The following is a 113,280-nucleotide window of genomic DNA, read 5'->3' as shown; positions in this document are numbered from 1 at the left end:
CTGGTGGACCAGGTGAGGCGGGGGGCGCAGGACCTGGTGTTCGCGGCGATCCCGGCGGCCGATGCCGGTGGCGTCCGCACGCGCGCGATGGCGTCGATGCCGATGGGTTTCGTCGGCCGGGCGGACCTGCACACGAAGCGGCGCTATGGCCTGTCGGACCTGGCGGGCCACGACCTGTTGACCTTCCAGCGCGGCTCGCAGCCGCACCAGGCGCTGCTGCAGATGTTCCAGGAGTCGGGCCTGCCGCTGCCGCGGGTGCACGCGATCTCGTCGATCTCGGCGATGGTGCAGCTGGTGGAGGGCGGTTTCGGCATCGCGACGCTACCGGTGGCGGTGGCGGAGCAACTGGCCAAGCGCCTGTCGCTGCGGGTGCTGCGCAGCGACACCGACCTGGTGGCGCTGCCCATCCATGCGAGCTACCGGGAGGATCCGAGTTCGCAGCTCACCGAGACGGTGCTCGAGTCGGCGCTGGACTACGTGGCGCGCCAGCGCGGCGCGCGCGCTTCCGGGAAAGCCCGCATGGCGCCGGAGGCGTCGCGCGGCTAAGCGGAAGGGCTGCTGTGCTCATCGAAAAAATCGATGAGCCGACGCGCAAAATTTGCGTTGGATCGCGACCCGGCCGGGCTCCCACAATGCGCCGCATCGACAGCTCGCCAGCGCGACAAGCCCGCGATCCAGCCATGCCTTCCTCGACCGCTTCCCTCGATCTCGATGCCGCCTCCAGCGCCCTCGACGTGCGCCTGGCCGCGCGCCACGGCGGTTTCGCCGGGCACACCAGCGGCCTGGCCGCGGAATACGTGCAGGGCAACCTGGCGATCCTGCCGGCGGCGCTGGCCGACGACTTCCGCCGCTACTGCGCGCTCAACCCGAAGGCCTGTCCGCTGCTGGGCGTGAGCGAGCCGGGCGACCCGACGCTGGCGGCGCTCGGCGCCGACCTGGACCTGCGCACCGACGTGCCGCGCTACCGCGTCTGGCGCGACGGCGTGCTCGTCGACGAGCCCACCGACCTGACGCGCTGGTGGCGCGACGACCTGGTCGCCTTCGTCATCGGCTGCTCGTTCTCGTTCGAGCACGCCTTGCTGGCCGAGGGCATCCCGCTGCGCCATGTCGAGCAGGGCCGCAACGTCGCGATGTATCGCACCAGCATCGAGACCCAGCCCGCCGGCGTCTTCCACGGCCCGACGGTCGTCTCGATGCGTCCGATGACCGCCGCCGACGCGATCCGCGCGGTGCAGATCACCTCGCGGCTGCCGCAGGTCCACGGCGCGCCGCTGCACCTGGGCGATCCGTCGCGCATCGGCATCCGCGATCTCGACCGGCCCGACTACGGCGATGCCGTCGAGGTCCGCGACGGCGAGCTGCCGGTGTTCTGGGCCTGCGGCGTGACGCCGCAATCGGCGATCGCCACGGCGCGTCCGCCGTTCTGCATCACCCATGCGCCGGGCTACATGCTGGTGACCGACCTGCTCAACCGCGACCTGATCGCCGCCTGATTCCTTCCCCGCAGTACCGTCCCGGCCGCCGACAGAGACGACGGCGGCCGTCTCCGCCCCCATCGCCGGCGTCCGCGCCGGACCGAGAAGAAAGACGACGACACCATGTGGCTCCGAGACACGACACCGACCGAGCGGCGCACGCTCACCGCGACCTTCGCCGGCTACGCCGTCGACGGCTTCGACTACATGATCTACACCTTCCTGATCCCGACGCTGATCGCCGCGTGGGGCATGAGCAAGGGGGAAGCCGGCGCGATCGCCACCGGCGCGCTGCTGACCTCGGCGGTCGGCGGCTGGGCGGCCGGCGTGCTCGCCGACCGTTTCGGCCGGGTCCGCGTGCTGCAGTGGACGGTGTTGTGGTTCGCGCTGTTCACCTTCCTGAGCGGCTTCACCACCTCCTTCGAGCAGCTGTTCTTCACCCGCGCGATGCAGGGCTTCGGCATGGGCGGCGAGTGGGCGGTGGGCTCGGTGCTGATCGCCGAGACGATCAAGGCCAAGCATCGCGGCAAGGCCGCCGGCCTGGTGCAGAGCAGCTGGGCCATCGGCTGGGCCGCCTCGGCGCTGGCGTTCTGGGGCCTGTACTCGGTGCTGCCGCCGGAGACCGCCTGGAAGGTGCTGTTCTGGATCGGCATCCTGCCCGCGCTGCTGATCCTGTACATCCGCCGCAACCTCGACGAACCGCCGGTCTACCTGGCCGAGCAGGCGCGCGCCAAGGCGCAGGGCCAGCGCGCCAACTTCCTGCGGATCTTCTCGCCGGACCTGCTGCGCAACACGGTGCTGGCCAGCCTGCTGGCCACCGGCATGCAGGGCGCGTACTACTCGGTGACGACCTGGCTGCCGACCTTCCTGAAGACCGAACGCCATCTCTCGGTGCTGGGCACCAGCGGCTACCTGCTGGTGCTGATCGCCGGCTCCTTCGCCGGTTACCTGACCAGCGCCTGGCTGTGCGACGCGATCGGCCGGCGCCGCTGCTTCATGCTGTTCGCGCTGATGGGCGGCGTGCTGGTGCTGGCCTACACGCAGATGCCGATCACCGACGGCCTGATGCTGGTGCTCGGCTTCCCGCTGGGCTTCTTCCTGTCGGGCATCTTCTCGGGCATGGGCGCCTTCCTGGCCGAGCTGTTCCCCAGCGACGTGCGCGGCTCCGGCCAGGGCTTTTGCTACAACATCGGGCGGGCGCTCGGCGCCGCGTGCCCCGCGTTGATCGGTCATTTCAGCACCCAGTACCCGCTGGGGCAGACGCTGGGCTGGATGGCGGCGCTGTGCTACGGGCTGGTGATCGTGGCGGCGCTGGCGCTGCCCGAGACCCGCGGCCGCGAGCTCGCCCCGGCCGCCGCCTGAGTCCCGTCCTCCGCTTCGCTTCCGACCTTCCCTCGACTTCCGGATTTCACGATGCAAGCCACCCCTAGTCCCGATCGCTGGCAGTTCTGGATCGACCGCGGCGGCACCTTCACCGACCTGGTCGGCCGCGCGCCGGACGGCACGCTGCGCACGCTCAAGCTGCTGTCCGAGAACCCCGAGCACTACCGCGACGCGGCGGTCGAGGGCATCCGGCGCCTGCTGGACCTGAAGCCGGGCGAGCGCATCACCGCGGACCGCGTCGACTGCGTGAAGATGGGCACGACGGTGGCGACCAACGCGCTGCTGGAGCGTCGCGGCGACCGCACGCTGCTGGTGACGACGCGCGGTTTCCGCGACGCGCTGCGGATCGCGACGCAGGCGCGGCCCCGGCTGTTCGAGCGCCACATCCAGCTGCCCGAGCTGCTGTACGAGCGTGTCGTCGAGGCCGACGAGCGGGTCGACGCGGGCGGCATCGAGCTGGTGCCGCTGGACGAGGCGGCGTTGCGCGGCGAGTTGCAGGCGGCCTTCGACACCGGCCTGCGGGCCTGCGCGATCGTGTTCCTGCACGGCTGGCGCGCGCCGGACCATGAGCTCGCCGCCAAGCGGCTGGCGCTGGCCATCGGTTTCACGCAGGTCTCGGTCTCGCACGAGGTCAGCCCGCTGATGAAGCTGATCCCGCGCGGCGACACCACCGTCGTCGACGCCTACCTGAGCCCGATCCTGCGCCGCTACGTCGACCAGGTCGCGGCCGAGATGCCGGGCGTGCGGCTGTTCTTCATGCAGAGCTCCGGCGGCCTGACCGAGGCGCGGCGCTTCCAGGGCAAGGACGCGATCCTGAGCGGCCCGGCCGGCGGCATCGTCGGGATGGTGCGCACCGCGCAGGCCGCGGGCCACGACAAGGTGATCGGCTTCGACATGGGCGGCACCTCGACCGACGTCAGCCATTTCGCCGGCGAGTTCGAGCGCGCCTTCGACACCGAGGTCGCCGGCGTGCGCATGCGCGCGCCGATGATGAGCATCCACACGGTGGCGGCGGGCGGCGGCTCGGTGATCGCCTTCGACGGCGCGCGGCTGCGCGTCGGGCCGGCCTCGGCGGGCGCCAATCCCGGTCCCGCCAGCTACCGCCGCGGCGGGCCGCTGGCGACGACCGATGCCAACGTGATGCTCGGGCGCATCCAGCCGGCTTACTTCCCGAAGGTCTTCGGCCCCGGCGCGGACCAGCCGCTGGACGGCGAGGTGGTGAAGCAGCGCTTCGCGGAACTCGCCGCGCGGATGGCCGAGGCGGGCAAGCCGATGACGGCGGAGGACGCCGCCGCCGGCGCGCTGCAGATCGCCGTCGGGGCGATGGCCAACGCGATCAAGCGGATCTCGGTGGCGCGCGGCTACGACGTCACCGGCTACACGCTGCAATGCTTCGGCGGCGCCGGCGGCCAGGCCGCCTGCCTGGTGGCCGACGCGCTGGGCATGACGCGCATCCTGGCCCATCCGTTCGCCGGCGTGCTCAGCGCCTACGGCATGGGCCTGGCGGACCAGACGGCGATGCGCGAGGCCTCGATCGAGCGCCCGCTCGATGCCGACGGCCTGGCCGCCGCGCGCGAGACCGCGGCCGCGCTGGCCGCGCAGGCGGGCGGCGAGCTCGCTTCGCAGGGCGTGCCGGCCGGCGCGTTGCGCACGGTGGCGCGGGCGCAGGTCCGCTACCAGGGGACCGACACCGCGCTGACCTGCCCGCTGCCGCTGGACGAGGCCGCGCCCGCGGCGATCGCCGCGATCCGCGAGGCCTTCGAGCAGGGCTATCGCCGCCGCTTCGCCTTCCTGATGCCGGACCGCGCGCTGGTGATCGAGGCGGTGTCGGTGGAGGCGCTGGCCGCCGGCGCGTCGCTGGACACGCCGGCCGAGGCCGCGATCGCGAGCACGCACCGTCCGGAGCCGGCCGACCGCGTGCGCATGTACTGCCTGGCCGACGACCAGCCGGCCGGCTGGCGCGACGCCGAGCTGCACCGCCGCGAGGACCTGCGCGCCGGCGCCCGCATCGACGGGCCGGCGATCCTGGCCGAGCGCAACGCCACCACCGTCGTCGACGCCGGCTGGCGGGCCGAGCTGCAGCCCTCCGGCGACCTGCTGCTGACCCGCGTGCGCGAGCGCGCCCGCAGCCGCGCGCTGGGCACCGAGGCCGACCCGGTCGTGCTGGAGGTCTTCAACAACCTGTTCATGAACATCGCCGAGCAGATGGGGCTGCGGCTCCAGAACACCGCGCACTCGGTCAACATCAAGGAGCGGCTGGACTTCAGCTGCGCGCTGTTCGACGCCCAGGGCCAGCTGATCGCCAACGCGCCGCACATGCCGGTGCACCTGGGCTCGATGAGCGAGTCGATCCGCTCGGTCATCGACCGCAACCCGGCGATGAAGCCGGGCGACGTCTACGTGCTCAACGACCCGTACCACGGCGGCACCCATCTGCCCGACATCACCGTGGTGACGCCGGTGTTCCTGGACGAGGACGACGCGCGGCCTGGTTTCTTCGTCGCCAGCCGCGGCCACCATGCCGACATCGGCGGCATCACGCCGGGCTCGATGCCGCCGTTCTCGCGCGACATCACCGAGGAGGGCGTGCTGATCGACAACTTCCAGCTGGTCGAGCAGGGCCGGCTGCGCGAGGCGGAGCTGCACGCGCTGCTGCGCTCGGGCCCGCATCCGAGCCGCAATCCGGCGCAGAACCTGGCCGACCTGCGCGCGCAGGTGGCGGCCAACGAGAAGGGTGTGCAGGAGCTGCAGGCGATGGTGGGCCAGTTCGGCCGCGCCACCGTCGAGGCCTACATGCAGCACGTGCAGGACAACGCCGAGGAATCGGTGCGCCGGGTGATCTCGGTGCTCAAGGACGGCGCCTTCACGCTGCCGCTGGACAACGGCGCCCGCATCCAGGTCGCGGTGACGGTGGACGCGGCGGCGCGCCGGGCGAGGGTGGACTTCACCGGCACCAGCGCGCAGCAGCCCAACAACTTCAACGCGCCCAAGTCGATCACGATGGCGGCGGTGCTCTACGTGTTCCGCACGCTGGTGGACGACGCGATCCCGCTCAACGCCGGCTGCCTCAAGCCGATCGAGGTGATCGTGCCCGAGGGCTGCATGCTCAACCCGCGCTTCCCGGCGGCGGTGGTGGCGGGCAACGTCGAGACCTCGCAGTGCGTGACCAACGCGCTGTACGGCGCGCTGGGCGTGATGGCCGCCGGCCAGTGCACGATGAACAACTTCACCTTCGGCGACGCGACCCACCAGTACTACGAGACCATCTCCGGGGGCTCCGGCGCCGGGCCGGGCTTCGACGGGACCTCGGTGGTGCAGACCCACATGACCAACTCGCGGCTGACCGACCCGGAGGTGCTGGAGTTCCGCTTCCCGGTGCGGCTGGACAGCTACGCGATCCGGCAGGGCTCGGCCGGCGCGGGCCGCTGGCACGGCGGCGAGGGCGGCGAGCGCCGCGTCCGCTTCCTGACGCCGATGACGGCCTCCATCCTCAGCAACGGGCGGACCGCCGGCGCCTTCGGCATGGCCGGCGGCGCGCCGGGGGCGGTCGGGGAGAACCGGGTCGAGCGCGCCGACGGCCGGGTGGAGACGCTGGGCCACATCGGCCAGGTCGAGATGGCGCCGGGTGACGTCTTCGTCATCCGCACGCCCGGCGGGGGAGGGTACGGCACCCGGTGAGGGGCCCCCTTGAGATGGGGCGGATGACCCTCATGTGGGCGTGCCTAGAATCAGAAGACCCGCCCCACAGGCTGTCCAGGCGCCGCTCATCATGGTCCCTCACCTCATCACCGCCCTGACCGGGCCCATCAATGAACTGGAGCAGCGCGTGCTCGAGTCGATGCCGGCGATCGAACGCTGGTTCCGGCTCGAGTGGATGGAGCACACGCCCCCGTTCTACAGCTCCGTCGACCTGCGCAACGCCGGCTTCAAGCTGGCGCCGGTGGACACCAACCTGTTCCCGGGCGGCTTCAACAACCTGACGCCCGAGATGCTGCCGCTGGCGGTGCAGGCGGCGATGGCGGCGATCGAGAAGATCTGCCCCGAGGCCAAGAACCTGCTGCTGGTGCCGGAGGCGAAGAACCGCTCCAGCTTCTACCTGTCCAACCTGGCCACGCTGGTGCGCATCTTCTCGATGGCCGGGCTGAACGTGCGGCTGGGCTCGCTGGACGAGTCGGTCAAGGAGCCCACGACGATGGCGCTGCCCGACGGCGGCGCGCTGACGCTGGAGCCGCTGGTGCGCCAGCGCTCGCGGCTGATGCTCAAGGACTTCGATCCCTGCACCATCCTGCTCAACGACGACCTGTCGGCCGGCGTGCCGGACGTGCTGACCCACCTGCACGAGCAGTACCTGCTGCCGCCGCTGCACGCGGGCTGGGCCGCGCGGCGCAAGAGCCAGCACTTCCGCGCCTACGAGGAGGTGTCCAAGAAATTCGCCAAGCTGCTGGGCATGGACCCGTGGCTGATCTATCCGCACTCGGTGGCGGTGGACGGGCTGGACTTCGCCACCGGCGCCGGGCTGGACGCGCTGCAGGCGCAGGTGGACGCGACGCTGACGCGCACGCGGCGCAAGTACAAGGAATACGGCATCCCGGAGAAGCCCTTCGTCGTCGTCAAGCCGGACGCCGGCACGCACGGCCTGGGCGTGATGACGATCCGCGACGCCAAGGACCTGGACGCGCTGGCCATCAAGGCGCGCGACAAGCTCGCGAAGCTGGAAGGCGTGCCGGCGCTGTCGCAGGTGCTGGTGCAGGAAGGCGTGGCCACGCACGAGCGCATCCACGAGGCGGTGGCCGAGCCGGTCGTCTACATGATGGACCGCTACGTCGTCGGCGGCTTCTACCGCGTGCACGCCGACCGCGGCGAGGACGAGAACCTGAACGCGCCGGGCTCGCGCTTCGTGCCGCTGGCCTTCGCGCATTCGTCGCACCTGCCCGCGCCCGGCGAGAAGCCCGGCGCCAGCGCGCCCAACCGCTTCTACATGTACGGCGTGATCGGCCGCCTGGCGATGCTCGCGGCCAGCTACGAGCTCGAGACCACCGACCCGGACGCCGAGGACTACGCCTGAGGCACGGCGTCCTCCGCCGCCACCCATCGCCGCGTCGACCCGGGACTGGCCTGGGTCTCCGACGCGGGGAACAGGCAGCGGCAGTAGAAGTGGAACGCGCACAGGCTGCCCAGGTCCCTGTCGGAGAAGCGGGCATGCGGCGCCAGCGCCGCGCAGGCCGGCAGCAGGGTGTCCTCGTGATCGAAGGCGAGGCGGCCGGCGGCGGCCTCGTCGAGCACCCGGCCCGCGACGGCGAGCGTCTCCTCCAGCCATGAGTCGAAGGGCGCGCGCACCAGGACCTCCTCGCCGCGCCGCTTGGTCTCCCGGATCAGCTTGAGCAGGTCATGCAGCTGCGGCGGCGCCATCGCGCCGTCGATCAGGCCGACCGAGACGAGCGGGGCGCGGGGATGGCGGGCATGCGCGTGGGCCTGCGCCAGCCGGATGCCGTAACCCGGGCCGGCCTCGATCACCAGGCCGATCGGTCCGCGCCGGTCCTGGGGGCGGGGCAGGGCCGGGGTCGGAGCTACTCGGGTCCGGCGGCGCTGTCGGTCCAGCGCGTGGCCGAGCTGGGCGCCCGTGCACCGGAATTCGTCGAGGAGGGTGGCCGCGGTGCGTTCGACCCGCCGGGCGGCGACGGCGGCGCCGTCGTCGTGGGGATGGAGGAAGCGGGCAACGCAGTGCGGCAGCGCAAGCAGGGACATGCTCGAAGGCGGTTTCCGCGGGACCTCCCCGCGGTTCTGGGGCGGTCAGTGTCCGGCCCCCGTGGAGGGGCTCCCACCGGTTTCGGGTGGAATTCCCGGCTTCAATCGCAACCGGCTCCAAGCGCAACCGGCGCCGCGCGTCAACCCCGGTCCCGCAACGGCGGGAGGTGCCCATTGACGCACCGCACAATGAAGCGCAGACAATAGGCGCTTTCGACTTCCGGCGGCCCCCCTGTGGCCGCTCGCGCTTTCGTGAGTTCACACCACGCGCCCCGCTCGCCGACCGTCCTGGCCGGCCTGACCATCGGCGCCCTCGGTGTCGTCTACGGCGACATCGGCACCAGTCCCCTGTACGCGCTCAAGGAAGTCTTCCACGGCGCGCACGTCCCCATGACGCACGACAACATCCTCGGGGTGCTGTCGCTGCTGTTCTGGACCATGACCATCGTGGTCTCCCTCAAGTACGTGCTGCTGATCCTGCGCGCCGACAACAACGGCGAGGGCGGCCTGATCGCGATGCTGGCGCTGGCCACCACCGCGGTGCGCGAGAAACCGTCGCTGCGGCGCGGCCTGATGCTGGTCGGCCTTTTCGGCACGGCGATCTTCTTCGGCGACGCGGTGATCACGCCGGCCATGACGGTGCTCTCGGCCGTCGAGGGCATCGAGGTCTACGCGCCGCAGTACCACGACGCGGTGGTGCCGATCTCGCTGGTGGTGCTGGCGGGGCTCTTCGCGGTGCAGCGCTTCGGCACCGGCGGCGTGGGCAAGGCCTTCGGGCCGGTGATGCTGGTGTGGTTCACCTCGCTGGCGCTGCTGGGCATCCCCAAGATCGTGGGCAACCCGCATGTGCTGCAGGCCATCAACCCGATGTGGGCGATCGAGTTCTGCACCCATTACGGCTGGATCGCCTTCGTCGCGCTGGGCGCGGTGGTGCTGGTGGTGACCGGCGGCGAGGCGCTCTACGCCGACCTCGGCCACTTCGGCAAGCAGCCGATCCGCATCGCGTGGTACGGCTTCGTGATGCCGGCGCTGACGCTGAACTACTTCGGCCAGGGCGCGCTGCTGCTGGACCGGCCCGAGGCGATCAAGAACCCGTTCTTCCTGCTTGCGCCGAGCTGGGCGGAAATCCCGCTGTTCGCGCTGGCGACGCTGGCGGCGGTCGTCGCCTCGCAGGCGCTGATCACGGCGGCGTTCTCGGTGACCAAGCAGGCGGTGCAGCTGGGCCTGCTGCCGCGCATGCGCATCATCCACACCTCGGTGCGCGACACCGGCCAGATCTACGTGCCCTTCGTCAACTGGGGCCTGTTCGCCTTCGTCGTCGTGGCGGTGGCGTTCTTCGAGTCGTCGAGCCGCCTGGCCGGCGCCTACGGCGTGGCGGTGACGATCGACATGACGATCACCACGGTCATGACCTTCTTCGTGATCCGCTTCGGCTGGCGCTACCCGCTGTGGCTGTGCGTGGTGGCCACCGGCGCGTTCTTCCTGATCGACGCGACCTTCCTGGCGTCCAACCTGCTGAAGGTGGCGCACGGCGGCTGGTTCCCGCTGCTGATCGGCTTCGGCATGTTCACGCTGATGCTGACCTGGAAGCAGGGCCGGCGGCTGCTGTCGGACAAGCTGCGCGAGGACGCGATCGACCTCAAGAGCTTCCTGGAGGCGGTCTTCATCAACCCGCCGACGCGGGTGCAGGGCAGCGCGGTGTTCCTGTCGGCCGAGCAGGGCGTGACGCCCAACGCGCTGCTGCACAACCTCAAGCACAACAAGGTGCTGCACGAGCAAAACCTGTTCGTCAGCGTCCGGCACCACGAGGTGCCGTGGATCGGCTTCGAGAAGCGCTGCGAGGTCGAGAGCCTGGACAACGACTGCTGGCAGGTGACGCTGCACTTCGGCTTCAAGAACGAGCCGGACGTGCCGGACGCGCTCAAGCTGCTGGAGCAGCGCGGCGTGCACCTGGACGAGATGGAGACCAGCTACTTCCTGTCGCGCGACATCGTCATCCCGACGATCGGCTCGGGCATGGCGCTGTGGCGCGAGAAGCTCTTCGCGTCGATGCACCGCAACGCGGCCGCGGCCGCGGACTTCCTGCACCTGCCGACCAACCGGATCGTGGAACTGGGCTCGAAGGTCGAGATCTGAGACCGACGTAAGCTCCGCGTCCATGAAACGCTGGCTGCAAGACCTGTCCCTGTCCGCCGTGGTCGCGGGCTTCGTCGCGGTGCTCGTGGGCTTCACGAGCTCCGTGGCCATCGTGTTCCAGGCGGCGCAGGCGCTCGGCGCCACGCCGGCGCAGGCCAGTTCCTGGATCTGGGCGCTGGGCCTGGGGATGGGGCTGACCAGCCTGGGCCTGTCGCTGTGGACCCGCCAGCCGGTGCTGACCGCCTGGTCCACGCCCGGCGCGGCGCTGCTGGCCGGCGTCTCCGGCGTGTCGATGCCCGAGGCGGTCGGCGCCTTCATCGTCTGCGGCGCGCTGATCCTGGTCGCCGGCGCCACGCGCTGGTTCGAACGGATCATGGACCGCATTCCCATCGCGATCGCCTCGGCGCTGCTGGCCGGGGTGCTGGCGCGTTTCGGGCTGGACGCGGTGCTGGCGACGAAGACCGCGCCCGCGCTGGTGCTGACGATGGCGCTGACCTACGTGCTGGCGCGTCGCTTCCTGCCCCGCTACGCGACGCCGCTGGTGCTGCTGGCCGGCGTCGCGGTCGCCGCGTCGCAGGGCCGGCTGCACCTCGAGGCGGTGGTCTGGGAGTGGGCGACGCCGGTGTGGGTCACGCCCAGCTTCTCGGTGACCGCGCTGGTCGGCGTGGCGCTGCCGCTGTTCCTGGTCACGATGGCCTCGCAGAACCTGCCCGGCGTCGCCGCGCAGCGCGCCTCGGGCTACCAGACGCCGGTCTCGGCCAGCATCGCCACCACCGGCCTGGCGTCGATCGTCTTCGCGCCGTTCGGCGGCTACGCCTTCAACCTCGCGGCGATCACCGCCGCCATCTGCATGGGGCGCGAGGCGCACGAGGATCCGGCCCGCCGCTACATGGCCTCGGCGATGGCGGGTGTGTTCTACCTCGCGATCGGCCTGGCCGGCGGCGCGGTCGTCGGGCTGCTGACGGCGTTCCCGCGCGAGCTGATCGCCGCGGTGGCGGGCCTGGCGCTGCTGGGCACCATCGCCGGCGGCCTGTCCGCGGCGCTGAAGGACGAGCGCCACCGCGACGCCGCGATCCTGACCTTCCTGGTCACGCTGTCGGGGCTGAGCCTGCTGGGCATCGGCTCGGCGTTCTGGGGCGTGGTCGCCGGTGCGGTTTCTCTTTTGGTGCAACACTTCCGCGCTCAGCCGAAGACGTCGTGACCACCCCCGCCGGTGGATCCGTCGATCGTCCTGCCGATGGCCCTGTCCGAAGGGCCGCCTGACTTCCTGCCGAAAGCCCCTCATGAAACTGCTGTTCGTCGCCGATCCGCTGTCCGCGTTCAACACCTACAAGGACTCCACCTTCGCGATGATGCGCGAGGCCGCCCGGCGCGGCCATGAGCTGTGGGTCTGCGAGGTGACGGACCTGCTGTGGGTCAGCGGCGGCCGGGTGACCGCGCACGCGGCCAAGCGCCTGGCGCTGACGCCGGAGGCCATCGCCAGCCAGGCCGGCACGAAGCTGGACGTCTGGCACGAGATCGCCGAGACGCAAGACCTGGCGCTGGCCGACGCCGGCGCGGTGCTGATGCGCAAGGACCCGCCGTTCGATTCGGAGTTCTTCTACGCCACCCACCTGCTGGAGCAGGCCGAGCGCGAGGGCGCGCGGGTGTTCAACAAGCCGGCCGCGCTGCGCGACCACCCGGAGAAGCTGGCGATCCTGGAGTTCCCGCAGTTCATCACCCCGACGCTGGTGACGCGCTCGGCGGCGGCGATCCGGGCCTTCCATGCCGAACACCAGGACATCATCCTCAAGCCGCTGGACGGCATGGGCGGGATGGGCATCTTCCGCGTCAAGGCCGACGCGCTGAACCTGGGCAGCATCATCGAGACGCTGAACAAGAACGGCGCGCAGTCGGTGATGGTGCAGCGCTTCGTGCCGGACATCGTCAAGGGCGACAAGCGCATCCTGCTGATCGGCGGGACGCCGGTGCCGTACTCGCTGGCGCGCATTCCGCAGGGGACCGAGGTGCGCGGCAACCTGGCCGCCGGCGGCAAGGGCGTGGCGCAGCCGCTGACCGACGACGACCGCCGCATCGCCGAGGCGCTGGCGCCGGTGCTGGCCGCGCGCGGGCTGCTGCTGGTGGGGCTGGACGTCATCGGCGACAAGATGACCGAGATCAACGTGACCAGCCCGACCTGCTTCCAGGAAATCATGCAGCAGACCGGGTTCGACGTCGGCGCGGTGTTCGTCGACGCGCTGGAGGCGGCGGTGGCCGCGGCGCGCTGAGCCGCGCCTTGCCGCGTCTGCCTTCGGGAATCGACATGAGCTTCGAACTGATCAGCGAGCACGGCTCCTTCGGCGGCGTGCAGCGTTTCCACCGCCACGACTCGGCCGAGATCGGCCTGCCGATGCGCTTCGCGCTGTTCCTGCCGCCGGGCGGGGCGCGCGCGGCGAAGGGGTTGCTGGTGTTCCTCGCGGGGCTGACCTGCACCGAGGAGACCTTCACGATGAAGGCCGGCGCGCAACGCCGGGCCGCCGAGCTCGGGCTGGCGCTGCTGATGCCCGACACCAGCCCGCGCGGCGACGCGGCGAGCGCCGTGCCGGGCGCGACCGCGTCGTGGGACTTCGGCATCGGCGCGGGCTTCTACCTGGACGCGACCGAGGCGCCGTGGGCCACGCACTGGCGGATGGAGAGCTACCTCATGAAGGAGCTGATCCCGCAGGTGCAGGCGTTGCTCGGACTGGACGCGTCGAGGACCGGCATCGCCGGGCATTCGATGGGCGGGCATGGCGCGCTGACGCTGGCGCTGCGGCATCCAGGGGCGTTCGCGTCCGTGTCGGCGATCGCGCCGATCGCGGCGCCGAGCCGCTGTCCCTGGGGCGTGAAGGCTTTCACTGGCTACCTCGGCGAGGACCGCGACGCCTGGCCCGCGCATGACGCGAGCGCGCTGATGCAGGCGCAGTCGCGGGCGCCGTATCCGCGGGGCATCCTGGTCGACCAGGGCCTGGCGGACAAGTTCCTCGCGGAGCAGCTGTATCCGGAGGCGTTGGAATCGGCCTGCGCGTCGGTGGGGCAGCCGCTGACGCTGCGTCGCCACGACGGCTATGACCACGGCTACTACTTCATCGCGTCGGTGATCGACGACCACCTGCTGCATCACGCGCGGCAACTGCCTGGCTGATCGCCAGGCGCCGCGCCGCCACCCGAAAGGCCGCCATGCGCATCGCCCTGCTGTCCGACATCCACGGCAACCTGCTGGCCCTCGAGGCGGTGGTGGCGGACGTCCGCCGACGCGGGGTGGACCGGATCGTCAACCTGGGCGACATCCTGTCGGGGCCGCTGCGCCCGCTGGAAACGGCGCAGTACCTGATGGCCGAAGGCTGGCCGACGATCGCCGGCAACCATGAGCGGCAACTGCTGGCGATCACGCCGGAGAAGCCCGGCGGACGATCCGACGGCCACACGCGGCAGCGGCTGGGCGAGGCGGAACTGGGGTGGTTGCGGTCCTTGCCCAAGACCCTTCAACTGACCGACGAGGTTTTCCTGTGCCACGGCACGCCGCGCCGGGACATCGAGTACTTCCTCGACACGCAGGACGGCCCGCGGCTGCGCATGGCGACGGCGGCCGAGGTGGCCGATCGCCTCGGCGAGGAGCGTTCATCGGTCGTGTGCTGCGGCCACACGCACGTGCCGCGCGCGATGCGCGGCGCGCGGGGCCAGTGGCTGGTGAATCCCGGCAGCGTCGGCCTGCAAGCCTGGGACGACGACCATCCGATCCACTACGTCGCGGAGAACGGCTCGCCGGATGCGCGTTACGCGGTGATCGAGCGCACGTCGCAAGGCTGGTGGGTCGAGTCGATCAGCGTGCCCTACGACCACGAGGCCGCGGCGCGGATGGCCGCGGCGTCTGGGTTCGACGATTGGGCGAGGTGGTTGAGGACGGGATGGGCGACATGAGCGCGCCAGGTCTGTGTTCTCTCAGGGCACGGGTGTGTCGGTGACAGATCAGGATGACGCGAAAGAAGCCTGCTTCGAGTGCTCATGAGGCATCGAACAGGCGGCCACGCGAGACAGCCAGGTGTTTCAGTTCCTTTGCCGCGACTCGCTGCCGAGTTCGGCATTGATTGGAGAAGTCAGCCAGCGCATGTGCAGGGTTGTCCGGCAGGCTCGGATGACCGAGCACGGGATCCTCGAAGCACGGAATGTCGCACGCCAGAAAGTCCGCGACGGTCAGTCCGTAGACGGCTGCCGATGCCCTGCCATTGCACGTATAGAGCTGATGAGCGCCCTCGGCCGTCGTGATGGATGAGCGGTCCACCGACAGTTGACCGAGGTCCGACTTCGAGGGCATGAAGCAGGAACTGCAGGGGCATCCGGCCTCCAGCCCGCTAGGATGGATCTGCCGGAACAGGAGTTCGTCCGCGTCGTTCAACCTCATTGCCATCCTGGACCTCCCATCGCATCGAGCACATCGAGAAACTCGGCGTCGAGACTGGGATAGGGGCGCGGATACAACTTGAGCGTCCCGCCGATCTCGAAGCCGAAGATCTCCAGGCTGCCATCAGCGTTGATCTCCACGGTGAGGTCCCAATGGCCTCGGACGTACTCGATCAGCACGCCCCCATCGGGAGATGGGAAGAGGACACCCAATCCGATGAGCGGACGACGATGCGCCAGAAGCTGCCGGGTGACATGCAGGGCCGACGCGGAGATCGGTGGTGAACCTTCGTCATTCCAGTTGGCTGGCAGGGCGGCCAACTCGTCCAGGCGCTTCTCGACGGCGAGCCACGGTGCATCGATCCGATGCGTTGGCTGCGCTCCGACGACACGGGCTGGCGGCACGAGAGGTGGTTTCGGCTTGGAGGGCATCAGGCGGTCCGAATATGCATAGGCCATTCATTGCTCCTATTCGGTGGTGAATGAAGCAGTGATTCTTCGAACTCCAACCCTCGTCGTCTCTCACCTCGATCAGCGTGAAGTCCCTTCGAGACCCCGGATCCAGGGCGCCGTGGTGACCGAAACGAGGTAGACGGTTCCCGCCCCTGCGGCGACGGCCGCGAGGCACGCGGGACGGGTCACGCAGCGGCCTGACCGCTGGGCGCCATGTGCGCGTAGATGACCTCGGCGGGGACGGTCAGGTCCAGGGACTGCAAATGCAGCGGCGCGTCGCCGATCGAGGGATGGCGGGACCAGCTGCCGTCGGCCTCCCGGCGATGAAGATCGATGTGGCGGCGGACATGGTCGACCAGCACGTACTCGCGCAAGGACGGCAGGCAAAAGTAGGCCCGCGCCTTGTCGGTCCGGTCGTAGCGCTGGGTCGACATCGACAGCACCTCGATCACCAGGACCGGCGCCTCCAGCCACCACTGTTCCGCGCAGAGCGATTCGCAGGTGACGACGACGTCGGGATAGAAGTGGGACGAGGCCAAGGGGATCCGCACGGCGGCGTCGGCGGAGAAGACGCGGCACGGGGTGCCTGCCAGGTGGCGATGGAAGGTCGTGGCGAGGTTCATGCACGTCGTCCCGTGGTTCACCCGGGCGCCAGTCATCGCCACGATCCGGCCGTCCAGGAACTCGTGCTTGCCGACCTGAGCCTGGTCCCAGGCCCAGAACGCCTCGAAGGTCAGCGACGGATCGGGCTCGTCCAGTCCGACGAAGACGTCGGACACCGGGAACGCGATCTCGAGCGTGCTCAGGCGCACCGTTGCGCCGGCTTCATGGCGGACTCGCACCCACGTGCCAGGGGCCTCCCTGCGCTCCACCGTCACGGCGCGCGCCTGGCGGTCCACGATCACGAGTTCCCGCAGCGTCTCGACGCGTCGCAGCGCGTCCAGGCGCCTGCCGTCGACGGCGCCACCCGTCGTCGTGAACAAGCAGGCCAGTACCGGCGGCGAGCGCTCGACGCCACGGGCCACGAAGGCGTCCGGGCGGAGCACGTCGAACGCATTGGCCACCAGCGGATCGGCGCCCATGAAGGTCGCCCACGGGGCATCGCCCAATCCATTCGTGATCGCGGTCGTCAGGTTCACGAGCAGGCGGAAGAACACCAGGTCGCGCGCCGGCACCGGGTGACACAGCCCGCCAAGCAGCTCGTGCGGCACTTCCTGGCGGTCCTGCCAGGCCAGGAATTCATCGGCGGTCATCAGCTGCTCGACAGGCATGTAGGACATTCGCCACTCCTGCAACGTCGTGAGGGAAGGTGGCGATTTTTCGGAGACCGATGCCGGGCGTCTGCTACCTCGATCCGTGTGAAATCGAGCCCCGGCCCCAAATCGAAGGCGCCTGGGTGACCGGGACGAGGAGGGCGGTTCCCGCCCCTACGCCGCAGGCGGCGCGACCGGCGTCTGCCGATGCCCGGCCGCCGCCTTGTACCGCTTGACGAAGGCATCCACCTCCGCCGGATCGATCACGTCCTCCAGCCGCGCGAAGCCCTCCGGCGCGCGCTCCTCGACCATGTCGAGGATGTAGTCCAGCCCCTCCTGCCGGTTGAGCTCGACGATGCGCGCGCACATCGGCCGGCGCTCGGCCTCGTAGGCCGCCAGCGCCGTCTCCACGCGCGGTTCCTCCCGCAGCGCCTGCGCGATCGCGGCCGCGTCGAGGATCGCCTGCGTCGCGCCGTTGGAGCCGATCGGATACATCGGGTGCGCCGCGTCGCCCAGCAGCGTGATGCGCCCGTGCCGCCAGCGCGGCAACGGATCGCGGTCCACCATCGGCCACTCCAGCAGCTGCGTCGCGCCCTGGATCACGCCCGGCACGTCCAGCCACGGGAAGCGCCAGTCGCCGAAGGTCGGCAGCAGGTCGTCGAGCGATCCCGGCTTGCTCCAGTCCTCGCGTCCCGGCGCGGTCAGCCCGCCGCCGAGGCCATCCTCCCTCAGGCGCCGGTCGCAGATCCAGTTGATCAGCTGCAGCCCGTCCGCGCGCGGCGGCGCGATCGGATAAACGACGAACTTCGCGCGCCGGTGCCCCGCCTGCACCATGGTCCGTCCGTCGAGGAACGGCCGCGCCAGCGACGTGCCGCGCCACATCATCATCCCGTTCCAGCGCGGCGGCCCCTCGTCGGGGTAGAGCTGCCGGCGGATCGCCGAATGGATGCCGTCCGCCGCGATCAGCAGGTCCGCGCGCCGCTCGACGACGGCGCCCGACGCGTCCACGCCCTGCGCGACGACGGCCTCGCCCTCCAGCTGCGCGCCGGTGATGCGCCAGCCGCTGACCAGGTGTTCGGCGCCGAGGCGCTCGGCCGCCTCGCGCCACAGCATCAGCTGCAGCTCGCCGCGGTGCACGCTGAACTGCGGATGGCTGTAGCCACCCGCCAGCCCGCGCCGGTCCTCGTAGATCGTCTGCCCGTGCCGGTTCGCGAAGATCAGCGCCGAGGTCGGCACCGCCATCGCCCGCAGCGCGGGCAGCAGGCCCAGCTCGTCGAGCACCGCCACCGCGTGCGGCAGCAGGTTGATGCCCACGCCCAGCGGCCGCAGCTCGGCCGCCGCCTCGCAGACCGTCACGCGATGTCCGTCGCGGCGCAGCGCCAGCGCCGCCGTCAGTCCGCCGATGCCGCCGCCGGCGATCAGGATGTCCAGGGCCATGCAGAGTCTCCCGGGGAGTCGATGAAATCGGGGATCGACGCGATCCTTCCGGGTCAGGGTAAGCGAGATAGTTGCGCTATGCAACAGGTTCTAAGCTGATCCCGATGACCCGAACCAAGACGCCCGCGCCCGCCGCCGAACCGCCCGAAGCCCCGTTGCTGCCCGTGCCCGGGCTGGACTACGGCGTGCTCGACGCGCTGCTCGGCTACGCGCTGCGGCGCGCGCAGAACGCGCTCTACCTGGACTTCTATCGCGCCACCGCGGGCTCCGACGTCAGCCCGCAGCGCTTCGCGGCGCTGGTGCTGGTGGGCCGCAACCCGGGCATGCGCCAGGGCCTGCTGGCGCAGGCGATGGGCCTGCATCGCAGCGGCGCGCTGCGCCTGACCGACTGGCTCACCGGTCGCGGCTGGGTGGAACGCCGCGACGACGCGGAGGACGCAAGAAGCTGGGGCCTGTTCCTGACCGCGGCGGGCAAGCGGCGGTTGACCGCGCTGGAGCGCCAGGTGCGCGCGCACGACCAGGCGCTGATGGCCGGCCTGGGCGAGCGCGCCGCGGCGCTGAAGGCGGATCTGGAGCGGCTGGCGGCGGTCGCCGCCGCCCGCGCCGGCACGAACGACAACGACGGAGACAAGCGATGAACGACGACCGGACCTTCACCCGCCGCGACGCCGGCCTGCTGCTGGGGGCCGCGCTGGCGGGCCTGGCGGGACCGCTGCGCGCGCAGTCGGCGGCGATGCCGCGCATCCTGGTCGGTTTTCCGGCCGGGGGCTCGGTCGACGTCAGCGCGCGCCGCGTCGCCGAGGCCTGGCGCGGCCGGCTCGCGGAGACGGTGCTGGTCGAGCAGCGCGTGGGTGCCGGCGGCCGCCTGGCGGTGAGCGCGCTCAAGGACGCGCCGCCCGACGGCGGCACGCTGCTGATGAGCCCGTCGTCGATGTTCACCATCTATCCGCATGTCTATCGCAAGCTGGCCTACAAGCCGGACAGCGACGCGATCGCGGTCTCGCCGATCGCCAACGCGACCTGCGGTTTCGGCGTCGGGCCGATGGTGCCGGCGACGGTGAAGACGCTGGCCGACTTCGTCGCCTGGGCCAAGGCGCATCCGGAGCAATCCGCCTACGCGACGCCGGCCGCCGGCGCGATGCCGCATTTCCTCGGCGACCAGTTCAAGCGCGCCGCCGGCATCACGCTGACGCATGTGCCGTACCGCGGCGCCGCGCCCGGGCTGCAGGACCTGATGGGCGGGCAGATCGCCTCGGGCTGCTTCATTCTGGGCGACTTCCTGCCGCACCTGGCCAGCGGCCGGCTGCGCATCCTGGGCGTCACCGACCACGAGCGCTCGCGCTTCGCGCCCGAGGTGCCGACCTTCGGCGAACAGGGCTTCAAGGGAATCATCGGCGTGGAGACCTACGGCCTGTTCCTGCCGCCGAAGACGCCGGCCGCGATCGTGGACAAGGTCTTCGACCTGGTGCGCGTCGCGCTGCGCGAGAAGCAGGTGGTCGAGGGCCTGGCCAAGCTCGGCTTCGAGCCGCTGTCGATGGCGCCGGCGGACTACGCGCGCCGGCTCGCCGCCGAACGCGCGCAATGGGGACCGATCGTGGCGGCGTCGGGGTTCTCGTCGGACGATTGAGCGGGCCCGGCGGCGTCAGGGCGTCGCCGGCACCGCGGTGTTGAAGCGCAGCTCGCCCAGCGTGTGCTGGCCATCGCAGTTCTCGTCGAGGTCCAGCGCGAGGCGGTCGACCGAGCCGTTCGCCGCCAGGTTGAAGTCCCGCACCTGGATGGTCATGGTGGACGTGCCCAGGCAGGCACCGCCGCGGCTCGGCGCGATGAAGAAGTAGCTGCCGCTGGCCGGCAGGCCGAAGCTCCTGCCGGTCGCCCAGTTGGCGGGCGAGGTGCCCACCAGGAGCCGGCCGCTGTCGATCAGCAGGTCCAGCGTGCCGCTGGCCGGCAGGTAGGTCACGTGGGTCGAGCCGCCGGCCGCGGCGTAGAGCGAGGTCCAGGCGGCCGCGCCGGCGGGCTTGCTGCGCAGCAGGTAGCCGGCGCCGCCGTTGAAGACTTGCAGCGTCAGGCGCGTCAGGTCCTTGTCGCCGGCGGCGTTGCGGACCTCCAGTTCGACGACCGCCAGCCCGGAATCCGCCGCCTGCGGCCCGACCTGCACGACGGCCTTGTCCGTGGCGCTGAAGGCCAGGGCGGGGCCGGAGACCTGGCGCCAGAGATAGACCGGCGCGCCGCTGGCCGCCGTCGAGGCGCTGGCGTCCAGCGTCGCGATGGCCGAGGCGCCCGTCAGCGGCGCGGTGGCGGAGCTGGTCGCCTTCGCCGACACCGTCGCCCGGGCGGTGCCCTTCCAGTTCGGCGCCGGCGCGCGTTCGGTCTCCGCCTTCGGCGTGGCGGTCGCGGCCGAGTCGACCATGTTGGTGGAGGGCCAGTTGGACAGCTGGTACCCCTGTCCGGGTGCCAGCTGTTCCGCGGGTGTCGCGGTGATCCATGCGCCCTTGACCTGCCAGTTCAGCTTCATCGCGCCGCGGCCCCATGCATCGAGGCCACTGGGGACCGAGGGCAGCAGCGTCAGGTCCGATGCCGAGGTCGCGGCGATCGGCTTCGTGTACTGCCAGGTCAGCGTGCCCGACGGATCGACCGTGTCCCCTGGGACCAGCAGCAGCCCGAAGGACTCGAAGGGCGCCTTCAGCGCGTAGAGCCCGTTGTCGTTCGGCTCGGCCAGGCCCTTGGCGGAGAAGGCGAAGGTCGGCAGCAGCTCGGTGATCGCTTCGGAGCTCGTGGCCGCCCCCATCGCGAAGTTCAGCGCGTTGGTCGACACGGTGGCCCTCGCGGCCTGTCCGGCGGCACCGGTGACCGTCAGCTCGCCGGCGTCGGGAAAGGCGTTCAGCCAGGAGGCCAGCGGTGTCGTCGTCGCGAGAACGACGCGGCCGCCGACGATGTCGCTCGAGGCGGTCACCGCGAGCCAGAGCCGGTTGCGGGCGCCTTCGCGGTCGAGTTCTCGCCGGACGTCGAGGCCGGTCAGCACATCGGTGGCGGTCTTGCCGCCGGCGGCGCCGATGACGGACAGCGGCGTCGCGCCGTTGCCGACGTGCAGCGTGCGCAGCGTGGCGGTCGTGGCGTAGTCGAACGCGAGCGACCCCGACAGGCGCACGCCGACACCGCCGCTGGCGATGGGACCGAACGTGGCGCCCGCCGTCACGATGCCGGCCCATTGCGCGCCGGGCGCGGGCGTGCCCAGGTCGATCGACAGCATGCCGGTGTAGACGTCCTCCAGCCCGTCGACCCAGCAGCCGGTCAGCGCGACGTCGAGCCGGTCGCCGGCGCTCGGGCGGTTGTTGGCATCGCGGTCGTTCAGCGTCAGGGTGAAGCTGCCGCCGTTGCGGCAGGTGCCGGAGGCGCTGGTCGCGCGAGCGCCGTCCAGCGACGCGAGCCAGTCCACCGTCGCCTGTCCCACCGACAGCGCCGTGCCCGCGTAGCCGACCGCGATGGACGCGGCGTCGTGCAGGTTGGCCGCCGACAGCGCGAGCGGCTTGTCGCGGGCGGCGGTCTCGACCGGCGGGGGCGCGGCGTCGCCGCCGCCACCTCCGCCGCCGCCGCAGGCGGTCATCAGACCGGCCAGCATGACGGGCATGAGCGCGGCCAGCACGGCGCGCGCCGACGCGGTCGTCGACCGCGATGGACGTTGTCGCATGAGGATCCTCCCTGGCGGCACGCGGTGTTGTGAGGGCCCGCACGTGCGCGCGGCGGATGCTAGCCGCCGGGTCCGTCAGGGGTCGAGGCGGGAAAGCCCGGGCGGCCGGGGGGACGGGGCGATTCGCGCACCGGGCGAGCCGGCAGGCGCCAGCCCCCGCCACGCGAAGAGCGCCAGCGGGATCGCCGCCAGCGACAGCGCGAGCGACAGGCCGCCGGCGGCGCTCCAGCCCCAGCGCTCGACGACGGCGCCCATCAGCGGCGGTCCGAGCAGCGCGCCCGAGGCGCCGAACTGCGTCAGCCGGCCGCTGGCGAGCGACAGCCGCTGCGGTGTGCGCGCGGCCAGCGGCAGCAGCGCGAAGACCAGGCTCGGGAACACGCCCGAGGCGGCGTTGATCGCGATCGCCAGCGCCGCCTGCAGCGGCGCCGCGCCGCCGTCGCGCAGCGTGGCCAGGAACAGCGCGCCGGACAGCGCGAGCGACAGCCCCATGCCCGCGGCGATCGCGCGCGAGGCCGCCCCATGGCGGCGCAGCAGCCAGGCGCCGAGCGCGCTGGCCGGCACGTTGGCCAGCGCCGCGGCGGCGGTCCAGGTGCCGGCGGCGCTCAACGGCATGCCGCCTTGCGTCAGCAGGCTGGGCAGCAGCGCGAGCAGGCCGACCTCCGCGATCGCGTAGGCGCCGAACGCGGCGACCAGCGCCCACAACCGCGCGCCGGTCCTGCCGGGAGGCGGGTGATCGTCGTCGGCCGCGCCGGCGGCGTCGGCGGGCACCGACCGCAGCGCGAGCCACAGGACCACCCCGCCCGCGACGCTGAGCGCCTGCGCCGCGCGCCAGCCGGTCCAGGCGGCGGCGTGCGCATAGGCCCAGGCGCCCAGCGCCATGCCGACCGGCACGAAAGTGCTCCACAGCGCCATGGCCGCCGCCTGGCGACGGCCTTCGGCCTCGCGGGCGATCAGCACCGGGGCCGCCACGACGATCGCGAGGTAACCGAGGCTCTCCACCAGCCGCGCCGCCGCGAGCAGCGCGACCTCGTGCGCGAAGGCCGCGCCCGCCGAGCCGATCGCCAGCGCCAGCACCGCCATCGACAACGAGCGCTTCAATCCGAAACGCGGCAGCCGGTGCCCGGCCACGCCGCCCAGCGTCGCGCCGCAGACCTCGAGCAGCGAGGTCAATGCCGCCATCGCCGCCAGGCCGAGGTGCAGCTCGCGCGCGATCGGCGGCGACAGCGCCGCGAGCTTGCCCAATTGGGCCGCGGCGAACACGCCGCACAGGTAGTACAGGACAATCCTCATCTCGATCCTTTGAGCCCGAGCCCGAGCCCGAGCGAGCCGGTGTTCCGCGATTCGTCCATCCTCATGGCCGCGACCGCCGTCATCGTCCCGTTGCCCACCGTCCGCTTCTCATCGCCATGAACGATTCGCCGCTGCTGTCCTGCGATGCCCGCCAGCTCGGCCGCAGCCTGCGGCTGTGGCGCTCGCTGCGTCGCCTGAAGCAGGGCGCCGTCGCGCTGGAACTGGGCGTCTCGCAGACGACGGTCTCGCGTTGGGAATCGGGCCTGGTCGCGCCCTCGCTCGACGAGCAGCAGGCGCTGCGCCGGCTGATGGCGGCGCGGCTGGACAGCGCGGCGGACTTCGAGCTCGGCCGCCTGGTCGAGCGCGCGCCGGTGCCCATCCACCTGATCTGCGACCTGAGCCACCGGCTGCTGGCGATGTCCAGCGCGCGCGAGCGCCACTGCCGCCTGCCGCGCGCCGAGCTGATCGGCCGCGCGCTGTGGTGCTACGCGACGCCCGAGATCGTGGCGCAGGAGGAACGGTTGGACGCGCTGGGCTGGTACGAGCCGCAGCCGGCCGCGGTCGAGTTCGACACCGGCGCCGCGGTCGAGCAGGACATGCCGATCCTGCCCAGCCGGATGCGCTGGGTGCGGATCCAGCTGTCGGATGGGAGCTTCGTGCGGTTGACGGAGACGATCGCGATGGCGACCGGCTCCGAGGCGGCCGGCGCGGGGGCGTGACGGGCTCATGCCCGGCACCCTAGGGGGCGAACCGCCGGGCGTCCATGAATGAAAAATTCCGCGCGGGCGGACAGCGCCGCGCGCGCGGGAAACACCGCGTCGACCCCTGGGCGCGACGTGGCGCGAACGACCTCAGCGCGGAAGCAGGCGCAGCCGCAACGGATGCCTCGGCCGCAGCGTGATCTGAAGCACCGGCTCCGGCGGTGGCGCGTCGGGCACCGCGCCGAGCCCGAAGCGTTGCAGCACCATCGCCGCGACCAGCGTGATCTCCGTCAGCGCGAAGTGGCTGCCCAGGCACACCCGCGGCCCCGCGCCGAAGGGCATCCACGCGCCGCGCGGGATCTCGGCGTGACCGCTGGCCGGATCGAAGCGCTCGGGACGGAAGTCATCGGGATCCTCGAACCAGCGCGGATCGCGCTGGATCACGCCGGGCGTGATGCGCAACAGCGCGCCGCGCCGCAGCGTCAGGCCCGCGATCGACAGCGTGTCGCTCGCCTGGCGCGAGAACAGCGCCGGTGCTGGCGGGTACAGCCGCAGCGTCTCCTTGATGCACAGGCTCAGCCACGACAGGCGCGTCAGGTCCGCGGCCGTCGGCGCGCGTCCGCCGAGCACCGCGTCGACTTCGTCGGCCGCCCGCCGCTGCGCCTGCGGATGCGCGGCCATGCACCAGCCCCACCAGGTGAGCGCCGCGGCTGTCGTCTCGTGGCCGGCGAGGAAAGTCGTCATGCACTCGTCGCGCAAGGCGGTGTCGTCGAGGCCCTGGCCGGTCTCGTCGCGCAGCGACATCAGCAGCGCCAGCAGGTCGCCGCCCGCTTCGGCCGGCTCCGCCGCGCGCCGTCGCGCGACATGCCCCCGGATCAGTCCGTCCAGCGCCTGCAGCGCGCGGCGCTTGCCGCGTTTCCACGGCGCCCACAGCGGCGCGCTGACCGGCACGTACATCTCGCCCATCGCCACGCGGCCCAGTTCATGCACCGCCCAGGCCGCCTCGGCCGAGGCCTCGCCGCGTTCGACGCCGCTGGTGGCGAACAGCGTCTGGAGGATCACGTCCATCGTCAGCAGCGTCATCAGCCCTTCGAAGTCGACCTCGGCCGCCCCGGCGCCGGCCGGCACCGCGCGGTCGAGCGCCTGGCGCGACGCCTCGACCATCAGCGGCACGAAGCCCTGCACCCGCTGCGGCGAGAACCCCGGCTGCAGCAGCTTGCGCTGGCGCTGCCAGGCCGGGCCCTCGGCCACCAGCACGCTCTGGCCGTGGGCGTCGGCGAAGACCTGCGTCGCGCGCTGCCAGCGGATCATCCCGTCGTGGCTGGCGATCAGCAGCTCGCGGACATGGTCCGGGTGGAAGAAGTTGTAGTCGTCCAGCCCGAGCAGCCGCTGGTGCACCACATCCCCGTGGCGCTGTTGCAAGCGCCGGAAATGGCCGAGGTAGTCGCGGCGCATCGAGAGGACCTCGGGCAGCCCGGCCCAACGCGGGCGCGGGCCGGGGACGGTGTCGGGGATCGCAAGGACGTGGCTCATGGCGGCGGATCGTCCGCGCGGCGCGGCCCGGCGTCTTGAATCGAAGCGACATCCACGGGGACAAGCCGCTCGGGCGCGCGGCCGCGGGCGAGGGCGCCTAGACTGCGCCGCCATGGACGCTCCGCTGCATCCCGCCACCGTCGCGCGACTGCGCATCCCGCCGCGCGCGCTGGACGGCTGCCTCTACGCCTACCTGTGGCGCGACCTCTCCGCCGCCGCCACGCAGGGCCACGCGCTCAGCGACGCCCAGTGCCAGAGCTGGTTCCCCGCGACGCCGCTGTGCGGACTGAGCTGGACGCTCGCCGGCCGCGTGCGCGAGCTGACCCTCGAGGGCGCCCCGGGCGACTGGCTGCCGGCGGGGGTGATCGGCGGCCCGCGCAGTGGTCCCCGGCGTTTCCAGGCGACCGCCGACACGCGTGTCTTCATGGTCGCGATGCGGCCGGAGGCCCTGCAGGCGCTGACCGGTGTCGACCTCGGCCTGCTCAAGGACCAGATGCTGCCGATGTCGGTCCTCGACGACCCGGACTGGCGCGCGCTCGACGCCGCGATGCTCGCCGCGCGCGACGAACACGAGGCCCGCCGCACGCTGGAGGACTTCCTGCTGCCGCGCTGGCGCGCGGTGCGCGACCGCGTGCGGGAGGACGACCCCGCGCCGCGCGGTTACGCCGGCTGGATGCAGCACCTGGCGCTGCGCGCGATCGCCGCCGGCCACGGCCGCAGCGTCCGCCAGGCCGAACGCCGCATCAAGCAATGGAGCGGCCAAAGCCTGCGCGCGCTGCGGCTGGTCAGCCGCGCCGAGGCGGCGTTCCACGACGTGCGCCGGCAACAGGAGGACGAGGGCGAGGTGATCTGGAGCGCGCTGGCCCAGGACCACGGCTACGCGGACCAGGCGCACCTGTGCCGGGAAACCCGCCGCCTGAGCGGTTTCAGCCCGGAGGAACTGCGCCGGCGCGTCGACCAGGACGAGGCTTTCTGGGCCTACCGCGTCTGGGTGTGAGGCCCCGCGACGCCACCTGAACGACCCCCTCGCCCCCGGGAGGGGGAGAGGGCCGGGGTGAGGGGGTGTTTCAGCCATCGAGGACAATCGCCCGATGGCTGTCCTCTCCCTCTCCAACGCCCACCTCGCCTTCGGCCACGTGCCGCTGCTCGACGGCGCGAATTTCTCCCTCGAAACCGGCGACCGCGTCGGCCTGATCGGCCGCAACGGCACCGGCAAGTCCTCGATGCTGAAGATCCTCGCCGGCATCGAGAAACTCGACGACGGCCTGCTGCAGCTCGAGAAGGGCCTGACCAGCGTCTACGTCCCGCAGGAACCCGAACTCCGCCCCGAGGCGACGATCTTCGACGTCGTCAGCGAGGGCGTCGCCGAGGCCAAGGCGCTGCGCGAGCGCTACGAGGCCCACGACGAGAACGACGACCTCGCCTGGGTCCAGGAGCGCATCGAGCAGATCGGCGCCTGGAACTGGGAACAGCGCGTCGACGAGACGCTGCACCGCCTCGGCCTGGACGGCCAGCGCAAGGTCGGCGAACTCTCCGGCGGCCTGAAGAAACGCGTCGCGCTGGCCCGCGCGCTGGTCGCGCAGCCCGACGTGCTGCTGCTGGACGAACCCACCAACCACCTGGACCTGGACGCGATCCGCTGGCTCGAGGAGCTGCTCAACGGCTTCAAGGGCTCCCTGCTGCTGATCACCCACGACCGCGCCTTCCTGGACAACGTCGCCAACCGCATCGTCGAGCTCGACCGCGGCCAGTTGCGCGGCTATCCCGGCAACTTCGCCGCCTTCCAGGCCGCCAAGGCCTACGAGCTGGAGAACGAGGCGCTGGCCAACGCCCGCTTCGACAAGCTGCTGGCGCAGGAGGAGATCTGGATCCGCAAGGGTGTCGAGGCCCGCCGCACCCGCAGCGTCGCCCGCGTGCAGCGCCTGCACGAGATGCGCAACGAACACGCGGCCCGCCGCGACGTGCAGGGCAAGGTGCGGCTGGACATCGCCACCGGCGAGTCCAGCGGCAAGATCGTCGCGGAGCTGGAGAACGTCTCCAAGCGCTTCGGCGACCGCGTCATCGTCGACAAGTTCACCGGCACCATCCTGCGCGGCGACAAGGTCGGCCTGATCGGCCCGAACGGCGCCGGCAAGACGACGCTGCTGAAGATGATCCTCGGCGAGCTGCCGCCCGACAGCGGCACCGTGCGGCTGGGGACCAAGATGTCGGTCGCCTACTTCGACCAGATGCGCGACGCGCTCAACCTGAACGCGACGCTGGCCGACACCATCAGCCCGGGCAGCGAGTGGATCGAGATCGGCAACCAGCGCAAGCACGTCAAGAGCTACCTGGGCGACTTCCTGTTCTCGCCGGCTCGCGCCGAATCGCCGGTGTCCAGCCTGTCCGGCGGCGAGCGCAACCGGCTGCTGCTGGCCCGGCTGTTCGCGCGCCCGGCCAACGTGCTGGTGCTGGACGAACCGACCAACGACCTCGACATCGAGACGCTGGAACTGCTCGAGGAACTGCTGGCCGAGTACGACGGCACCGTGTTCCTGGTCAGCCACGACCGGCGCTTCCTCGACAACGTCGTGACCTCCACCATCGTCAGCGAAGGCGAGGGCAAGTGGCGCGAGTACGAAGGCGACGTCGAGGACTGGCTCAAGCAGTCCCAGCGGGCGGCCGACCTGAAGGCGCGTCAGGCGCCCGTCGCCGCGGCGGCACCGGCCCCCGCGCCCGCCCCGGCCGCGGCCGCGGCACCGGTGGTCGCGACCAAGCGCAAGCTCAGCTACAAGGAACAGCGGGAACTCGACGAGATCCCCGGCAGGATCGGCGCGCTCGAGACCGAGCAGAAGCACCTGCAGGCACTGCTCAACGGCACCGAGCTCTACCAGCAGGGTGCCGCCAAGATCAGCGAAGTGACCAACCGCAGCGCCGAGATCGACGATGAGCTGCTCGTGCTGATGGAGCGCTGGGAAGCGCTCGAGGCGAAGTGATCGGCTGACCTGCCGGACTGCCAGCACCGGGCTTGGCACTGCCAGGGCATGGGGGCTCCCTCCAGGACCCCCAAGCCCTGTCCGCGCCCCGCTACATCACCGCCCTGCGACGGTTTTGCGACCGAGGACGCCGGATCAGGTTCGGACCGAGAGTTCGCCCAGGCCCGGATAGCGCGCGGTGACCGTCGCGCCCTTCGACAGCTTCGTGGCGACGCGCCAGGAGCCCGTCGTCACGACACTCCCCGCCGGCACGGTGAGGCCGGTCCGCGTCGCTTCCTGAAGCCATCCGGCGACGACCCAGGCCGGATCGTTCAGGCCGTGGCCGCCGATGCCGCCCATCGGCGGCTGGTCGCCGACGATCAGCTCGCAGGACTGGTTCGCCCAGTCATGGCCCGGCTTCCACGCCTGCCACGGGCCCAGCGCCAGCGCGCCATGGGTCTGTGCATCCGCCAGCCGCAACAGGTTGTCCGTCGCCAGGCCCCGCTGCCAACGCGATCCCAGCCATTCGACGGCCACGCACATCGCGTCGATCAGATGCTCGGCCTGGCCGGGCACCAGCGCGGCCGCCATCTCCGGCGTCACGTCCTGGCCGACGCGCAGCGCGATCTCCGCCTCCGCGCCGATCAGGACCAGGTCGCTGAAATCACCGCCGTTGCGCAGGCCGCGGACCTCGCGCGCGCGCATCGGCGGCAGCGGCGAATGTCCCAGTGCGCCCTCGCGCGACGACCCGCCGCATTTCCAGAACTGCGTCCGGCCGGGCGACAGCCAGTCCAGGCGCCGGGCCAGTTCGGCCTGGGCCGCGTAGGCCGCGGGTTCGTCGGGCAGCGACCAGGCGGTGTCGTCGAGCAGCGTGTCCGAGGTCCACGCGTCGGCGAGCGCGGCGCCCAGCGCGGCGGGGGAGGAGGTGGTGGCGTTCATGGGCGACGACTGTAGCCGCCGCGCGGTCACCGCCGGGCGCCGCCCGATCGCGCCGGCGCGCTCAGCGCTTGAGCGCCTCGCGCGCCCGGGCCATCGCCTGCCAGAACTTCGGATCCTGCGAGGTCGCGAAGTTGATCCGCATCAGCGTGCCCGGCGTGCGCGTCGGGCTGAACAGGATGCCCGGCGCGATCAGCCAGCCCTGGTCCATCATCACCGGCGCCAGCCGCTCCGTATCCACGCCCGCGTCGACCCAGCCGAACAACCCCGCCGGCGTCGCGGCGAAGCGGCAGCCCGCGTCCTCGACCAGCCGCACGCAGCGCTGCCGCGCCGCCACGAGCCGCGCCGAGATCCGCTCCGCATGCTTGCGCAGCAGGCCCTGCTCCAGGCACAGCGCCACCGCGCGGTCCATCAGCGGACTGGTCGTCAGCGAGGCCAGCAGCTTCAGCTCGGTCAGCCGCGCCATGCGGTCCGGGCTCGCCGCGACGAAGCCGACCCGCCAGGCCGGCGACAGCATCTTCGAGAAGCCCGAGACGTAGATCGTCCGCCTCAGCTGGTCCAGCGCCGCCAGGCGCGGCGCATGGTTCGGCGCGAACAGCGCGTAGGTGTCGTCCTCGACGATGAGCAGGTCGTGCTCGTGCGCCAGCTGCAGCACCTGGTGCGCGTGCGCCAGGTCCAGCGTCGCGCCCGTCGGGTTGTGCAGCACCGACACCGTCACGTACATCCGCGGCCGGTGTTCCTCGATCAGCCGCCGCATCACCGCCATGTCCGGTCCCTGCGCGCCGCGCGGCACCGGCAGCAGCCGCATGCCGGCCTGCGAGAGCCGCGCGTACTCGATCGCCCAGCCCGGGTCGTCGACCAGCACCGCGTCACCCGGTTCCAGGAAGGCCCGCGTGATCAGGTCCAGGCCGTGCGTGGCGCCCACCGTGCTCATGATCTGGTCCGGCGCCGCCTGGACGGCGATGTCCAGCAGCCGCCGCGACAGCGCGCGGCGCAGACGCTCGTCGCCCAGCGGCTCGCCATAGCCCGAGAGCAGGGCGTCGTCGGCGTTGGCGGCCAGCCGGCGCAGCGTCGACTGCAGCAGCCCCAGGTCCAGCCATTCCGCCGGCAGCGTCCCCAGGCCCGGCGAGCGCCGCGCGTCCGCCTGGAACATGCCCCGGATCAGCGCGCTGGCGTCGACCGGCGGCGGCAGCGGCGACGCCGTCGGCATTTCGGCGACGGCCGGCGCGCGCGTCGGCACCACGCGGGTTTCGCGAACGAAAAACCCTCGCTTCTTGCGGGCTTCCAGCAGGCCCTGGGCGAGCAGCTGGTCATAGGCCGCGACCACCGTGTAGGGGCTCACGCCGTGGTGCCGCGCGCAGTCCCGCACCGAGGGCAGCCGCGCGCCCGGCAGCAGCAGCCGCTGCTGGATCCGCGCCGCGAAGCGCTGCGCCAGCTGTTGCGCCAGCGGCTGGCTGGCGTTGCGGGAGAGGGCGACCGGTGCCACATTCGCGCTCGACGAGGCGCTCATGCCGGCGTTCACTGTGCTGCTGTCCATGCCGATACAGAGGATGCGGTGGTATGGCCAAGTGTATTGGTTCTGTGCTGGTCGACGCACTAGACTGGGCCGCTCAACCGGAGACAACCCCCCATGAACCGCAGTCCCTGGACGCAAGCCCGCCGCGCCGCGCGCATGAACCCGTCCATCATCCGAGAGATCCTGAAGGTCACCGAGAAGCCAGGCATCCTGTCGATGGCCGGCGGCCTGCCCAGCGCGGACACGTTCCCGGTCGAGGCCATCAAGACCGCCTGCGACCGCGTGCTGACCCACAACGCCAAGGAAGCGCTGCAGTACGCCGCCAGCGAGGGCTTCGCGCCGCTGCGCGAGTGGGTGGCGGCCAAGGTCGCGTCGCTGGGCCTGAAGGTGTCGCCGGACCAGGTGCTGATCACCAGCGGATCGCAGCAGGGGCTGGACCTGGTGGGCAAGCTGCTGTGCGACGCCGGCGCGCCGGTCGCCGTCGAGACGCCGACCTACCTCGGCGCGCTGCAGGCCTTCACGCCCTACGAGCCGATCTTCGCCAGCCTGGCCAGCGACGACGAGGGCCCGCTGCCCGCGGCGATCGAGGCGCTGCCGCACGACGCGCCGGGCACCCGCTTCGCCTACCTGCTGCCGAACTACCAGAACCCGACCGGCCGCGTGATGAGCGCCCAGCGCCGCGAGGCGGTCGTCGCCGCCGCGCGCAAGGCCGGCGTGCCGATCGTCGAGGACAACCCCTACGGCGACCTGTGGTTCGACCAGCCCGCGCCCCCGTCGCTGAGCGCGCTGTGGCCCGAGGGCAGCGTGTACCTGGGGTCGTTCTCCAAGGTGCTGACGCCGGGCTTCCGCCTGGGCTACATCGTCGCCCCGACCGAGCTCTACCCGAAGCTGCTGCAGGCCAAGCAGGCCGCCGACCTGCACACGCCGGGCTTCAACCAGCGCGTGGTGCACGAGGTCATCAAGGGCGGCTTCCTGGACGAGCACGTGCCCAAGATCCGCGCCCGCTACAAGGCCAACCGCGACGCGATGGCCAAGGCGCTGGCCGAGTGCCTGCCCCCGGGCTGCGAATGGCAGACCCCGGAAGGCGGCATGTTCTTCTGGATCCGCCTGCCCGAGGGCCTGGACGCGATGGCCCTGCTGCCCCGCGCGGTGGACGCCGGCATCGCCTACGTGCCGGGCGCCGCGTTCTACGCGCACCAGCCCGATCCGCGCACGCTGCGCCTGTCCTTCGTGACGCTGACGCCGGACCTGATCGCCGAAGGCGTCGACAAGCTCGGCCGCGTGCTGCACGAGGCGCTGGCGCTGACCACCGCCGAAACCGCGCCCTGAGCCCCCCCGGCCGCGCGTCGCGCGCGTTGATCGCGTGATGCCCGCGCCGGGCCCAGCCGCCCGGCGTGTCCCCTGTTCCTGGCACCGTCACCGCCCCGTCAGCCGGGCGCGGTCGACTTCGCCCTGCCGCCACGAGGTTCCCGATGTCCGAACTCCGCCGATTCGTCCAGGTCGATGTCTTCACCGCCGAGGCCCTGAAGGGCAACCCGCTGGCCGTCGTCGTCGACGGCGCGGGCCTGGACGAGGCCACGATGGCCGCCTTCGCGCAGTGGACCAACCTGTCGGAAACGACCTTCCTGCTGCCGCCGACCGATCCGGCCGCCGACTACCGGGTGCGCATCTTCACGCCCGGTGGCGAGCTGCCGTTCGCGGGCCATCCGACGCTGGGCTCCGCCCACGCCTGGCTGGCCGCCGGCGGCGATCCGAAGCAGCCCGGCGAGGTGGTCCAGGAATGCGCGATCGGCCTCGTTCGCATCCGCCGCGACGGTGGCAGGCTCGCGTTCGCGGCGCCGCCGCTGCGCCGCGAAGGGCCGGTCGAGCCCGCGCTGCGCGCCCAGGCGCTGAAGGCGCTGCGCATCGCCGAGCCGGACCTGCTCGACCTGGTCTGGGTCGACAACGGTCCGCAGTGGATGGCCGCGCGGCTGTCGTCGGCGGAGGCGGTGCTGCGCCTGCAGCCGGACTTCGTGGCGATGGCGGGGCTCAAGCTCGGCGTCGTCGGCGCCTATCCGGCGGGGTCGCCGCAGCAGTTCGAGGTCCGGGCCTTCGTGCCCGACATCGGTGTCACGGAAGACCCGGTGACGGGCAGCCTCAACGCGGGTCTGGCACTATGGCTGCAGGGCGCCGGTCTGGCGCCCGATCGCTATGTGGCCGCCCAGGGCGCCGCCCTCGGGCGCGCCGGCCGGGTCCACGTCGCACGCGAGGGCGGACATTGCTGGATTGGCGGCGATGTCACGCCGTTGATCCACGGTCAGGTGAGGTTGTGAAGCCATGAACATGGAAGTCGATCATCTCGTTGTCGCCGCGAACACGCTGGAGGAGGGCCGCGCCTGGTGCGAACGCGTCCTCGGCGTCGCGCCCCAGCCCGGCGGACGCCATGCGCTGATGGGCACGCACAACCTGCTGCTGAACATCAGCGCGCCGCCGGCCTATCCGCGGTGCTACCTGGAAATCATCGCCATCGACCCCGAGGCCCCGGATCCCGGCCGGCCGCGCTGGTTCGACCTGGACCAGCCCGCCGTGCGCGACCGGCTGAAGGACGGCCCGGCGCTGCTGCACTGGGTCGCGCGGGTGCCGAACCTGGACGCGACGCTGGCCATCTGGCAGAGCGAGGGCATCGACGCCGGCGAGGCGGTCGAGGCCGCGCGCGGCGACCTGAGCTGGCGCATCGCGCTGCGCGAGGACGGCCGCCGGCTGCGCAAGGAGCGCCTGCCGGTGCCGATCGAATGGAAGGGCGACGCCCATCCGACCGACAAGCTGCCCGAGAGCGGCGTGCAACTGCTCGGCTTCGAGGCCCGCGACGGCCTGCGCGCCGAGCTCTCGACGCCCAAGGGCACGGTCGAGCTGGAGGCGATCGAGGGCGTCTTGTCCGACGAGCCGACGCAGTCCGGCGACCTCGACGACGTCCTGCCTCGATGAGCACCCAGGACCTGTTCCGCGAGGACGCGCAGTTGCGCGAGTGCGAGGCCATGCTGCTGCGCGCCGACGAGCGCGGCCTGCTGCTGGACCGCACGGTGTTCTATCCGCAAGGCGGCGGGCAGGCCGGCGACGCCGGCACGCTGACGCTGCCCGGCGGCCGCGAGATCCGCATCGCCGACACCCGCAAGGGCGAGGGCGGCGAGATCCTGCACCTGCCCGCGCCGGAACAGGACCTGGGCGGCCTGGACGCCCTGGGCGGTGGCCTGCCGGTGACCGCGCGCATCGACTGGTCGCGCCGCCATGCCCACATGCGTTTCCACACCGCGACGCACCTGCTGTGCGCGCTGGTGCCGCATCCGGTGGACGGCTGCTCGATCACCGCCGGCTACGCGCGGCTCGATTTCCACATGACCGACGCGCTCGACAAGGACGCGTTGACCGCGGGCATCGCCCGGCTGGTCGCCGAGGCGCATCCGGTCAGCCACAGCTGGATCAGCGACGAGGACCTCGACGCCAACCCCGGCCTGGTGCGCAGCATGAGCGTGCAGCCGCCGCGCGGTTCGGGCCGCGTGCGGGTGCTCAAGATCGACGGCGTGGACCTGCAGCCCTGCGGCGGCACGCACGTGGCCAACACCGCCGAGATCGGCGCGGTGGTCGTCACGAAGATCGAGAAGAAGTCGGCGAAGACGCGGCGCGTGGTGCTCGGCTTCGCGAGCGACGCCGCCTCCGCGCCCGCGGCATGAGCGGGCTGCGCGTGCTCGGACGCGCGGCGTCAATCAACGTGCGCAAGGTGCTGTGGACCGGCGTCGAGCTGGGCCTGGACCTGGCGCGCGAGGACGTCGACGTGAAGGCCGACGCGTTCCGCGCGCTCAACCCGAACGCGATGATGCCGGTGCTGATCGATGCCGATGCGGCCGCGGACGGGGCCGCCTTCTCGATGTGGGAGAGCAACAGCATCTGCCGCTACCTCGCCCGCCGCGAAGGCCGTGACGACCTGCTGCCCGAGGCGCCGCGGCGCCGGGCGCTGGTCGAGATGTGGATGGATTGGCAGGGCGGCGAGCTCAACAACAGCTGGCGCTACGCGTTCATGGCCACGGTGCGCAAGAGCGCGCTGCACCAGGATCCGGCGCAGATCGAGGCCAGCATCGCGAACTGGAACCGCCACATGGCGATGCTCGACAGGCAGCTCGCGCGCTCGGGCGGCCCGTTCGTGCTGGGCGACGCCTTCACGCTGGCCGACGTGGTGCTCGGCCTGTCGGCCCATCGCTGGCGCGCCGCGCCGATCCCGCATGTCGAGCTTCCCGCCGTCCAGGCCTGGCTCGAACGGCTCTCGCGACGTCCCGGCTTCGCCGCGCACGGCCCCGCCGCCGGGCCCTGAACGGCCGCGCGTGGAGGCGGGTCCCTAGACGCGCGCCTTGCCGCCAATTCCCCGCTCGCTACACTCGCCCGCTGTGGATACCCCTGAGATACGACTGATCTGCCCCGATTCACCCACGATGTGGGAAGAAGCGCGCGCGATCATGCGCGAATACGCGCAGACCCTGGACATCGACCTGGACTTCCAGAACTTCGAGCAGGAACTGGCCTCGCTGCCCGGCGAATACGACGCGCCGCAAGGCGCGATGCTGCTGGCGCTGGTCGACGGCCAGGTCGCCGGTTGCGGCGGCTTCCGGCCGATGGCCGATTCGGACTACGCCAACGCCTGCGAGATGAAGCGCCTGTTCATCCGCCCCGCGTTCCGCCGCTTCGGCCTGGGCCGCACGATGGCGCAGGCGCTGATCGACCGCGCCACCGGCGCCGGCTACTCCAGCATGCTGCTGGACACCCTGGACGACATGGAAGCCGCGCGCGGCCTGTACGAGAGCCTGGGCTTCGAGGAAATCCCGCCGTACTACTTCAACCCGATCGCCGGCGCGCATTACCTGAAGGTCGACCTGGCCTGATCGCCGCGGGGGCATCCGGTTTCGCCGGGTTACCGGCATAGCATCGCGGGATGACCTCGCCGCAAGCCTCCGCCTCGATCCCCGCGTCCCCGGACGAGCATTTCCGCCTCGAGCCCGCGTCGACGACGCCGGCGCTGTTGGGCGAATCGCCGTTCTGGCATCCGGTAGAGCAATGCCTCTATTACGTCGACATCCCGGGCAAGGCGTTGTTCCGGCTCGACAACGGCGCCGGGGCGCCCACCCGCTGGGCGCTCAATGACGAGCCCGGCTGCGTCGTGCCGCTGGAAGGCGGCGGACTGCTGATCCCGCAGCGCAACGGGCTGTGGCGCTTCGATCCGGCCACCGGCGCGTACGAGAAGCTCCTCGATCCCCCCTATGACGCGTCCAAGCGGCGTTTCAACGACGGCAAGGCCGACGCGAAAGGGCGGCTCTGGGTCGGCACGATCGACGACGCGCGCCAGCCGGTGTCGGCGCTGTACTGCCTGCGCGATGGCGCCTTCGTCGCGATGAAGGACGGCATCACCACGTCCAACGGCCTGGGCTGGAGCCCGGACGGCGGCACGATGTACTGGTCCGACACCAAGGCCCACGAGATCTACCGGATGCGCTTCGACGCGGAGACCGGCGCGCTCGGCGAGCGCGAACCGTTCGCGCGCTTCGAGCCGCGCGGCGCGGACCAGCCGCTGGACACCTACGGCGGCCGGCCGGATGGCGCGGCGGTCGACGTCGAGGGCGGCTACTGGGTCGCGATGATGGAAGGGCAGCAACTGCTGCGGCTGTCGCCCGCGGGCGAGGTGCTCACGCGCGTCGAGCTGCCGGTGCGCTGCGCGACGATGCCGGCCTTCGGCGGCGCGGACCTGCGCACCATTTTCATCACCACCGCACGGGAAAAGCGCAGCGAGGCCGAGCTCGCCGCACAACCTTGGGCCGGCTGCGTGCTCAAGATGCGGGTGCCGGTGGCCGGATTGCCGGTGCGGTTCGCCCGCTGGCCGGGCTGAACCGGTCGTCGCCACATGACTTGCGGCACGGCCCGCGCGGACTGAACGCAATCCCGAGCGCGGTCCAGGGGGCAGGTGTTGCGCGCGCACCTCGCGCGCCGGAGCGCCGGGACGGGGCGTTCCAAGCGTCCAGCCCCCATGAACAGGGCGCGGCACGGTCCTATGCGCGCTTCGCACAGGCTGTCAAGTTGAGGCGGATGGGCCGGCGACTCGGGCTGTTAAGGGTCTGTCAGGCCAGTACCCCTATAATCCCGTGGTTTTGCCGCTCGCCCCCCGACGCCGTGAACCCCGATCCTGCGCGCGCACCCGATGCGCCGCCCGCCGAGCCGCCCAGGCGCGTTCAAACGAACGCCCCAGGCACCGCCAGCCAGGATCCCTGGGACGATGGAATCGAGGGAGATACGGGCGACGAAGCGGCTTTCAAGCCCCTGACGCGAGAACAAGCCCAGGACTTGCGAGCCCGGCTTCCGGTGGTGTCGGCCTGGTCGTTGTTGACCTGGCAGGCGGCGGCGGGGGCCGTGATGGTCGCGCTGTGGGGACTGCTGTCCCTGGAGGGCGACAAAACCTGGTCGGCGCTGTTCGGTGCCGTCTCGGTGGTCGTGCCGAACGCCCTGATGGCGTGGGGCATGACCCGGCGCCCGGCGATGGGCGGCGGCACCGCGGTGCTGTCGTTCATGGTGTGGGAGCTGATCAAGATCATTCTGGCGGTCGCCATCCTGGTGGCGGTCGCCGTGGGGTTCAAGGCCTTGAGTTGGGCAGCGCTGCTGTCGACCCTGGTCGTGACCCTGAAGGCAAATTGGCTGGCCCTGCTTCGGCGGGGTCGATTCAAAAAATAGCATCGGAAAGCAACCATGGCAGCAGAAGGACACGCGCCGACCTCGGGTGAATACATCACCCACCACTTGCAGCACTGGCAAAAGAATTTCCAATTCGAGGACGTCAAGCAGACGAGCATCGTCGACTTCAACGTCTTCAACTTCGACTCGCTGCTGTACACCTCGGTCCTCGGACTGATCGCGCTGTTCTTCCTGTGGCGTGCCGCACGCAAGGCGCATGCCGGCGTCCCCGGCCGCTTCCAGGCCGCCGTCGAGATCCTGGTCGAGATGGTCGACAACCAGGCCAAGGCGCTGATCCACAACGAGAAGAGCCGCCGGCTCGTCGGCCCGGTCGCGCTGACCGTGTTCATGTGGATCTTCTTCATGAATGCCATGGACATGCTGCCGGTCGACTGGCTGCCCTCGCTGTGGACCGGCTATGTCGCCTCCACCGGCCATGATGCCCACCACGCCTACATGCGCGTCGTCCCGACCGCGGACCTGTCGACGACGCTCGGCCTGTCCACCGGCGTGCTGCTGCTGTGCTTCTTCTACAACATCAAGATCAAGGGCCTGGGCGGCTGGGCCCATGAGCTGATCTCGGCGCCGTTCGGCGACCACTGGGCCCTGTGGCCGTTCAACTTCCTCATGCAGGTCATCGAGTTCATCGCCAAGACGGTGTCTCATGGCATGCGACTGTTCGGCAACATGTTCGCCGGCGAACTCGTGTTCATGCTGATCGCCCTGATGGGCGGCGGCTGGGCCCTGACCGGCACCGGCATCGGCCTGGCCATCGGCCACGTCATCGCCGGCACGGTCTGGACGCTGTTCCACATCCTGGTGATCACGCTGCAGGCCTTCATCTTCATGATGCTGACGCTGATCTACCTGGGCCAGGCGCACGACGCGCACTGATCCGGCCGGACAGTCACGATCCTTCGATTTCCCGATTCCTTTTCCCTTTCCTTTTTATCTAACTCTCTCAGGAGCAAAACATGGAAAACATCCTCGGTCTGGTCGCTCTGGCTTGCGGCATCATCGTTGGTCTGGGCGCGATCGGCGCTTCCATCGGCATCGCGCTGATGGGCGGCAAGTTCCTGGAGTCCTCGGCCCGTCAACCCGAGCTGATGAATGAACTGCAAACCAAGATGTTCATTCTGGCCGGCCTGATCGACGCCGCGTTCCTGATCGGCGTCGCCATCGCCCTGCTGTTCGCCTTCGCCAATCCGTTCGTGCTGCGTTAATCCGCCACGCCCCTTTCACGTCTGAAAGGATCGTGCCGTGAATATCAACGCTAGCCTGTTCATTCAGTGGATCCCGTTCATCGTCCTCGTGTTCGTGACGATGAAGTTCATCTGGCCGCCGATCGTCAAGGCGCTGGACGAACGCGCGGACAAGATCCGCACTGGCCTGGCTGCCGCCGACCAGGCGAAGGCCGAACTGGCCAACGCCAACAAGAAGGTCGACGAGCAACTGGCGCAGACCCGCAACGAAACCACCAAGCTGCTGTCCGACGCTGAGAAGCGCGGCGTGGCGATCGTGGACGAGGCGAAGAAGCGCGCGGAAGACGAGGCTGCCAAGATCATCGCCGCTGCCAAGGCTGAAGCCGAGCAGCAGTCGGTGCGTGCCCGCGAGGCCCTGCGCGAGCAGGTCGCCGCGCTGGCCGTCAAGGGCGCCGAGCAAATCCTGCAGCGCGAGGTCAATGCCAGCGTGCACGCCGAATTGCTGAACCGTCTCAAGACGGAGCTGTAATCATGGCTGAACTCGCAACCATTGCCCGTCCCTACGCTGAAGCGCTGTTCCAGGTCGCGTCCTCCCAGGACCTGAAGGCCTGGAACGAGCAGCTTGCCGCGCTGGCGCTCGTCGCCGGCGACAGCCAGCTGCGCCAGTTCGCCGAAGACCCGAAGGTGGGCACCGAGCAGGTGTTCCAGGTCATGTCGGCGGCCAGCAAGCAGACGCTGCAGCCTGGCGTGCAGAACTTCCTGCGCGAGGTGATCGCCAACGGCCGCCTGTCGGCGCTGCCGGCGATGGTCCAGCAGTTCCACGAACTGGCCAACGCCGCTTCCGGCGTGTCCGATGCGCACATCTACAGCGCGTACCCGATCGAGCCGGCCCAGCTGGCCGACGTGGTCGCGTCGCTGGAGAAGCGCTTCGGTCGCAAGCTGCAAGCCCATGTTGAGCTGGAGCCTGGCCTGATCGGCGGTATCCGTGTGGTGGTCGGCGACGAGGTGCTGGACACCTCGGTGAAGGCCCGCCTGGAACGCATGAAAGTGGCGCTGAGCGCTTGAGGCCCCGGCCTCAGGCACCAGTCCCGACTGCCAAGATCCCCCCGATTCACCCTGGTGTCCCGCTTCGGCGGGATGCCGTTGGGAGCAAGCAATGCAACTGAATCCCGCTGAAATTTCCGAACTGATCAAGAGCCGCATCGAAGGCCTTGGCGCGTCCACCGACGTGCGCAACCAGGGCACCGTGGTGTCCGTGTCCGACGGCATCGTGCGCGTGCACGGCCTGTCCGACGTGATGCAAGGCGAAATGCTGGAGTTCCCGGCCGCCGCCGACGGCTCGCAGACCTTCGGTCTGGCCCTGAACCTCGAGCGCGACTCCGTCGGCGCCGTGATCCTGGGCGCCTACGAGCACATCGTCGAAGGCGACACCGTCAAGTGCACCGGCCGCATCCTGGAAGTGCCGGTCGGCCCCGAGCTGATCGGCCGCGTCGTGAACGCGCTGGGTCAGCCGATCGACGGCAAGGGCCCGATCAACGCCAAGATGACCGACGTCATCGAGAAGGTCGCCCCGGGCGTGATCGCGCGCCAGTCCGTCGACCAGCCGGTGCAGACCGGCCTGAAGTCGATCGACTCGATGGTGCCCGTCGGCCGTGGCCAGCGCGAGCTGATCATCGGCGACCGCCAGACCGGCAAGACCGCCGTGGCGATCGACGCGATCATCAACCAGAAGGGTCAGAACATGACCTGCGTGTACGTCGCGATCGGCCAGAAGGCTTCGTCGATCAAGAACGTCGTGCGCGCCCTGGAAGCCGCCGGCGCGATGGAATACACCATCGTCGTCGCCGCCTCGTCGTCCGAGTCCGCCGCCATGCAGTACGTGTCGGCCTACTCCGGCTGCACGATGGGCGAGTACTTCCGCGATCGCGGCCAAGACGCGCTGATCGTGTACGACGACCTGTCCAAGCAGGCCGTCGCCTACCGCCAGGTCTCGCTGCTGCTGCGCCGTCCCCCGGGCCGCGAAGCCTTCCCCGGCGACGTGTTCTATCTCCACAGCCGCCTGCTGGAACGCGCCGCCCGCGTCAACGCCGAGTACGTCGAAGCCTTCACCAAGGGTGAAGTCGAGGGCAAGACCGGCTCGCTGACCGCGCTGCCGATCATCGAGACGCAAGCCGGCGACGTGTCCGCGTTCGTTCCGACGAACGTGATCTCGATCACCGACGGCCAGATCTTCCTGGAAACCAACCTGTTCAACGCCGGCATCCGTCCCGCGATCAACGCCGGTATCTCGGTGTCGCGCGTCGGTGGCGCTGCCCAGACCAAGCTGATCAAGTCGCTGTCCGGCGGTATCCGTACCGACTTGGCCCAGTACCGTGAGCTGGCCGCGTTCGCGCAGTTCGCTTCCGACCTGGACGCCGCGACCCGCAAGCAGCTCGACCGCGGTGCCCGCGTGACGGAACTGCTGAAGCAGGCCCAGTACAGCCCGCTGTCGATCAGCCTGATGGGCGCGTCGCTGTACGCGGCCAACAAGGGCTTCATGGACGACATCGAGGTCAAGAAGGTCCTGGCCTTCGAGCACGGCCTGCACCAGTTCCTGAAGACCTCGCACGCCGCCCTGCTGACGAAGCTGGAAAGCGACAAGGCCATGGACAAGGACGCCGAAGCCGAACTGAACGCCGCGATCACGTCGTTCAAGAAGTCCTTCGCCTAAGCAACCATGACCGGGTCTCGCTGAAGTCTGGCAAGACCCGGCCCTCACAGGAGAAATCATGGCAGCAGGCAAGGAAATTCGCGGCAAGATCAAGTCGGTCGAGAACACCAAGAAGATCACCAAGGCCATGGAAATGGTCGCCGCTTCGAAGATGCGCAAGGCGCAGGATCGGATGCGCGCGGCCCGTCCGTACGCGGAGAAGGTCGGCAACATCGCCGCCAATCTCTCGAAGGCCAACCCCGAGTACCGTCATCCGTTCATGGTGCCGCACCCCGACGCCAAGACGGCGGGCTTCGTCGTGGTCACGACGGACAAGGGGCTGTGCGGTGGTCTGAACACCAACCTGCTCCGCGTGACGACGGCCAAGCTCAAGGAACTTGAGACGGCCGGCCAGAAGGCGGAAGTGGTGGCGATCGGCAACAAGGGTCTGGGCTTCATGAACCGGATCGGCGCCAAGGTCGTCGCGCATGCGACGCAGCTCGGCGACAGCCCCCAGCTCGAGAAGCTGGTCGGCCCGGTCAAGACGCTGCTGGACGCCTACGCGGAAGGCCGGTTGTCGGCGGTCTATCTCTGCTACACCCGCTTCGTCAACACGATGAAGCAGGAGCCGGTGGTGCAGCAGCTGCTGCCGCTGACGGCCGAGTCGCTGGAGACGGATGCCGCGGGTCACGCATGGGATTACCTGTACGAACCCGACGCCCCGACGGTGATCAACGAGCTGCTGGTGCGCTACACCGAGGCCCTGGTCTACCAGGCCGTGGCCGAGAACATGGCGTCGGAGCAATCCGCGCGCATGGTGGCCATGAAGGCCGCGACCGACAACGCCGGGACGCTGATCGGCGAGCTGAAGCTGGTCTACAACAAGACCCGCCAGGCCGCGATCACGAAGGAACTGTCGGAAATCGTCAGCGGCGCGGCCGCCATCAGCGGTTGATCTCGCGATCGATCGCAGGCAACAGATTTGAATTGAAGGAACGAAAAAATGGCTAACACTCAATCGGTGGGCAAGATCGTTCAGTGCATCGGCGCCGTCGTGGACGTGGAGTTCCCGCGCGACAAGATGCCGAAGGTGTTCGACGCCCTGAAGATGGAAGGCTCGGCCCTGACGCTGGAAGTGCAGCAGCAGCTGGGCGACGGCGTGGTCCGCACCATCGCGCTGGGCTCGTCCGACGGCCTGCGCCGCGGCACCGAGGTCTACAACACCGGCGACATGATCAAGGTCCCGGTGGGCCAGGCGACCCTGGGTCGCATCATGGACGTGCTGGGCAACCCGATCGACGAGCGCGGCGAGGTGTCCTCGGCCCAGACCGCCCCGATCCACCGCAAGGCCCCGGCCTACGACGAGCTGAGCCCGTCGCAGGAGCTGCTGGAAACCGGCATCAAGGTCATCGACCTGATCTGCCCGTTCGCCAAGGGCGGCAAGGTCGGCCTGTTCGGCGGCGCCGGCGTCGGCAAGACCGTCAACATGATGGAGCTGATCAACAACATCGCCAAGGCTCACTCGGGTCTGTCGGTGTTCGCGGGTGTCGGCGAGCGTACCCGCGAGGGCAACGACTTCTATCACGAGATGTCGGACGCCGGCGTCGTGAACCAGGAGGACCTGAGCAAGTCGAAGGTCGCGATGGTCTACGGCCAGATGAACGAGCCCCCGGGCAACCGTCTGCGCGTGGCGCTGACCGGCCTGACGATGGCCGAGTCCTTCCGCGACGAAGGCCGCGACGTGCTGTTCTTCGTGGACAACATCTACCGCTACACGCTGGCCGGCACCGAAGTGTCCGCGCTGCTGGGCCGCATGCCGTCCGCGGTGGGCTACCAGCCGACGCTGGCCGAGGAAATGGGCCGCCTGCAGGAGCGGATCACGTCGACCAAGGTCGGCTCGATCACCTCGATCCAGGCCGTGTACGTCCCCGCGGACGACCTGACCGACCCGTCGCCCGCCACGACCTTCGCCCACTTGGACGCCACCGTCGTGCTGTCGCGTGACATCGCGTCGCTGGGCATCTACCCGGCCGTGGACCCGCTGGACTCGACCTCGCGTCAGATCGACCCGAACGTCATCGGCGAAGAGCACTACACGACGACCCGCTCGGTGCAGTCGGTGCTGCAGCGCTACAAGGAACTGCGCGACATCATCGCGATCCTGGGCATGGACGAACTGTCGCCGGAAGACAAGCTGGCCGTGGCGCGCGCCCGGAAGATCCAGCGTTTCCTGTCGCAGCCGTTCCACGTCGCGGAAGTCTTCACCGGCGCCCCCGGCAAGTACGTCCCGCTGAAGGAAACGATCCGCGGCTTCAAGATGATCGTCAACGGCGAGTGCGACCACCTGCCCGAGCAGGCCTTCTACATGGTCGGCACGATTGATGAGGCTTTCGAGAAGGCCAAGAAGATCCAGTAAAGGCCTTTCGAAGGTGCGCCGCCACGGCGACGCGCCTTCGATGCCTGAACGGACTTCTCACCTCTCGATCAAGGAAACGCAATGGCAACCCTCCACGTGAACGTGGTCTCGGCGGAAGAGCAGATCTTCTCGGGCGAGGCGAAATTCGTGGCGCTGCCGGGCGAAGGCGGCGAGCTGGGCATCCTGCCCAAGCACACCCCGCTGATCACCCGCATCAAGCCGGGCGCGGTGCGCATCCAGCGTCCCGACGGCGACGAGGAATTCGTCTTCGTCGCCGGCGGTCTGCTCGAAGTGCAACCCGACATCGTCACGGTGCTGGCCGACACGGCGATCCGCGGCAAGGACCTCGACGAGGCCCGCGCCGAAGCCGCCAAGAAGGCCGCCGAGGACGCGATGAAGAACGCCAAGAGCGACATCGACTTCGCCAAGGCGCAAAGCGAATTCGCCGCGATGGCCGCGCAGATCGCGGCCCTGCGGAAGTTCCGCGCCAAGCGCTGAAACCCCGCACGCGGCGAGGCCTCGAGACGTCGAGGCCTTTCCCCCGCGACGACAATCGACGGCAGGCCGTGCATCCCGCACGCCTGCCGTTTCTCATTGGGCCGCCAGCCTCCCTGTCGGCCCCGCCAATCCCGCATGAGCACTCCGATCTCCATCACCCGCCACCAGGGCCTCGAGGCCATCGAACTCCGCGCGCCCGACGGCGCCCGCGCGACGCTGCTGCTGCACGGTGCGCACCTGGTGTCGTGGGTGCCGGCCGGCGCCGATGAGCAGCTCTATCTCTCGCCCAAGAGCGCCTTCGCCTCCGGCCAGGCGATCCGCGGCGGCGTGCCGGTGATCTTTCCGCAGTTCGCCACGCGCGGTCCGCTGCAGCGCCACGGCTTCGCGCGCGGCAAGCCCTGGCAACTGGTCAGCGCCGAGGCCGGCAAGGACGACGCGCTGGCCGTGCTGCGCCTGACCGACGACGGCGCGACCCGCATGGTCTGGCCCCACGCGTTCGAGGCCGAGATCAGCCTGCGCATCGCCGGCCGCGTGCTGGAGATCGAGCTCGCCTGCGAGAACAAGGGCGACGCGCCGCTGTCCTTCACCGCCGCGCTGCACACCTACCTGCGGCTGACGCAGATCATGTCGGCCTCGGTGCAGGGCCTGTCGGGACTGGCGTACTGGGACTCGGCCGCCGAGCGCGCCGGCACCCAGCACGAGGACCTGCTGCGCCTGGACGGCGAGATGGACCGCATCTACCAGGACGCGAAGCACGACCTGACCCTGCGCGATGCCGACCGCCGCGTGGCGATCCGGCAGCAGGGCTTCGCCGACGCGGTGATCTGGAATCCGGGCGAGGCCAAGGGCAACGCGCTGGCCGACATGCCCGAGGGCGGGTGGAAACAGATGCTGTGCATCGAGGCCGCGCAGGTGCTGCGCCCGGTCGAGCTCCAGCCCGGCGAGACCTGGGCCGGCATGCAGACGCTCGAGCTGCTCTGACGGGCCCATCGCCGAGGTAAGCTGGTCCGTTCCTCACTGAACGGAGCCAGCATGGGCGACAAGAAGGCAGGGAAGCCGGGCGACGACGCCAAGGCCGGGAAGGCGCAGAAGCCGCAAGGCGCCGGCAAGAACGGCAACGGCACCAAGCTGTCGAAGTCCGACTACCTCGAGCGCCTGCAGCCGATGCAGGTCGAGCTCAACAACCTCGCGCGCTGGCTGCAGCACAGCCGCAAGCGGCTGCTGGTGATCGTCGAAGGCCGCGACACGGCCGGCAAGGGCGGCGTCATCAGCGCGATCTCCGAGACGCTGAACCCCCGCCAGTGCCGCACCGTCGCGCTGGGCAAGCCCAGCGAGCGCGAGCAGGGCGAGTGGTACTTCCAGCGCTACATGACGCACCTGCCGAGCGCCGGCGAGGTCGTGCTCTTCGACCGCAGCTGGTACAACCGCGCCGGCGTCGAGGCGGTGATGGGCTTCTGCACCCCGAAACAGACCGACGAGTTCCTGCACCAGGCGCCGCTCCTGGAGCGCCTGCTCGTCGAGGACGGGCTGCTGCTGTTCAAGTACTGGCTGACCGTCGACCAGAAGCGCCAGGAAGAGCGCTTCGCCGAGCGTGCGCAGGATCCGCTCAAGCAGTGGAAGCTGTCGCCGATCGACCTTGAAGCCCGCCAGCATTACGACGATTACGGCCGCGCACGCGACCGGATGCTGGAGCACACCCACACGAAGCACGCGCCCTGGACGCTGGTCGACTTCAACGACCAGCGCCGTGGCCGGCTCACGCTGATCCGCCATCTGCTGGACCACCTGCCGGATGTGTCGGTGCCGGAGAAGGCGCTGAAGTTCCCGCCGCTGAAGGACGGCCCGAAGCAAGAGCGCTTCGACTGGAAGCTCAAGCCGATCAAGAGCCTCTGAGCCTCTGAGCGTCTGCGCCCCTGAACTCCGAACGTCTCCCGAGCCTCATCCTCTTGAGCCCCTCTCCCGCACTGCGGGAGAGGGGTTGGGGTGAGGGTCGTGGCACACCTGAGCGGATCGACGACCCTCACCCCCCCCGCCCTCTCCCGCGGTGCGGGCGAGGGAGCCGCGTGAGACCGCTATAAGACGACGACCGCGTCCGGCAGCTCGTTGCGCGGCGGCATGCCGGCATCGGGCGGGAAGTGCTCGGCGAGCAAGGCCTCCACCGCGCGGATCGCCTCGATCAATCCCTGCTCGAACTGCCCGCCGCGCAGCGACTGCCGCAGCCCGTCGACGATCGGCGCCCACTGCGCCGCGCTCACCCGTCGATTCAACCCGCGGTCCGCGACGATCTCGATCGCGTGCTCCGCCAGCAGCAGGTAGATGAGCACGCCGTTGTTGTGCTCCGTGTCCCAGACGCGCAGCTTGCCGAACAGCGCCAGTGCGCGCTGGCGCGCCGACAGTCCGCGCCACAGGTAGCTGATCGGCAGGCTGGCCTCGACGCACAGGCGGATCTCGCCGGTGTGGCGCAACTCGCTCTCGGTGACGCGCGCCGACAGCCGCGCCAGCGCCGCCGGCGGCAGCACGCGCCGCACGTCGGCCTCGTCCCAGAAGCGATGGCGGAAGAACCGGCCCAGCCGGCTCGCGTCACCGCTCTGGCGCGCGTCGTGATCGGTCTGTCGGGTCATCACCAGTCTCCCGAGGCGCCGCCGCCGCCGAAGTCGCCGCCACCGCCGGAGGAGAAGCCGCCGCCATCGCTGCCGCCACTCCAACCGCCGCCACCGCCGCCCCCACCGCCGCCGCCCCAGATGATCGGCGGCACGACGCCGCCCGAGCCATGCGCGCTGCGGCGGTAGTCGCCGAAGGACGAGCCGGCGCTGCGTCTGCGCGCCGCGCCGATGCCCAGCAGGCCGACGAGGATCAGCGACCCGATCGCCGCGCCCGCGCCCAGCAGCAGGCTGCCGCTGAGTCCCCAGCCGACGGCGCCCGCGCCGGCGCCGGTGAACAGGCTGCCGACCTTGCGTCCGAAGATCGAGGTGAGGAACACGCCCGCCAGCGGCACGCCGAGGAAGGCGATCATCGCGATCTCCCCGATGTCGATGCCATGGCCACCGGTCCGGGCGGGCCGCGGCGCCGGCGCGGGCAGGTGCTCGCCGCGGATGCGCGCCTGCAGCGCGTCGATGCCGCGGTTCAAGCCGCCGGCATAGTCGCCGGCCTTGAACGCGGGCGTGATGTCGCGCTCGATGATCTGCCGCGCGGCCAGGTCGGGCACCGCGCCCTCGAGCGCCTTCGCGGTCTGGATGTTGATGCGGCGATCGTCCTTCGCGACGACGATCAGCAGGCCGTCGCCGACGTCGCGGCGGCCGATCTTCCACTGGTCGCCGATGCGCTGCGCATAGGCCGCGATGTCCTCCGGCGCGGTGCTGCGCACCATCAGGATCACGATCTGCGGACCGGCCTCCTGCTCGAAGGCGGCGAGCTTGGCCTCGATCGCCTGTCGCTGCGCCGGGGCCAGGGTCCCGGTCTGGTCGACGACGCGTCCGCTGAGCGCCGGCACCGGCTGCACGTCCTGCGCGCGGGCCCGGGGCAGCAGCCCCACGCCGATCAGCAGCCCGAGCACCGCCAGCGCCACGAGGCGCCAGAGCCCGCGCCAGCCGCCGCGCACCGCCATGGCCGCCCGCATCGGCGCGGCCTCAGTTCGACGCGGGCGAGGCCGCCGGCGCCGGCGCCGTGGCGGGCGCCGCGGGCTTGTCGAAGTTCACCGTCGGCGGCGCGGAGATCGCGGCCTCGTTCTGCACGGTGAAGTTGGGCTTGGTCTCGTAGCCGAAGACCTTGGCCGTCAGGTTGGTCGGGAACTTGCGCGTCAGCACGTTGTAGTCCTGGACCGACTTGATGTAGCGGTTGCGCGCCACGGTGATGCGGTTCTCGGTGCCCTCGAGCTGCACGCGCAGGTCGCGGAAGCCCTGGTTCGCCTGCAGCTGCGGATAACGCTCGCTGACGACCATCAACCGGCTCAGCGCGCCGGAAAGCTCGCCCTGCGCGGCCTGGAATTTCTGCAGCGCGGCCGGGTCGCGCGCCAGCTCCGGCGTGACCTGGATGCTGGTGGCCTTGGCCCGCGCCTCGACGACCTTGGTCAGCGTCTCCTGCTCGAAGCCGGCTTCGCCCTTGACCGTGTTGACGATGTTGGGGATCAGGTCGCTGCGGCGCTGGTACTGGCTCAGCACCTCGGACCAGCTGGCGTTGACCTGCTCGTCCAGGCTCTGGAACTCGTTGTAGCCGCAGCCGGTCAGCGCCATCGGCGCGCCGACGATCAGGGCGGCGGCCGCGGTGGCGCGGACGGTGGCGAGCAAGCGGGTCGGGGTCGTGGTCATGGGCGGGTCCTCCTGGTGCGCTGGCATATCGCGTGCCAGGCGCGGGATTTCAAGGGCATGGGCCCGAGGATAATCGCCCTCCCATGAGCGCCCCCCTTCAGAACGACGTCTTCCTCCGCGCCTGCCTGCGCCAACCCACGGAATACACCCCCGTCTGGCTGATGCGCCAGGCCGGCCGCTACCTGCCGGAGTACCGCGACACCCGCGCCAAGGCCGGTAGCTTCATGGGCCTGGCCACCAACACCGACTACGCCACCGAGGTCACGCTGCAGCCGCTGGAGCGCTACCCGCTGGACGCCGCCATCCTGTTCAGCGACATCCTGACGGTGCCCGACGCGATGGGGCTGGGCCTGTCGTTCGCGCAGGGCGAGGGCCCGAAGTTCGAGAAGGTCGTCCGCGACGAGGCCGCGGTGAACGCGCTGGCCGTGCCCGACCTCGACAAGCTGCGCTACGTCTTCGACGCCGTGTCCTCGATCCGTCGCGCGCTGAACGGCCGCGTGCCGCTGATCGGCTTCTCGGGCAGCCCGTGGACGCTGGCCTGCTACATGGTCGAGGGCGGCGGCTCCGACGACTACCGCCACGTCAAGAGCCTGATGTACGCGCGTCCGGACCTGATGCACCGCATCCTCGAGATCAACGCCGACGCGGTGGCCGCCTACCTGAACGCGCAGATCGAGGCCGGCGCGCAGGCGGTGATGGTCTTCGACTCCTGGGGCGGCGTGCTGGCCGACGGCCAGTTCCAGCAATTCAGCCTGGCCTACTCGCGCCGCGTGCTCGCGCAGGTGAAGGGCGAGCACGACGGCCGCCGCATCCCCAAGCTGCTGTTCACCAAGGGCGGCGGGCTGTGGCTGGACGAGATCTCCGGCGCCGGCGCCGACGTCGTCGGCCTGGACTGGACGATGAACCTCGGCCGCGCGCGCGCGCAGTTGCAGGACCGCGTCGCGCTGCAAGGCAACCTCGATCCGAACGTGCTGTTCGCGCCGCCGGCCGCCGTGCGCGAGCAGGCGCGCCGGGTGCTCGACAGCTTCGGTCCCCCGCAGCGCGCCGATGGCGGCTGGGGCGGCCACGTGTTCAACCTGGGCCACGGCATCAGCCAGTTCACGCCGCCGGAGAGCGTGGCCGAACTCGTCGACGAGGTGCATCGGCACTCGCGCGCGCTGCGCGCCGCCGGCGCGTCGAAACCCACCTGAATCAGCCGGCCGAAAGGGGTCGCGCCGCGGTCCCTGGCATGAACCCGGCGCTTCAGTTATCCCCAAATTCGTGCATGTCACCAAAACGCAGCACATGCGCGCGGCCCGGGCTAGGGCTTTCCCCGATGGGCGGCTAAGTCGTTGATTTCAAAGGAAGCTCACGCGGTCCGCGAAATTTGACGCCGCGAGGCGCTCCGGGCGGCAATCCCGGCCGGGGCGGAAAACCCGGGCCGTTTCCCACAAAGTTATCCACAGGCTTTCGACCCCGTTGTGAACACCCTTGGAAATCAGGCACTTGGCGCGCTTTCCTCATGGTTCCTTGAGGGGGGGGAGGCCGCGCGGTTCGTGCATGCGAGAGGTCCAGCGCGGGCACGCCACAGGGCATGGGGCCTCCCTCCGGGAACCCCAAGCCCTATTCCGGCCCCAGCACCACTCGCTGCCCGCGGGTCCGGGCGCCTCGCCAGATGAGCGAGCTGCCGTTGCGTCGCGTGCGGGTGGCCGTGGAGGCCCCCCAACACAGCGGGTTGACCGGGCCGCTCGACTACCTCGGGCCGCAAGACTTGACCCCGGGGACCCTCGTTCATGTGACGCTGGGACGCCGCGACGTGATGGGACTGGTCTGGGATGACCCCGCCGAGGGCCAGGACTTGCCCGACGCCGACCGCCTGCCCGAGTCCGAGCTGCGCGCCGTCGGCGAGGCGCTCGACGCGCTGCCGCCGCTGTCCCACCGCTGGCGCCGCCTGCTGGACTTCGCGGCCGGCTACTACCAGCGCAGCGTCGGCGAGCTCGCCCTGGCGGTGCTGCCGCCGCAGCTCCGCGACCTCGACGCCAAGCAGCTGCAGGCGCGGCTGAAGAAGCTCGACAAGGCCGATGCCGAGGCCGCGAAGGCCGCCGCCGAGGCGCCGCCCGCGGACGCCGTCCGCCCCGCGTTGACCGCGCAGCAGCAATCGGCGCTGGACGCGATCCTCGAGCTGGCCGGCCGCGCCGCGCCGCCGCCCGCGCTGCTGTGGGGCCTCACCGGCAGCGGCAAGACCGAGATCTACCTGCGCGCCGCCGAAGCGGCGCTCGAGCGCGGCCAGCAGGTGCTGGTGCTGGTGCCCGAGATCAACCTGACGCCGCAGCTCGAGGCGCGCTTCGCCGAGCGCTTCGCCGGCCATTCGATCGTCTCGCTGCACAGCGCGCTGACGCCGGCGCAGCGGCTGCGCCACTGGCTCGCCGCCCACCTGGGCCGCGCGCAGCTGGTGCTGGGCACGCGGCTGGCGGTGTTCGCGTCGATGCCGCGGCTCGGGCTGATCGTCGTCGACGAGGAACACGACCCCTCCTACAAGCAGCAGGACGGCGCGCGTTACTCGGCCCGCGACCTCGCCGTCTATCGCGGCCACCTGGAGAAGGTGCCGGTGGTGCTCGGCTCGGCGACGCCGTCGCTGGAGAGCTGGCAGCACGCGCTCGGCGGCCGCTATCGCCGCATCGACCTGACCGAGCGCATCGGCGGCGGCGCGCTCCCGCAGGTGCGGCTGTTCGACATGAACCGGCTCGAGCGCAAGAAGGGCGTGACGACGGCCTTGTCGACGCCGCTGGTCGACGCGCTGCGCAAGCGGCTCGAGCGCGGCGAGCAGAGCCTCGTGTTCCTGAACCGTCGCGGCTACGCGCCGGTTCTGCACTGCGACCAGTGCAACTGGAAGAGCGACTGCCCGCATTGCAGCGCGCACCAGGTCTTCCACAAGGAGGACCGCACGCTGCGCTGCCACCACTGCGGCGTGACGACGCGGGTGCCGCGCGCCTGCCCGTCCTGCGGCAACCCGGACATCGCGCCGCTGGGCCGCGGCACCGAGCGGCTGGAGGAGCAGCTCGCGCAGGCGCTGCCGGGCGCGCGGGTGGCGCGCATCGACGCCGACACCACGCGGCTCAAGGGCAGCCTGGAAGAGCAGCTCGCGGCGGTGCACGAGGGCGAGGTGGACATCCTCGTGGGCACGCAGATGGTGGCCAAGGGCCACGACTTCCGGCGCATCACGCTGGTGGCGGCGGTGAACCCGGACGGCGCGCTGTTCAGCAGCGACTTCCGCGCGCCGGAACGGCTGTTCTCGCTGCTGATGCAGGCCGGCGGCCGCGCGGGGCGCGACGCGGCGCAGGCGGCCGCGAGCGAGATGTGGGTGCAGACCTGGTATCCCGAGCACGCGCTGTACCAGTCGCTGCGCGGGCACGACTACGAGGCCTTCGCCGCGAACCAGCTGCATGAGCGGATGTCGGCCAACCTGCCGCCGTTCGCGCACCTGGCGCTGGTGCGCTCGGAAGGCCGGACCGTCGAGGCGGCGCGCGATTTCCTGGTCGCGGCGCAGGAGGCGGCGCAGGCGCTGCCGTTGTCGCTCGGCTTGATGCTGTATCCGCCTGTGCCGATGGCGGTGGCGCGGATCGCCGACACCGAGCGCTTCCAGATGCTGATCGAGGCCGGCAGCCGCGCGCAGCTGCAGCGCTTCCTGCGCGCCTGGCTGCCGGAGCTGCATGCGCTCAAGCGGCGCCAGAAGGGCCTGACGCGCTGGGCGGTCGACGTGGATCCGCTGGCGATCTGACGCGGCGCGTCAGAGCAACTGCGCGAGCGCGTCCTCCAGCACCGGCCAGGCGGCGCGCACCGCCGCCAGGGCGTCTTCCGAGCCCGCGGCCGCCAGTTGCGCGTCCTGTTCCAGCTGTCGCGCGACGCCCGCGGCCTCGGCATGGCCCAGCGTCAGCAGCACGCTCTTGAGGCTGTGCGCGAGGTGCCGCAGCTTGACGTGCTCCCCTTGCTCGCAGGCGACGCGGCCGGCGGCGATGTCGAGCGGGAACTGCACCCGGCAGCGCGCCAGGAAGGCCTGGTACAGCGCGGCGTTGCCGCCGAAGTACTGCTCGATCGCGGCCTGGTGGATCGACGGCATCGCGCTGGCCGCCGATGCGCCGCTCAGGCCGTCCAGGCAGGACTGCAGGTCCGCCAGCGAGCACGGCTTGGACAGGAAGCGGGTGACGCCCAGCGCCTCGAGCTGCTCGCGCACCGCCGGATTGAGCCCCGCGCTGAACACGGCCAGCCGGGCGTGGCCGCGCAGTTGCGGCCGCTGCTTGAGCGTCTGCAGCAGGTCCAGGCCATGGCGGCCCGGCAGCATCAGGTCGCTGATGACGAGGTCGAAGCTCTGCGTCGCCAGCGCCAGCAGCGCCTCGTCGACGGAGATGCACGCCTGCAGGCGCACCTCGTCGTCCTCCAGGGCCATGGCGACGAAACGTTGCAGGGTCGGATCGTCCTCCACCAGGAGGACCCGGACGCGGGCCGCCATGCTCAGCCGGCGAATTGCGGCTGACGGGCGCGAATGCGCTGGACGGCGGCGCCGAGCAGCGGCGGCAGGTCGGTCACGAGGCGCGGCTTGTGCACCAGCGGCAGGCCGGCGAGCGCGAAGGCATACGGCGCGCGTTGCTGCTCGTCGAGCGCGGTGACGAAGATGAGTTCGCTGCTGGCGAACTGCGGCTGCGAGCGCAGGCTGGTCACCAGCGCCGCGCCGTCGATGCCGGGCAGCAGGATGTCGACCAGCAGGATTTCCGGCTGCAGCTGCCCGTACATCACCAGGCCGCCGATGCCGTCGTTGGCGGTGTGCAGGTCCAGGTCGGGGAACTCCTGCTGCGCGAGCAGCATGACCAGGTTCTGGTAATGAACGGAGTCCTCGATCAGCGGCGCCTTCAGCCGCTGCGGCGCGCCGTCGGCGGGCGCCAGGTCGGCGGGCTTGGTCGGCGCGAGGCCCCGGCCGGTCAGCCAGGCGTCGAGCGAACTGCGCAGGATCCGGCGGTGGCCGCCGGGCGTGCGCCACGCCTGCAACTCGCCGCGGTCGACCATCAGCTGCACCGAGCGGACCGCCATGCCGAGGCGCTGCGCGACTTCGCGCGTGCTGAAGTCCTCTTGCATATCGTCAGGGGTCCGGGCAATGGCTGTCATAAGTCGATTTTGCCGAATTTCCTAAATGTTTAGGTGGGCAATATCCCCACTTATAAGCGATAAAACTGATATTCGATGTGACTTCGTTTGGGGATCGGGGCTTCCCTCGCGATCGGGCGGGGGAACTCTGGTGCAATCCGGGTGCGAGGAGACGTGATGACGAAGCGAAACAGCGGACCTGGCGCCTGGGCCGCGGCAGCCGCCATGGCCGTCGCGGCGTCGCTCGCGCTGCCCGTGCGCGGCGCCCCGGCCGGCCCGGCGTCCGCCCCGGACGGGTCGGTGCTGCGCCGCGTCGCGTCGTCCGGCGTGCTGCGGGTCTGCATCTGGCCCGAGTACTACGGCATCACCTACCGCCACCCGCGCGACGAGACGCTGAGCGGCCTGGACATCGACCTGTCCAACGAACTCGCCAAGGACCTGGGCGCGCGGCTGCGGTATGTCGAGTCCTCGTTCCAGCGGCTGACCGCGGACCTGGAATCGGAGCGCTGCGACGTGGCGATGTTCGCGGTGGCCGTGCTGCCGCAGCGGCGCGCGACGCTCGCCTTCACGCAGCCTTACCTGCAGAGCGACATCTACGCGATCGCCAGCCGCGCCAGCCGCGTGGTCAAGCGCTGGGAGGACATCGACCAGCCCGGCGTCGTGGTGGCGGTGCAAGCTGGGACCTTCATGGAGCCGGTGATGCGCGACGCGCTCAAGCGCGCGCGGCTGCGGGTGGTGGAACCGCCGGCGACGCGCGAGCGCGAACTCGAGTCCGGCCGCGCCGATGTCTTCATGACCGACTACCCCTACAGCCGCCGGCTGCTCGACAACGCCGACTGGGCGCAGCTGATCGCGCCGCCGCGGCCCTTCCACATCCTGCCGTACGCCTACGCGGTCAAGCGCGGCGACACCGCCTGGCTGGCGCGGCTGGACGACTTCGTCGCGCGGATCAAGCGCGACGGCCGGTTGCGCGCCGCCGCCGAGCGCCACGGCCTCGGCGCGATCGTCGTGCCCTGACGCGGAGCCGCCACGATGCTCGGTCCCGCCGTCCGGTCCCTCCAGCGCCTGCGCCGCGCCGCGCTGTGGGCGGGCATCGCCGTGGCGGCGGGGACGCTGGCCGGGCTGATCGGTCCGGCCTGGGTCGGCCGCCAGGAGGCGATCGACGAGGCCCGCACCCGCGGCGCGCTGCTGGCGCAGGTGCTGGAGAGCGACGCGAGCCGCACGATCGAGACCGCCTCGCTGTCGCTGCATGCGATCGGGGACGGGCTGATGCGCTCGGTCGACGACGAGGACGAGGTGCTGCACCTCGGCGACCATTTCAGCCACGTGCTGGTGGGGCTGCCGTTCATCCGCAGCGTCTCGCTGCTCGACATGCGCGGCCGGGTGCTGATCAGCACCGATCGCGACGAGGTCGGGCTGGAGGTGTCGCTCGACGACTTCGGCCGGCTGCCCGGGCCCGATCGCGACCTGCTGATGCCGCTCCAATCCGGGCGCGGGCTGGCGGACCTGGCGAAGGGGCGCGGGGCGCGGGGATCGCCGGTCGGCATGCTGCCGCTGCTGCTGCAACTGCCCTTGCCGCCGGACGCGCCGGCGAGTGCCCCGTCCGCGCCGGCCGGCACGGCGCCTGGCACGCGCGACAAGGAGCCGCGCTGGCTGCTGGCGCTGATCAATCCGGATGCGCTGACGCAGGTCCAGCAACGCGCGCTGCCCACGGGGCACAGCGCCGCCTGGCTGGCCTCGACCGACGGCCAGTTGCTCGCCGCGATGGAGTCCCTGCATCAACTGCCCGGGCAGCGGCTGGACGGCCATCCCGCCTTCGACGCGCTGCGTCGCGGGCGCGAGCATGGCACCTACATCGGCGCGGGCGCCTTGCCCGGCGAGGTGATCGTGGCCTACCGCGCGGCGCAGCGGCGGCCGCTGATCGTCGGCGTCGAGCAGTCGATGGAGGAAGTGCTCGCGCGCTGGCATGCCGGGCTGCGCTGGCTGCTGTTGATCGGCGCGCTGGCGCTCGCGGTGATCGCGCTGGCCACCGCGACGGTGCGGCGCAGCCTGCAGGCGCGGGCCGAGGCGATGGAGGCGCTGGAAGGCGCGCACGAGCAGCTCGCCGATCGCGAGCGCGACATGCGCGTGCTGCTCAAGAGCGTCCAGGAAGTGATCTTCCGGACCAATCCGGCGGGGACGCTGACCTTCGTGAACGCACGTTGGACGACGCTGCATCGCGGCCGGCCGGACGAGGCGGTGGGGCGCCGCCTCGCGGACCTCGCGGAACCCGCGGATCGCGAGGCGGTGGCCGGCCTGTTCGATGGCGACGAGGGCGTGCGCAGCGTCGAGGCCACGATCCGCAACGGCGAGGGCGCGCCGCGTCGCTACCAGATCGCGACGGTGCCGCTGCGCCGCGATGGCGAGTTGCTCGGCTACGCCGGCAGCGCCGTCGACATCACCGAACGCGCCGCCGCCGAGCGCCTGACCCGCCAGGCGCGAGACGCGGCGGAGGAAGCCTCGCGCACCAAGACCGAATTCCTCGCCAACATCAGCCACGAGCTGCGCACGCCGCTGCAGTCCATCCTCGGCTTCTCGGAACTCGGCATCGCGCGCAGCGGCGGGCAGGAACGGCTGCAGGCGATGTTCGCCGACATCCACGGCTCGGGGCAGCGGATGCTGGCGCTGGTCAACGACCTGCTGGACGCTTCCAAGCTCGAGAGCACCGTCGGCGCGCTGGAACTCCGGATGCAGGACCTCCGCGAGCCGGTCAGCGCGGTGTTGCGCGAGCTCGCGCCGCTGATCGCCAAGCGCCAGCTGATGGTCAGCGCCGAGTTGCCCGCGTCGATGCCGGCGCGCCTGGATCCGCTGCGCATCCAGCAGGCGGTGCGCAACGTGCTGGCCAACGCGATCAAGTTCGCGCCGCAGGGCGGCACCATCGAGCTGATCGGCGATCGCGTGTCCGACGGGACGCTGCATCTGCGCGTGGCCGATCGCGGTCCCGGCATCCCGGTCGACGAGCTCGAACGCATCTTCGACCCCTTCGTCCAATCGACCGCGACCAAGGACGGCTCCGGCGGGACGGGACTCGGCCTGCCGATCAGCCGCCGGATCGTCGAGATGCATGGCGGCCGCCTCTATGCGGCCAACCGCGAGGGCGGCGGCGCCGAATTCCACCTGATCCTCCCCGCCGCCGACATGGACGGCGAGGCCCAGGCGGCCGACTGACGCGCCGCCTTCCTGTCCCTCGATCGTGGGGGAACACGCGCACGCGCGGCGCCGTCCGACACCACCGTCACGCGCGCTGTGCCATGCTCAGCGGATGTTCGAGCCGGACTCCCGGCTGCCAAAGGAGCACACCATGAAGTGGGAAGGTCAGCGCGAGAGCGACAACGTCGAGGATGCACGCGGCGGTGGCGGCGGAGGAGGCGGCGGCGGCCTGCCGATGCTCGGCGGACGCGGCATCGGCATCGGCGGCATCGTCATCGCGCTGCTCGCCTCCTGGGCCTTCGGCATCAACCCGCTCACCGTCCTCGGCGTGCTCGACGGCTCCACCGTCCAGACCGGCAACCCGCAACAACGCGACGTCGCCCCCACCCACCCGCAGGACACCCCCGCCAAGTTCGTCAGCGTCGTCCTCGCCGACACCGAAGACGTCTGGACCAAGCTCTTCCAAGCCGGCGGCAAAACCTACCAAGCCCCCAAGCTCCGACTCTTCGAAGGCCGCGAACCCACCGCCTGCGGCATGGGTCAATCCGCCATGGGACCCTTCTATTGCCCCGGCGACAGCAAGGTCTACATCGACCTCAGCTTCTATCAAACCCTCCGGGAGCGCCTCGGCGCACCCGGCGACTTCGCCCAGGCCTACGTCATCGCGCACGAAGTCGGCCACCACGTTCAGCACCTCCTCGGCATCACCGAGAAGGTCGACGCGGCTCGCCGTCGTCAATCCGAACAAGCGGCCAACGCGACCAGCGTGCGCGTTGAACTCCAGGCCGATTGCTTCGCCGGGGTCTGGGCGCATCACTCGCAACAAGGCAAGGGCTGGCTGGAAGCCGGCGATATCGAGGAAGCCCTCAATGCCGCCGCCCAGATCGGCGACGACACCCTCCAACGCAACGCAGGGCGCGGCGTCGTGCCGGAAAGCTTCACCCACGGCACCTCGGAACAGCGTCAACGATGGTTCAAGCGGGGGATGGCCCAAGGAGACCTGAGAGACTGCGATACGTTCTCGGCGAAACCGCTCTGAATCCCCGCCTTCAACGAGCAAGCCGTCAATTGACCGGGGCCGCCGGCGACGCCGAAGCCCCGGCGCTCAACTCGGGCCGCTCACCTTCGGCTCGCTACCCTCAGACAGAACGCGCCTGGTCAGTCATTGAAGGCTTCGGCATCGCCGGCGGCCCCGGCCAATCGACGGCCCGAGAGGCTCCCTCACGGCGAGGAGCCGGCAGGCTGGCGAGGCTTGGCCTCGGCACGAGGGTCGCCCACGCATCCCTTCAACCACTGGCTCATCTCCCATTGCACCTGGCCCGAGGACTCGCGGGAGGTGTAGCCGTGGGCCTCGAAAGGCAACAACACATAGCGGGCAGTGCCGCCCAGGCCCGCCATGGCCTGGTACAGGCGCTCGCTTTGCATCGGGAACGTGCCCGAGTTGTTGTCGGCCTCGCCATGAATCAACAACAACGGATCCTTGATCTGGTTCGCGAAGAGGAAAGGGGACAGCTTCAGGTAGACATCCTTCGCATCCCAGAGGGAACGACGCTCGCTCTGGAATCCAAACGGCGTCAGCGTGCGGTTGTAGGCACCACTGCGGGCAATGCCGCATCGGAAAAGCTTCGTGTGCGCCATCAGGTTCACCGCCATGAAGGCCCCGTAGCTGTGACCGCCAATCGCGATCCGCCTCGGATCCACCGTGCCCAACTCCTCCGCCTTGTCCACGATCGCCCGCGCATTCGCCGTGATCTGCTCGACGAAACTGTCGTTCATGTTCCGCGAGTCCCCCACCACCGGCATCGTCGCGTCCATCAGCACCACATACCCATCCATCAGCAAATTCAACGCGCTGATGCCCGAGAAACTCATGTACCGGCCCGGCGACCCGCTCAACTGCCCGGCGATCGCCGCATCGTTGAACTCCAGCGGATACGCCCACACCAGCGCCGGCCGCTTCTCACCCTCCCGCTGGTCCGGCGGCAGGTACATCCAGAACGACATCTCCACGCCGTCGGCCCGCTTGAACGTCACCAGCTCCCGGCGCACCGCCTTGAGCTGCGGCGTCGGGTCCTTGATCCGCGTCAGCGGCGTCGCCTTGCCGTTCTCGCGCAGCACCAGGTTCGGCGGCTCGTGCTCCGTCTCGCGCTGCGTCACCAGCCGCCGATCCTCCAGCAGCGCCACCGGCGCCTCGTAGACCCCCTCCGCCGACTGAAACAGCCGCTGCACGCTCAGGTCCTTCAGCGACAGCTTGTCCAGGAACGGTCGGTCCCCCTTCGGGCTCGCGCCCTGGCCCGACAGCAGCAGGTCCCCATTGAGCGTCTGCGCCACCTGGTGCCCGTTGGGCAGCGTCCGCATGAACGGGAAGCCCGGATGCCGGTAGCGCTCGCGCACCGAGTGCTCGAACAACGGCCGGCTCTGCGTGCCGCGCAGCGGCAGCAGGTAGGTCCGCGTCCAGCCGCGCGAGCGGTCCTCCTCGGTCAGCAGACCGTGCACGCCGTCGTCGAGGAAACGCAGCCGGGTGAAGCGGTAGGGCATGCGCTGCACCTCGAAGGGCTCGCCGGTGTAGGGCGGATCCAGTCGCATCACGCGATCGCGGAACGCCGCGCGCGTCGCCGGATTGCCGCCGTCCAGCGCCTCGACCCAGTAGATCGACGCGTCCTTCGTCGGCGACGGATAGAACACCCGCGGTCCCGGCAGCGCGCCGTCGATCGCCACGCCCTGCTTGAGCGGCATCTTCGCCAGCTCGCGGATCACCTTGCCGTCGCGCTGGCGCACCTCGACCACGGTCGGGAAGTCGTCGAAGGTCAGGTTGTAGCTGAAGGGGCGCGCCAGCCGCTCGGTGAGCAGCGCCTGGCCATTGCCGACGCTGGTCACGCTGGTGAACAGCCCCGGCGTGCCGATGTCCTTGCTCTGGCCGCTGGCGATGTCGATCAGCGTCAGCTGCGAGCGCGCGTAGTACTCGAACAGGTCCTCGTCGCGCGGGTTGCGCAGCAGGTCCGGATAGGTCCGTTCCGGCGACGCCTTGCCATGCGTCTCCTGGATCGACGGGCCCGCCTGGTGGCGGCTGGGCGCCGGGCCGCGCCCGTCGGGCACCGTCAGCACGATCGCCTCGCGCGGGTTGAGCCACGCGATGTCGTCGGCATCGACGGCGTTGTTGAGCCGCACGTTGTAGATGCGCCAGAGTTGGCCGTTGGACGCCGCGCCGGCCCACAGCTCGTCGGCCGTGTCCGTGCGCCGCGACAGCAGGAAGCGTTGCCCGTCCGGTGCCCAGACGAAGTTGTGCCAGGTGCCGCCGGCCGGCAGCTCGACCTCGCGTTCGGTCGCCTCCGGCTCGAGCAGCGAGCGCAGCCGCACGCGCTGCACCGCGACCAGGTTCTGCTGGCTGGCGTTGCGCGGATCGAAGCGGGCGCCGGCCAGGCGCAGGCCCGGCCGGGCGAGTTCCTCGAGCGGCGTGTAGCGGCGCTGCTCGACCAGCGCCAGCGACTGCCGGTCCGGCGACGGCAGCAGCCGGGGCAGGGCGGGGGCGTCCAGCAGCTCGCGGATCGCCGCGGACGGCTGCTTGTACGGCGACGGCGTCGCTCGTGCCGGCGCGGGGGCTGCCGTCAGCGCCCCCAGCAGCGTGACCGCCGCGGCGGCGGCAAGCGCCGCGCGGGCGGCGACGGGCGGGCGGCTCTGGCCGACGGAGGGGACGCGCGAGGACATGGGGCCGAAGTATCGCTGCGCTAGGATTCGCGCCCATGATCGAGCCGCCCGCCCCGCACGCGTCTGACTTCCGGGCGCCGCACGACCCGCTCGCCGCGCATGACGGCGCCGCGGGCGGCGGCGGGCCGGGCCGCGCCGTGCCGACGCTGCCCGCCGTGGGCGAGCGGCTGGGCGTCTGGCGCGTCGCCGCCGAGCTGTTCGAATGCGCTTCCGGCTTCTGGTTCCGCGTCGAGCACGGCAAGGCGGCCGCGCAGGTCGGGCTCGCGCTGGTCTACCGGCACGAGGCGGATGCGCAGGCGGTGCTGATGCGCTTCGCCGAGGACTCGGAAGCGCTTGCGCGTTTCCAGCACCCGACCTACGGCGCGCCGCTGGACAGCGGCCTCAGCCCGGTCGGATTGCCCTACCTGATCGTGCCGGCGATGGAAGGCGCGCCGCTGCTGCGCGTGGCGATGGCGCTGCCGCTGAAGCGGCGCATGCAGCTGCTCCTGGACCTGGTCGAGATGCTGGACGCCGCGCACGCGCAGGGCCTGGTGCTGCATGAGCTCGATCCCGGCACGCTGTGGCTGAGCCCCGCCCAGCAGCTGCACTGGCTGGGCCAGGGCCTCGCGCCCCGCGACAGCCAGGCGCCCGCCGCGCTGGTCCGCGCCGCCGAGCCGCTGGCCAACGCGCGCCAGCGCGCCGGCGGCCGCCCCGACGCCAACAGCGAGACCCACGCGCTCGGCCGCCTGCTGGGCCTGCTGGTCAACGGCCGCCTGCCGCGCCGCGACGCGGCGGAGGACGCGGTCGACGAGGCGCCCGAGCCCGGCGCGACGCCGGTGGCCTCGCTGCAATCGTGGCTGTCGCTGACGGCGGCGCAGCGCGAGAGCCTGGACCAGTTGCTCGACCGGGCCATGATGGACGGCCGCTCGTTCACCGACCGCGAGCTGCTCGCGCAGGCGGTGCGCGACTGGATCGAGGTCGAACCGCCGGCGCCCGCGCGGCCCGGCGCGGCCGCGGGCGCGCAGGGACCGGCCTCGGCGCCGATGCCCCTGCTGCCGCCGCCCCCGCCGCTGGAGGCCGACGCCGACGAGCGCGTCCCCGCGCCCGGCACGCCGCTGGCGGAACGGTTGGCCGGCCTCGCGCTGGTGCTGGCGCTGGCGGCGCTCGTCGCCTGGCTGCTGCTGCGTTCGAACTGAACGCCCGACTTCGCTGGCATCCGCCGCGGTCGGCGCGAGCCCAGGCGCCGCCGCGCGTCGCCATGCCCCGCAGGTGCGAGACGGACGCACCGCCGCGGCCATCGGTCGCGGACCGGCCTCGATGAGCTAGTTCCCTCACGCAGGTCGGCGGAGGGGCCCGAGAAACACCCTGGCGAATCGACAACTTCGCGGCGCCGATCGACCTCGACGAGTCACGCGCAGGCCGATGGAGGCGAATTGTCCGGGCCGGGGGCCTCTGCCTACGATCCTTGTCTGCCGCCATGAGGGCGGCGCGAGGAGAAGTGCGTGAGTTTCCAAATCCGGCCGATGTCGGTCACGGACTGGCGGTCCTGCTGGCGGGACGCGGTCACCGATCCCGAATGCTCGCCGTGGCTGCGCGGCGTCCTCGACAGCTGCATCGACGCCAAGAACGCGCACTGGATCCGGTTGCCGGTGCGCTGGGCCGTGGACGCGGTGACCGGCGACTACCTGGTCCGCCTGCCGTCGCTGATCGGCCGGCAGATCACCGACCAGTTCTGCGCCCGCGTCGGCGAGCGGCTCTACGGCCTCTGCGGCCTGGGCGTCGGCGATCCCAAGGTGTTCTTCGCCGGCGGCTCGTCGCCGCCGTACGAGACGATGGCGCAGGTCCACGCGGTGCTCACCGCCGCCTTCGGCGTCCATGGGTCCTATGCCGAGGACATCGGCCGCGACCCGATCCGCGAGCCCGTCTTCATCCCCGGCGCGCTGATGCCCGAGGAACTCGCCGCCGCGACCCGCGGCTACTGACATCGGACCGCGCGTCGGACCGCGCGCCGCGGTCGGGGCGGGCGCGCAACCCCGCGTCGCGGGGCTGCCAGCGCGAGGGGCCCGCGCCTATCATCGACGCTCACATGAACGCCCTTCGCCGCCATCTGCTTCGACATGCCGCGTGGGGCGCGCTGGGCGCGACGACGCTCGGCGCGACGGGCCGCGCGGTGGCGCTGCCCGCACTCGGCGGCTCGCCCGCCGGCCCGGGCCGGCCGCGCTCGGCGCAGGTGCTGATCGCCGGCACCACCTTCGCCCGGCTGTTCGAGCCCGCCACCGACGGCGGCCGGCCGCGCGGGCTGGCGGTCGACCTGCTCGACGCGATCCTGCTGCCCGCCGGCCACCAGCCGCGCTACGAGTTCTATCCCTGGCTGCGGGCGCAATCGATGATCGAGCACGGCCCCGCGCAGATCCTCGTCGGCCCGTACCGGACGCCGGAGCGCGAGCGGGTGATGCGTTTCTCCCGCCAGGCCTTCTACGAGGACGCGCTGGTCTTCTACGCGCGCCGTCGCGAGGAAGGGCTGTGGTGGGGCGACTTCCAGGCGCTGCAGCCGCTGCGGATCGGCTCGGTGCAGGGCTGGGTCTACGGCGAGCGCTTCGAGCAGGCGCGCGCCGCGCTGAACGTGACCGCCGTGCGCGACCTCGCGACCGCGCTGCGGATGCTGCAGCTGGGCCGGCTGGACCTGATCGCGGCCAACCAGCGCAATTCGGAACCGGTGATCCAGGAGCTCGGCATGGGCGACCAGGTGACGCTGTGCGCGCCGCCGTTCGCGCAGCTCAAGGGCCATTTCGCGTTCAGCCGGGATCCGGCCGGCGAGCCCTGGGCCGCGCTGATCGACGCCGGCATGCAGCGCCTGCGCGCCAGCGGTGAGCTGCAGCAGATGGCCGCCCGGCGCGGCGTCGCGCTGCCGGACTGAGCGAGCGCCGGACCGGCGGCGCCGGTCGTAGCCCGCTTCTGGCGCGGGAAGCGCTCAGCTCAACAGCAGCAGCGCCAGGCCGATCGCCGCGGGGATCGCCTGGATGTAGAGGATCTTGCGGCTCGCGGTGGCCGCGCCGTACAGCCCCGCCACCAGCACGCAGGCCAGGAAGAAGACCTTCACGGGTCCACCCGCCGCGCCCATCACGAGGCCCCAGATCAGGCCCGCGGCGAGGAAGCCGTTGTAGAGCCCCTGGTTGGCGGCGAGCACCTTGCTGGCCTCGGCGAACTCGGGGGTGAGCCCGAACGCCTTGCGCCCCTTGGGCGTGGTCCAGAGGAACATCTCCAGGATGAGAATGTAGACGTGGATCAGCGCCACGAGGGCGACGACGATGTTGGCGGCGAGGGCGGTGGTGTTCATGGTTCGCACTGTACGTCCCGCTATCATCCTCGGCCCCCTTGCCGTTCCCTGTCCCGCACGTTCCACCATGTCCAAAGCAGCCACGCTCAACCCGGCCCAGTTGGCGGCCGTGCATCACCTGGCGGGACCCTGCCTGGTGATCGCGGGCGCGGGCTCGGGCAAGACCAGCGTCATCACGCAGAAGATCGCCAAGCTGATGTCCGAGGGCTACCGGCCGAAGAACATCGCCGCGATCACCTTCACGAACAAGGCGTCGCAGGAAATGCGCGAGCGCGCCAGGCACCTGGTGGGCAACAAGGCGGGGTCGGAGCTGGTGATCTCGACCTTCCACTCGCTGGGCGTGCGCATCCTGCGCGAGGACGGCCGCCACCTCGGGCTCAAGGAGCAGTTCTCGATCATGGACTCGGACGACGTGCTGTCCGTGCTGCGCGACGCCGGCGGCACGACCGACGCGGCGACCGCCAAGTCCTGGCAGTGGACGATCTCGCTGTGGAAGAACCAGAACCTGAGCCCGCAGCAGGCGCTGGCCTACGCCAAGGACGACATGGAACGCGCCGCCGCCGTGGTGATGCAGCGTTACCAGGAGCGGCTGACCGCGTACCAGGCCGTCGACTTCGACGACCTGATCGGCATGCCGCTCAAGCTGCTGCAGACCAACGAGGAAGCGCGCGGCAAGTGGCAGGAGACGCTGCGCTACGTGCTGGTCGACGAGTACCAGGACACCAACGCGGTCCAGTACGAGCTGCTGAAATGCCTGGTCGGCGAGCGCGCGATGTTCACCGCCGTCGGCGACGACGACCAGTCGATCTACGGCTGGCGCGGCGCGACGATCGAGAACCTCAAGAAGCTGCCGGTCGACTTCCCGCAGCTCAAGATCATTCCGCTGGAGCAGAACTACCGCTCGACCAGCGCGATCCTGCGCGCCGCCAACAACGTCATCGGCTCCAACCCGAAGCTGTTCCAGAAGACGCTGTGGAGCGAGTTCGGCGAAGGCGACCCGATCGTGCTGATCGAGGCCGACGGCGAGGAGCACGAGGCCGAGCGCGCCGTCGCCCGCATCCAGTCGATCCGCGCCAACCACCCGACGACGCAGTTCTCCGACTTCGCGATCCTGTACCGCGCCAACCACCAGGCGCGGATCTTCGAGCAGGCGCTGCGCCGCGCCGAGATCCCCTACAAGGTCTCCGGCGGCCAGAGCTTCTTCGACCGCACCGAGATCAAGGACCTGTGCGCCTGGCTGCGCCTGCTGGTGAACCAGGACGACGACCCCGCGTTCCTGCGCGCGGTGACAACGCCCAAGCGCGGCATCGGCCACCAGACGCTGGGCCACCTCAGCGACTTCTCGGCCAAGTGGAAGCTGTCGATGTTCGAGTCGCTGTTCGCCGAGTCGCTCAAGGCGACGCTGTCGAGCAAGGCGCTGCACGGGCTGCACGAGTTCGGCCGCTACGTCGTCGACCTCGAGTACCGCGCCCGCCACGCCGTCGGCGGCGAGGAGGGCAAGGCGCTGATGATGGAGTGGCTCAAGGACATCGGCTACGAGCAGTACCTCGTCGACCAGGAGGACAACGAGAAGGTCGCGCAGGCCCGCTGGGGCAACGTGCTGGACTTCGTCGACTGGGTCGCCAAGCGCTGCGGCGGCGAGATCACCACCGACGGCGGCATCACCACCGAGAGCCCGCGCCAGTCGCTGCTGGACGTGGCGCAGACCATCAGCGTGATCCTGTCGCTGGCCGAGCGCCAGGAGGAGCAGGACCAGGTCGTGCTGACGACGCTGCACGCGTCCAAGGGCCTGGAATGGCCGCACGTGCTGCTGGCCGGCGTCAACGAGGGCCTGCTCCCGTTCAAGGCCGACAACGAGGACCTCACGCCCGCGCGCGTCGAGGAGGAGCGCCGGCTGATGTACGTCGGCATCACGCGGGCGCGCCGCACGCTGGCGGTGTCCACGCTGCGCCGGCGCAAGAAGAACCGCGAGACCGTCGTCGGCGTGCCCTCGCGGTTCATCGCCGAAATGAAGCTCGACGAGGGCGGCCTCAAGGAGGACCCGCGCGAGAAGCTCAAGCGCATGCGCGAGCAGTTCGCGGCCAAGGCCGCCGCCTCCGCGGAGAAGCAGGCGCAGGCCGCCCGGGACGATCGCTGAAGCCGGTCACCCGAACAGCGGATCCCAGGCGTGGACGAACGTTTCCTACTGGTTCGAGTCATTTCCCGGCGGCTTGCGCATTCCTAGCATCCGGTCCCTCAGCGCCTCGCCGAGGAGACCGTCCATGTCCGCCGTCCCGTCCAATCCCCACCCGCCCACGCGCCACCCGTCCGGGCCCGAACCGTCCGGTGCCGATGCGTTCGTTTCGGAGGCGCCCGGCTCGGAGGGGTCCGGGCCCGAGCCGTCGGGTCCCCCTGTCGTCAGGTCGCGTCCGTTCAGCGACTTCCGGACCCCGGCCGAGATCGCCGCGCGGCACCGCGAGATCGACGAGGTCGCCGACCGGCTGCGCCGCGCGCACTGGGACCAGGCCACGCTGCCGGTGTGCGCGCGGGACCTGGCCGAGGGCGCCGGCGTCGAGGTCCGCGCCCGCGGCGGTCCCGACGAGCCGATGTATCCCTATCGCGGCCGGCTGCTGATGCTGGACGACCGCCCGGTGATCGAGCTCAACCTGGCCGTGGAACCGATGCGCCGCCGCCTGGTGCTGGCCCATGCGCTGGGCCACCACCTGCTGGACCACGGCCCCGTGCCGCCCGAGACCCTGCCCACGCTGTCGATGCAGCACCCGCGGCGCATCGAGCAGGAAGCCAACCACTTCGCGCTGGAACTGCTGATGCCCGACTTCGCTCTCTACCGGCTGATGAATCACGGCATGGTCAGCGCCCGCAAGCTGGCGCAGAAGTTCTTCGTCCCCGAAGCCGCGATCCACGCCCGGCTGCAGACGCTGGAGACCAAGTGCGGCTACCTCTGAGGCACCCGGCGCAGGCCGGTCCGGCCGATTCGTGTCGAACCTGTAAGGTCTGCCATGTCACCGGGTCCGGGGCGATGGGCGTCAGCGGCAACCGGCAGAATGCGGGCGCTATGAGCGCCTCCCCCGCCAAGTCCACCGCCGTCCTGTCCCTGCTGGCCGTCCTCAGCGCCGCCGTCGCCATCCTGGCGCTGTCCCAGCCCGCGCAGCTGCCGCCGGCGCTGGGGTTCGTGTTCAAGCCGCTGACGACGATCCTGATCCTGGCCTACGCCTGGCGCCGCGGCGCCGCCGAGCCGCGCCTGGCGCGCTGGCTGCGCGCGGGGCTGCTGTGCTCGCTGGTGGGCGACATCGCGCTGCTGTGGCCCGAGCAAGGCTTCCTGCCCGGCCTGGTGAGCTTCCTCGTCGCGCATGTCTGCTACATCGCCGGCTTCTGCACCCGCAAGCGGCTGGGCGCGGTGCGCTGGCCCTTCCTGATGTTCGGCGTGATCGCCGCGGCGGTGCTGGGCCGGCTCTGGCCGAACATCCCGGCCGCGCTGCAGGCGCCGGTGGTGGTCTACGTCGTGTGCCTGGCGGCGATGGCCGCGCAGGCCTGGGCCTGGTGGCGCGGCAGCGTCGGCCAGCCCGACGAGCCGCTGGCGCGCTGGGCCGCCTGGGGCGGCACGCTGTTCGTGCTGTCGGACGCGATGCTGGCGATCAACAAGTTCGCCGGCCCGCTGGACATGGCCAGCTTCTGGGTGCTCGCCAGCTACTGGCCGGCGCAATGGTGCATCGCCAGCAGCCTGGGACGGCCACGCGCATGAAGTTCGTCCTGCCCAGGCGCTCCTCGTCCCTGGCCGCGCTGGCCATCGGCGCGGCCTGCGCCGCCGCCGGCGGCTGGCTGGCCCATCACTATCCTGTCGAGCCGGTCGCCGCGACCGCGCTGTGGGCCGCGATCGCGGTCGCCGCCTTCTTCGGCTGGCGCGTGCTGCCGCTGCTGCTGCCGGCGCTGGTGCCGGTGATCGGCTTCGCGCCCTGGACCGGCTGGATCACTTTCGAGGAACTGGACCTGCTCGTGCTCGCGGTCGCCGCCGGCGGCTACGCGGCGATCGCGCTGACGGTGCCGGCGGTGAAGCCGGTACCCTGGCGCTACCGCACGCTGCGCTGGCGCGCCGCGGTGCGGGTGCTGATGGCGGTGTTCGGGCTGTCGGTCGGCATCGCGGTGTGGCGCGGTTTCGAGAGCGCCGGCGGCCTGCAGTTCGGTTTCTGGCAAGGCTTCCAGGAGCCGATGAACAGCCTGCGCGCCGGCAAGAGCTTCGCGCTGGTGCTGTTGCTGCTGCCGCTGTGGCAGAAGGCGTCGGACCTGCGGCCCACCTCGGTGCAGCGCCTGTCGCGCACGGCCTGGGTGCTGGTGCTGCTGCTGACCTCGCTCGGCGCGCTGTGGGAGCGCTGGGTCTACACCGGGCTGCTCGACTTCTCGACCGACTACCGGACCACCTCGCTGTACTGGGAGATGAACGTCGGCGGCGCGTCGCTGGACGGCGCGCTGGCGCTGAGCCTGCCGTTCGCGCTGCTGTGGGCGCTGCGGGAGCGCCGCCCGCTGCGCTTCGCCGCCGCGCTGGCGGTGCTGCTGCTGGCGTCGTACGCGTCGCTGACTACCTTCTCGCGCGGCGTCTACCTCGCGGTGCCGGCCGGCCTGGGCCTGTGCGCGCTGCTCTGGGCGGTGCAGCGTCGCGAGGGCCTGGACGCGCCGCGCGCCGACGAGTCGCCGTCCTATGTCTTCCCCGGTGCCAGCGGCTCGGTGCCGCTGGGCTGGTCCGTCGGCGTGGTCGGCGGCACCGCCGTCGCGGCCTGGGTGCTGTTCGGCGCGGGCGGGTACCGCGCGCTGCTGGCGCTGGCCGGCAGCGTCGCCGTGCTGCTGGCGATGCCGGCCTCGCGCGCCGCCTGGCCGCGCGGGCAGCAGCGCGCGCTGCTGATGCTGTCGCCGCTGCCGGCGGTGCTGCTGGCGCTCGGTGGCGGGCTGCTGATCGAGTTGCTGCCCAAGGGCGCCTACCTGATCGACGGCGCGGTGGTGCTGCTCGGGCTCGGCCTGGGCTGGCTCTGGCGCGGCGGGCTGACGCAACCGGCGCAGGCCTTCGCGCTCGCCGTGGTCTGGATGGCGACGCTGGCGGGCGCCGGGCTGGTCGCCGCGCAGTGGGGCGGCGGCCGCGATCTCGGGCCGATCGCGAGCGTGCTGGCGGTGCTGGCCGTCGCCTGGATCGCGACGCAATGGTCGCCGCGTGTCGGCGCGGACCTGCGCACCGCCGGCTGGCGCGTGCGCGGACTGGTGTGGACGGCCTGCCTGCTCGCCTGCGCGGTGGTCGCGGCGCTGGGCGGCGGCGCCTACATCGGGCAGCGGATGTCGACCGGGCAGCAGGACTTCGAAGGCCGGCTCGAGCATTGGCGCGTCGGCCTGGGCCTGCTCAAGTCGATGGACGAATGGCTGCTGGGCAAGGGCAGCGGCCGCTTCCCGGCGAGCTTCGCCAACGGCGGGCCCTTCGACGAACGGGTCGGCGACTACCACCTGAACGCGCCCCGCGACGAGCTGCCGGCCTCCGGCCTGCCGGGCACCGAGGCGTTCCCCGGACCCACGGTGACGCTGACCAGCGGCCTGCACCAGGTGGGCAACGGCGAGATGTTCCGGCTGAGCCAGCGGGTGCCGGCGGTGGCCGGGGAGGTGGCGGCGACGGTGGTCCTGCGCACGCAGTTCAAGACCCGGCTGCGCGTGGAGATCTGCGAGAAGTTCCTGCTTTATCCGCTGCGCTGCGTCGACCGCGAGACCGAGGTCCAGCCGATGAACGGCGCCTGGCAGACGCTGCCGCTGAAGCTGGGCGTGGCGCCGCCGGACTTCGGCGGCCCGTCGTGGGCGCCGCGGCGGCTGGTGGCGTCGGTGACGCAGAACTGGCGCGGCGGGGTGCTGGAGATCGCGTCGGTGTCGATCGCCGACAGCGTGCATGGCCCGCTGCTGCGCAACGGCGATTTCAGCGAGGGCCTGGCGCGCTGGTTCTTCACCAGCGACCGGTATCACATGCCCTTCCACATGAAGAGCCTGCCGGCGCACGTGCTGTTCGAGCAGGGCCTGTTCGGGCTGGCGCTGTGGACCAGCCTGCTGGTGACGGTGCTGTGGCGCTGCACCTTCGGGGCGGGCCGGCGTCATCCGCTGGCGCCGGCGGTGGTGGGCGGGTTGGCGGCGTTCGTCGTCGTCGGACTGTTCGACAGTCTCATCGACGCGCCGCGGATCGCCTTCCTGTTCTACGCGCTGATGGCGTTGGGCCTGGGCCTGCGCACGCCGTCGCGCAGACCGCGCCGCCCGGGCGACGACGACTCGGGGCTGGGCATGGAGACGGAGTTGCCGGAACTCGATTCCGACTTCGAGGACGCGCCCGAGGTGCGCCGCGCGATGGCGGCGGCGGGCGTGAAGCTCAAGGGCCCGCTGCGCTAAACGAACGAGGGCCCGAGGCGGGTGCCGCGCTAGGCGCAAACCGCAGCCATAGCAGCGCTATGGCGAGGATTTGCAACAACGCGCGGCGCCCGCCTCGGGTGCTCGTTACATGCCTTTGAAGAGGTGGGTGTAGGAGCGGCTGACTTCCAGCTTTTCATCGAGGCCGCGCACGCCGACCAGCTGGCGGCCGCGGAAGTCGCGGCTGATGCCGTTGATGGCCTTGACGTTGACCAGCGTCGAGCGGTGGATCTGCCAGAACAGCTGCGGATCGAGTTCCTCGACCAGCTCCTTGATCGGCTTGCGGATCAGCGCCTCGACGGTCGGCGTCTGCACCCGGGTGTACTTCTCGTCGCTGATGAAGAACAGCACCTCTTCCACCGGGATCATCTGGATCGTCTGGCCGACCGAGGCCTGGATCCACTGCAAATACTTCGGCGCGCCGCCCGGATTGACCCGCGCGGTCAGCGAGTGCAGCAGCTGCTGCAGCGTGCCGGTGCTGGGGCCGTCGGGCTCGGCCTCGCCGCTGCGCTGGGCCAGGCGCTTCTTGATGCGCTCGACGGTGACCTGCAGCCGGTCGCGCTCCGCGGGCTTGAGGACGTAGTCGCAGACGCCCTGCTCGAAGGCCTCGACCGCGTACTGGTCGTAGGCGGTGATGAAGACGATCTCGGGCAGCGCCCAGTCCTCGTCGTCGGGCAGCTGCGCGATCTGCTTGGCGGCCTCGACGCCGGTCAGGCCCGGCATGCGGATGTCCAGGAAGACCAGGTCGGGCTTGTGTTCCTTGACCAGCTCGACCGCCTCGAGGCCGTTCTTGGCCTCGCCGACGATCTGCAGCTCGGGCCAGACCTCGGTGATGCGGGCGCGCAGCTGCTCGCGCATCAGGCGTTCATCGTCGGCCAGGACGGCGCGGGGGGCGGTGGGGGTGTCGCTCATGAGGGGCGATGTTAGGTCAGGCGTGCAGCGAGGGCTCGGCGGGCGCCGCGGGCAGCGGGGCGGGCGGCGCGACGGGGGACGCCGCGGCGCGCGACTTGCGCGGCTTGTCCCGCACCAGCAGCCAGACGATGAAGCCGATCAGGATCAGCGGCGAGCCCACCACCGCGCCCACGCCCAGCAGCGCCGCGATGCCGGCCAGCGCCAGCGCGCCCAGGATCAGCAGCGGCAGGCCCAGGCCCAGCAGCAGGATCAGCGGCACGACCAGGCACATCACGCCGATCGCGATGATCATGCCGAGCCCGGCGCCGAACGCGTCGGCCAGGCCCAGGCCGGACCAGATCACCTCGTCGCCGTCGATGGTCAGGTGCACGCCGGGCACGTCGCCGACCAGGTGGACGACGCCCCAGCCGAGCAGCGTCGCGCCCAGCACCAGCACCAGGCCGAGGATCAACAGGGTCTTGAACAGCGTCTTCATGCGTGTGCTCCTTGTTCCGGGGCGTGGTGGGCGGACGTCCGATAGGGGACGGTGATGGTGACGACGGTGCCGCTGGGCGCGTTCTCGGCCACGGTCAGGCTGGCGGCCTTGCCGTAGAGCAGCGACAGCCGCTCGCGGATGTTGGCCAGGCCGACGCCGGTGCCCGAGGTCGCGGCGCGGCCGAAGCCCAGGCCGGTGTCGGCGACGGTGACCTGCAGCTTGCCGTGCACGATCTCCGCCTTGAGGGCGAGGCTGCCCCCCTCGGCCTTGGGCTCCAGGCCATGCTTGATGGCGTTCTCGACCAGGCTCTGGATCATCATCGGCGGGAACTCGGCCGAGAGCAGGCCCTCGGGCACTTCGATGCGGGTCTGCAGCCGCTCTTCCATGCGCACCTGCAGGATCTCCAGGTAGGGCCGGATCACGGCCATCTCGCGGCCCAGGTCGCGCACGCCGCCGTTGGCGTTGGCCTCGCGCATCGTCGGCATCGAGGCCCGCAGCAGCGCGATCAGGTTGCGCTGCATCTGCGAGGCGCGCGGCGGGTCGGTCTCGATCAGGTGGTCGATCGAGGCCAGGGTGTTGAACAGGAAGTGGGGCTCGACCTGCGCCTGCATCGCGGCCATGCGGGCTTCGACGACCTGGCGGCGCAGCGATTCGGCCTCGGCGGTCTCGGTGGCTTTGGCGGCCTTGACCTCGGCCTGCAGCCGGCCCTTGTAGGTCGCCTTCAGCAGCGCCGACGCGAACACGATCAGCAGCGCCAGCTTGTCCAGGAAGTCGCCCAGGTGGACGGTGCGGTAACGGGTCTTGCGGGAGGTCTCGCGCTGGGCCTGCTCGAGCTCGTCGCGCGCCTCCTCGGCGTCGGCCTTGGCCTGGCGGGCTTCCTCGGCCGCCTCCTCCAGGGCCTGCTTGGCCTTGTCGACGGCCACGCGCACCGCCTCGCCGACGGCCTCGCGCTGCTTCTCGTTGGGGATGCGGATGTCGACCGACGGGAGCGTCGTGTCGGTGGTCTCGGCCTCGGACGCGCCGCCGGCGGGCGCGCTGGCCGCGGCCAGCGGCTTGCGCGGCACGATGCGCACGCCGTTCTTGTCGATCTGGACCTCGTAGCGCAGGCCCTCGAGCTCATCGGCGCGGACGCCGCTGGCGGCGGAGGCGGCATGCTCGCCGTCCGCGTGTTCTTCCTCGGACCCCTTGTCGGCCTGCCGGGCCTTCTCCGCCTCGACCCGGGCCTGCTCCTTGGCCTTCGCTTTCGCCTTCTCCTTGTCGGCCTTCTCGCGGTCACGGTCGCGGTCGCGGCGCAGGTCCTTGGGCGGATGGATGATCTCGGTGGTTTCGACCGGCAGCTGCCAGCTGAACGAGAACGGCGGCAGCGTCTGCAGGATGTTGGCGCCGATGATCAGCATCACCGACAGCAGCGCGAAGCGCTTCCAGGTGATCGACACCAGCCAGCTGCCGTAGGCGTGGAAGCCTTGCTCGGCGGACTGGCGGAAGCTCTGCCAGCGCTGGCGCGGGGTGGGGGAAGCGGGGGACGGCGCGTTCATGGGGGGACCTGTCGTATGGGGCGCACTGTACGCAAGTCCCCTGGCCCGTCAGGGAGCCGGACGACGCACCGTCCGGAGGGGGGGATGGACTGCATCGGCCCGCGACAGGCCGGGGAACCGAACGGGGCTCGCGGGCCACCCGCGCGGCGGTCCGCCCCAATGGGAAAGGCCCGCTTTCGCGGGCCTTCCGGGGGAATCGTGATGGATTCCCGGGGGGATTACTGCTTGATCGCCTCGACCTGGATGACGACCTTCACGTCCTTCGGGAAGCCGTACTGGACACCGTAGTCGGCGCCGAACTGGGTGCGGTCGAAGGTGGTCTCGAAGTCGCCGCCGCAGACTTCGCGCTTGAGCATCGGGTTGTCGTAGCAGTTGAAGTTCACCGCCTTGAGCGTGACCGGCGCGGTCTTGCCCTTGAGGGTCAGGTCGCCGTCGATCGAGGCGACCTTGTCGCCGGCGAAGTTGAACTTGGTGCTGACGAACTTGGCGCTCGGGAACTTGGCGGCGTCGAAGATCTCGGCGCTCTTCAGGTGGCTGTCGAACTTGGAGAAGCCGGTGTCGATGCTGTTCATGTCGATGGTGATCTCGACCTTGCCGGTCTTGGCCGCCTTGTCCAGCTGCACGGAACCTTCCTTCTTGTCGAAGCGGCCGCGGTTGGTCGAGGTGCCGAAGTGGCGCATCTCGAAGGTCGCGTAGGTGTGCGTCGGGTCGATCGCGTAGGTGGCGGACTCGGCTTGGGCCAGGCCGGCGACGGCGATCAGGGAGGCCAGCAGCAGGGCTTTCTTCATCATGGTGGGGTCCTGTCAACAGTGAGGGAAGGCACCGGGCGAGGACCCGGACCGGTTGGAAAAACTCGTGGGGATCGGCAGGGCGGGCCGGCTTACAGCGGCGCCATGCCGGCGATGGCCAGCTTGAACTTGACCTGCACGTCGTTGGCGACGATGGAGGTGTCCTTCCATTCGCCCTCGCCGATCTTGAAGTCCAGGCGCTTCATCGCGAAGGCGCCGGTGGCGGTGGTCGTGCCGCCGGCCTGCGCCAGCGCCACCGGCACCACGGCGTCGCGCACCTGGCCCTTGATGGTCAGCTTGCCGGCGACCTCGAACTTGCCGCCGCCCAGCGTCTTGATCGACGTGCTCTGGAAGGTGGCGGTCGGGATCTTCTTGGTGTCGAACCACTCCGGCTTCACCAGCTCGGCGTCGGTGGCGGCGTCGCCGATGGTGGCGCTGCCCAGCTCGATCGACAGCGTCACCTTGCCCGCGGCGGCGTTCTTCGGATCGAAGGCCAGCTGGGCGTCGAATTTCTTGAAGTGGCCGTCCACCGGCACGCCCATCTGGCGGAAGGTGAAGGCGATGTCGCTCTGCGCGGGCACCAGCTTGGTCGCGGGCGCCGCGGCGGCGGCGGGCGCGGCGGCCGGCTTGGTCTGCGCCATCGCCGGCGCGGCCAGCATCAGCGCGGCGCTCAGCACCGACAGCGCGGTGATCGACAGGGAAAGGGCTCGTGCGGTCATGGGGTCCTCTGCGGAATCGGGGAATCGACGGGGGTCAGGTGTTGTCCAGGTCGCCGGCGCGGCGCGCCGCTCAGCCGCGGCCCGGGAGCATGCGTCGCAACAGGCCGTCCTTGTCGAGCGCGACGTGCTTGACCACGGCGCCAAGGTGGGCAAGCACCAGCAGGCCGAGCCCGTAGGCGAAAAACTGGTGGACCTGCTTCAGCGATTCGGCCAGCGCCTTGTCCTTGCCGACGAAGTCGGGCAGCGCCAGCACGCCGAACCACACGATCGGGAAACCCGCGGCCGAGCTGTAGGCCCAGCCACTGAGCGGCACCGCGAAGAAGGCGGCATACAGCAGCCCGTGCACCGCGTGCGCGCCCAGCTTTTGCCAGGCGGGCATGGGCAGGTCTGCCGGCGGGCGATGCGTCAGGCGCCACAGCAGCCGCAGCGCCGACAGCGCCAGGATGGTCACGCCGGCCCACTTGTGCCAGTTGAAGAGCTTGAGCCGCGTCAGCGAGAACGGCAGGTCGGCCATGTACCAGCCCACCGAGAAGGTGCCGATGATCGCCAGGGCCAGGACCCAGTGGAACAGCATCGCCACGCCGTCGTAGCGCGTGCGGACCGCGGGCATCGGCAGCGGCGCCGGCGCGGGCTCGGGCACCTCGGCCGGCGTCGTGTCGGCCGGCTGCGTCGGCGCGCTGTCGGGGTCGTGAGGGCTGTCGTCGATCGTGGTCATGGGGGCTCGCGTCCTGGGAGGGCCTGGGGCGGTGGGACGTCGGCGCGTCCGGAATGGATCGAAGTGTCCGCGTGCGCCGTACACCGTCGATTCATCCGAACTGAGGCCACTGTTCAGTCAATTTGAACGAGACCCCGGCGACGCTTCATAGATCCGTCATCGGCGCGGTCGAGACTTGCGACCGCTCCACCCCTGGAGCGACGTCAAGGAGTCGCCATGGACCTGATCGCCAAGATCGAGGCGGTGTTTCAACGCCGCGGGCATCTGCAGTACGGCGACGAGCGCCGGGAACCCGTCACCGCGCTGGAGCACGCGCTCCAATGCGCCCAACTCGCCGAATGGGCGCACGCGGAGCATAGCCTCGTGGCCGCCGCCTTGCTGCACGACATCGGGCAGCTGATGGACGGCAGCCCGTCCGACCCGCTGAGCGACGACCAGCACGAGCTGCACGCGTTGCCGCTGCTGCGCGCCGGCGGGCTCGGGCCGGACGTGCTGGAGCCGATCCGGCTGCATGTCGCGGCCAAGCGCTACCTGGTCAGCACCGACCCGGCCTACGGGCCGGCGCTGTCGGACGCGTCCCGGCACAGCCTGGCCCTGCAGGGCGGGGCGATGAACGCGGAGGAGCGGCTGCTCTTCATGTCCCACCCGCACGCGAGCGCCGCGCTGCAGCTGCGCCGCTGGGACGACCTGGCCAAGCGGCCGGGCATGCGCACGCCGCCGCTGGAGTACTACCTCGCGCTGCTCGAGGAACTGCTGCGCGACGACCATGCGCCGCAGCGGCTGCGCATCGCCTGAAGCGATGCGGGAAGCGCGAATCGCATGAGCATCTTCGAAACGGTTCCATGAACTTCGCATCTCTCCCACTTGAGGGGGATATCAGACCCCGCGACCGCTTTGCATACTGGGCACCGATCGCGCGCTGCCTGGACCTCAGCGTCGTGATCAAGGGGAGGAGTGCTATGCCGACCTACCAAAGCCCGATGGGGCGGCGGTGGTCGGCATAGTTTTATCCGGGCTTCGCTTTTTAGCGATTCGGTAGCACTCGCGGACCCGGTTTTGCGCTTTGCGCCGGCCACGGCGACAGGCCCGTCGCAATGGGCAGGCGCGCCTAGGCCGCGGTCCTTGGGCGGTGAGGATCGGCAAGCTATATTGCCGCCCCAGAACAAGCCTTACACACCCATGCATCTCCCCTCGCGGCAGCGGCCAGGCGCTGCCTCCTCCGGTCATGGCGGCGGTCATGGCGGGTGAGCGCAGCCCCGAGCAGGCCAGCGTCGAGCTCGAACTGCTGCGCCTGATCGGCAAGCAGGGCCGGCGCGTGCCGTATCCGGTGAGCATCGCCGCGCTGGCGATGGCGGTGATGGCGGCCAACGTGATGTCGCCCGCCTGGGCCTACGGCTGGCTGGCGGTCGTGTACCTGGTGCTGGCGCTGCGCTGGGCTGTGCTGGGCCGGCTGCCCGAGATGCACGAACGCCCCCTGGAGCAGCGCATGCGCTGGGCCGTCGGGCTGAGCCTGGTCAACGGGCTGGTCTTCAGCGCGTCGCTGGTCGCGGCGCCCCACCTGAGCGATTTCCAGCGGATGGTGCAGACCATCGTGCTGCTGGGGCTGTGCGCCGGCGCGGTCGCGACGACCGCCGGGCACCGCACCGTGCTGCAGGTCTTCCTGTGGCCGGTGACGCTCGCCAACGCGCTGGCCTGGGGCCTGTTCCACCAGGGCGGCGAGCACCGCTGGCTGGACTGGGTGCTGTCGGCGCTGATCGTCTTCTTCGGCCTGATCCTGATGGGCCTGGCGCGCGACACCTACCGCGTCTTCGCCGAGTCGGTGCTGATCCGGCTGCAGCAGGTCAAGAGCAACCAGCAACTGCGCCAGGCGCTGTCGCAGGCGGAATCGGCGATGGCGGCCAAGACGCGTTTCCTCGCGTCCGCCAGTCACGACCTGCGCCAGCCGATGCACACGCTGTCGCTGTTCGGCGCGGCGCTGGACAAGCGGCCGATGGACGACGAGGGCCGCGTCATCGTCACGCAGATGAACCTGGCGCTGCAGTCGCTGTCGTCGCAGATGGACGCGCTGCTGGACATCTCCAAGCTGGACGCCAACGTCGTGCCGGTGAACAACCAGGTCTTCGCGCTGCAGCCCTGGCTGGCGCGGCTGCAGCGGGAGTTTCAGCCCGCGGCGATGCGCAAGCACCTGCTGCTGCGGCTGGACTGCCCGCCCGAGGCCTGCGTCGAGAGCGACCCGGTGCTGCTGGAGCGCGTGGTCCGCAACCTGATCGACAACGCGCTGAAGTACACGATGCGCGGCGAGGTCGCGATCGAGGTCCACCGCGGCCAGGACGAGGAAGTCTGGCGCCTGTCGGTGCGCGACACCGGCATGGGCATCCCGGAGCACGAGCAGCAGCGGATCTTCGAGGAGTTCTACCAGGTCGGGAATCCGGAGCGGGACCGCGCCAAGGGCCTGGGCCTGGGGCTGTCGATCGTGACGCGCCTGGTGGACCTGCTGGACCTGCACTTGGGGCTGCGCTCGGCGCCGGGCCATGGCTCGAGCTTCATGCTGCACGTGACCGCGGCGGACATCGCACTGGTGCGTCCCGACGCGACGCCGGGACGCGGGCCGGCGCTGCCGCCGATGCGGGTGCTGGTGATCGACGACGAGGAGCCGGTCCGCGTCGCGATGCAGGCGCTGCTGAGCGCGCATGGCTGCCAGGTGCTGCTGGCCGGCAGCACGCGCGAGGGCCTGCTCAAGAGCATGGGTCAGCAGCCCGATCTGCTGCTGACCGATTTCCGCCTGCGCGGCGGCGAGGACGGCATCAGCGCCGTGCGCTCGCTGCGCAGCGCGTTCCCGGGCCTGCCGGCGCTGATCGTCAGCGGCGACACCGCGCCCGAGCGGCTGCGCGAGGCGCACGAGGCCGGGCTGACGTTGCTGCACAAGCCCGTCACCGAGGAGCTGCTCATCAACGCGATGCAGGCCGCGCTGGCCGAATACCGCAGGGAGGTTGTCGATGTCGCGCCCGTTCGTGGAGGAGCCGCCAGCCCGGTCTGACGCGCCCGCGGACGGCCCGGCCCGCCCGCTGGGCACGCGCTGGCTGTCGCGACCGCTCGAGGACTGGATGGCCGGCCGGCTGGGCGCGCCCGCGCCCGGCGCGAAGGCGGTGGACGTGCTGGTCGTGGGCAGCGGCTACGGCGGCGCCGCGGCGGCGCACGCGCTCGCCGGACGGCGCGGCGAGGACGGCGAGCGGCTCGAGGTCGTCGTGCTCGAGCGCGGCCGCGAGTACCTGCCCGGCGCCTTCCCCAGCCGCTTCGCCGACCTGCCCGGGCACGTGCGGCTCGCCCGCGCCGGCGCCGACGCGCCCAGCGGCCGGCGCGAGGGGCTCTTCGACCTGCGCCTCGGGCCCGATGTCTGCGTCGCGCTGGCCAACGGGCTGGGCGGCGGCTCCCTGATCAACGCGGGCGTGATGGAGCGGCCCGACCCGGCGGTATTCCGCGCGCCGGGCTGGCCCAAGGACTTCCTCGACGAGGACATGGCGCCGTGGTTCGAGCGCGCGGAGCGCCTGCTCGGCGTGCGCGACGACGGTGCCGACGGCGGCGACAACACGATCGAGCGGCTGCGCTTGCCCGGCTTCCAGGCGCGGCGGCTTGAGGCGCTGCGCGCGCTCGACGCGACGCGCACCCGCGCGGCGCGGCTGCAGGTCGCGATGGACGGGCGGCCGCGCGGCGCGGCGGACTGGGCGCACCGGGCCTGCATCGCCTGCGGCGACTGCGCGACCGGCTGCAACCACGAGGCCAAGCAGTCGCTCGACACCGGGCTGCTGCTGCAGGCCTGGCGGCAAGGCGCCGAGCTGGTCTGCGGCGCGAGCGTCGAATGGCTCGAGCCGGTGCCCGGCGCCGGCTGGCGCGTCGCGGTCCAGCACACCGACGAACTGCTGCGCCAGCGCCAGGGCGAGCCCTTCGAGATCCTCGCGCGGCGCGTGATCCTGGCCGCGGGGAGCCTGGGCTCGACCGAGATCCTGATGCGCGCCCGCGAGCGCGGGCTGGCCGTGTCGCGGATGCTGGGCCAGGCGTTCTCGGCCAACGGCGACGTGATCGCGGTCGGGCATGAATGGCCGCGGGCGGTGCGCGCCGTCGCCGACGAGGACCGTCCCGCCGCGACGCGGCAGGTCGGGCCGACGATCACCGCGGTGCTGGACGCCGGGCCGGACCATGTCGTCGAGGACCTCGCCGTGCCGGCGGCGCTGCGGCCGCTGTTCGAGGAAAGCGTCGCGCTGTCGGCGACGCTGGACGCGCTGGCGCGGCCCAACGCCGGGCCGCACGAGGAACGCGCCGACTTCGACGATCCCTTCGCGATCCGGCCGTCGATGACCGAGCGCCAGTTGCCGCTCGCGGTCATCGGGCATGACAGCGGGACCGGCCGCCTGACGCGGCGCGAGGGCTTCGAGGAGGCCGGCGGGCTGCAGGTGGACTGGCCCGGATTGCGCGATGAGCCGGCGGTGACGCGCCGCCACGAGGCGTTGTCGCGGCGCCTGCGCGCCCAGGGCGCGCGGCTGCTGCGCAACCCGCTGTGGCAGCTGCTGCCGCCGGAGATGGCCTTCCTCAACGACGCGCACGGGCCGATGGTCAGCGTGCATCCGCTGGGCGGCTGCGCGATGGGCGACCGCGGCACCGACGGTGTCGTCAACGCGATCGGCCAGGTCTTCGCCGGCGACGGCGAAGCGGTGCACGAGGGGCTGGTCGTGCTCGACGGCGCGATCGTGCCGGGCTCGCTCGCGATCAATCCGGCGCTGACGATCAGCGCGCTGGCGCAACGCGCGCTGGACCGGCTGGCGTCGGGCTGGCGCCTCGGCCCGCCGTCGCCGGTGACGCTTCGGCGCGAAGCGGCGCGGCCGATGTTCCGGGACCTGTCGCGCCAGGCACGGGCCGCGACGACGGCCGATGCGCCCACGACCCGCGCAGCCACTGCGACCAGCACTCGTACCACCACCACCACCGCCAGCGCCACCACCGCCACCGCCACCGCCACCGCCACCACCGCCAGCACCAGCACCATCGCCAGCGCCACCGCCACCACGGGCTCGGGCACGGTCGCGGGTATGGATACCGGAACTGGCACCGTCATCGAGGTCCGTGAGCGTCTCGGCGGTTTCGTGCGCTGGGACGGAGCGCCGGGATCGCCGCTCAAGTACCTCGAGCTGTGCGTGGTCTACCGGCCCAAGGCAGTGAGCGAGCTGTTGCGGCCGGGACCGGAGCGGCGCCTGGTCGTCGCGGCGGGCAGCCGGCTGCGGGTCTTCGAGGCCCGCGAGACGCGGCCCGGCCGTTTCGAGGTCGTGGGCCCGAATCCAGGCGACGGCCGGCTGTGGCCGCACGCGGAGCGCGGCGACGAGGCCGCGCTGTTCACCGCGCCGCTGGCCGAGGGCGAGTTGACGCTGTTCCAGCGCGAGGCCTCGGGCCCGCTGCGACGCCATGCGCGCGGCTTGTGGGCCTGGGCGCTCAACCGCGGCGTGCGCGACTGCTGGCAGGGCGCGGTCGACTGGGCCGCCGGGCGCTCGCCGCCGAAGGCGCCGGGCGCGGCGTCGGCCGGGCTGCGCGCGCGGGCGGTGAATGCCTGGCACCTGGCCGGCCACGCGGGCGAGGCGCGCCTGATGCGGTATCGCGTGCGGCTCGCGCCGGACGTCGACCTGCCCGACTGGGCCGCCGGCCTGCGCGGCCGCGAGATCGAGGGCCGCAAGCGGATCAGCTACACGCGGCGCGGCAATCCGTGGACGCAGCTGAGCCGGATGGTGCTGACGCCGGTGGCCGGCGTGTCGCCGCCGCCTGGCGCGCGCGAGATCACGCTGACGGTGGACCTGCATCACCTCGCGCGGGAACGGCTGCCGCTGCTGCGCATCCGCCAGGCGCGGGACATCCCCTCGGCGGCGCGCGACATCGGCGCGCTGATGGCCTACATCGCGCGCATGACGATCGGCCTGCATGCATGGACCTTCCGCAAGCCCGACGAGGCGCCGCCGCGGCGCATCTCGCGCCTGCCCGGCGTGGTGCCGGGCCTGCCCGAGCCGGTGGTGATCGAGATGGCCACGGGCCGCTGGGGCGACGCGGGCGCGCAGCGCCAGGACCTCGACCGCCCGGCGCGCCCGGACGACGACGAACCGGTGCTGATCCGGCTGACGCGCTACGCGCGCCCGGGCGGCACGCCGGTGCTGATGGTCCACGGCTACAGCGCCAGCGGCACGACCTTCGCGCATCACTCGGTGCGGCCCGGGCCGGCCAAGCTGCTGTGGGACGCGGGCTACGACGTCTGGATCGTGGACCTGCGCACCAGCGCCGGCCTGCCGACGGCGAAGCTGCCCTGGACCTTCGAGGAAGCGGCGTTCAACGACCTGCCGCTGGCGGTCGACCGCGTGCTGCGCGAGACCGGCCGCGAGCGCCTGGTCGTCTTCGCGCATTGCATGGGCTCGGTGATGTTGCACATGGCGCTGCTGGAGCCGCGCGAGCAGCCCTGGGAACGCTTCCACGCGCTGCGGCTGCTGCTCAAGGACCGGATCGAGAAGCTGGTGATCTCGCAGGTGACGCCGCTGATGGTGATGTCGCCGACCAACAGCCTGCGCGGCGTGCTGATGCAGTACCTGCGGCCCTACCTGCCGATGAGCGACTACGCCTTCCGGCCGGACGGCACGCCGACGCTGGTCGACCGGTTGCTGGACCGGCTGCTGGCGAGCCTGCCGTACCCCGACGCGGAATTCGACATCGAGAACCCGCCGCCCTGGCGGATGCGGCGCACGCCGTGGACGGCGACGCGGCATCGCATGGACCTGCTCTACGGCCGCGACTTCGCGATCGGCAATGTCGACCAACCGGTGTTCGACTTCATCGACGACCACTTCGGGCCGCTGAACATGGACACGGTGGCGCAGGCGATCCACTTCGCGCGCTGCCACGAGATCACCGACTGGCAGGGCGCGAGCGTCTACCTCGACAGCCTGGCCAAGAGCCTGGCGTTGCTGAAGGCCTTCCCGGTGCTGTCGCTGCACGGCGAGGACAACGGCCTGTGCAGCGCCGACAGCGCCGAGCTGCTGAAGGACTACTACGACCAGGCCGCGCCGGGGCGTTATCGCTACCGGGTGATCGCGGGGCATGGGCATCAGGACTGCCTGATCGGGCGCCACGTCGCGACGCAGGTGTTCCCGCATGTGCTGGCCTTCCTGGCCGAGGAGGTGCAGCCATGAACGCGCGGATCCGACGGCTCGCGCCGGACGCGTTGCTGGTCAGCGCGGAAGCGCCGGGGCATCGCGTCGAGCACGCGGCGCCGGAGCACGGCCGCGTGCCGCTGCTGTCGGCGCTGCGGCCGGAGCTCGGCTGGCCCCACTGGCTGGTGTGGGTGCCGATGCGGTGGCGCGGCGGATGGGACTACGAGCGCCTGTCGATGCCCTGGCGCCTCGAGGCCTTCGTGCCGCCGGGGATCGGGCAGCCGGGCGCGCCGTGGCGCGTCTCGCAGGCGGTGGAGGCGTTTCCGCCGCCCGCGACGCGCGAGGGAGGAGAACCCGGCGGCGGCGACCTTCGTCACCATCCCCGCGAAGGCAACGAGCAAGAACGCGAGTACGGTGATGCCGATGCCGATGCCGATGCCGATGCCGATGCCGATGCCGATGCCGATGCCGACGCCGATGCCGATGCCGATGCCGACGCCGATGCCGATGCCGATCCGGAATCCGACGTCGCGATGCATGGCCTGCTGCTGCTGGCGCTGTACCTGGAGCCTCGCGCGCTGGCGATGGAGGGCGAGCATCGCGGCGTGATGCACGAGCTCGGCGAGGAGGAACTGCACGCGCAGGTCGAGGGGGCGCTCGAGGAGCTGCTGGACCTGCCGGCATCGCGCTGGGCGCATGGCTTCGTGCCTTCGCCGGGCGAGGCCGAGGCGGTGGCCGCCTCCGCGGGCGAGGCGGACGTGTGCTTCGCGCTCGCCGCGTGCCAGTACCCGCCGGGCATGCTCGACACCAGCCCGGGCTGGGAGCGCGACGCCTCGCAGGCGGGGCCGGGCCTGGCGTCGCTGGCGCGGCTGCATCGCTTCACGCGCTCGACGGCGCGCGGGCGGGCGTGTTCGCTGGTGCTGTTCGCCGGCGACCAGATCTACGCGGACGCCAGCGGCGGCCTGGCCGATTCGCGCAGCGGCCTCGAGCGCTACGCGCGCGGCTACGGCGAGTTCAAGGCCGGGCCGGCACGGCTGCTGCCGCCGACGGTCGCCCGCGTGGTGCATGGCGTGGACGATCACGAGATCGTCGACAACTGGGAACCGAGCCCGGGCGCGAGCCACGACGGCAACGGCCCCTGGTTCGAGGTCGCGCGGCAGGCGGCCTGGGATCACCGCTGGGAAGCGGGCGCGCGGATCGGCGGACCGGGACTGCTGTGGCACGAGTTCACCTGGCGCGGCGCTTCGTTCTTCATCGCCGACGCGCGCTGCGAGCGCGAGGCGCGCCGCGTGGCCAACTGGTCGACGGCGCGGCTGTGGTCGGTGGCGCAGCGCGACGCCTTCGACGCGTGGCTGGCGCGCGAGGCGGGCCGGCCGCGGTTCGTGCTGAGCGGATCGCTGCCGCTGCCGCGCCGTCGCACGACCGTCGAGCACGCGGCGAGTTGCCTGCGCTCGGACGCCTGGGACGGTTACCCGCACAGCCTGCATGAACTGCTGGGCGCGGTGTGGCGGCAGCGCGCGTCGGGCCTGGTGTTCCTGTCGGGCGACGAGCATCGCTCGGGCTGGGTGAGCGCGGAGATCAGCGCGGTCGACGGCGACGGCGACGGCGATGGCGGCGAGCACCGGGCGCCGGTGCGGATTCACTCGGTGCACAGCTCGGCGCTGTACGCGCCGTTCCCGTTCGCGATCACGGCGGTGGAGGAGCTGGCCGCGCCGGACGCGTTCGAGTTCGACGGCCCGGACGGACGGCGGCTGCGATGCGTCGTCAGCGCCTGGACGGACCATCCGGGCGACGGCTTCGCGGTGCTGCGTGCGCGGGGCGGCGAGGTGGCGCTGTGGTTCGATCGGGCCGGTCGAACCGCCGATGCGCCGGACGCGTTGTTGTCGCCGGCCAATCTTGACGGTTGAACGGACGCGCGCCTAGACTCCGCGCTCCAAGACCTACCCTTCTGCAAAGTGAAAGAGGTAGCGCCGCCCGAGTGATCGGGTCCCAGCTGGAATGGGAGTTCGCGGCAACGCGATAGAGAGCTTTGCGTGCGACGGCCACCCTCGGGTGGCCGTCAGTTTTTCTGAGGTGACCGCGCGTCTCAACTGTTCAGCCGTTGTCGCATGCAAACGGCTTTCAGCAGCGTCGAGAGGCTGATCCTGCGTCCCTTGATCAGGCGCGGCTCGAGCGATTCCTTGAGATAGGCCGATTGGACCTTCAACAGCAGGCGTCGCTTGCGCTTCGGATCGCGGCTGATGTCGAAGAACACCACGTAGTGACGAGGCGCCGCCCCGCCTTCTCCGTCGACGGGTTCGACGGTGATGAAGTTCTGAGGGAGGTCGCGAGCGAACCGGATCACGCGTCGCGGTAGATCCCGAATCAAGCGAGGGAGATGACTCAGCGACAGTGCATGGCGCTGCTCGCAAAGCACGCGGGTGTCTTGCCCGTCGAAGAAGAGCTCGCTGGACGGAATCGACGACGGGGACCTGCCGTCCCAATTGAGAGAGCGCGTGAAACAGTGGCTCGAAAAGTAGACGACCACGACGACGTCGAAACCCAGCCCCGGGTCAACGCGAAAGGCGAACGGTTCGAGGTGGCTCATGTCCCACGGCTGACCGTTACGCACGACGCGTCGACGCCGATGGATCGAGGCGACAGCATCCAGATGATCGACAACAGGAATCTCGGTGATTTCGGCGGACCGGACTTCGGGGTCTGGCTCGCTCTCCAGCGTGGAAATGCCCATGACGGGAGGCCCTCGGAAATGGGAGGGCGGTCATGTTTCCGATTCGGTTCCCTGCGCGCCTTGCGCCTCGTCAACCCTGCCGTCGGTCAAGCAGGGCTTGCGTGCTTCGTCGCAATCTGGAGACCATCGACAAGTAAGGTTTCGGTCCGTGTTCACCGCGACCTGCTGGCGGCTCCCTACTTGCTGTTGAACCTCACATGCGACACTGCCCCATGAACGAAATCGAGCTCCGCTTCCAGATCCCCGAATCGCAATGGTCGGCGGTGCGCCGCTGGGTCGAGGGCACGGCCAAGTCCCCCGCCGCCGAGGAACGCCTGCAGGCCGCCTACTTCGACACCGCCGAGCGCGACCTCGCGCGCGCCGGCTTCGCGCTGCGGCTTCGCCGTGAAGGCGAGGTCTGGGTGCAGACGCTCAAGGGCGCCGCGCCCGACGGCATGACCCGCCTGGAGCACAACGTCCCGCTCGGCGCCGACACCCCGACGCTCGATGTCGCCCGGCACGCGGACCATCCCGCCGGGCAGGCGCTGCAGCAGCTGCTCGCCACGCTGCCCGCGGATGCGCTGCAGGCGCTGTTCCGCACCGACATCACCCGCCTCACCCGGCCGCTGCGCACGCGTCACGGCCTGGTCGAACTGGCGCTCGACCACGGCGCGCTGCTCGCCGGCGAGGGCGAGTCGCTGCGCTCGACGCCGGTCGCGGAACTCGAGATCGAGCTCAAGAGCGGCCAGGCGCGCGCGGTGCTCGAGGTCGCGCGGCAATGGGCCGTCGAGCGCTTCGGCCTGTCGCTGGAGCTGCGCACGAAGGCGCTGCGCGGCGACCTGCTCGCGCGCAACCTCGACTGCGCGCCGGTCGCCGAGTCGCACGGCATCCACTGGACCGGCGACATGACCCGCGACGACGCGCTGCACGTGCTGCTGCGCGAATGCCTGGAGCCGGTCATCGGCAATGCCTCGCAGATCGCCAGCGGACGGCACCGGCCCGAGCACCTGCATCAGCTGCGCGTCGGTCTGCGTCGGCTGCGGTCCGGCCTGCGCCTGCTGGCCGAGGACGACGACGTCGCCCTGCACGCGCTGGCCGAGGGCGCCGGCCAGCTGTCCCGGCGGCTCGCGCCGGCGCGCGATGCCGACGCGCAGGCCGAGGCCTCCTGGCGCGTGGCCATGCTCGCCGCCTGGCGCGCCGAGCGTCCGTCCGCTGCGGCGGTCGACGCGCCGCCGTCGCCCATCGATGTCGCCGGGCTGCTGCTCACGCGCGAGGTCCAGGGCTGGATGCTCGCGCTCATCGGCTGGCTCGCCCGGCCGGCCGCGGAACACGCGCCCGAGGACGAGCAGGACCTCGCGGCCATCCATCGGCGCATCGCCCACTGGCATGCCGCCGCGGACAAGCAGATCAAGCGCTTCGAGCGCCTCGATAGCGAAGGGCGCCATCACCTGCGCCGGCGCTTGCGCCGGCTGCGGCTGGCGATGGAACTGGCCTTCGCGGTGCCCGGCGGCGCCGACGGCCGGCGGCTGTCGAAGAAGGAACTCGAGGCCCGCGGCAAGCTGCTCGGCCGCATCCACGAGGCGGCGCAGAAGCTGGGCGCGCTGAACGACCTGGAGGTCGGCCTGTCCGAAGCCCGCGAGGCGCTGGCGATGGCGATGGCCAGCGGCGACGTCCCGGCGGCGGCGCGCGCGGGGTTCTCGCTGGGCTGGCTGCGGCCGCGCCAGAAGCAGGCGCTGGAGAAGGCGGCCAAGGCGGTCGGGGCCGTCCCGCAGGCGAAGGCCGTCAAGGCGGCCAAACCCGTCAAGGCGGCCAAGCCCGTCAAATCCACCCCCGAGGCGACCCCGTCCGCCGAGGCGTCGACCGCCGACCAGTCGAACTGAGGCGCGTCGATCGACTGGCTTCACTGAGGCGCGCGCCCACCGTCTCCTGCCGAGGCGATCGGGCGCGATCCCACCTTCAAGTCAGCCCGAGGTCGACATGTCCCTCAGAGTCTTTTCCCGTCCCGGCGATCGCTCGGACCACCAACGGATCGCGTCGCTGCTGGCGAACGCGCTCGACGCCGATCAACTCCGCGCCGCCCAGGCGCTCGCCGCGCGCCGGCTGCTCACCCGCGACGGCGAGGCCGCGCCGGCCGACGGCTGCGCGATCACGCTGTCGCTGCTGATGCAGGGCGCCGGTTTCGACCTGCCGGAGCTGTTCTGGGCGATCGACGTGCCGGCGGCGCTGCTCGCGCGCGGCTGGATCGAGGTGCCGCCCGGCGGCCAGCGCGCCGGCGACATCGGCAGCACCTGCGGTGAGTCGCCGCATCACGGCGAGGACCATGTCTACCTGGTGGTGCGCCGGGTCAACGACGACGAAATGGTCGTCGTCGACAACCAGGCGGCGTACCCGCATTTCCGCTGGGCCAGCGCCCAGGGCGGCAAGACGCCGACGACGATGTTCTATCGCCCGCCGCCTTCGCCCTGACGACGCGGGCCGGCAGTCGGCGGACGGACCTTCCGACCTGCGGGCGGACCGTCGGCGAGCGGCCTCAGACCGCGCCGCCGCCCCCGACGTGGCGCGCCGCGCCCAGCATCTCGTGCACGTCGTGCGTCATCACCGCCAGGAAGGCGGCCAGGCCGATGTAGTACGCGGCGTACTCCCACTTCACCCGCGTCGGCACCGCGTAGTAGGTGCGGCCTTCCTCGCTGTCGGCGCGGTACTTCCAGGCCTTCACCAGCTGCGGGCCGGCCAGCAGCGCGATCAGCAGCAGCATCGGGCTGGGCCGGTACAGGAACAGCGCGACCAGCACCGGCACTCCCGCGAACCAGATCCGCGGCGACAGCACCGCGGTGATGCGGCCGCCGTCGAACGGCGACATCGGGATCAGGTTGAACAGGTTCAGGAAGAAGCCGGCGTAGGCCACCGCCAGCAGCCAGTCGAGGTCCCAGCTGCGGGCGAGCAGGTAGCAGACCGTCGCGCCGACGGTGCCCAGCAGCGGCCCGCCGAGGCCGACATAGGCCTCGGTCTGCGCGTCGTGGGGCATCTGCTTGAGCTCGATCCACGCGCCCACGAAGGGGATGAAGGTCGGCAGGCCGACGTTCAGGCCCTTCTGCCGGGCGGCGATGTAGTGGCCCATCTCGTGCACGAACAGCAGCGCGATGAAGCCCACCGCGTAGCGCCAGCCGAAGACCCACGCATACAGCAGCACCGACAGCAGCATCGTGCCGCCGCTGAACAGCAGCTTGCCCAGCTTCGCGCCCGACAGCAGCAGCAACAGCAGCTTGATCATCGGATCAGGTGCCGGTGGCCTCGCCGGAATCGGCTTGCGGCTTCTTGCGGCCGAACAGCTTCATCACCACGCCGCCCAGGCCGGCGACCGCCAGCAGGATGATCTTGGCGAACTTCAGGAAGAACGCGCCGATCACCGCGAGCAGGCCCAACTTCTTCGCGCCGACGCCCAGCACCAGCGCGGCCAGGCCGTACTCGGCGACCTTGTCGGTGCTGCTGTTGAAGTCGGCGTAGCGCTTGCCGTCGTTGAACTCGAGCGCGCCGAGCAGTTGCTGGGCATCGGCCTTGTACTTGGGCAGGTCGTTCAGCCCGGTGACCAGGTTCAGCGACATGTAGCCCTCGCGGCCCAGCGCGTAGGTGTTGTAGTTGACGCCCTGCGGCTCGTCGGCGGGCGCGCCGACTTCCTTGGACTTCATCGCCCACACGAGGCGGTGCGTCTCGGCGGCGTAGGTCGGCTCCTGGGCCCAGCCGGTGATCTCCAGCCCGCGGCCGCCCATCTTGCGGCGCTCCTCGTTGCTGGCCTCGGTGCCTTCCTTGAAGCTCTTGAGCATGTCGGCGGCGTCCCAGTGCTTGGCGTCGTCGTCCTTGATGTAGCCCGACTTCTCGAAGCGCAGCGTCGCGAACCAGTCGCCCTCGCCGCGGGGGAACACCACGCCTTCGAGGTGGCTGTAGTCGCCGGGGTTGCCCATCGCGTGCATCAGCTTGGCCGCGTGCGGCTGCGGCACGTAGACCTTGCCTTCGGGCAGGTGCAGCACGGCCTGGCTGGACAGCTTGACGTCCTGCGGGCCCTTGACGATGTCGTCCTTGGCGGCGGCGAGGACCTGGGTGAATTCATCCTGGCCCTGGGCCGACACGGGCGAGGCGGCGATGGACAGGGCGCCGAGCAGGGCGCCCAGCAGGACCCGCAGCGGGCGGGCGAAGGGGAAAACGGACATGGGAGGCTCCCTCGAAACGGTGTGGCGGTCCGGCCTCTGACGGGCCGAAGGGTGCGAGTCTATCGATCCCGCCAATCGAGAAAGCCGCACCACCCCCATCAGGGGGCGTCACATCCCGCCCTCGGTGACGAAAGACACACGGCCCGCCCGGGCCCCCCGCGTCGTGAAGAGCCCGCGCTCGGCCTCCCGAGGTTCAGGCCGCCGCCTGCCACTGCTTCGTCAGCTGGTCCCACTTGATCCGCGCCGCCTTGACGTGGCGTTCCTTGACGTGGCCATACCCCCGGATGTCTTCCGGGATGCGGGCCAGGTCGACCGCCACCGGCAGGCGTTCGGTCGTGAGGCCCTTGGCGAGGATGGCGTCGATGGTCGCGCGGTAGTCGGCGATCAGCTGGCGTTCCATCTTGCGTTCCTCGGTGTGGCCGAACGGATCGAAGGCGGTGCCGCGCAGGCCCTTCATCTTGGCCAGGACGCCCATGGCAGGGCGAACCCATCCGCCGAACGGGCGCTTGAGCAGCCGGCCCTGGTCGTCCTTCTTGGCGAGCATCGGGGGTGCCAGGTGGTGGACGACCTTGAAGTCGCCTTCGAACTGGCCCTTGATCTTGTCCAGGAACTTGGTGTCGGTGTGCAGCCGCGCGACCTCGTACTCGTCCTTGTAGGCCATCAGCTTGAACAGATAGCGGGCCACCGCCTCGGTCAGCCGCGTGCCGCCGACCGGGGCTTCAGCCTGGCGGACCTTCTCGACGAAGGCGCGGTACTGCTCGGCGTAGGCCGCGTTCTGGTAGTCGGTCAGGAATTCGACGCGCTTGGCGATCAGCTCCTCGACGCCCTGGCGCTTGACGAAGTTGATGACCTGCTGCGCGGCGAACAGCGACTGCACGGCCGCCAGGTCGTGGGCGCAGCGGCGGCCCCATTCGAAGGCGGCCTTGTTGTTGTCGACCTGCACGCCGTTGAGCTCGATGGCGCGCATCAGCGCGGCGTGGCTCAGCGGCACGCGGCCCTTCTGCCACGCGTAGCCCAGCATCAGCGGGTTGGTGTACAGCGAGTCGCCCAGCAGCTTGACCGCGACTTCCTCGGCGTCGAACAGGCCCAGGTGGGCCGGGCCGACGGCCTTGGCGATGGCGGCTTCGCAGGCCTGGCCCGGGAAGGACCAGTCGGCGTTGTTGACCAGCGTGGCGGTGGGCGAGCCGTGCGTGTTCAGCGCGACGAAGCTGCGGCCCTCGCGCATCACGGCCAGCGTCGTCTTGTTGGCCGCGACGATGGAGTCGCAGGCGATGACGAGGTCCGCCTCGGCCGTGCCGACCTTGGTGCAGTAGATCGCCTCGGGGCTGTTGGCGATCTGGATGTGGCTCCAGGTCGCGCCGCCCTTCTGGGCCAGGCCCGCGGCGTCCTGCGTGATGATCCCCTTGCCCTCGAGGTGGGCGGCCATGCCCAGCAGCTGGCCGATGGTGATCACGCCGGTGCCGCCGACGCCGGCCACGACGATGCCCCAGGCCTCGACCGGGTTGGGGATCAGCGGCTGCGGGATCGCCGGCAGCGACGCGTCGAACGGGCTGACGCGCTTGTCCTTCTTGGGCTTCCTGAGCTCGCCGCCCTCGATGGTGACGAAGCTCGGGCAGAAGCCCTTCACGCAGGAGAAGTCCTTGTTGCAGGTGTTCTGGTTGATCTGGCGCTTGCGGCCGAACTCGGTCTCCAGCGGCTCGACCGACAGGCAGTTGGACTGCACCGAGCAGTCGCCGCAGCCTTCGCAGACCAGCTCGTTGATGACGGTGCGCTTGGCCGGGTCGACCAGCTTGCCGCGCTTGCGGCGGCGGCGCTTCTCGGTCGCGCAGGTCTGGTCGTAGATGATGACCGTGGTGCCGGGGATCTCGCGGAACTGGCGCTGCAGCGCGTCGAGCTCGTCGCGGTGGTGGACGGTGACGCCGGCGGCCAGCGGCTTGCCGTCGTACTTCTCGGGCTCGTCGGTGACGATGACCAGCTTGGCGACGCCTTCGCTGACCAGGCTGTTCATGATCTGCGTGACGCTGTGGCCCTCGGGCCGCTCGCCGACCTGCTGGCCGCCGGTCATCGCGACGGCGTCGTTGTAGAGCACCTTGTAGGTGATGTTCACGCCGGCGGCGATGGACTGGCGGATCGCCAGGATGCCGCTGTGGAAGTAGGTGCCGTCGCCGAGGTTGCTGAAGATGTGCTTCTCGTCGGTGAACGGCGCCTGGCCGACCCAGGGCACGCCCTCGCCGCCCATCTGGGTGAAGGTCGCGGTGTTGCGGCCCGGCATCCAGGTGACCATGTAGTGGCAGCCGATGCCGCCGACGGCGCGCGAGCCCTCAGGCACGCGGGTGCTGGTGTTGTGCGGGCAGCCGGAGCAGAACCACGGCGTGCGGTCGGCGCCGCCGGCGGTCTTCTCTTCCGACTTGAGCGACTGCTCCTTGGCGTCGATCAGCGCGACGCGGGTGTCCAGGCGCGCGGCGGTGTCGGCGTCCACGCCGAGCTTCTTGAGCCGCTTGGCGATCGCGCGGGCGATGATGGCCGGCGTCAGGTCGGCCTGCGGGCGCAGCAGCCAGTTGTTGCTGGGGTTGGGGCGGCTCCACTCGCCGCCGCTCTGGTCGCCCTCGACCTCGTCGAACTTGCCCAGCACGTTGGGACGCACGTCCGGACGCCAGTTGTACAGCTCCTCCTTGAGCTGGTACTCGATCATCTGGCGCTTCTCCTCGATGACGAGGATCTCCTGCAGGCCCTGCGCGAAGTCGCGGGTGATGGTGGCCTCCAGCGGCCACACGACGTTGACCTTGTGCAGCCGGATGCCCAGGCGCCGGCAGGCGTCGTCGTCCAGGCCCAGGTCGTGCAGCGCCTGGCGGGTGTCGTTCCAGGCCTTGCCCGAGGCGATCAGGCCGATGCGGTCGTTGGGGGTGGAGATGACGTTGTGGTTGAGCCGGTTGGCGCGCACGTAGGCGAGCGCGGCGTACCACTTGTGGTCCATCATCCGCGCCTCCTGGTCCAGCGGCGGATCGGGCCAGCGGATGTGCAGGCCGCCCGGAGGCATCTCGAAGTCCTCGGGCATCAGGATCTGGACGCGGTCCGGATCGACGCTGACGCTGCTGGAGGACTCGACGATCTCCTGGATGGTCTTCATGCCGGACCACAGGCCGGAGAAGCGGCTCATCGCGAACGCGTGCAGGCCCATGTCCAGGATCTCCTGGACGCTGCTGGGGAAGAACACCGGGAAGCCGACCGCCTTGAAGACGTGGTCGCTCTGGTGGGCGGCGGTGGAGCTCTTGGCGATGTGGTCGTCCGCGGCGATCGCGATCACGCCGCCGTGCTTCGAGGTGCCGGCCATGTTGGCGTGCTTGAACACGTCGATGGAGCGGTCCACGCCGGGGCCCTTGCCGTACCACATGCCGAAGACACCATCGAACTTCTTCTTCTCGGGGAAGAGGTCGAGCTGCTGGGTGCCCCAGACGGCGGTGGCGCCGAGTTCCTCGTTCACGCCGGGCTGGAAGACGATGTGCTGCTTGGCCAGGTGCTTCCTGGCGGCCATCAGGGCCTGGTCGTAGCCGCCCAGCGGCGAGCCGCGGTAGCCGGAGATGAAGCCGGCGGTGTTCAGGCCGGCCAGGGCGTCGCGGGTGCGCTGCAGCATCGGCAGGCGGACCAGGGCCTGGACGCCGCTCATGAAGGCGCGGCCCTCGTCGAGTGCGTACTTGTCGTCCAGCGTGACTTTCTCTAGCGCACGCAGGATGTGTTCGGGCAAGGGGGCGTTCATGGGGGGATGTCTCCTGAGGGGTGGCTGACCTCGGCTCCCCGCTTGTGGCGAGTCCGAGTGCCTGAGCTGCCGGCGCGCCCAGTATGTTGGCGCGTGCAAAGCACAGCGATCAGTGTAGGAAACAATGCCCGGCGAGTGTTTTCTCGTTGTGCCCGGACGGGCCTGGGTTGAGCAAGAATCTTTCCCGAAACGTCGGAAGGGATTCGAATGGCATCGAAAAATGCGGCATCAGGGAAAACCATGAGGGCGACAGCGACATCGGCGGGCGCCGACGAGGAGGACGCGGGCGGCGCCGGCGGTTCGGCCAGCGGCGAACTGGACCGGTATCACGTGGCGATCCTGGCGGAGCTGCAGCGCGAGGCGCGGCTGTCGAATGCCGAGCTGGCGGCGCGGATCGGGCTGTCGCCGGCGCCGACCTGGCGGCGGGTGCGATGGCTGGAAGAGCAGGGCTTCATCACCGGCTACCGGGCGGAGATCGATCGGCGCCGGCTGGGCCTGGGGGTGCTGGCCTTCGTGCGGGTGGACGCGGACCGCAACAACGGCGCGGCGACGAAGCAGCTGGAGGAGGCGATCCGGCAACTGCCCGAGGTGATCGCCTGCCACTACATCAGCGGCGCGGGGACCTTCGAACTCGAGGTGATGGCCACCGACCTCGATGCGTTCAGCCGGTTCTCGATCGACACGCTGCTGAACCTGCCCAACGTGAAGGACATCCACACCAGCTTCTCGCTCGGAGAAGTGAAGGCTGGTGGGGCGTTGCCGTTGGGGCATCTGAAACCGAAGGCATGAAGGAGGTCAGGGAGGCATGACGTTGACGAGCGAACAAGAACGCCAGGACCGGCACGCGAGCGTGCTGAAGTTCTGGCACAAGATCGAGTTCTTCATTCCCTTCGACCTGCAGGGGCAGGTCATGGAGGCGACCGACGCCGAGTGGACGGTGCGGACGCTGTCGCGGCAGGCGCTGGCCGGGGCCGATCCCTCGTGGGAATGGCCGTGGGATTACTTCCCCGGCACCGAGGAACGCCTGACCGGCTACGAGGTCTACCTGGGCGTCTTCGACAAGTCCGAGTTGTCGACCGAGGTGCGGCGTGCCCTGAAGGTCGTGGCCACGGAAGCGGAGGTCCTGGCCGAGGAGGCGCGCGGCGACCTGGAGGGACTGACCTGCCTGGCGCGCATCCGGCTGAGCCCCGAGGGCGCGCCCCGGCTCGACGAGATCAGCGTCTCGACGGCCCCTTGGGCGCTGGGCCGGCTCCGTCGGCACGGGATGAAGGGGCTGGACTTCGACGCGTTCCAGCTCGGGCTGGCCGACTTGAAGCAGGCGCTGCAGACCTTCCGCGCGGAACGCGGCGCCGCGCTCGGCGATGGCTCCGGCCGGATGACGCCGGCGGAGCTGCTGGCCTTGCTCGACGTCCTCTCGCGATGGGCGGACTTCGAGGCGGCGCCGGGCGATCCCGCCGCGCCGGTCATCGCGATGCGCGCGCGCATCGCGCCGCCCAGGAAGAAGAAGGACGATGAGCCCGGCGACCCGCCTGGGGAGGCACCCGCCGGTGCGGCGGGTGATGCGCCGACCGAGCCTGCGAACCCGTCGTCCGCGAACGCCAAGGCGGAGGAGGGCGACGAGGACGATGACGACGACGCCGAGACCGAGGTCGGCATCCTCAACAGCTTCTACGCGCAGGACTTGGCTCGCGCGATCGCGGGGCTGTCGGCCGGCCAGACGAGCGCGGCCCTGCAGGCCTACCTGACGCCGGGCGATCCGTCCTCGCGGATCGACCTGTATGGCCCGGACGGACGCGTGCTGATGGCCAGGACGCTGTCGCCTTCGGCCATGAACGCCGGGCATTGGCTGGACCAGCCCGACCATGCGATGAGCTTGATGCAGCAGTTCGCGATCAACAGCGTGCGGGAGCGGCTGCGGGACGGCGGGATCTTCTCCGTCAACGGGCCGCCCGGCACAGGCAAGACGACGCTGCTGCGCGACCTGTTCGCCGACAACATCGTGCGCCGCGCCGATGCGCTGGCGGCGTGCGCCAAGGTGGCCGACGCATTCACCGGGCAGACTATGACCGCGGCGTTCCAGGGCGGGGAGGCGCATGAGATCCAGGTCCTGCACGAGTCGCTGTGCGGCTACGAGATGGTGGTGGCGTCCTCCAACAACGCGGCGGTGGAGAACATCTCGGGGGATCTGCCGAAGACCAGGTCGCTGGGCGAGGCCTGGCGGGATCCGGCGGGTCGTCCGCGCGTGGGTTACCTGCGGACGGTGGCCAGGAACCTGCTGGCGCGCGGTCCGAAGGGCTATGCGCGGTTCGATGTCGACGACGACCCCTGGGGCTTGATCTCCTGCGCGCTGGGCAAGAAGGCGAATCGGGAGCGGGTGATGGCCGGCCTGCGGTGGGCGGGACCGAGCCGCAACGCGCCGCCGCCGGCCAACTTCGACAAGCAGGAGCACCAGTCGCTGTGGACCTGGCTCCGCCAGGGCGGACCGGCTCTCGCCTTCGCGGAGTCGAAGGCGGCGTTCCTGCGAGTCCGCCACCGCGTCGACCGGGCGATGGAAGCGTTGCAGGCGCATGCGCGGTGGCACACCGGTCTTCAGGCGCAGGGCGTCGAGGGCTTCGTCGCGGCGCAGGCCCTGGCCTGGGATCGCACCGCGCGCGCGCTCGCCGAGGCGGAGCAGGTCGAGCGGGATTGCCGCGGCCGGCTCGCCGTCTGCACGACTCGGCAGCGTGCGCTGGTGGCTAGGAAGCAGGCGATCAAGGCGACCCAGCCTCAAGGCCTGTCCGTCCTCTCATGGAGGGCTCGGCAGCGCCATCGGAACAAGCGTCGCGCCATTCATGCGCTGCTGTGCAAGGCCCATGACAAGCGAGCCGGCATCGTGAAGGCGCTGACAGCCGCGATCGAGCACAGAAGCGATGCGGCGAAGACCGAAGACGTGGCCAACCTCGCGCTGGCCGAGCGGCTCGCCGAATGGCAGGCGCTGGAGCGACGCCATCGGCGCCTGGACCGCGCGTTCGCCCAGGCAGGTTGCCCGCCGAACCTCGACGACCTGGAGAGCGACGACTGGCAGATCTCGGGCCTGTGGCGCAGCGCGCTGATCAATCGTCGGCGCAGCGCGTTGTTCGCGGCCGCGCTGGGCTTGCACGAGAGCTGGCTGTTCGAGGCGATGGGCACGGACTTCAAGTTCAACGTGTTCGCGATCAGCCAGTTGCTCGACGGCAAGCGGCTGCCCGATCCCGAGGCGGCGCTGGCGGTGTGGCGCAGCCTGTTCATGGTCGTGCCGGTGATCTCGAGCACCTTCGCGTCGATCGCCAACCAGTTCCGCGACCTCGGCCCGGCGTCGCTGGGCTGGCTGTACATCGACGAGGCGGGGCAGGCGGTGCCGCAGTCGGCGGTGGGGGCGCTGTGGCGGGCCAAGCGCGCGGTGGTGGTCGGCGACCCCTTGCAGATCGAGCCCGTCTTCACCGTGCCGCTGCCGCTGATCGACGCGCTGGCGAAGGTCAGCGCGCTGCCGGCGGACCTGGAGGTCTCGCCCGCGAGGACCTCGGTGCAGGGCGTGGCGGACCAGGCCAATCCGGTCGGCACGCAGGTCGCCGCGGGCGGTCGCCAGACGTGGATCGGCAGTCCGTTGCGGGTGCACCGGCGCTGCGTCGATCCGATGTTCTCGATCGCCAACGAGATCGCCTACGACAAGAAGATGGTGTTCTTCGCGCCGCACGATCCCGCCAAGCGCCAGCCGCCGCCGGGCACGCTGGACCTCGGACCGAGCGCGTGGGTGCGATCCGCCGGCCCGACCGGCGACAAGCAGGTGGTGCCGGACCAGATCGCCCTGGTCGCGGAGGCGCTGATCCGGCTCTACGCGGCGATCGGCGCCCTGCCGCCGATCTACCTGATCTCGCCTTTCAAGCGGATCAAGGGCGCGCTGGCCGATGCGCTGTCGGACCGCAAGCGTTGGGAAGCGCTGCTGCCGGAAGGAACGCCGCCACCGGACAAGCAGGCGCTGAAGGCCTGGTGCAAGGCGCGGATCGGCACGGTGCACACCTTCCAGGGGAAGGAGGAGAGCGTGGTCTGGTTCGTGCTGGGCTGCGACGCGCGGACGGCGGGCGCGGCGTCCTGGGCCTCGAGCCAGCCCAACCTGCTGAACGTCGCGTTGACGCGGGCGAAGCATCGCTGCTTCCTCATCGGGGACGACGAGTTGTGGGGAGGCCTGCCCCACTTCGACAAGGCGGACGAGCAGCGATTGCCGCGCATCTCGCCGCGGGAGTTCCTGCGCCGCATGTCGGCCGCGCCACCGCTGCGCTGACGCCACCCAGGACGTGAATGGCCGCCGGTTCCCCGGCGGCCTTTGGGAGCGGTCAGTCCCGCTTTCGGACGAGATTCAGAACTCGATTGACCACAAATACCAAAGCGGTGGTCACCGGCACGAAAGTGGCGCTATATAAAAGGGTTGGCCATTCTCCGAATATCGTTCGATAGACGAGGGGGTGAATAACGGCGAGCGTGAGGGTGAATCTCGCCACCCAGCGCCAACCCAATTCATCCGACGATGGTTTGAGCAAGGGCACTTACTGCTCTTTGGTTTTCTTGTTATCGGATAGGCCTCCGGCGACGAAGCCGGTCACGGCGCCGCCGATGAAACCACCGACGAACCCGACGGCAGCGGCGGGGCCGGCGATCGCCCCGGTGACCGCGCCGCCGATGCCTCCGGCAACCGCGCCGATGTAAGCGCCATTGACTGCCGACTGGGTGTCCCAGCCTCCCGAGACCATGGCAATTTCCTCCGCCGTCAGTTCTTGAAGACCGGGTGCGGAGATTTGGATTGCGGACATGAGATTTCCTTGAATGAAAGAAATGCCGCCAGACTGGCGACGATCACGCGAATCGCAGTTCATCTGCAAATCGCACCGTCACCCTAGCGGCATTCTTCGGTTTTGGGTATCCGACTGTTTGCGCTAGCCCATTACTGCTACTCCGCGACATCTGCGTTGCTGTATTGGTCGCATTCGCAAGCCCCTGTACCGCATCGATCCGGGGGACGGCTGGCATAGTCGGCGGTCCCCCTCGCTCGCCCCGGCCGCCATGACGCTACCGCTCCGACATTTCCTGCTCGCGCTCGCCGTGGTGGCCATCTGGGGAAGCAATTTCGTCGTGATCCGCTGGGGCCTGGACGCGTTCCCGCCGCTGCTGTTCGCCGCGTTGCGCTTCACGCTCGCCGCGGTGCCGGCGATGTTCCTGCTCCCGCGCCCGAAGGTCGGCTGGCGCAACCTTGCCGCCTATGGCGCCTTCGTCGGCGTCGGCCAGTTCGGGCTGCTCTACCTGGCGATGCGCTCGCAGATCTCGCCGGGGCTGGCCTCCCTCGTCATCCAGACGCAAGTGTTCTTCACGCTGCTGCTGGCCATGCGCATGAGCGGCGAACGCGTCCAGGGCTTCCAGTGGCTGGCGCTCGCGATGGCCGCTGCCGGCATCGGCGTGATCGCCTCCCACACCGACGGCTCGACCACGGTCCTCGGCCTGGCCATGGTGCTGCTGGCCGCCCTCAGCTGGTCCAGCGGCAACATCGTCGGCAAGCGCGCCGGCGCCGTGAACATGCTGGCCTACGTCGTCTGGAGCAGCGCCTTCGCCGCGCCGCCGCTGTTCGCGCTGTCCTTCATCGTCGAAGGCCCGGCCCAGATGGGCGAGGCGCTGCGCCACGCCAGCCTGGGCGCCTGGGCCGCCGTGCTCTGGCAGTCGTTCGGCAACACGCTGTTCGGCTACGGCGCCTGGAGCTGGCTGCTCTCGCGCCATCCCGCCGCGACCGTCGTGCCGATGGCGCTGCTGGTGCCCGTGTTCGGCATGAGTTGCTCCGCGCTGCTGCTCGGCGAAGGCCTGCCGCCCTGGAAGCTGATGGCCGCCGCGCTGGTGATCAGCGGACTGGCCATCAACCTGCTCTGGCCGCGCGTGCGCGGCGTGCTGAAGGCGGCCTGACGATGCGCCGCGCGCTCGCCAGGCTCGTGGCGATCGTCGCCGCGGCGGTGCTGGCGCCGATCGCCGCCGCGCAGTTCGTCCCGCCCGACAAGACGGCATCCGCCGCGGCCCCGTCCGTGCGCGACCAGGAAATCGCCCAATGCCTGCCCGGCGAGCTCAAGACCTGGGGCGACGGCCAGGACAAGGCGATCGCGACGCGCTCGCTGCGCTTCGCCTACCGCCACGACAACGCGCCCGCCTGGTTCAGCGAACCGCAGGTGATGGCGCTGGTGCGACGCTCGGCCGAGGCCTGGTCCGACTGCGGCCTGCGTCTCACGGTGTTCGCCGTCCCGCGCGGCAAGGTGCCGCCGGAGGACGCGATCCAGATCCTGTGGAGCGACGTCGGCAGCCGCGGCCAGTTCGCGCTGGCCAACGTGACCGCGCGCAGCCTGTCGATCGGGCCGGGGCTGTTCGCGCTGCTGCGCGAGCGCAATCCGAAGCACCCCGCAGAGCAGACGCTGCAGATGGTGCTGTCGCACGAGATGGGCCACTTCTTCGGCCTGATGGCGCATTCGAAGCGCTGCGTCGACACGATGTCCTACTACGACAACGGCAAGGGCGAACGCTGCGCGCTGCGCGATCCGAAGAGCTGGGGCAGCGTGGTCGAGTACCGCTCGATGCTGCCCACCGCCTGCGACATCGCGCGCTGCCGGGCGCTGAACCGCTGACGCCGTCGCGGCGTATGCTGGCGCGATGAACTCGTCTCGACGCCATGTCCTCGCCGCCGCGCTGGCCCTCGCCACCGGCGTTGGCGCCCACGCCCAGGGCCCGAAGCAGAACCTCGAGGTCGAGCTGCGCTGGGTGGAATCCGAGCTCAGCGCATCGACGGTGGCCGGATCGCGCGACGGCAGCACCGTGGTCAGCACCGGCGGCAGCGTGTCGCCGCGTGGCGGCGTGACGCTGTCGACGGAGAACCGCGAGCAACGCCAGCAGTTGTTCCCCCGGATGCTGGTGCTCAACGGGGCGCAGGCCTCGTTCACGATGACCGAGTCGACGCCGATCCAGTGGGTCGACGTGGCGCTGGATCGCCGCCAGGGCCAGGGCGATGGCCGCGATCGGGTGGTCGTCGTGCCGCGCCAGGGCATGGCCGAACGGGTGCGGGGCATCGTCGTCAAGCCGAGTTGGCCGGGTGGGCGCAGTCCGGTGAACGTCGAGGTCCGCGCGACGGACCAGGCGCAGATGCCCCAGGGCGGCGCCTATGGCACCTCGCTGCCGGACGCGCAGCAGCGTCCCAGCACCGATGTGCTGAGCACCGTCCAGGCGCCGCTGGGCGTGTGGGTCACGATCGCGCGCACCGGCGGCGTCGCCACCACCGCGAGCCGCAACGTCTACAGCACGCGCGACGCGGAGGTCCAGAAGCTCCGCGAACTGCAATTGCGGGTCGACGTCGCGCCCTGACGCCGCACCCTGACGCCACGCGTCGACCCCCGGTCCAGCCACGCCGGACCTCTGCCCGCGACGCGCGCCGAACTGGCTCCATACAGGTTCCTTCGAACCCGCTGACGGGCTTGATTGGTATTTGACTGGTGTTATTTTTCCGACCGTTCCGCTAAGCTGCGGCGTCCTTTGGAGGCCCCGCATGTCCGTTCGAGTCCTGTCCCGCGTCCTGACCACCCTGACCGCCGCGCTGACCGCGGCCGGCGCCTTCGCGGCGTCGCCCGCGCCGGCGGCTTCCGCGGCCGCAGCGACCGGTGCGGAAGCGCCGGGCTACGCGCTCTTCGGCGGCAAGCCGGTCGAGTTCGAACGCACCGGCGGGAAGGTCGTCGGCATCTACGTCCCGAACTGGGAGCCGGTCGAGCTGATCGAGCGCGTGCCGCCGCAGAACCTGACGCATGTGCTCTATGCCTTCCTGCGGCTGTGCGGCCCGGGCCAGTTGGAGAAGGACGCCGCCAAGTGCGTCGGCAAGAAGGATTTCGAGATCGGCACCGGCCCGGTCGACGAGCGCTTCAACGCCGCCTTCCTGCGCTACAAGCAGCGCGCGCCGCACCTGAAGATCGTCGCGTCGGTCGGCGGCTGGGGCGGCTCCGATCCGATCTTCCACCTGGCCGGCGACCCGGCGAAGCGCGCGGTGTTCGCCGCGTCCGCGCAGCGTTTCCTGCGCGAGCATCCGGCCTTCGACGGCATCGACATCGACTGGGAGCACCCGGGCAACAACGGCGCGGCCAACGGCGTGCAGCTGGGCTCGCCGAAGGACGGCCAGTCCTACGCCGAGCTGATGGCCGACCTGCGCCAGGCGCTGGACGCGCTGACCGCCGAGACCGGCCGTCCCTACCTGCTGACGACCGCGGTGAACCCGATGGACTCGATCGTCGGCAAGATCAACTTCAAGGACGCGTCCAAGCCGCTCGACCTCGTCTTCATGATGAGCTACGACTTCTACGGCATGTGGTCGCCGGTGGCCGGCCATCACACGACGCTGCGGTCCTCGGGCCCGCAGGCGGACGACAGCCTCGAGCGCGCGGTGCGCAACCTGGAGACGGCCGGCGTGCCGCGCGGCAAGCTCGTCGCCGGCGTGGCGATGTACGGCCGCGGCTTCACCGGCGTGAGCGAGACGAAGGCCGGCGCCGCCAAGACCGGCGCCTACCCGGGCGGCGAGGGCGCGCAGGGCTATCGCGAGATCGCGGGCCGCATCCTGGACGCCAAGGGCAACGGCCGCGCGGGCTACCAGTCGGTGTGGGACGCGCGGACGCAGTCGTGGTCGCTGTTCAACCCGAAGCTCAAGCTCTGGATGGGCTACGACGATCCGCGCGCGGTGCTGGCCAAGGGGCGCTTTGCCCGCGACATGGGCCTGGCCGGCGTCTTCGCCTGGGAGCTGAGCCAGGACAACGGCGACCTGCTCAACGCGATGAACCGGGGCGTCGGCAACCTGCCGCTGGCGCAGGACGGCGCGGCCCCGAAAGCCGCGCAGAAAGAACCGCGCCGGTAACTCGCGCGGCCGCCTCGCCGGCCTACCATCGCGCCCATGACCGCCTCGACCCTTCCCGACGCCACGGCCGCCGCCGTGCCCGCGCGCCTGCGCCTGGCCTTGATCGCCCACGACGGCAAGAAGGACGAGATGGTGATGCTCGCGACCGAGTTCGCCGGCTTCCTGCGCGGCTGCGAGCTGGTCGCGACCGGGACGACGGGCTCGCGGCTGACGGCCGAGGTCGGCCTGACGGTCGAGCGCATGCTGTCCGGCCCGCACGGCGGCGACCTGCAGATCGGCGCCCGGCTGGCGGTGGGCCTGATCGACGGCGTCGTCTTCCTGCGCGACCCGATGACGCCGCAGCCGCATGAACCCGACATCAACGCGCTGGTGCGCGCCTGCGACGTGCACAACGTCGCCTGCGCCACCAACGTGGCCAGCGCGCGGCTGATGCTGCGCTCGCTGGCCGAAGCCGGCGCGGGCACGCCGGCGCGGGAGTAGAGTCCCCGCTCGACGCCGGCGATCCCCCGATCGCGCGGCGGACGGCAAGGAGACTCCGATGCAACGACGTTCCCTGATCGCCGGCGCCACCGCGCTGAGCGCGCTGTCGACGATCGCGCCCGCCGCGCGCGCCCAATCGGGCAGCGCCGCGCCACGCATGCTGGCGGCCGAGCAGATGTGGTTCATCTTCCTCGAGACCGGCCGCCCGGTGCCCGACGACAAGGCCGCCGTCGAGGCCATGCAACGCGGCCACCTCGACAACTTCAAGCGGCTGTTCGCCGAAGGCAAGCTCTTCGCCGCCGGACCGATGCGCGACCCCGCGCGGGTCAAGCGCGGCATCGTCGTGGTGCAGGCACCCAACCGGCAGGTGCTGATGAACTACTTCCAATCCGACGAATACATCCGCGAGGGCTACATGACCGTCAACGCGCAGATGGCGACGGTCCACCAGGCGCTGCACCACACCGGCATCGATCCCAACGGGATCGAGGAAAACCGGATCGTCCTGTTCAGCCGCGCGGAGGAGAAGGACAAGGAGGCGGTGCCGGTCTTCCTTCAACGCGCCCTGGACGACGGGGTCATCGGGGCGTGGTACTCGCTGGAGGACGGGCCGGTCGGGGAAGTCGTCTTCATGCGCGGCACCGAGGAGACGGCGTTGCGCAAGACGATGGCGGAGTACCCCGGACTCTCCGATCAGCGCGTCACCATGAAGATCTGGGCGCAGTGGTTGGGGAAGGGCGTCCTGCGGTAGACCGAGCACGTCGGCGAAAGCCGGGGCACCCCCTCGCTCATACGCCTCGCAGGCTCCGCAAATCGCTCGGGGGTGCCCCGTCTTTCGCCGACCAGATCACCGAGCCATCGCGGCGGATTCGGCGGTGGGACGGACCTCGTGAGAGGTCCGTGCCCTCAACGGGACAGCGGCAACGGATAACTCGCCAGGCTCGCGTGGCCGGAGGCCGAGACCGCCTGGACGCCGAAGATCAGGTTGTCCTTGGACAGCGGCAACGTCACCGTCGTGACCTTGCCCACGTCCTTCGCGCCTTCCCAGGCCTGCGACTCGCTGCGGCGCCAGACCACCCGGTAACCCGTCAGGTCCGGGTCGGTGTTCGCGGTCCATAGCAGCGTCGTGTCGTTCGTCAGCTCGCGCGCGTCGATCCGCGCGCCCTTCACCGGCGAAGGCGCCCACGCCAGCGTCGCCAGGCCCGCCAGGTTGACCCGGGCGACATCCGCCACGTAGCCGAAATCGACGAACTCCGGCAGGTCGCCGTAGACCACGCCGTTCTCGGTGCGCAGGTTCTGGTGCTGGTGACGGAAATCCTCGAAAGGCTCGGAGAAGCGCACCGCCGCGTAGCCGCGCTCCAGGAACGGCAGGTGATCGCCGCCGCGCAGGTAGCGGTCGCGCCGCTGGATCAGCTCGATCCGGAACCCCGGCAGGTAGCGCTCGCCCTCGGCCTGCAGGTGCCGGCCGAACTGCTGCGTCGGCAGGTCCTCGCCCCCGCCCGCCACCGCCAGCGGCTGCAGCTGCGCGCGGATCGCCGCGTTGGTCTTGGCCTCGTCCTCGTTGGCCGGCGTGTTGGCATTGGCGTTCACCAGCAGCCGCAGCAGCGGATCGAAGCCGTCGGCGAACAGCCGCAGCCGCTTCGGGTCGTGCTCGCCCTTGTCGCCGCGCGAGCTGCCGACGATGTCGTTGGTGATCATCCCCTCGACGTTGAGCCCCTGCGCCCGCGCCCGCCTCGCCCAGTGCCGCGCGCCGAGCAAACCCTGCTCCTCGCCCGGCACCGCCATGAACACGAGCGTCGCGTCGAAGCGCTGCTTCGCCATCGCGCAGGCCATCTCCATCACCGCGGCGGTGCCGGAGGCATCGTCGTTGGCGCCGGGCGCCTCGCCTTGCGCGTCCATCACGTCGCTGTTGCGCGAGTCGTAATGCCCGCTCACCACCAGGATCCGCTCGCGCGGCGTGCCCGCCGACGCGCCCGGCAGCGTGGCCACGACGTTCACCAACTCCGTCGGTGCCGACAGCCGGTTGCCGGCCGGCTCGACGAACGCGTCCATCGTCACCTGCAGCCGCCCGCCGGCCTTCGCGCCGCAGTCCTTGAGCTGGCGCTCGATCCAGCGCCGCGCCGCGCCGATGCCGCGCGTGTCGCTCGCCGTCTCGGAGGCCGTGTGGCGCGTGCCGAAGGCGGCGAGCCGGCGGATGGTCCGCTCGATGCGCTCGGCGGAGACGTCCGCCAGCATCGGCGCCACGCGCGGGTCGAGCGGCGGCGGCGCGGTCTCGGATGCCGCGCGCGCCGTCGCCGACGCGGGCCCGGCGGCCGGCGTGGTCTGGGCGAAGGCGGCGCCGGCGATGAGCGCCCAGGCAGCGGCGGCGGCGGGGATCAGGCGGGGCAGGCTCATGGGCGGATCAGGCGAGGTGTTGGTGGAGGAAGTCCAGCGTGCGGGTCCAGGCGAGGTCCGCGGCGGCGCGGTCGTAGACCTCCGGCCGCGTCGAGTTGGAGAACGCGTGGTCGGCGACGTAGCGGTGGATGACCGGGTGCTTGCCGGCGGCCTGCATGCGGGCCTCCAGCGCGTCGACCTTCTCCGGCGTGCACCAGTCGTCGCGGGTGGCGAAGTGGCCGAGGAACGGGGCCGCGATCTTTGCCGGGTCGGCGAACTCGGCCGGCGGGATGCCGTAGTAGCAGACCGCCGCCTGCAGGTCCTTGACGTGGACGCCGGCGGCGATGGTCAGCGCGCCGCCCATGCAGTAGCCCATCACGCCGACGCTGCCGCAGCCCAGGTGCTCGCGCAGGTGGTCCAGCGCGCCTTGCAGGTCCTGCGTGGTGGCGTCCGCGAAGTCCAGCCCGTTCATCATGTGGCTGGCCTCGTCGGCGTCGCTGGCGATGCGGCCGCGGAAGAGGTCGGGCGCCAGCGTCGTGATGCCGGCGGAGGCCAGGCGTTCGGCGATGTCCTTGATGTGGGGCTTCAGGCCCCACCACTCCTGGATCAGGATCATGCCGGGCGCGCCGTCGCCGGCGCTGGCCAGGTAGCCGGAGGAGACCGCGCCGTCAGGGCGCTCGAAGTCGATCATCTGTCCCATGGGAACTCCCGGTGAGAGGAACGAAGGATGAGGAAGAATCGGCTCCCTCGACGACAACATCACGGGCGGCCCGGTGGGCGGTCGCATCCTGAGGGAGGAAGCTGTGAGTCTGCACGAGCGCTTGTACCAATGGACGGCCAGCCAGGGCCTGGATGCGAGCAGCGCACGGCGCTTGCGCGCGCTGTCCGGCGTCGATGATCCGCCGGCCGATGCCTGGACGCCGCTGCGCCGCGGCGCGGGCACGCTGGCCGCGGGGTTGATCGGCTTCGGGCTGATCCTGTGGGTCGCCGCCAACTGGGACGACTTCGGCCGCGCGCTGCGCTTCGGCCTGCTGGAGGCGGTGCTGGCCGTCGCGCTGGTCGCCGCGGCGCTGCTCGCGGCCTGGCGCGCGCCGCTGGCGCTGGCCGGCTTCCTGACGCTGGGCGGGCTGCTCGCGTACTTCGGCCAGACCTACCAGACCGGCGCGGACACCTACCAGCTGTTCGCGCTCTGGGCGGCGTTGGGCCTGCCGGTCGCCTGGGCCGCGCGCTCGGACCTGGTGTGGACGCCGTGGGCGGTCGTCGTGGCGACGGCGATCGGCCTGTGGATGGAGACCTTCGGCGGACATGCGTGGCGCTTCGACGCGACGACCGTGCCGGTGCATGCGCTGGGGTTCGTGGCGTACGGCGCGTTGTGCGTGGGCATGGGCGCGCGGCCCGGCGCGCGCGCGCAGCCCTGGGCCTGGCGCGTCGCCGTGCTGGCGTCGGTGATCGCGATCTCCGGCACGGGACTGGGCGCGCTGTTCGCGCGGCACGTGGCGCCGCAGTTCTATTTGGCGCTGGGCGTGATGGGCGTGGGCCTGGTGCTGGCCTGGCGGCATGCCGAGGTCTACGCGCTGAGCGCGCTGGCGCTGGCCGTCGACACCCTGCTGGTGGCGGGCCTGGCGCGCGTGGTCATCGACGCGCGCGGCGACATCGGCGGCGCTTTCCTGATCGGCCTGGTGGCCTGCGGGCTGCTGGCGGTCAGCGTGAGCCTGATCATGCGGCGCGTGCGCGCGACGGAGGCACGGGCATGAGCGACACCGACTGGATCGACCGCGCCCGGGCCGAAGGCCTGGCGCCCGCCACCGACGGCCCCGTGCCGCGTCCCTGGCCGGTGGTGCTGCTGACGGCGCTGGGCGCCTGGCTGGCGGTGCCGCCGTTCATCGCGATGTTCGCGATGCTGTTCGGCGGGGACTGGCATCGCGGGCCGATGCCCTACATCGAGGGCGTGGGGCTGCTGGCGCTGGCAGTCCTGCTGCTGCGCGGCCGCGCGACGCCGGTCTTCCTCGAGCAGGCCGCCGTGCCGCTGCTGCTGACCGGCGGCGTCTGCCTGGGATTCGGGCTGACGCGGGACCTGTCGCATGCCGGCGCCGCGTGGGTTGGCCTGGCCGTCGGCGCCGCGTTGATCGTGCTGCTGCGGCAGGGCTGGTTGCGTTTGCTGCTCGGTGTCGGGATGGCGGCGCTGGCGGGTTTCCTCGGCCACCTGGCACTGGAGGGAATCGCGCCCCGAGCTTGGTACCAGCACGACGGCGGCCTGTCGTTGGCCGCCGCCGCGCTGTTGCTGGCGGAGGGGCTCGTGCTGTCGATGCTGCAGGCGCGGCTGGGACGCGAGGGGCGCACGGCCGAGGTGGCGGCCGCGCTCGAGCCGGTGCTGACCGGCTGGTGGATCGCGGTGCTGGTGATGCATGCCGTGGCGGCCGGCTGGTCCTTCGCGGCAGGCGGCGTGCTGGGCGGTGGCTTCATTCGCGACGTCGGTCCCGGGCTGACGACCTCGCATCTGGTGCTGCTCGGCGCGAGCCGCGCGCTGTCGGTGCTGCTGACGCTCGTGGCGGCGCTCTGGCTGCTGCGCCGCTGGCAACCGGCGAGCGCGTCGCGGTTGTTGCCGCCCCTGGTCGCGCTGGCGGCGCTCGCCGCGCTGATGCCCGCGCTGGGCGGCATCCTGCTGGTGCTGGCGCTGATGGCGTCGACGCGGCGCTGGCGGCTGGCGGTGCTCGCCGGCGTCGCGGCGGTGTGGGCGCTCGGCGCGCTGTACTACGAATGGGCGATGCCGCTCGCGCACAAGTCGCTCGCGCTGGTCGTGGCCGGCGCGGTGCTCGCGGCGTGGGTGCGCTGGCTCGCCTGGCATCCGGCCCGGCCGGAGGATGGCGGATCGTCGGCCGTGCTGGCGATGCGCGGCGCTCCCGCGATCCTCCTCGGCGCGGGCGTGCTGGCGCTGGCGGTGGTGAACATCGGCATCGCGGGCCGCGAGCGGCTGATCGATACCGGACGCCCGGTGTTCGTGAAGCTGGCGCCGGTGGATCCGCGCTCGCTGATGCAGGGCGACTTCATGCAGCTGAACTACGAGCTGCCCGGCGTTGGCCCGCGGTGGCGCACGCCAGACCCCGCCGATCCCGACGGCGGACCGCTGTGGGGCCGGCGGCCGCTCGTGGCGGCGACGCTGGACGCGCGCGGGGTGGTGCAGTCGGCGCGGCTGCTCGCGCCCGGCGAGGCGCCGCCGGCCGGCGCGCAGCTGCTGACGCTGACGCCCAAGGACGGGGGCTGGACCTTCGTCTCCGACGCGTGGTTCTTCAGGGAGGGCGAGGCGCAGCGCTGGCAGCCGGCGAAGTACGGCGAGTTCCGCGTGACACCCGACGGCAAGGGCCTGCTGGTGCGGGTGGTGGGGGAAGACTTGAAGCCGTTGTGACTCAGCCCGCGGTGTCGCTCGGGTCCTTGGCCGACTTGTCGTCCGCCGGGCCCCAGCCGTCGATGGCGACGTGATAGCGCGTCGAGCGGCCCGCGCCGACGCGGCGCAGGAAGCCGAGTTCCTCCAGCTGCTGCAACTCGCGCGAGGCCGTCGCGCGCGAGGTGGCGCCGATGCTCTCGTACTTGCGGGTGCTCATGCCGCCTTCGAAGCCGTTCGGGCCGGCGTCGAGCAGCAGGCGCATGACCTTGCGCTGGCGCGTCGACAGGTCGGCGCCTTGGTGCTCCATCCAGAACCTGGTCGTTTCCAGCACCACGTCGATTGCCTGGCAGGCTTCCCGGCAGCAGGCGCAGACCTGGTCGAGGAACCACTCCACCCACCGCGTGACGTCGACGACCTGCGACTCGCGCAGGCCCTCGTAGTACGCCTCGCGCTCCTTCAGCAGTTGCTTGGACATGCGGATCACGCGACTCGAGGGACCCATCTCGCGCGCGAGCACCAGGTCGATCAGGGTCCTGCCGATGCGGCCATTGCCGTCCTCGAACGGATGGATGCTTTCGAACCAGACATGAGCGATCGCGGCGATCACCAGGGGATCCTTGCCCGGCGTGCCGTTGAACCACTTGACGAAGCGTTCCATCTCCAGCAGGACCCGCGAGGACGGGGGCGCCTCGTAATGCACCTTCTCCCTGCCGACGGGGCCGCTCACGATCTGCATCGGTCCCGGATGGGATCGATAGGCCCCCACCTCGATTTTCCGAAGCCCGGAACGGCTTTCGGGAAATAGCGCTCCCTGCCAGGACCACAGGCGTTCATGCGTCAGCGGCACGGCGCAGCGGATGAGCGCGTCGTCCATGACGTCCAGCAGACCTTCGATGTCGCGCGGGACATGCGGTCCGATCCCTTCGTCGATGCCGAGCCGGCGCGCCACGGAGGACTCGACCGACATCCGGTCGTAGCGCTCGCCCTCGATCGCGGCGGTCGCGATGGCCTCGTCGCTCCATGCCGATGCCGCCAGGATCGCGCGGTGACGCGGGCTGATGGAAGCCCATTTGCCTTCGACCATCCCTTGCATCCGCTTCGCTACCAGCAGCGCCTGGGTCACGCGATCCATGTCGAAACGCAGATGCGGCCAGGCCGGATCTTTCCAGATGAGAGGAAGCTCGTACGTCATGCGAATGGATGGCTAATCGACTCAATATTTGAGTCGATTATGGGCGCTAATCGCCTCACGCGAGCGCGTTCACTCCGCGTCCAACCCGGCCGGCTCGCCGCCGTCGACCATCAGGTCGATCAGTTCGCGCAGGAACGCGAGGGCTTCTTCGGCGGTGGCAAAGTAGTACTCGCCGCCGAGGTCGGCGGCGTCGCCTTCGGGACCGACGTGCACGACGGACCAGCCTTGCGCGCCGCCCTCGATCGCGCAGATCCCGAAGCTGCCCGGCGCGAGCTCGCGCGCGGAGCCGGCGGTGACGAAGATGTCCTTGCCCCGATGGGCGAAATAGCGTTTCAGCACGAGGAGATGGAATGAAGGCAACCTGGAACGGCGAAGTCATCGCCGAGAGCGACGACACCGTGGTGGTCGAAGGGAATCACTACTTCCCGATGGACGCGCTCAAGCGCGAATTCACCACGTTCAGCAACCACCGCACGACCTGCCCGTGGAAGGGCCAGGCGCACTACTTTAGCCTGCTGGTCCACGGCGACATGAACCCGGACGCCGTCTGGTATTACCCCGAGCCCTCCGAGGCCGCCGCCAACATCAAGGACCGCGTCGCCTTCTGGAAGGGCGTCCAGGTCAGCGAGTGACCCCCCGCCGGGCCGCCTAGAATCGCCAGCGCCGCCATCCGGCGGCACTTCTGCAACCGACCGGACCTCGCATCATGGGCGTGATCTTGCTGGAGGCGCTCGGCGCCCTCGCGCTGCTGATCTTCATCGTCTGGTGGACGATGTTCTCCGGCCGCAAGGGCGGCGAGCGGCCCGACGACCGCGACGCCGCCTGAGCGCCGCGGCCCCGCCGCTCAGCCCTTGGGCGGCACCAGGAAGCTCAGCGGCTGGCGGCGCATCCGCGTCCAGATCGCCGCGCGCACGCGCTGCTGGTCGGCCAGCCGGATGCCGCGCGAGCGCAGCGCCACGCGGAACGCCAGCAGGAAGCTGACCCCGACGTTCAGCACCCCGGTCCCGAGGATGCTGATCACGCACAGCCAGAACGGCCAGTGCCGCAGCACGTCCCAGCCCAGCGCCCCGGCCGCCGCGGCCAGCTGGCCGGTCGACAGCGTCACGTGCCGGACCTCCAGCGGCAGCCCGAAGAAGCCCAGCAGCGACGGCACCAGCCCGAGCATCAGGCCCAGGCTGATGTTGGCGGTCAGCCCGGAGATGTTCTCCCGCCACCAGCGCGACCAGCGGGCCGCGCGGCTCGCGCCCAGCCGCGCGACGATGCGCGGGTTCCACGCGATCGCGCTGTCCAGCCGGTGGAAGACGAACCAGTTCTCGACCCAGCCCGCGATCAGGCTCGCCGCGAACAGCAGCACCCCGGTGAAGGCCGCGAAGAACAGCGACGGCCCCAGCACCGTCAGCGAGTGCAGCACGTACTCGGCCTCCTTCGGGCCCACCAGCGGCTTGCCCAGGGCCAGCCAGGCCGCCATCTGCACCACCAGCACCATCGGCGCGGCCAGCGCCAGGTTGCCGATGATCCCGGCCGTCTGCGAGCGGAACAGGTGCGCGACCTCGTCGACGAAGGCCTGCAGCCCGGCGTCGCTGTCGATGTGGCGCAGCTTGTCGGCCAGCGCCGGCGCGGTCATCGCCGGCTGCTTGGTCGCGACCGTCCAGTGCAGCAGCAGGATGATCACGAAGCTGACCGCGTAGTTCACGCCGGCCCAGAAGCCGCCCCAGAACGCCGACAGCCCCAGCGCCATGATCGCGAACTTCATGAAGGTGGTGCCCGCGATCACCAGCCCGCCGCCGCCGGCGCGGCGCAGCATGTCGCCGTACTCCTCGCGGTTGCGGGTGATGTAGTGCTCGCCGGTCTCGGCGCTGCGTTCGGCGACCTTGCGCGCCAGCAGCGAGTAATGCCGCGCGAACAGCGTGCGGATGCTGCGCCGGTCATGCACGACCGACACCAGGCTCGCCACCAGCCGCAGCAGCTCGCGCTGCGGATGGTCCGCCAGCAGCACCGCCAGCAGGTCCTCGACGCGGCGCAGCCGCGCCTGCATCTGGTCGACGCCGAACATCAGGTCCACCGAGACGCCGTGTTCCTCCAGGTGGTCCGGCACCGAGCGCACCGCCGCGCGGCATTCGTCGAGCAGGCCGCGCAGGTACTGCAGCTTGCCCGGCAGCCCGGCCGTGTCGTGGTCGTCCAGCGCATGGTCGACCTGCTCCCACGCGGTGGCGAGGTTGCGGAACGGCCGCCGCGCCAGCAGCTGCGGGTCCATGCGCACGCGCAGCGCGCCGGACAGCCCGGCCGAGCGCACCGCGCTCACCAGCACCGTGATCGCGGCGCGCATCTCCTCGCGCCAGTCGCCCTCGGGCGCGCCGGCGAACAGCAATCCCAGCCGCCGCAGCAGGTCGTCGTCGACGGCGTTGATCCAGCGCTCGTCGTCCTCCTCGGGGAAGAGCAGCTCGAACAGCTCGGACAGGTCCTTGGTGTCGGCGCTCAGTGGCAGCAGGCGCCGGCGCAGGCGGCCGAGGAACTCGTTCCACAGCGCCATGCGCGGCGCGAAGCCGACCTCGGCGAACAGGCTGATCGCGTCGACGTCGGCCCAGACGCTGGCGATGACCTCGGCGAAGGCCCGGGCGTGCTCGGGGTGGCGCTCCAGCATGTGGAGCAGGTACTTCAGCCGCCGCACCGGCAGCGGCGCGGAGGGCGCGGCGGCGGTGTCGCCGGACGGGGCCGCGGCCCGTTCGTCCTTCAGCGGCGCGTGCCGCAGCCATTCGATCAGCCGCACCAGCCAGAGGTTGCGGTCGGCCAGCGAGGCCTGCGGATGCGCCGCGTTGAGCAGCGCGGTGAGATCCCAGCCTTGACGTCGGAACATCAATGCAGCGATCCGGAATCGGCCAGCAGGAACTCGGGGATCTCCGAGTAGAAGACCTCGGCGTGTTCGGTGACGCACAGGAAACGGCCGCTCATCGTGCCGTGGCGGGTGCCGATCTGCGCCCAGGAGCTGTACTGGAAACGCTCGCCCGGCTGCAGCAGCGGCTGGTGGCCGACGACGGCCAGCCCGTGCACTTCCTGGACCTTGCCGGTGGCGTCGACGATGGACCAGTGGCGGCCGATCAGCTGGGCGGTGACGTCGCCCTGGTTCTCGATGGTGATCGTGTAGGCGAAGGCGAACTCGTCGCGCTCCGGGACGGTCTGCTCCGCGAGGGGCTCGACGGCCACGGTGCAGTGGAAATGCGGATGTGCCATCGGGGGATTCTAGGCGTCGCCTCGGCTATGCTGGGTACCGCACACAGCACAAGCAGAACCCGCTCGAACGGACCACTCCGCCGCCGGCACCGCCCCGGCGCATCCGTCATGGAGACAAGGGCAGCACTTCCGGGCACCCCCCATCGCGCCGACCGCCGCCGCGCCCTCGCGCGTGGCTGCGCGCTGGCCGGCGTCCCCGCGCTCGCGCT

General features: G+C 70.9%; 96 protein-coding genes (1 of these 96 only partly in view). 62 read left to right on the top strand and 34 right to left on the bottom strand.

From position 1 onward, the window contains the following. From N5D62_RS14560 to gshA, 5 genes are all read left to right on the top strand, one after another. Positions 1–546: the 3' portion of a LysR family transcriptional regulator gene (locus N5D62_RS14560; RefSeq protein ID WP_279758552.1), read on the top strand. Its footprint begins 399 nt before the window's first position; the window shows 546 of its 945 coding nt (coding positions 400–945); its start codon lies off the left edge, out of view; the stop codon is at positions 544–546. Positions 547–680: 134 nt separating this feature from the next. Next, positions 681–1,493 (top strand): putative hydro-lyase, encoded by an 813-nt coding sequence (locus N5D62_RS14555; protein WP_279758551.1) that lies wholly within the window; start codon positions 681–683, stop codon positions 1,491–1,493. Positions 1,494–1,598: 105 nt separating this feature from the next. Continuing rightward, positions 1,599–2,837: an MFS transporter gene (locus N5D62_RS14550; RefSeq protein ID WP_279758550.1), complete on the top strand. Its 1,239-nt coding sequence runs from the start codon at positions 1,599–1,601 to the stop codon at positions 2,835–2,837. Positions 2,838–2,888: 51 nt separating this feature from the next. Continuing rightward, positions 2,889–6,536 carry a hydantoinase B/oxoprolinase family protein gene (locus N5D62_RS14545; RefSeq protein WP_279758549.1) on the top strand — a complete coding sequence of 1,216 codons (3,648 nt, stop codon included), beginning with the start codon at positions 2,889–2,891 and terminating at the stop codon, positions 6,534–6,536. A gap of 91 nt (positions 6,537–6,627) precedes the next feature. Then, positions 6,628–7,923, top strand: coding sequence for a glutamate--cysteine ligase (gshA, locus tag N5D62_RS14540; RefSeq protein WP_279758548.1), 1,296 nt, complete (start codon positions 6,628–6,630; stop codon positions 7,921–7,923). Here the strand turns inward: gshA and N5D62_RS14535 are convergent. Continuing rightward, on the bottom strand, positions 7,914–8,603 hold the full coding sequence (locus N5D62_RS14535; protein ID WP_279758547.1) for a hypothetical protein: 690 nt from the start codon (positions 8,601–8,603) through the stop codon (positions 7,914–7,916). The two genes, gshA and N5D62_RS14535, sit on opposite strands and share 10 nt — an antisense overlap. A 252-nt stretch (positions 8,604–8,855) precedes the next feature. On the opposite strand from N5D62_RS14535, the gene N5D62_RS14530 reads away from it, so the two are divergent. The 5 genes from N5D62_RS14530 to N5D62_RS14510 all read left to right on the top strand — a co-directional run bounded on the left by N5D62_RS14530 (position 8,856) and on the right by N5D62_RS14510 (position 14,678). Further along, positions 8,856–10,739, top strand: a complete 1,884-nt coding sequence (locus N5D62_RS14530; protein ID WP_279758546.1) for a potassium transporter Kup — start codon at positions 8,856–8,858, stop codon at positions 10,737–10,739. Positions 10,740–10,761: 22 nt separating this feature from the next. Next, a complete protein-coding gene (locus tag N5D62_RS14525) occupies positions 10,762–11,940 on the top strand; it encodes a benzoate/H(+) symporter BenE family transporter (RefSeq protein ID WP_279758545.1) in 1,179 nt (392 codons plus the stop codon). 82 nt (positions 11,941–12,022) lie between these two features. Continuing rightward, positions 12,023–13,006, top strand: a complete 984-nt coding sequence (gshB, locus tag N5D62_RS14520; RefSeq protein WP_279758544.1) for a glutathione synthase — start codon at positions 12,023–12,025, stop codon at positions 13,004–13,006. Between the two features lie 35 nt (positions 13,007–13,041). Beyond that, positions 13,042–13,902 (top strand): S-formylglutathione hydrolase, encoded by an 861-nt coding sequence (fghA, locus tag N5D62_RS14515; protein ID WP_279758543.1) that lies wholly within the window; start codon positions 13,042–13,044, stop codon positions 13,900–13,902. Between the two features lie 35 nt (positions 13,903–13,937). Beyond that, complete coding sequence (locus N5D62_RS14510; protein ID WP_279758542.1) at positions 13,938–14,678, top strand: metallophosphoesterase family protein; 741 nt, start codon at positions 13,938–13,940, stop codon at positions 14,676–14,678. Positions 14,679–14,760: 82 nt separating this feature from the next. Here the strand turns inward: N5D62_RS14510 and N5D62_RS14505 are convergent, their stop codons facing one another. The 4 genes from N5D62_RS14505 to N5D62_RS14490 all read right to left on the bottom strand — a co-directional run bounded on the left by N5D62_RS14505 (position 14,761) and on the right by N5D62_RS14490 (position 18,301). Further along, a complete protein-coding gene (locus N5D62_RS14505) occupies positions 14,761–15,159 on the bottom strand; it encodes a hypothetical protein (protein WP_279758541.1) in 399 nt (132 codons plus the stop codon). After that, positions 15,156–15,617, bottom strand: a complete 462-nt coding sequence (locus N5D62_RS14500) for a hypothetical protein (RefSeq protein ID WP_279758540.1) — start codon at positions 15,615–15,617, stop codon at positions 15,156–15,158. Before N5D62_RS14500 ends, N5D62_RS14505 begins: the two co-directional genes overlap by 4 nt. 179 nt (positions 15,618–15,796) lie before the next feature. Next, positions 15,797–16,891, bottom strand: coding sequence for a Uma2 family endonuclease (locus tag N5D62_RS14495; RefSeq protein WP_279758539.1), 1,095 nt, complete (start codon positions 16,889–16,891; stop codon positions 15,797–15,799). A gap of 147 nt (positions 16,892–17,038) precedes the next feature. Beyond that, positions 17,039–18,301: a flavin-dependent oxidoreductase gene (locus N5D62_RS14490; RefSeq protein WP_279758538.1), complete on the bottom strand. Its 1,263-nt coding sequence runs from the start codon at positions 18,299–18,301 to the stop codon at positions 17,039–17,041. 104 nt (positions 18,302–18,405) lie between these two features. On the opposite strand from N5D62_RS14490, the gene N5D62_RS14485 reads away from it, so the two are divergent. Together N5D62_RS14485 and N5D62_RS14480 are read left to right on the top strand one after the other, a co-directional pair. Next, positions 18,406–18,939 (top strand): MarR family transcriptional regulator, encoded by a 534-nt coding sequence (locus N5D62_RS14485; RefSeq protein ID WP_279758537.1) that lies wholly within the window; start codon positions 18,406–18,408, stop codon positions 18,937–18,939. Beyond that, positions 18,936–19,928: a Bug family tripartite tricarboxylate transporter substrate binding protein gene (locus N5D62_RS14480; protein WP_279758536.1), complete on the top strand. Its 993-nt coding sequence runs from the start codon at positions 18,936–18,938 to the stop codon at positions 19,926–19,928. The genes N5D62_RS14485 and N5D62_RS14480 overlap by 4 nt, the downstream gene beginning before the upstream one ends. Before the next feature lie 15 nt (positions 19,929–19,943). Here the strand turns inward: N5D62_RS14480 and N5D62_RS14475 are convergent, their stop codons facing one another. Together N5D62_RS14475 and N5D62_RS14470 are read right to left on the bottom strand one after the other, a co-directional pair. Then, entirely contained in the window at positions 19,944–21,986 is a 2,043-nt protein-coding gene (locus N5D62_RS14475; protein WP_279758535.1) for a hypothetical protein, read from the bottom strand. A gap of 75 nt (positions 21,987–22,061) precedes the next feature. Next, entirely contained in the window at positions 22,062–23,276 is a 1,215-nt protein-coding gene (locus N5D62_RS14470) for an MFS transporter (protein ID WP_279758534.1), read from the bottom strand. A 116-nt stretch (positions 23,277–23,392) separates the two neighbouring features. Here N5D62_RS14470 and N5D62_RS14465 point away from each other — a divergent pair, with 116 nt between their 5' ends. Further along, entirely contained in the window at positions 23,393–23,995 is a 603-nt protein-coding gene (locus N5D62_RS14465) for a helix-turn-helix transcriptional regulator (protein ID WP_279758533.1), read from the top strand. Positions 23,996–24,127: 132 nt separating this feature from the next. On the opposite strand, the gene N5D62_RS14460 is transcribed toward N5D62_RS14465, so the two are convergent. Then, positions 24,128–25,510, bottom strand: coding sequence for a cytochrome P450 (locus tag N5D62_RS14460; RefSeq protein WP_279758532.1), 1,383 nt, complete (start codon positions 25,508–25,510; stop codon positions 24,128–24,130). 112 nt (positions 25,511–25,622) lie between these two features. Between N5D62_RS14460 and N5D62_RS14455 the strand changes: the two genes are divergently transcribed. Together N5D62_RS14455 and N5D62_RS14450 are read left to right on the top strand one after the other, a co-directional pair. Beyond that, the gene (locus N5D62_RS14455; protein WP_279758531.1) at positions 25,623–26,507 is read left to right on the top strand and encodes an AraC family transcriptional regulator; all 885 of its coding nucleotides are present in this window, start codon (positions 25,623–25,625) and stop codon (positions 26,505–26,507) included. 94 nt (positions 26,508–26,601) lie between these two features. Beyond that, positions 26,602–28,485 (top strand): ATP-binding cassette domain-containing protein, encoded by a 1,884-nt coding sequence (locus N5D62_RS14450; RefSeq protein WP_279758530.1) that lies wholly within the window; start codon positions 26,602–26,604, stop codon positions 28,483–28,485. 135 nt (positions 28,486–28,620) lie between these two features. Here the strand turns inward: N5D62_RS14450 and N5D62_RS14445 are convergent, their stop codons facing one another. Both N5D62_RS14445 and N5D62_RS14440 read right to left on the bottom strand, forming a co-directional pair. After that, positions 28,621–29,403, bottom strand: coding sequence for a fumarylacetoacetate hydrolase family protein (locus N5D62_RS14445; protein ID WP_279758529.1), 783 nt, complete (start codon positions 29,401–29,403; stop codon positions 28,621–28,623). A 61-nt stretch (positions 29,404–29,464) separates the two neighbouring features. Further along, positions 29,465–30,910 (bottom strand): PLP-dependent aminotransferase family protein, encoded by a 1,446-nt coding sequence (locus tag N5D62_RS14440; RefSeq protein WP_279758558.1) that lies wholly within the window; start codon positions 30,908–30,910, stop codon positions 29,465–29,467. Positions 30,911–31,030: 120 nt separating this feature from the next. Here N5D62_RS14440 and N5D62_RS14435 point away from each other — a divergent pair, with 120 nt between their 5' ends. From N5D62_RS14435 to ppk2, 18 genes are all read left to right on the top strand, one after another. Then, entirely contained in the window at positions 31,031–32,245 is a 1,215-nt protein-coding gene (locus N5D62_RS14435) for a PLP-dependent aminotransferase family protein (protein WP_279758528.1), read from the top strand. Between the two features lie 143 nt (positions 32,246–32,388). Then, positions 32,389–33,228 carry a PhzF family phenazine biosynthesis protein gene (locus N5D62_RS14430; protein ID WP_279758527.1) on the top strand — a complete coding sequence of 280 codons (840 nt, stop codon included), beginning with the start codon at positions 32,389–32,391 and terminating at the stop codon, positions 33,226–33,228. A gap of 10 nt (positions 33,229–33,238) precedes the next feature. Next, positions 33,239–33,880 (top strand): VOC family protein, encoded by a 642-nt coding sequence (locus N5D62_RS14425; RefSeq protein WP_279758526.1) that lies wholly within the window; start codon positions 33,239–33,241, stop codon positions 33,878–33,880. Further along, the gene (locus N5D62_RS14420; protein ID WP_279758525.1) at positions 33,877–34,623 is read left to right on the top strand and encodes an alanyl-tRNA editing protein; all 747 of its coding nucleotides are present in this window, start codon (positions 33,877–33,879) and stop codon (positions 34,621–34,623) included. Before N5D62_RS14425 ends, N5D62_RS14420 begins: the two co-directional genes overlap by 4 nt. After that, positions 34,620–35,258 carry a glutathione S-transferase C-terminal domain-containing protein gene (locus N5D62_RS14415; protein WP_279758524.1) on the top strand — a complete coding sequence of 213 codons (639 nt, stop codon included), beginning with the start codon at positions 34,620–34,622 and terminating at the stop codon, positions 35,256–35,258. The genes N5D62_RS14420 and N5D62_RS14415 overlap by 4 nt, the downstream gene beginning before the upstream one ends. A 118-nt stretch (positions 35,259–35,376) precedes the next feature. Further along, a complete protein-coding gene (locus N5D62_RS14410; RefSeq protein ID WP_279758523.1) occupies positions 35,377–35,823 on the top strand; it encodes a GNAT family N-acetyltransferase in 447 nt (148 codons plus the stop codon). 50 nt (positions 35,824–35,873) lie between these two features. Further along, positions 35,874–36,821, top strand: coding sequence for an SMP-30/gluconolactonase/LRE family protein (locus N5D62_RS14405; protein ID WP_279758522.1), 948 nt, complete (start codon positions 35,874–35,876; stop codon positions 36,819–36,821). Between the two features lie 281 nt (positions 36,822–37,102). After that, entirely contained in the window at positions 37,103–37,657 is a 555-nt protein-coding gene (locus N5D62_RS14400; RefSeq protein WP_279758521.1) for an ATP synthase subunit I, read from the top strand. A gap of 15 nt (positions 37,658–37,672) precedes the next feature. Continuing rightward, entirely contained in the window at positions 37,673–38,551 is an 879-nt protein-coding gene (gene atpB, locus N5D62_RS14395) for a F0F1 ATP synthase subunit A (protein ID WP_279758520.1), read from the top strand. An 80-nt stretch (positions 38,552–38,631) separates the two neighbouring features. Further along, positions 38,632–38,880 (top strand): F0F1 ATP synthase subunit C, encoded by a 249-nt coding sequence (gene atpE, locus N5D62_RS14390; RefSeq protein ID WP_058933479.1) that lies wholly within the window; start codon positions 38,632–38,634, stop codon positions 38,878–38,880. 37 nt (positions 38,881–38,917) lie between these two features. Continuing rightward, positions 38,918–39,388: a F0F1 ATP synthase subunit B gene (locus N5D62_RS14385; protein WP_279758519.1), complete on the top strand. Its 471-nt coding sequence runs from the start codon at positions 38,918–38,920 to the stop codon at positions 39,386–39,388. 2 nt (positions 39,389–39,390) lie between these two features. After that, positions 39,391–39,924, top strand: a complete 534-nt coding sequence (locus N5D62_RS14380) for a F0F1 ATP synthase subunit delta (RefSeq protein WP_279758518.1) — start codon at positions 39,391–39,393, stop codon at positions 39,922–39,924. 91 nt (positions 39,925–40,015) lie between these two features. After that, complete coding sequence (gene atpA / locus N5D62_RS14375; protein WP_279758517.1) at positions 40,016–41,569, top strand: F0F1 ATP synthase subunit alpha; 1,554 nt, start codon at positions 40,016–40,018, stop codon at positions 41,567–41,569. A gap of 58 nt (positions 41,570–41,627) precedes the next feature. Then, on the top strand, positions 41,628–42,503 hold the full coding sequence (gene atpG / locus N5D62_RS14370; protein WP_279758516.1) for a F0F1 ATP synthase subunit gamma: 876 nt from the start codon (positions 41,628–41,630) through the stop codon (positions 42,501–42,503). A gap of 48 nt (positions 42,504–42,551) precedes the next feature. Then, complete coding sequence (gene atpD / locus N5D62_RS14365) at positions 42,552–43,964, top strand: F0F1 ATP synthase subunit beta (RefSeq protein ID WP_279758515.1); 1,413 nt, start codon at positions 42,552–42,554, stop codon at positions 43,962–43,964. An 81-nt stretch (positions 43,965–44,045) separates the two neighbouring features. Continuing rightward, positions 44,046–44,462 (top strand): F0F1 ATP synthase subunit epsilon, encoded by a 417-nt coding sequence (locus N5D62_RS14360; protein ID WP_279758514.1) that lies wholly within the window; start codon positions 44,046–44,048, stop codon positions 44,460–44,462. Between the two features lie 135 nt (positions 44,463–44,597). After that, complete coding sequence (locus N5D62_RS14355; RefSeq protein WP_279758513.1) at positions 44,598–45,443, top strand: D-hexose-6-phosphate mutarotase; 846 nt, start codon at positions 44,598–44,600, stop codon at positions 45,441–45,443. Between the two features lie 51 nt (positions 45,444–45,494). Further along, positions 45,495–46,355 carry a polyphosphate kinase 2 gene (gene ppk2 / locus N5D62_RS14350; protein WP_279758512.1) on the top strand — a complete coding sequence of 287 codons (861 nt, stop codon included), beginning with the start codon at positions 45,495–45,497 and terminating at the stop codon, positions 46,353–46,355. A 179-nt stretch (positions 46,356–46,534) separates the two neighbouring features. Here the strand turns inward: ppk2 and N5D62_RS14345 are convergent, their stop codons facing one another. Genes N5D62_RS14345 through N5D62_RS14335 form a run of 3 tightly spaced genes read right to left on the bottom strand, consistent with a single transcriptional unit; the run spans position 46,535 to position 48,691 of the window. Beyond that, positions 46,535–47,083 (bottom strand): TPM domain-containing protein, encoded by a 549-nt coding sequence (locus N5D62_RS14345; RefSeq protein WP_279758511.1) that lies wholly within the window; start codon positions 47,081–47,083, stop codon positions 46,535–46,537. Then, on the bottom strand, positions 47,083–48,078 hold the full coding sequence (locus N5D62_RS14340) for a TPM domain-containing protein (RefSeq protein ID WP_279758510.1): 996 nt from the start codon (positions 48,076–48,078) through the stop codon (positions 47,083–47,085). The genes N5D62_RS14345 and N5D62_RS14340 overlap by 1 nt, the downstream gene beginning before the upstream one ends. 10 nt (positions 48,079–48,088) lie before the next feature. Further along, positions 48,089–48,691 (bottom strand): LemA family protein, encoded by a 603-nt coding sequence (locus tag N5D62_RS14335; protein WP_279758557.1) that lies wholly within the window; start codon positions 48,689–48,691, stop codon positions 48,089–48,091. Between the two features lie 158 nt (positions 48,692–48,849). On the opposite strand from N5D62_RS14335, the gene hemE reads away from it, so the two are divergent. Then, entirely contained in the window at positions 48,850–49,956 is a 1,107-nt protein-coding gene (hemE, locus tag N5D62_RS14330; protein WP_279758509.1) for a uroporphyrinogen decarboxylase, read from the top strand. Between the two features lie 464 nt (positions 49,957–50,420). After that, positions 50,421–52,523, top strand: a complete 2,103-nt coding sequence (locus tag N5D62_RS14325) for a primosomal protein N' (protein WP_279758508.1) — start codon at positions 50,421–50,423, stop codon at positions 52,521–52,523. A 9-nt stretch (positions 52,524–52,532) separates the two neighbouring features. On the opposite strand, the gene N5D62_RS14320 is transcribed toward N5D62_RS14325, so the two are convergent. Further along, positions 52,533–53,252, bottom strand: a complete 720-nt coding sequence (locus tag N5D62_RS14320) for a response regulator (RefSeq protein WP_279758507.1) — start codon at positions 53,250–53,252, stop codon at positions 52,533–52,535. A 2-nt stretch (positions 53,253–53,254) separates the two neighbouring features. Further along, positions 53,255–53,872 (bottom strand): helix-turn-helix domain-containing protein, encoded by a 618-nt coding sequence (locus N5D62_RS14315; protein ID WP_279758506.1) that lies wholly within the window; start codon positions 53,870–53,872, stop codon positions 53,255–53,257. Between the two features lie 234 nt (positions 53,873–54,106). Between N5D62_RS14315 and N5D62_RS14310 the strand changes: the two genes are divergently transcribed. The 3 genes from N5D62_RS14310 to N5D62_RS14300 all read left to right on the top strand — a co-directional run bounded on the left by N5D62_RS14310 (position 54,107) and on the right by N5D62_RS14300 (position 58,109). Beyond that, positions 54,107–54,898, top strand: coding sequence for an ABC transporter substrate-binding protein (locus N5D62_RS14310; RefSeq protein ID WP_279758556.1), 792 nt, complete (start codon positions 54,107–54,109; stop codon positions 54,896–54,898). 15 nt (positions 54,899–54,913) lie between these two features. Further along, positions 54,914–57,088: an ATP-binding protein gene (locus tag N5D62_RS14305; protein ID WP_279758505.1), complete on the top strand. Its 2,175-nt coding sequence runs from the start codon at positions 54,914–54,916 to the stop codon at positions 57,086–57,088. A gap of 133 nt (positions 57,089–57,221) precedes the next feature. Beyond that, on the top strand, positions 57,222–58,109 hold the full coding sequence (locus N5D62_RS14300; RefSeq protein ID WP_279758504.1) for a zinc metallopeptidase: 888 nt from the start codon (positions 57,222–57,224) through the stop codon (positions 58,107–58,109). Positions 58,110–58,291: 182 nt separating this feature from the next. Here N5D62_RS14300 and N5D62_RS14295 read toward each other — a convergent pair whose 3' ends face one another. After that, the gene (locus N5D62_RS14295) at positions 58,292–60,775 is read right to left on the bottom strand and encodes a prolyl oligopeptidase family serine peptidase (RefSeq protein WP_279758503.1); all 2,484 of its coding nucleotides are present in this window, start codon (positions 60,773–60,775) and stop codon (positions 58,292–58,294) included. 35 nt (positions 60,776–60,810) lie between these two features. Between N5D62_RS14295 and N5D62_RS14290 the strand changes: the two genes are divergently transcribed. The 3 genes from N5D62_RS14290 (at position 60,811) to N5D62_RS14280 (ending at position 63,671) form a co-directional block, all read left to right on the top strand. Continuing rightward, complete coding sequence (locus tag N5D62_RS14290; RefSeq protein ID WP_279758502.1) at positions 60,811–61,950, top strand: hypothetical protein; 1,140 nt, start codon at positions 60,811–60,813, stop codon at positions 61,948–61,950. Between the two features lie 306 nt (positions 61,951–62,256). Beyond that, positions 62,257–62,736, top strand: coding sequence for a hypothetical protein (locus N5D62_RS14285; protein WP_279758501.1), 480 nt, complete (start codon positions 62,257–62,259; stop codon positions 62,734–62,736). A gap of 104 nt (positions 62,737–62,840) precedes the next feature. After that, the gene (locus N5D62_RS14280; RefSeq protein WP_279758499.1) at positions 62,841–63,671 is read left to right on the top strand and encodes a transporter substrate-binding domain-containing protein; all 831 of its coding nucleotides are present in this window, start codon (positions 62,841–62,843) and stop codon (positions 63,669–63,671) included. Positions 63,672–63,725: 54 nt separating this feature from the next. On the opposite strand, the gene N5D62_RS14275 is transcribed toward N5D62_RS14280, so the two are convergent. Then, positions 63,726–64,091: a DUF1304 domain-containing protein gene (locus N5D62_RS14275; RefSeq protein WP_279758498.1), complete on the bottom strand. Its 366-nt coding sequence runs from the start codon at positions 64,089–64,091 to the stop codon at positions 63,726–63,728. A gap of 67 nt (positions 64,092–64,158) precedes the next feature. Here N5D62_RS14275 and N5D62_RS14270 point away from each other — a divergent pair, with 67 nt between their 5' ends. From N5D62_RS14270 to N5D62_RS14255, 4 genes are all read left to right on the top strand, one after another. Then, complete coding sequence (locus N5D62_RS14270; RefSeq protein WP_279758497.1) at positions 64,159–66,228, top strand: UvrD-helicase domain-containing protein; 2,070 nt, start codon at positions 64,159–64,161, stop codon at positions 66,226–66,228. Positions 66,229–66,352: 124 nt separating this feature from the next. After that, on the top strand, positions 66,353–67,036 hold the full coding sequence (locus tag N5D62_RS14265; protein WP_279758496.1) for an ImmA/IrrE family metallo-endopeptidase: 684 nt from the start codon (positions 66,353–66,355) through the stop codon (positions 67,034–67,036). A 110-nt stretch (positions 67,037–67,146) separates the two neighbouring features. After that, positions 67,147–67,833, top strand: a complete 687-nt coding sequence (locus N5D62_RS14260; protein WP_279758495.1) for a lysoplasmalogenase — start codon at positions 67,147–67,149, stop codon at positions 67,831–67,833. Continuing rightward, positions 67,830–70,490: a hypothetical protein gene (locus N5D62_RS14255; protein ID WP_279758494.1), complete on the top strand. Its 2,661-nt coding sequence runs from the start codon at positions 67,830–67,832 to the stop codon at positions 70,488–70,490. The genes N5D62_RS14260 and N5D62_RS14255 overlap by 4 nt, the downstream gene beginning before the upstream one ends. Before the next feature lie 105 nt (positions 70,491–70,595). On the opposite strand, the gene N5D62_RS14250 is transcribed toward N5D62_RS14255, so the two are convergent. The 6 genes from N5D62_RS14250 to N5D62_RS14225 all read right to left on the bottom strand — a co-directional run bounded on the left by N5D62_RS14250 (position 70,596) and on the right by N5D62_RS14225 (position 75,547). Then, positions 70,596–71,420, bottom strand: a complete 825-nt coding sequence (locus N5D62_RS14250) for a LytTR family DNA-binding domain-containing protein (RefSeq protein WP_279758493.1) — start codon at positions 71,418–71,420, stop codon at positions 70,596–70,598. A gap of 16 nt (positions 71,421–71,436) precedes the next feature. Then, the gene (locus tag N5D62_RS14245; RefSeq protein ID WP_279758492.1) at positions 71,437–71,895 is read right to left on the bottom strand and encodes a hypothetical protein; all 459 of its coding nucleotides are present in this window, start codon (positions 71,893–71,895) and stop codon (positions 71,437–71,439) included. Continuing rightward, positions 71,892–73,430 (bottom strand): histidine kinase, encoded by a 1,539-nt coding sequence (locus tag N5D62_RS14240; protein ID WP_279758491.1) that lies wholly within the window; start codon positions 73,428–73,430, stop codon positions 71,892–71,894. The genes N5D62_RS14245 and N5D62_RS14240 overlap by 4 nt, the downstream gene beginning before the upstream one ends. A 218-nt stretch (positions 73,431–73,648) precedes the next feature. Beyond that, positions 73,649–74,218, bottom strand: a complete 570-nt coding sequence (locus tag N5D62_RS14235; RefSeq protein WP_279758555.1) for a YceI family protein — start codon at positions 74,216–74,218, stop codon at positions 73,649–73,651. A gap of 92 nt (positions 74,219–74,310) precedes the next feature. Beyond that, the gene (locus tag N5D62_RS14230; RefSeq protein WP_279758490.1) at positions 74,311–74,937 is read right to left on the bottom strand and encodes a YceI family protein; all 627 of its coding nucleotides are present in this window, start codon (positions 74,935–74,937) and stop codon (positions 74,311–74,313) included. Between the two features lie 70 nt (positions 74,938–75,007). Continuing rightward, positions 75,008–75,547, bottom strand: a complete 540-nt coding sequence (locus tag N5D62_RS14225; protein WP_279758554.1) for a cytochrome b — start codon at positions 75,545–75,547, stop codon at positions 75,008–75,010. 321 nt (positions 75,548–75,868) lie between these two features. On the opposite strand from N5D62_RS14225, the gene N5D62_RS14220 reads away from it, so the two are divergent. The 4 genes from N5D62_RS14220 (at position 75,869) to N5D62_RS14205 (ending at position 84,731) form a co-directional block, all read left to right on the top strand. Then, complete coding sequence (locus N5D62_RS14220; protein ID WP_279758489.1) at positions 75,869–76,447, top strand: phosphohydrolase; 579 nt, start codon at positions 75,869–75,871, stop codon at positions 76,445–76,447. A gap of 442 nt (positions 76,448–76,889) precedes the next feature. Next, positions 76,890–78,689 carry a hybrid sensor histidine kinase/response regulator gene (locus N5D62_RS14215; RefSeq protein WP_279758488.1) on the top strand — a complete coding sequence of 600 codons (1,800 nt, stop codon included), beginning with the start codon at positions 76,890–76,892 and terminating at the stop codon, positions 78,687–78,689. Further along, positions 78,649–82,863, top strand: a complete 4,215-nt coding sequence (locus tag N5D62_RS14210) for an alpha/beta fold hydrolase (RefSeq protein WP_279758487.1) — start codon at positions 78,649–78,651, stop codon at positions 82,861–82,863. Before N5D62_RS14215 ends, N5D62_RS14210 begins: the two co-directional genes overlap by 41 nt. Beyond that, positions 82,860–84,731, top strand: a complete 1,872-nt coding sequence (locus N5D62_RS14205; RefSeq protein ID WP_279758486.1) for an alkaline phosphatase D family protein — start codon at positions 82,860–82,862, stop codon at positions 84,729–84,731. Before N5D62_RS14210 ends, N5D62_RS14205 begins: the two co-directional genes overlap by 4 nt. Before the next feature lie 179 nt (positions 84,732–84,910). On the opposite strand, the gene N5D62_RS14200 is transcribed toward N5D62_RS14205, so the two are convergent. After that, entirely contained in the window at positions 84,911–85,555 is a 645-nt protein-coding gene (locus tag N5D62_RS14200; RefSeq protein WP_279758485.1) for a hypothetical protein, read from the bottom strand. A gap of 212 nt (positions 85,556–85,767) precedes the next feature. On the opposite strand from N5D62_RS14200, the gene N5D62_RS14195 reads away from it, so the two are divergent. Together N5D62_RS14195 and N5D62_RS14190 are read left to right on the top strand one after the other, a co-directional pair. Then, on the top strand, positions 85,768–87,414 hold the full coding sequence (locus tag N5D62_RS14195) for a CYTH domain-containing protein (protein WP_279758484.1): 1,647 nt from the start codon (positions 85,768–85,770) through the stop codon (positions 87,412–87,414). A gap of 97 nt (positions 87,415–87,511) precedes the next feature. Beyond that, the gene (locus N5D62_RS14190) at positions 87,512–88,000 is read left to right on the top strand and encodes a hypothetical protein (RefSeq protein WP_279758483.1); all 489 of its coding nucleotides are present in this window, start codon (positions 87,512–87,514) and stop codon (positions 87,998–88,000) included. Positions 88,001–88,064: 64 nt separating this feature from the next. Here the strand turns inward: N5D62_RS14190 and N5D62_RS14185 are convergent, their stop codons facing one another. The 3 genes from N5D62_RS14185 to N5D62_RS14175 form a co-directional block, all read right to left on the bottom strand. Continuing rightward, positions 88,065–88,805 (bottom strand): site-2 protease family protein, encoded by a 741-nt coding sequence (locus N5D62_RS14185; RefSeq protein WP_279758482.1) that lies wholly within the window; start codon positions 88,803–88,805, stop codon positions 88,065–88,067. A gap of 4 nt (positions 88,806–88,809) precedes the next feature. Then, entirely contained in the window at positions 88,810–89,739 is a 930-nt protein-coding gene (locus N5D62_RS14180; RefSeq protein ID WP_279758481.1) for a DUF2167 domain-containing protein, read from the bottom strand. Positions 89,740–89,932: 193 nt separating this feature from the next. Further along, on the bottom strand, positions 89,933–93,493 hold the full coding sequence (locus N5D62_RS14175) for an indolepyruvate ferredoxin oxidoreductase family protein (RefSeq protein ID WP_279758479.1): 3,561 nt from the start codon (positions 93,491–93,493) through the stop codon (positions 89,933–89,935). A gap of 240 nt (positions 93,494–93,733) precedes the next feature. On the opposite strand from N5D62_RS14175, the gene N5D62_RS14170 reads away from it, so the two are divergent. Together N5D62_RS14170 and N5D62_RS14165 are read left to right on the top strand one after the other, a co-directional pair. Beyond that, entirely contained in the window at positions 93,734–94,282 is a 549-nt protein-coding gene (locus tag N5D62_RS14170) for an Lrp/AsnC family transcriptional regulator (protein ID WP_279758478.1), read from the top strand. 16 nt (positions 94,283–94,298) lie between these two features. Then, positions 94,299–97,790, top strand: coding sequence for an AAA domain-containing protein (locus tag N5D62_RS14165; protein WP_279758477.1), 3,492 nt, complete (start codon positions 94,299–94,301; stop codon positions 97,788–97,790). A 262-nt stretch (positions 97,791–98,052) separates the two neighbouring features. Here the strand turns inward: N5D62_RS14165 and N5D62_RS14160 are convergent, their stop codons facing one another. Then, positions 98,053–98,316, bottom strand: a complete 264-nt coding sequence (locus tag N5D62_RS14160) for a hypothetical protein (protein ID WP_279758476.1) — start codon at positions 98,314–98,316, stop codon at positions 98,053–98,055. Positions 98,317–98,566: 250 nt separating this feature from the next. On the opposite strand from N5D62_RS14160, the gene N5D62_RS14155 reads away from it, so the two are divergent. The 6 genes from N5D62_RS14155 to N5D62_RS14130 all read left to right on the top strand — a co-directional run bounded on the left by N5D62_RS14155 (position 98,567) and on the right by N5D62_RS14130 (position 103,647). Then, on the top strand, positions 98,567–99,451 hold the full coding sequence (locus N5D62_RS14155; protein ID WP_279758475.1) for an EamA family transporter: 885 nt from the start codon (positions 98,567–98,569) through the stop codon (positions 99,449–99,451). Between the two features lie 2 nt (positions 99,452–99,453). Then, positions 99,454–100,158, top strand: coding sequence for a hypothetical protein (locus tag N5D62_RS14150; RefSeq protein WP_279758474.1), 705 nt, complete (start codon positions 99,454–99,456; stop codon positions 100,156–100,158). Between the two features lie 25 nt (positions 100,159–100,183). Further along, positions 100,184–100,888: a hypothetical protein gene (locus N5D62_RS14145; protein ID WP_279758473.1), complete on the top strand. Its 705-nt coding sequence runs from the start codon at positions 100,184–100,186 to the stop codon at positions 100,886–100,888. Positions 100,889–101,069: 181 nt separating this feature from the next. Beyond that, entirely contained in the window at positions 101,070–102,416 is a 1,347-nt protein-coding gene (locus N5D62_RS14140) for a glycoside hydrolase family 18 protein (RefSeq protein ID WP_279758472.1), read from the top strand. Positions 102,417–102,452: 36 nt separating this feature from the next. Continuing rightward, the gene (locus N5D62_RS14135; RefSeq protein ID WP_279758471.1) at positions 102,453–102,896 is read left to right on the top strand and encodes a methylglyoxal synthase; all 444 of its coding nucleotides are present in this window, start codon (positions 102,453–102,455) and stop codon (positions 102,894–102,896) included. A gap of 58 nt (positions 102,897–102,954) precedes the next feature. Further along, complete coding sequence (locus N5D62_RS14130) at positions 102,955–103,647, top strand: hypothetical protein (protein WP_279758470.1); 693 nt, start codon at positions 102,955–102,957, stop codon at positions 103,645–103,647. 155 nt (positions 103,648–103,802) lie between these two features. Here the strand turns inward: N5D62_RS14130 and N5D62_RS14125 are convergent, their stop codons facing one another. After that, positions 103,803–105,290: a M28 family peptidase gene (locus N5D62_RS14125; protein ID WP_279758469.1), complete on the bottom strand. Its 1,488-nt coding sequence runs from the start codon at positions 105,288–105,290 to the stop codon at positions 103,803–103,805. Positions 105,291–105,297: 7 nt separating this feature from the next. Next, complete coding sequence (locus tag N5D62_RS14120) at positions 105,298–105,969, bottom strand: dienelactone hydrolase family protein (protein ID WP_279758468.1); 672 nt, start codon at positions 105,967–105,969, stop codon at positions 105,298–105,300. A 103-nt stretch (positions 105,970–106,072) separates the two neighbouring features. Here N5D62_RS14120 and N5D62_RS14115 point away from each other — a divergent pair, with 103 nt between their 5' ends. Continuing rightward, positions 106,073–107,023 (top strand): DUF2157 domain-containing protein, encoded by a 951-nt coding sequence (locus N5D62_RS14115; RefSeq protein ID WP_279758467.1) that lies wholly within the window; start codon positions 106,073–106,075, stop codon positions 107,021–107,023. Then, on the top strand, positions 107,020–108,672 hold the full coding sequence (locus N5D62_RS14110; RefSeq protein ID WP_279758466.1) for a GDYXXLXY domain-containing protein: 1,653 nt from the start codon (positions 107,020–107,022) through the stop codon (positions 108,670–108,672). Before N5D62_RS14115 ends, N5D62_RS14110 begins: the two co-directional genes overlap by 4 nt. Position 108,673: 1 nt before the next feature. On the opposite strand, the gene N5D62_RS14105 is transcribed toward N5D62_RS14110, so the two are convergent. Next, a complete protein-coding gene (locus N5D62_RS14105; protein ID WP_279758465.1) occupies positions 108,674–109,843 on the bottom strand; it encodes a Fic family protein in 1,170 nt (389 codons plus the stop codon). Positions 109,844–109,912: 69 nt separating this feature from the next. Continuing rightward, positions 109,913–110,182, bottom strand: coding sequence for a hypothetical protein (locus N5D62_RS14100; protein WP_279758464.1), 270 nt, complete (start codon positions 110,180–110,182; stop codon positions 109,913–109,915). 11 nt (positions 110,183–110,193) lie between these two features. On the opposite strand from N5D62_RS14100, the gene N5D62_RS14095 reads away from it, so the two are divergent. After that, on the top strand, positions 110,194–110,475 hold the full coding sequence (locus N5D62_RS14095; protein ID WP_279758463.1) for a DUF427 domain-containing protein: 282 nt from the start codon (positions 110,194–110,196) through the stop codon (positions 110,473–110,475). Between the two features lie 212 nt (positions 110,476–110,687). Here N5D62_RS14095 and N5D62_RS14090 read toward each other — a convergent pair whose 3' ends face one another. Both N5D62_RS14090 and apaG read right to left on the bottom strand, forming a co-directional pair. Then, on the bottom strand, positions 110,688–112,697 hold the full coding sequence (locus tag N5D62_RS14090) for a site-specific recombinase (RefSeq protein WP_279758462.1): 2,010 nt from the start codon (positions 112,695–112,697) through the stop codon (positions 110,688–110,690). After that, positions 112,697–113,071 (bottom strand): Co2+/Mg2+ efflux protein ApaG, encoded by a 375-nt coding sequence (gene apaG, locus N5D62_RS14085; RefSeq protein WP_279758461.1) that lies wholly within the window; start codon positions 113,069–113,071, stop codon positions 112,697–112,699. The genes N5D62_RS14090 and apaG overlap by 1 nt, the downstream gene beginning before the upstream one ends. Positions 113,072–113,280: the final 209 nt, after the last annotated feature.

The sequence above is a fragment of the Mitsuaria sp. GD03876 genome, assembly GCF_029840635.1.
In the GTDB taxonomy this organism is placed as follows: domain Bacteria; phylum Pseudomonadota; class Gammaproteobacteria; order Burkholderiales; family Burkholderiaceae_C; genus Roseateles.
The sequence above is the reverse complement of the archived record's forward strand: the minus strand, read 5'-3'. Positions and strand labels throughout refer to the sequence as shown.

Excerpts from the sequence above, each read along its gene's own strand:
- N5D62_RS14555 (WP_279758551.1), top strand. The coding sequence starts at position 681 with ATGCCTTCCTCGACCGCTTCCCTCGATCTCGATGCCGCCTCCAGCGCC.
- N5D62_RS14550 (WP_279758550.1), top strand. The coding sequence starts at position 1,599 with ATGTGGCTCCGAGACACGACACCGACCGAGCGGCGCACGCTCACCGCG.
- N5D62_RS14545 (WP_279758549.1), top strand. The coding sequence starts at position 2,889 with ATGCAAGCCACCCCTAGTCCCGATCGCTGGCAGTTCTGGATCGACCGC.
- gshA (WP_279758548.1), top strand. The coding sequence starts at position 6,628 with ATGGTCCCTCACCTCATCACCGCCCTGACCGGGCCCATCAATGAACTG.
- N5D62_RS14535 (WP_279758547.1), bottom strand. The coding sequence starts at position 8,603 with ATGTCCCTGCTTGCGCTGCCGCACTGCGTTGCCCGCTTCCTCCATCCC.
- N5D62_RS14525 (WP_279758545.1), top strand. The coding sequence starts at position 10,762 with ATGAAACGCTGGCTGCAAGACCTGTCCCTGTCCGCCGTGGTCGCGGGC.
- gshB (WP_279758544.1), top strand. The coding sequence starts at position 12,023 with ATGAAACTGCTGTTCGTCGCCGATCCGCTGTCCGCGTTCAACACCTAC.
- fghA (WP_279758543.1), top strand. The coding sequence starts at position 13,042 with ATGAGCTTCGAACTGATCAGCGAGCACGGCTCCTTCGGCGGCGTGCAG.
- N5D62_RS14510 (WP_279758542.1), top strand. The coding sequence starts at position 13,938 with ATGCGCATCGCCCTGCTGTCCGACATCCACGGCAACCTGCTGGCCCTC.
- N5D62_RS14505 (WP_279758541.1), bottom strand. The coding sequence starts at position 15,159 with ATGAGGTTGAACGACGCGGACGAACTCCTGTTCCGGCAGATCCATCCT.
- N5D62_RS14500 (WP_279758540.1), bottom strand. The coding sequence starts at position 15,617 with ATGGCCTATGCATATTCGGACCGCCTGATGCCCTCCAAGCCGAAACCA.
- N5D62_RS14495 (WP_279758539.1), bottom strand. The coding sequence starts at position 16,891 with ATGTCCTACATGCCTGTCGAGCAGCTGATGACCGCCGATGAATTCCTG.
- N5D62_RS14490 (WP_279758538.1), bottom strand. The coding sequence starts at position 18,301 with ATGGCCCTGGACATCCTGATCGCCGGCGGCGGCATCGGCGGACTGACG.
- N5D62_RS14485 (WP_279758537.1), top strand. The coding sequence starts at position 18,406 with ATGACCCGAACCAAGACGCCCGCGCCCGCCGCCGAACCGCCCGAAGCC.
- N5D62_RS14480 (WP_279758536.1), top strand. The coding sequence starts at position 18,936 with ATGAACGACGACCGGACCTTCACCCGCCGCGACGCCGGCCTGCTGCTG.
- N5D62_RS14475 (WP_279758535.1), bottom strand. The coding sequence starts at position 21,986 with ATGCGACAACGTCCATCGCGGTCGACGACCGCGTCGGCGCGCGCCGTG.
- N5D62_RS14470 (WP_279758534.1), bottom strand. The coding sequence starts at position 23,276 with ATGAGGATTGTCCTGTACTACCTGTGCGGCGTGTTCGCCGCGGCCCAA.
- N5D62_RS14465 (WP_279758533.1), top strand. The coding sequence starts at position 23,393 with ATGAACGATTCGCCGCTGCTGTCCTGCGATGCCCGCCAGCTCGGCCGC.
- N5D62_RS14460 (WP_279758532.1), bottom strand. The coding sequence starts at position 25,510 with ATGAGCCACGTCCTTGCGATCCCCGACACCGTCCCCGGCCCGCGCCCG.
- N5D62_RS14455 (WP_279758531.1), top strand. The coding sequence starts at position 25,623 with ATGGACGCTCCGCTGCATCCCGCCACCGTCGCGCGACTGCGCATCCCG.
- N5D62_RS14450 (WP_279758530.1), top strand. The coding sequence starts at position 26,602 with ATGGCTGTCCTCTCCCTCTCCAACGCCCACCTCGCCTTCGGCCACGTG.
- N5D62_RS14445 (WP_279758529.1), bottom strand. The coding sequence starts at position 29,403 with ATGAACGCCACCACCTCCTCCCCCGCCGCGCTGGGCGCCGCGCTCGCC.
- N5D62_RS14440 (WP_279758558.1), bottom strand. The coding sequence starts at position 30,910 with ATGAGCGCCTCGTCGAGCGCGAATGTGGCACCGGTCGCCCTCTCCCGC.
- N5D62_RS14435 (WP_279758528.1), top strand. The coding sequence starts at position 31,031 with ATGAACCGCAGTCCCTGGACGCAAGCCCGCCGCGCCGCGCGCATGAAC.
- N5D62_RS14430 (WP_279758527.1), top strand. The coding sequence starts at position 32,389 with ATGTCCGAACTCCGCCGATTCGTCCAGGTCGATGTCTTCACCGCCGAG.
- N5D62_RS14425 (WP_279758526.1), top strand. The coding sequence starts at position 33,239 with ATGGAAGTCGATCATCTCGTTGTCGCCGCGAACACGCTGGAGGAGGGC.
- N5D62_RS14420 (WP_279758525.1), top strand. The coding sequence starts at position 33,877 with ATGAGCACCCAGGACCTGTTCCGCGAGGACGCGCAGTTGCGCGAGTGC.
- N5D62_RS14415 (WP_279758524.1), top strand. The coding sequence starts at position 34,620 with ATGAGCGGGCTGCGCGTGCTCGGACGCGCGGCGTCAATCAACGTGCGC.
- N5D62_RS14410 (WP_279758523.1), top strand. The coding sequence starts at position 35,377 with ATGTGGGAAGAAGCGCGCGCGATCATGCGCGAATACGCGCAGACCCTG.
- N5D62_RS14405 (WP_279758522.1), top strand. The coding sequence starts at position 35,874 with ATGACCTCGCCGCAAGCCTCCGCCTCGATCCCCGCGTCCCCGGACGAG.
- atpB (WP_279758520.1), top strand. The coding sequence starts at position 37,673 with ATGGCAGCAGAAGGACACGCGCCGACCTCGGGTGAATACATCACCCAC.
- atpE (WP_058933479.1), top strand. The coding sequence starts at position 38,632 with ATGGAAAACATCCTCGGTCTGGTCGCTCTGGCTTGCGGCATCATCGTT.
- N5D62_RS14380 (WP_279758518.1), top strand. The coding sequence starts at position 39,391 with ATGGCTGAACTCGCAACCATTGCCCGTCCCTACGCTGAAGCGCTGTTC.
- atpA (WP_279758517.1), top strand. The coding sequence starts at position 40,016 with ATGCAACTGAATCCCGCTGAAATTTCCGAACTGATCAAGAGCCGCATC.
- atpG (WP_279758516.1), top strand. The coding sequence starts at position 41,628 with ATGGCAGCAGGCAAGGAAATTCGCGGCAAGATCAAGTCGGTCGAGAAC.
- atpD (WP_279758515.1), top strand. The coding sequence starts at position 42,552 with ATGGCTAACACTCAATCGGTGGGCAAGATCGTTCAGTGCATCGGCGCC.
- N5D62_RS14360 (WP_279758514.1), top strand. The coding sequence starts at position 44,046 with ATGGCAACCCTCCACGTGAACGTGGTCTCGGCGGAAGAGCAGATCTTC.
- N5D62_RS14355 (WP_279758513.1), top strand. The coding sequence starts at position 44,598 with ATGAGCACTCCGATCTCCATCACCCGCCACCAGGGCCTCGAGGCCATC.
- ppk2 (WP_279758512.1), top strand. The coding sequence starts at position 45,495 with ATGGGCGACAAGAAGGCAGGGAAGCCGGGCGACGACGCCAAGGCCGGG.
- N5D62_RS14345 (WP_279758511.1), bottom strand. The coding sequence starts at position 47,083 with ATGACCCGACAGACCGATCACGACGCGCGCCAGAGCGGTGACGCGAGC.
- N5D62_RS14340 (WP_279758510.1), bottom strand. The coding sequence starts at position 48,078 with ATGCGGGCGGCCATGGCGGTGCGCGGCGGCTGGCGCGGGCTCTGGCGC.
- N5D62_RS14335 (WP_279758557.1), bottom strand. The coding sequence starts at position 48,691 with ATGGCGCTGACCGGCTGCGGCTACAACGAGTTCCAGAGCCTGGACGAG.
- hemE (WP_279758509.1), top strand. The coding sequence starts at position 48,850 with ATGAGCGCCCCCCTTCAGAACGACGTCTTCCTCCGCGCCTGCCTGCGC.
- N5D62_RS14325 (WP_279758508.1), top strand. The coding sequence starts at position 50,421 with ATGAGCGAGCTGCCGTTGCGTCGCGTGCGGGTGGCCGTGGAGGCCCCC.
- N5D62_RS14320 (WP_279758507.1), bottom strand. The coding sequence starts at position 53,252 with ATGGCGGCCCGCGTCCGGGTCCTCCTGGTGGAGGACGATCCGACCCTG.
- N5D62_RS14315 (WP_279758506.1), bottom strand. The coding sequence starts at position 53,872 with ATGCAAGAGGACTTCAGCACGCGCGAAGTCGCGCAGCGCCTCGGCATG.
- N5D62_RS14310 (WP_279758556.1), top strand. The coding sequence starts at position 54,107 with ATGGCCGTCGCGGCGTCGCTCGCGCTGCCCGTGCGCGGCGCCCCGGCC.
- N5D62_RS14305 (WP_279758505.1), top strand. The coding sequence starts at position 54,914 with ATGCTCGGTCCCGCCGTCCGGTCCCTCCAGCGCCTGCGCCGCGCCGCG.
- N5D62_RS14300 (WP_279758504.1), top strand. The coding sequence starts at position 57,222 with ATGAAGTGGGAAGGTCAGCGCGAGAGCGACAACGTCGAGGATGCACGC.
- N5D62_RS14295 (WP_279758503.1), bottom strand. The coding sequence starts at position 60,775 with ATGTCCTCGCGCGTCCCCTCCGTCGGCCAGAGCCGCCCGCCCGTCGCC.
- N5D62_RS14290 (WP_279758502.1), top strand. The coding sequence starts at position 60,811 with ATGATCGAGCCGCCCGCCCCGCACGCGTCTGACTTCCGGGCGCCGCAC.
- N5D62_RS14280 (WP_279758499.1), top strand. The coding sequence starts at position 62,841 with ATGAACGCCCTTCGCCGCCATCTGCTTCGACATGCCGCGTGGGGCGCG.
- N5D62_RS14275 (WP_279758498.1), bottom strand. The coding sequence starts at position 64,091 with ATGAACACCACCGCCCTCGCCGCCAACATCGTCGTCGCCCTCGTGGCG.
- N5D62_RS14270 (WP_279758497.1), top strand. The coding sequence starts at position 64,159 with ATGTCCAAAGCAGCCACGCTCAACCCGGCCCAGTTGGCGGCCGTGCAT.
- N5D62_RS14265 (WP_279758496.1), top strand. The coding sequence starts at position 66,353 with ATGTCCGCCGTCCCGTCCAATCCCCACCCGCCCACGCGCCACCCGTCC.
- N5D62_RS14260 (WP_279758495.1), top strand. The coding sequence starts at position 67,147 with ATGAGCGCCTCCCCCGCCAAGTCCACCGCCGTCCTGTCCCTGCTGGCC.
- N5D62_RS14255 (WP_279758494.1), top strand. The coding sequence starts at position 67,830 with ATGAAGTTCGTCCTGCCCAGGCGCTCCTCGTCCCTGGCCGCGCTGGCC.
- N5D62_RS14250 (WP_279758493.1), bottom strand. The coding sequence starts at position 71,420 with ATGAGCGACACCCCCACCGCCCCCCGCGCCGTCCTGGCCGACGATGAA.
- N5D62_RS14245 (WP_279758492.1), bottom strand. The coding sequence starts at position 71,895 with ATGAAGACGCTGTTCAAGACCCTGTTGATCCTCGGCCTGGTGCTGGTG.
- N5D62_RS14240 (WP_279758491.1), bottom strand. The coding sequence starts at position 73,430 with ATGAACGCGCCGTCCCCCGCTTCCCCCACCCCGCGCCAGCGCTGGCAG.
- N5D62_RS14235 (WP_279758555.1), bottom strand. The coding sequence starts at position 74,218 with ATGAAGAAAGCCCTGCTGCTGGCCTCCCTGATCGCCGTCGCCGGCCTG.
- N5D62_RS14230 (WP_279758490.1), bottom strand. The coding sequence starts at position 74,937 with ATGACCGCACGAGCCCTTTCCCTGTCGATCACCGCGCTGTCGGTGCTG.
- N5D62_RS14225 (WP_279758554.1), bottom strand. The coding sequence starts at position 75,547 with ATGCCCGCGGTCCGCACGCGCTACGACGGCGTGGCGATGCTGTTCCAC.
- N5D62_RS14220 (WP_279758489.1), top strand. The coding sequence starts at position 75,869 with ATGGACCTGATCGCCAAGATCGAGGCGGTGTTTCAACGCCGCGGGCAT.
- N5D62_RS14215 (WP_279758488.1), top strand. The coding sequence starts at position 76,890 with ATGGCGGGTGAGCGCAGCCCCGAGCAGGCCAGCGTCGAGCTCGAACTG.
- N5D62_RS14210 (WP_279758487.1), top strand. The coding sequence starts at position 78,649 with ATGTCGCGCCCGTTCGTGGAGGAGCCGCCAGCCCGGTCTGACGCGCCC.
- N5D62_RS14205 (WP_279758486.1), top strand. The coding sequence starts at position 82,860 with ATGAACGCGCGGATCCGACGGCTCGCGCCGGACGCGTTGCTGGTCAGC.
- N5D62_RS14200 (WP_279758485.1), bottom strand. The coding sequence starts at position 85,555 with ATGGGCATTTCCACGCTGGAGAGCGAGCCAGACCCCGAAGTCCGGTCC.
- N5D62_RS14195 (WP_279758484.1), top strand. The coding sequence starts at position 85,768 with ATGAACGAAATCGAGCTCCGCTTCCAGATCCCCGAATCGCAATGGTCG.
- N5D62_RS14190 (WP_279758483.1), top strand. The coding sequence starts at position 87,512 with ATGTCCCTCAGAGTCTTTTCCCGTCCCGGCGATCGCTCGGACCACCAA.
- N5D62_RS14185 (WP_279758482.1), bottom strand. The coding sequence starts at position 88,805 with ATGATCAAGCTGCTGTTGCTGCTGCTGTCGGGCGCGAAGCTGGGCAAG.
- N5D62_RS14180 (WP_279758481.1), bottom strand. The coding sequence starts at position 89,739 with ATGTCCGTTTTCCCCTTCGCCCGCCCGCTGCGGGTCCTGCTGGGCGCC.
- N5D62_RS14175 (WP_279758479.1), bottom strand. The coding sequence starts at position 93,493 with ATGAACGCCCCCTTGCCCGAACACATCCTGCGTGCGCTAGAGAAAGTC.
- N5D62_RS14170 (WP_279758478.1), top strand. The coding sequence starts at position 93,734 with ATGAGGGCGACAGCGACATCGGCGGGCGCCGACGAGGAGGACGCGGGC.
- N5D62_RS14165 (WP_279758477.1), top strand. The coding sequence starts at position 94,299 with ATGACGTTGACGAGCGAACAAGAACGCCAGGACCGGCACGCGAGCGTG.
- N5D62_RS14160 (WP_279758476.1), bottom strand. The coding sequence starts at position 98,316 with ATGTCCGCAATCCAAATCTCCGCACCCGGTCTTCAAGAACTGACGGCG.
- N5D62_RS14155 (WP_279758475.1), top strand. The coding sequence starts at position 98,567 with ATGACGCTACCGCTCCGACATTTCCTGCTCGCGCTCGCCGTGGTGGCC.
- N5D62_RS14150 (WP_279758474.1), top strand. The coding sequence starts at position 99,454 with ATGCGCCGCGCGCTCGCCAGGCTCGTGGCGATCGTCGCCGCGGCGGTG.
- N5D62_RS14145 (WP_279758473.1), top strand. The coding sequence starts at position 100,184 with ATGAACTCGTCTCGACGCCATGTCCTCGCCGCCGCGCTGGCCCTCGCC.
- N5D62_RS14140 (WP_279758472.1), top strand. The coding sequence starts at position 101,070 with ATGTCCGTTCGAGTCCTGTCCCGCGTCCTGACCACCCTGACCGCCGCG.
- N5D62_RS14135 (WP_279758471.1), top strand. The coding sequence starts at position 102,453 with ATGACCGCCTCGACCCTTCCCGACGCCACGGCCGCCGCCGTGCCCGCG.
- N5D62_RS14130 (WP_279758470.1), top strand. The coding sequence starts at position 102,955 with ATGCAACGACGTTCCCTGATCGCCGGCGCCACCGCGCTGAGCGCGCTG.
- N5D62_RS14125 (WP_279758469.1), bottom strand. The coding sequence starts at position 105,290 with ATGAGCCTGCCCCGCCTGATCCCCGCCGCCGCCGCTGCCTGGGCGCTC.
- N5D62_RS14120 (WP_279758468.1), bottom strand. The coding sequence starts at position 105,969 with ATGGGACAGATGATCGACTTCGAGCGCCCTGACGGCGCGGTCTCCTCC.
- N5D62_RS14110 (WP_279758466.1), top strand. The coding sequence starts at position 107,020 with ATGAGCGACACCGACTGGATCGACCGCGCCCGGGCCGAAGGCCTGGCG.
- N5D62_RS14105 (WP_279758465.1), bottom strand. The coding sequence starts at position 109,843 with ATGACGTACGAGCTTCCTCTCATCTGGAAAGATCCGGCCTGGCCGCAT.
- N5D62_RS14095 (WP_279758463.1), top strand. The coding sequence starts at position 110,194 with ATGAAGGCAACCTGGAACGGCGAAGTCATCGCCGAGAGCGACGACACC.
- N5D62_RS14090 (WP_279758462.1), bottom strand. The coding sequence starts at position 112,697 with ATGTTCCGACGTCAAGGCTGGGATCTCACCGCGCTGCTCAACGCGGCG.
- apaG (WP_279758461.1), bottom strand. The coding sequence starts at position 113,071 with ATGGCACATCCGCATTTCCACTGCACCGTGGCCGTCGAGCCCCTCGCG.